At 70.7% G+C, this 112,403-nt stretch carries 105 protein-coding genes, 1 rRNA gene and 2 pseudogenes (1 of these 108 running past the window's edge); 67 read left to right on the forward strand and 41 right to left on the reverse strand.

Annotated elements, in window-relative coordinates:
* The first annotated feature begins 7 nt into the window (after window positions 1-7).
* The 9 genes from rrf to G3I60_RS22700 all read left to right on the forward strand — a co-directional run bounded on the left by rrf (window position 8) and on the right by G3I60_RS22700 (window position 7,273).
* A 5S ribosomal RNA gene (gene rrf, locus G3I60_RS22660) occupies window positions 8-124 on the forward strand.
* 80 nt (window positions 125-204) lie between these two features.
* The gene (locus G3I60_RS22665; RefSeq protein ID WP_164297501.1) at window positions 205-849 is read left to right on the forward strand and encodes an HAD family phosphatase; all 645 of its coding nucleotides are present in this window, start codon (window positions 205-207) and stop codon (window positions 847-849) included.
* Window positions 850-904: 55 nt separating this feature from the next.
* A complete protein-coding gene (locus tag G3I60_RS22670) occupies window positions 905-2,104 on the forward strand; it encodes an MFS transporter (protein ID WP_187144971.1) in 1,200 nt (399 codons plus the stop codon).
* The gene (locus G3I60_RS22675; RefSeq protein WP_138355121.1) at window positions 2,073-3,248 is read left to right on the forward strand and encodes an acetoin utilization protein AcuC; all 1,176 of its coding nucleotides are present in this window, start codon (window positions 2,073-2,075) and stop codon (window positions 3,246-3,248) included. Before G3I60_RS22670 ends, G3I60_RS22675 begins: the two co-directional genes overlap by 32 nt.
* A gap of 124 nt (window positions 3,249-3,372) precedes the next feature.
* Window positions 3,373-4,188, forward strand: coding sequence for a phosphatase (locus G3I60_RS22680; protein WP_164297552.1), 816 nt, complete (start codon window positions 3,373-3,375; stop codon window positions 4,186-4,188).
* Window positions 4,189-4,316: 128 nt separating this feature from the next.
* A complete protein-coding gene (locus G3I60_RS22685) occupies window positions 4,317-4,529 on the forward strand; it encodes a helix-turn-helix domain-containing protein (protein ID WP_164297503.1) in 213 nt (70 codons plus the stop codon).
* Window positions 4,530-4,644: 115 nt separating this feature from the next.
* The gene (locus G3I60_RS22690; RefSeq protein WP_003948845.1) at window positions 4,645-4,743 is read left to right on the forward strand and encodes an AURKAIP1/COX24 domain-containing protein; all 99 of its coding nucleotides are present in this window, start codon (window positions 4,645-4,647) and stop codon (window positions 4,741-4,743) included.
* A gap of 233 nt (window positions 4,744-4,976) precedes the next feature.
* The gene (locus G3I60_RS22695) at window positions 4,977-6,020 is read left to right on the forward strand and encodes an NAD-dependent epimerase/dehydratase family protein (RefSeq protein WP_164297505.1); all 1,044 of its coding nucleotides are present in this window, start codon (window positions 4,977-4,979) and stop codon (window positions 6,018-6,020) included.
* A 26-nt stretch (window positions 6,021-6,046) separates the two neighbouring features.
* The gene (locus G3I60_RS22700) at window positions 6,047-7,273 is read left to right on the forward strand and encodes a lysophospholipid acyltransferase family protein (RefSeq protein ID WP_164297506.1); all 1,227 of its coding nucleotides are present in this window, start codon (window positions 6,047-6,049) and stop codon (window positions 7,271-7,273) included.
* Between the two features lie 75 nt (window positions 7,274-7,348).
* On the opposite strand, the gene G3I60_RS22705 is transcribed toward G3I60_RS22700, so the two are convergent.
* From G3I60_RS22705 to G3I60_RS22715, 3 genes are all read right to left on the reverse strand, one after another.
* Complete coding sequence (locus G3I60_RS22705) at window positions 7,349-8,581, reverse strand: DUF5667 domain-containing protein (protein WP_138355124.1); 1,233 nt, start codon at window positions 8,579-8,581, stop codon at window positions 7,349-7,351.
* Window positions 8,582-8,813: 232 nt separating this feature from the next.
* On the reverse strand, window positions 8,814-9,608 hold the full coding sequence (locus G3I60_RS22710) for an ECF subfamily RNA polymerase sigma factor, BldN family (RefSeq protein WP_138355125.1): 795 nt from the start codon (window positions 9,606-9,608) through the stop codon (window positions 8,814-8,816).
* A gap of 376 nt (window positions 9,609-9,984) precedes the next feature.
* Window positions 9,985-10,905 carry an HAD family phosphatase gene (locus tag G3I60_RS22715; RefSeq protein ID WP_164297509.1) on the reverse strand — a complete coding sequence of 307 codons (921 nt, stop codon included), beginning with the start codon at window positions 10,903-10,905 and terminating at the stop codon, window positions 9,985-9,987.
* 128 nt (window positions 10,906-11,033) lie between these two features.
* On the opposite strand from G3I60_RS22715, the gene G3I60_RS22720 reads away from it, so the two are divergent.
* The 7 genes from G3I60_RS22720 to hemB all read left to right on the forward strand — a co-directional run bounded on the left by G3I60_RS22720 (window position 11,034) and on the right by hemB (window position 18,231).
* Window positions 11,034-11,312, forward strand: coding sequence for a glutaredoxin family protein (locus G3I60_RS22720; RefSeq protein WP_138355127.1), 279 nt, complete (start codon window positions 11,034-11,036; stop codon window positions 11,310-11,312).
* A 149-nt stretch (window positions 11,313-11,461) separates the two neighbouring features.
* Window positions 11,462-12,196, forward strand: coding sequence for a 3'-5' exonuclease (locus G3I60_RS22725; protein ID WP_164297511.1), 735 nt, complete (start codon window positions 11,462-11,464; stop codon window positions 12,194-12,196).
* A 132-nt stretch (window positions 12,197-12,328) separates the two neighbouring features.
* Window positions 12,329-13,039 (forward strand): redox-sensing transcriptional repressor Rex, encoded by a 711-nt coding sequence (locus G3I60_RS22730; protein WP_138355129.1) that lies wholly within the window; start codon window positions 12,329-12,331, stop codon window positions 13,037-13,039.
* On the forward strand, window positions 13,036-14,361 hold the full coding sequence (locus G3I60_RS22735) for a glutamyl-tRNA reductase (RefSeq protein ID WP_138355130.1): 1,326 nt from the start codon (window positions 13,036-13,038) through the stop codon (window positions 14,359-14,361). Before G3I60_RS22730 ends, G3I60_RS22735 begins: the two co-directional genes overlap by 4 nt.
* The gene (gene hemC / locus G3I60_RS22740) at window positions 14,358-15,347 is read left to right on the forward strand and encodes a hydroxymethylbilane synthase (protein ID WP_138355131.1); all 990 of its coding nucleotides are present in this window, start codon (window positions 14,358-14,360) and stop codon (window positions 15,345-15,347) included. Before G3I60_RS22735 ends, hemC begins: the two co-directional genes overlap by 4 nt.
* Window positions 15,344-16,960, forward strand: coding sequence for a uroporphyrinogen-III synthase (locus tag G3I60_RS22745; RefSeq protein WP_138355132.1), 1,617 nt, complete (start codon window positions 15,344-15,346; stop codon window positions 16,958-16,960). Before hemC ends, G3I60_RS22745 begins: the two co-directional genes overlap by 4 nt.
* 281 nt (window positions 16,961-17,241) lie before the next feature.
* Entirely contained in the window at window positions 17,242-18,231 is a 990-nt protein-coding gene (hemB, locus tag G3I60_RS22750) for a porphobilinogen synthase (protein ID WP_138355133.1), read from the forward strand.
* Here hemB and G3I60_RS22755 read toward each other — a convergent pair.
* Together G3I60_RS22755 and G3I60_RS22760 are read right to left on the reverse strand one after the other, a co-directional pair.
* Complete coding sequence (locus G3I60_RS22755; RefSeq protein ID WP_164297513.1) at window positions 18,228-18,509, reverse strand: DUF397 domain-containing protein; 282 nt, start codon at window positions 18,507-18,509, stop codon at window positions 18,228-18,230. The genes hemB and G3I60_RS22755 overlap by 4 nt on opposite strands.
* Window positions 18,506-19,330, reverse strand: a complete 825-nt coding sequence (locus G3I60_RS22760; RefSeq protein WP_203673576.1) for a helix-turn-helix transcriptional regulator — start codon at window positions 19,328-19,330, stop codon at window positions 18,506-18,508. Before G3I60_RS22760 ends, G3I60_RS22755 begins: the two co-directional genes overlap by 4 nt.
* Before the next feature lie 175 nt (window positions 19,331-19,505).
* Between G3I60_RS22760 and G3I60_RS46855 the strand changes: the two genes are divergently transcribed.
* Window positions 19,506-20,159, forward strand: a complete 654-nt coding sequence (locus G3I60_RS46855; RefSeq protein WP_343241801.1) for an ATP-binding protein — start codon at window positions 19,506-19,508, stop codon at window positions 20,157-20,159.
* A 77-nt stretch (window positions 20,160-20,236) separates the two neighbouring features.
* Here G3I60_RS46855 and G3I60_RS22770 read toward each other — a convergent pair whose 3' ends face one another.
* The 3 genes from G3I60_RS22770 to argS form a co-directional block, all read right to left on the reverse strand.
* Window positions 20,237-20,575, reverse strand: a complete 339-nt coding sequence (locus G3I60_RS22770) for a helix-turn-helix domain-containing protein (protein WP_164297515.1) — start codon at window positions 20,573-20,575, stop codon at window positions 20,237-20,239.
* Window positions 20,572-20,961, reverse strand: coding sequence for a type II toxin-antitoxin system RelE/ParE family toxin (locus tag G3I60_RS22775; RefSeq protein WP_164297517.1), 390 nt, complete (start codon window positions 20,959-20,961; stop codon window positions 20,572-20,574). The genes G3I60_RS22770 and G3I60_RS22775 overlap by 4 nt, the downstream gene beginning before the upstream one ends.
* Window positions 20,962-21,073: 112 nt before the next feature.
* Window positions 21,074-22,834: an arginine--tRNA ligase gene (argS, locus tag G3I60_RS22780; protein WP_138355137.1), complete on the reverse strand. Its 1,761-nt coding sequence runs from the start codon at window positions 22,832-22,834 to the stop codon at window positions 21,074-21,076.
* Between the two features lie 162 nt (window positions 22,835-22,996).
* On the opposite strand from argS, the gene lysS reads away from it, so the two are divergent.
* Entirely contained in the window at window positions 22,997-24,748 is a 1,752-nt protein-coding gene (gene lysS / locus G3I60_RS22785; protein ID WP_203673580.1) for a lysine--tRNA ligase, read from the forward strand.
* A gap of 54 nt (window positions 24,749-24,802) precedes the next feature.
* On the opposite strand, the gene G3I60_RS22790 is transcribed toward lysS, so the two are convergent.
* From G3I60_RS22790 to G3I60_RS22800, 3 genes are all read right to left on the reverse strand, one after another.
* Window positions 24,803-26,119 (reverse strand): DUF2637 domain-containing protein, encoded by a 1,317-nt coding sequence (locus G3I60_RS22790; protein WP_343241802.1) that lies wholly within the window; start codon window positions 26,117-26,119, stop codon window positions 24,803-24,805.
* A gap of 106 nt (window positions 26,120-26,225) precedes the next feature.
* A complete protein-coding gene (locus G3I60_RS22795) occupies window positions 26,226-26,918 on the reverse strand; it encodes a DUF3558 family protein (protein WP_164297519.1) in 693 nt (230 codons plus the stop codon).
* Between the two features lie 99 nt (window positions 26,919-27,017).
* Window positions 27,018-27,821: a hypothetical protein gene (locus G3I60_RS22800; RefSeq protein WP_164297521.1), complete on the reverse strand. Its 804-nt coding sequence runs from the start codon at window positions 27,819-27,821 to the stop codon at window positions 27,018-27,020.
* A gap of 196 nt (window positions 27,822-28,017) precedes the next feature.
* Here G3I60_RS22800 and G3I60_RS22805 point away from each other — a divergent pair, with 196 nt between their 5' ends.
* Window positions 28,018-29,211: an RtcB family protein gene (locus G3I60_RS22805; RefSeq protein ID WP_164297522.1), complete on the forward strand. Its 1,194-nt coding sequence runs from the start codon at window positions 28,018-28,020 to the stop codon at window positions 29,209-29,211.
* Between the two features lie 60 nt (window positions 29,212-29,271).
* Here the strand turns inward: G3I60_RS22805 and G3I60_RS22810 are convergent, their stop codons facing one another.
* Window positions 29,272-30,027, reverse strand: coding sequence for an SDR family NAD(P)-dependent oxidoreductase (locus G3I60_RS22810; protein ID WP_164297524.1), 756 nt, complete (start codon window positions 30,025-30,027; stop codon window positions 29,272-29,274).
* A gap of 147 nt (window positions 30,028-30,174) precedes the next feature.
* On the opposite strand from G3I60_RS22810, the gene G3I60_RS22815 reads away from it, so the two are divergent.
* On the forward strand, window positions 30,175-31,455 hold the full coding sequence (locus G3I60_RS22815; RefSeq protein WP_343241803.1) for a glycosyltransferase family 87 protein: 1,281 nt from the start codon (window positions 30,175-30,177) through the stop codon (window positions 31,453-31,455).
* Here the strand turns inward: G3I60_RS22815 and G3I60_RS22820 are convergent.
* The gene (locus G3I60_RS22820) at window positions 31,442-32,557 is read right to left on the reverse strand and encodes an esterase family protein (RefSeq protein WP_187144974.1); all 1,116 of its coding nucleotides are present in this window, start codon (window positions 32,555-32,557) and stop codon (window positions 31,442-31,444) included. The two genes, G3I60_RS22815 and G3I60_RS22820, sit on opposite strands and share 14 nt — an antisense overlap.
* A 288-nt stretch (window positions 32,558-32,845) precedes the next feature.
* Between G3I60_RS22820 and G3I60_RS22825 the strand changes: the two genes are divergently transcribed.
* Window positions 32,846-33,814 carry an esterase family protein gene (locus tag G3I60_RS22825; RefSeq protein WP_164297526.1) on the forward strand — a complete coding sequence of 323 codons (969 nt, stop codon included), beginning with the start codon at window positions 32,846-32,848 and terminating at the stop codon, window positions 33,812-33,814.
* 36 nt (window positions 33,815-33,850) lie between these two features.
* Here G3I60_RS22825 and G3I60_RS22830 read toward each other — a convergent pair whose 3' ends face one another.
* From G3I60_RS22830 to G3I60_RS22840, 3 genes and pseudogenes are all read right to left on the reverse strand, one after another.
* The gene (locus G3I60_RS22830; protein WP_164297527.1) at window positions 33,851-34,015 is read right to left on the reverse strand and encodes a hypothetical protein; all 165 of its coding nucleotides are present in this window, start codon (window positions 34,013-34,015) and stop codon (window positions 33,851-33,853) included.
* Between the two features lie 76 nt (window positions 34,016-34,091).
* Window positions 34,092-34,367 (reverse strand): annotated as a pseudogene (locus G3I60_RS22835) (hypothetical protein); the annotation flags it as partial.
* Between the two features lie 36 nt (window positions 34,368-34,403).
* Window positions 34,404-35,291 carry a polysaccharide deacetylase family protein gene (locus G3I60_RS22840; RefSeq protein ID WP_239070128.1) on the reverse strand — a complete coding sequence of 296 codons (888 nt, stop codon included), beginning with the start codon at window positions 35,289-35,291 and terminating at the stop codon, window positions 34,404-34,406.
* Window positions 35,292-35,403: 112 nt separating this feature from the next.
* Between G3I60_RS22840 and G3I60_RS22845 the strand changes: the two genes are divergently transcribed.
* The 3 genes from G3I60_RS22845 to G3I60_RS22855 all read left to right on the forward strand — a co-directional run bounded on the left by G3I60_RS22845 (window position 35,404) and on the right by G3I60_RS22855 (window position 38,402).
* Window positions 35,404-36,171, forward strand: coding sequence for a polysaccharide deacetylase family protein (locus tag G3I60_RS22845; protein ID WP_164297529.1), 768 nt, complete (start codon window positions 35,404-35,406; stop codon window positions 36,169-36,171).
* A 93-nt stretch (window positions 36,172-36,264) separates the two neighbouring features.
* Window positions 36,265-37,083 carry a polysaccharide deacetylase family protein gene (locus G3I60_RS22850; protein WP_164297531.1) on the forward strand — a complete coding sequence of 273 codons (819 nt, stop codon included), beginning with the start codon at window positions 36,265-36,267 and terminating at the stop codon, window positions 37,081-37,083.
* A 32-nt stretch (window positions 37,084-37,115) separates the two neighbouring features.
* The gene (locus G3I60_RS22855; RefSeq protein WP_164297533.1) at window positions 37,116-38,402 is read left to right on the forward strand and encodes a glycoside hydrolase family 10 protein; all 1,287 of its coding nucleotides are present in this window, start codon (window positions 37,116-37,118) and stop codon (window positions 38,400-38,402) included.
* A gap of 139 nt (window positions 38,403-38,541) precedes the next feature.
* On the opposite strand, the gene G3I60_RS22860 is transcribed toward G3I60_RS22855, so the two are convergent.
* Together G3I60_RS22860 and G3I60_RS22865 are read right to left on the reverse strand one after the other, a co-directional pair.
* A complete protein-coding gene (locus tag G3I60_RS22860) occupies window positions 38,542-38,886 on the reverse strand; it encodes a hypothetical protein (RefSeq protein ID WP_203673582.1) in 345 nt (114 codons plus the stop codon).
* 109 nt (window positions 38,887-38,995) lie between these two features.
* Window positions 38,996-39,565: a hypothetical protein gene (locus G3I60_RS22865; RefSeq protein ID WP_187144975.1), complete on the reverse strand. Its 570-nt coding sequence runs from the start codon at window positions 39,563-39,565 to the stop codon at window positions 38,996-38,998.
* Between the two features lie 106 nt (window positions 39,566-39,671).
* Here G3I60_RS22865 and hemL point away from each other — a divergent pair, with 106 nt between their 5' ends.
* The 7 genes from hemL (at window position 39,672) to ccsB (ending at window position 47,605) form a co-directional block, all read left to right on the forward strand.
* Window positions 39,672-40,979, forward strand: a complete 1,308-nt coding sequence (gene hemL / locus G3I60_RS22870) for a glutamate-1-semialdehyde 2,1-aminomutase (RefSeq protein WP_164297537.1) — start codon at window positions 39,672-39,674, stop codon at window positions 40,977-40,979.
* A 26-nt stretch (window positions 40,980-41,005) separates the two neighbouring features.
* Window positions 41,006-41,689 (forward strand): histidine phosphatase family protein, encoded by a 684-nt coding sequence (locus tag G3I60_RS22875; RefSeq protein ID WP_164297539.1) that lies wholly within the window; start codon window positions 41,006-41,008, stop codon window positions 41,687-41,689.
* A gap of 241 nt (window positions 41,690-41,930) precedes the next feature.
* Window positions 41,931-43,217, forward strand: a complete 1,287-nt coding sequence (locus tag G3I60_RS22880; protein WP_138355198.1) for a hypothetical protein — start codon at window positions 41,931-41,933, stop codon at window positions 43,215-43,217.
* Between the two features lie 137 nt (window positions 43,218-43,354).
* Complete coding sequence (locus G3I60_RS22885) at window positions 43,355-43,966, forward strand: TlpA disulfide reductase family protein (protein WP_164297541.1); 612 nt, start codon at window positions 43,355-43,357, stop codon at window positions 43,964-43,966.
* A 52-nt stretch (window positions 43,967-44,018) separates the two neighbouring features.
* Window positions 44,019-44,705: a cytochrome c biogenesis CcdA family protein gene (locus G3I60_RS22890; protein WP_164297563.1), complete on the forward strand. Its 687-nt coding sequence runs from the start codon at window positions 44,019-44,021 to the stop codon at window positions 44,703-44,705.
* Window positions 44,706-44,708: 3 nt separating this feature from the next.
* A complete protein-coding gene (locus G3I60_RS22895) occupies window positions 44,709-46,535 on the forward strand; it encodes a cytochrome c biogenesis protein ResB (protein WP_164297543.1) in 1,827 nt (608 codons plus the stop codon).
* Window positions 46,532-47,605: a c-type cytochrome biogenesis protein CcsB gene (gene ccsB / locus G3I60_RS22900; RefSeq protein WP_138355152.1), complete on the forward strand. Its 1,074-nt coding sequence runs from the start codon at window positions 46,532-46,534 to the stop codon at window positions 47,603-47,605. Before G3I60_RS22895 ends, ccsB begins: the two co-directional genes overlap by 4 nt.
* Window positions 47,606-47,660: 55 nt before the next feature.
* Here the strand turns inward: ccsB and G3I60_RS22905 are convergent, their stop codons facing one another.
* A complete protein-coding gene (locus G3I60_RS22905) occupies window positions 47,661-47,939 on the reverse strand; it encodes a PLD nuclease N-terminal domain-containing protein (protein WP_138355153.1) in 279 nt (92 codons plus the stop codon).
* An 88-nt stretch (window positions 47,940-48,027) separates the two neighbouring features.
* On the opposite strand from G3I60_RS22905, the gene G3I60_RS22910 reads away from it, so the two are divergent.
* Together G3I60_RS22910 and mqnP are read left to right on the forward strand one after the other, a co-directional pair.
* The gene (locus G3I60_RS22910) at window positions 48,028-49,488 is read left to right on the forward strand and encodes a menaquinone biosynthesis decarboxylase (RefSeq protein WP_138355154.1); all 1,461 of its coding nucleotides are present in this window, start codon (window positions 48,028-48,030) and stop codon (window positions 49,486-49,488) included.
* The gene (gene mqnP, locus G3I60_RS22915; RefSeq protein ID WP_138355155.1) at window positions 49,485-50,408 is read left to right on the forward strand and encodes a menaquinone biosynthesis prenyltransferase MqnP; all 924 of its coding nucleotides are present in this window, start codon (window positions 49,485-49,487) and stop codon (window positions 50,406-50,408) included. Before G3I60_RS22910 ends, mqnP begins: the two co-directional genes overlap by 4 nt.
* A gap of 69 nt (window positions 50,409-50,477) precedes the next feature.
* On the opposite strand, the gene G3I60_RS22920 is transcribed toward mqnP, so the two are convergent.
* Window positions 50,478-51,668, reverse strand: a complete 1,191-nt coding sequence (locus G3I60_RS22920; RefSeq protein WP_138355156.1) for a hypothetical protein — start codon at window positions 51,666-51,668, stop codon at window positions 50,478-50,480.
* A 149-nt stretch (window positions 51,669-51,817) separates the two neighbouring features.
* Window positions 51,818-52,354: a rhomboid family intramembrane serine protease gene (locus tag G3I60_RS22925; RefSeq protein WP_232484780.1), complete on the reverse strand. Its 537-nt coding sequence runs from the start codon at window positions 52,352-52,354 to the stop codon at window positions 51,818-51,820.
* Between the two features lie 223 nt (window positions 52,355-52,577).
* Between G3I60_RS22925 and G3I60_RS22930 the strand changes: the two genes are divergently transcribed.
* The 7 genes from G3I60_RS22930 to G3I60_RS22960 all read left to right on the forward strand — a co-directional run bounded on the left by G3I60_RS22930 (window position 52,578) and on the right by G3I60_RS22960 (window position 58,229).
* Complete coding sequence (locus tag G3I60_RS22930; RefSeq protein ID WP_164297546.1) at window positions 52,578-53,252, forward strand: UbiX family flavin prenyltransferase; 675 nt, start codon at window positions 52,578-52,580, stop codon at window positions 53,250-53,252.
* Window positions 53,253-53,345: 93 nt separating this feature from the next.
* Window positions 53,346-53,801: an Lrp/AsnC family transcriptional regulator gene (locus tag G3I60_RS22935; RefSeq protein WP_138355159.1), complete on the forward strand. Its 456-nt coding sequence runs from the start codon at window positions 53,346-53,348 to the stop codon at window positions 53,799-53,801.
* Between the two features lie 72 nt (window positions 53,802-53,873).
* Entirely contained in the window at window positions 53,874-55,037 is a 1,164-nt protein-coding gene (gene mqnE / locus G3I60_RS22940) for an aminofutalosine synthase MqnE (protein WP_138355160.1), read from the forward strand.
* A gap of 123 nt (window positions 55,038-55,160) precedes the next feature.
* Window positions 55,161-55,679 (forward strand): GNAT family N-acetyltransferase, encoded by a 519-nt coding sequence (locus G3I60_RS22945; RefSeq protein ID WP_164297548.1) that lies wholly within the window; start codon window positions 55,161-55,163, stop codon window positions 55,677-55,679.
* A 29-nt stretch (window positions 55,680-55,708) separates the two neighbouring features.
* Window positions 55,709-55,996, forward strand: coding sequence for a DUF4229 domain-containing protein (locus tag G3I60_RS22950; protein WP_138355162.1), 288 nt, complete (start codon window positions 55,709-55,711; stop codon window positions 55,994-55,996).
* A 209-nt stretch (window positions 55,997-56,205) separates the two neighbouring features.
* Entirely contained in the window at window positions 56,206-57,531 is a 1,326-nt protein-coding gene (locus tag G3I60_RS22955) for a dicarboxylate/amino acid:cation symporter (protein WP_164297550.1), read from the forward strand.
* Window positions 57,532-57,695: 164 nt separating this feature from the next.
* Window positions 57,696-58,229, forward strand: coding sequence for an NUDIX domain-containing protein (locus G3I60_RS22960; RefSeq protein WP_164607657.1), 534 nt, complete (start codon window positions 57,696-57,698; stop codon window positions 58,227-58,229).
* Window positions 58,230-58,400: 171 nt separating this feature from the next.
* Here G3I60_RS22960 and G3I60_RS22965 read toward each other — a convergent pair whose 3' ends face one another.
* A complete protein-coding gene (locus G3I60_RS22965) occupies window positions 58,401-59,603 on the reverse strand; it encodes a helix-turn-helix domain-containing protein (RefSeq protein ID WP_164299614.1) in 1,203 nt (400 codons plus the stop codon).
* Between the two features lie 630 nt (window positions 59,604-60,233).
* Here G3I60_RS22965 and G3I60_RS22970 point away from each other — a divergent pair.
* Window positions 60,234-61,271: a methyltransferase domain-containing protein gene (locus tag G3I60_RS22970; protein ID WP_164299616.1), complete on the forward strand. Its 1,038-nt coding sequence runs from the start codon at window positions 60,234-60,236 to the stop codon at window positions 61,269-61,271.
* A gap of 227 nt (window positions 61,272-61,498) precedes the next feature.
* Entirely contained in the window at window positions 61,499-61,894 is a 396-nt protein-coding gene (locus G3I60_RS22975; protein WP_164299618.1) for a hypothetical protein, read from the forward strand.
* A gap of 244 nt (window positions 61,895-62,138) precedes the next feature.
* Here the strand turns inward: G3I60_RS22975 and G3I60_RS22980 are convergent, their stop codons facing one another.
* Window positions 62,139-62,684, reverse strand: coding sequence for a DUF1707 and FHA domain-containing protein (locus tag G3I60_RS22980; protein ID WP_138355166.1), 546 nt, complete (start codon window positions 62,682-62,684; stop codon window positions 62,139-62,141).
* A 206-nt stretch (window positions 62,685-62,890) separates the two neighbouring features.
* Here G3I60_RS22980 and G3I60_RS22985 point away from each other — a divergent pair, with 206 nt between their 5' ends.
* A complete protein-coding gene (locus G3I60_RS22985; protein ID WP_203673605.1) occupies window positions 62,891-63,484 on the forward strand; it encodes a TetR/AcrR family transcriptional regulator in 594 nt (197 codons plus the stop codon).
* Here the strand turns inward: G3I60_RS22985 and G3I60_RS22990 are convergent.
* Both G3I60_RS22990 and G3I60_RS22995 read right to left on the reverse strand, forming a co-directional pair.
* A complete protein-coding gene (locus tag G3I60_RS22990) occupies window positions 63,447-64,352 on the reverse strand; it encodes a MaoC/PaaZ C-terminal domain-containing protein (protein WP_164607658.1) in 906 nt (301 codons plus the stop codon). The two genes, G3I60_RS22985 and G3I60_RS22990, sit on opposite strands and share 38 nt — an antisense overlap.
* A 179-nt stretch (window positions 64,353-64,531) precedes the next feature.
* A complete protein-coding gene (locus tag G3I60_RS22995) occupies window positions 64,532-65,842 on the reverse strand; it encodes a 3-oxoacyl-ACP reductase (RefSeq protein WP_164296525.1) in 1,311 nt (436 codons plus the stop codon).
* Between the two features lie 82 nt (window positions 65,843-65,924).
* On the opposite strand from G3I60_RS22995, the gene G3I60_RS23000 reads away from it, so the two are divergent.
* Together G3I60_RS23000 and G3I60_RS23005 are read left to right on the forward strand one after the other, a co-directional pair.
* Window positions 65,925-67,235 (forward strand): acetyl-CoA C-acetyltransferase, encoded by a 1,311-nt coding sequence (locus G3I60_RS23000; protein WP_164296527.1) that lies wholly within the window; start codon window positions 65,925-65,927, stop codon window positions 67,233-67,235.
* A gap of 151 nt (window positions 67,236-67,386) precedes the next feature.
* Window positions 67,387-69,288, forward strand: coding sequence for a long-chain fatty acid--CoA ligase (locus G3I60_RS23005; RefSeq protein ID WP_164296529.1), 1,902 nt, complete (start codon window positions 67,387-67,389; stop codon window positions 69,286-69,288).
* A gap of 75 nt (window positions 69,289-69,363) precedes the next feature.
* Here G3I60_RS23005 and G3I60_RS23010 read toward each other — a convergent pair whose 3' ends face one another.
* Entirely contained in the window at window positions 69,364-70,590 is a 1,227-nt protein-coding gene (locus G3I60_RS23010) for a lipase family protein (RefSeq protein ID WP_343241961.1), read from the reverse strand.
* Between the two features lie 166 nt (window positions 70,591-70,756).
* Window positions 70,757-71,782 carry an AraC family transcriptional regulator gene (locus tag G3I60_RS23015; RefSeq protein ID WP_164296533.1) on the reverse strand — a complete coding sequence of 342 codons (1,026 nt, stop codon included), beginning with the start codon at window positions 71,780-71,782 and terminating at the stop codon, window positions 70,757-70,759.
* A gap of 116 nt (window positions 71,783-71,898) precedes the next feature.
* Here G3I60_RS23015 and G3I60_RS23020 point away from each other — a divergent pair, with 116 nt between their 5' ends.
* The gene (locus G3I60_RS23020; RefSeq protein ID WP_239070131.1) at window positions 71,899-73,890 is read left to right on the forward strand and encodes a long-chain fatty acid--CoA ligase; all 1,992 of its coding nucleotides are present in this window, start codon (window positions 71,899-71,901) and stop codon (window positions 73,888-73,890) included.
* A gap of 72 nt (window positions 73,891-73,962) precedes the next feature.
* Here the strand turns inward: G3I60_RS23020 and G3I60_RS23025 are convergent, their stop codons facing one another.
* Complete coding sequence (locus G3I60_RS23025; protein ID WP_014144190.1) at window positions 73,963-74,166, reverse strand: cold-shock protein; 204 nt, start codon at window positions 74,164-74,166, stop codon at window positions 73,963-73,965.
* Window positions 74,167-74,422: 256 nt separating this feature from the next.
* Here G3I60_RS23025 and G3I60_RS23030 point away from each other — a divergent pair, with 256 nt between their 5' ends.
* Entirely contained in the window at window positions 74,423-75,274 is an 852-nt protein-coding gene (locus G3I60_RS23030; protein WP_138355173.1) for a menaquinone biosynthetic enzyme MqnA/MqnD family protein, read from the forward strand.
* A 69-nt stretch (window positions 75,275-75,343) separates the two neighbouring features.
* Here G3I60_RS23030 and G3I60_RS23035 read toward each other — a convergent pair whose 3' ends face one another.
* A complete protein-coding gene (locus tag G3I60_RS23035; protein WP_138355174.1) occupies window positions 75,344-79,753 on the reverse strand; it encodes an FtsK/SpoIIIE domain-containing protein in 4,410 nt (1,469 codons plus the stop codon).
* Between the two features lie 277 nt (window positions 79,754-80,030).
* Here G3I60_RS23035 and G3I60_RS23040 point away from each other — a divergent pair, with 277 nt between their 5' ends.
* The 4 genes from G3I60_RS23040 to G3I60_RS23055 all read left to right on the forward strand — a co-directional run bounded on the left by G3I60_RS23040 (window position 80,031) and on the right by G3I60_RS23055 (window position 83,041).
* The gene (locus G3I60_RS23040) at window positions 80,031-80,276 is read left to right on the forward strand and encodes a hypothetical protein (protein WP_232484684.1); all 246 of its coding nucleotides are present in this window, start codon (window positions 80,031-80,033) and stop codon (window positions 80,274-80,276) included.
* Window positions 80,277-80,296: 20 nt separating this feature from the next.
* Entirely contained in the window at window positions 80,297-80,950 is a 654-nt protein-coding gene (locus G3I60_RS23045) for a hypothetical protein (RefSeq protein ID WP_138355203.1), read from the forward strand.
* A gap of 86 nt (window positions 80,951-81,036) precedes the next feature.
* Window positions 81,037-81,333, forward strand: a complete 297-nt coding sequence (locus tag G3I60_RS23050) for a WXG100 family type VII secretion target (RefSeq protein WP_138355176.1) — start codon at window positions 81,037-81,039, stop codon at window positions 81,331-81,333.
* A gap of 97 nt (window positions 81,334-81,430) precedes the next feature.
* Window positions 81,431-83,041, forward strand: a complete 1,611-nt coding sequence (locus tag G3I60_RS23055; protein WP_164296535.1) for a serine/threonine-protein kinase — start codon at window positions 81,431-81,433, stop codon at window positions 83,039-83,041.
* A gap of 28 nt (window positions 83,042-83,069) precedes the next feature.
* Here the strand turns inward: G3I60_RS23055 and G3I60_RS23060 are convergent, their stop codons facing one another.
* The 5 genes from G3I60_RS23060 to G3I60_RS23080 form a co-directional block, all read right to left on the reverse strand.
* Entirely contained in the window at window positions 83,070-84,596 is a 1,527-nt protein-coding gene (locus tag G3I60_RS23060) for a serine/threonine-protein kinase (RefSeq protein WP_164296537.1), read from the reverse strand.
* A gap of 101 nt (window positions 84,597-84,697) precedes the next feature.
* Window positions 84,698-86,977 (reverse strand): transglutaminaseTgpA domain-containing protein, encoded by a 2,280-nt coding sequence (locus G3I60_RS23065; protein WP_164296539.1) that lies wholly within the window; start codon window positions 86,975-86,977, stop codon window positions 84,698-84,700.
* On the reverse strand, window positions 86,974-88,176 hold the full coding sequence (locus G3I60_RS23070; RefSeq protein ID WP_164296541.1) for a DUF58 domain-containing protein: 1,203 nt from the start codon (window positions 88,174-88,176) through the stop codon (window positions 86,974-86,976). Before G3I60_RS23070 ends, G3I60_RS23065 begins: the two co-directional genes overlap by 4 nt.
* The gene (locus G3I60_RS23075) at window positions 88,176-89,168 is read right to left on the reverse strand and encodes a MoxR family ATPase (protein ID WP_138355181.1); all 993 of its coding nucleotides are present in this window, start codon (window positions 89,166-89,168) and stop codon (window positions 88,176-88,178) included. Before G3I60_RS23075 ends, G3I60_RS23070 begins: the two co-directional genes overlap by 1 nt.
* A 40-nt stretch (window positions 89,169-89,208) precedes the next feature.
* Window positions 89,209-91,398 carry a fibronectin type III domain-containing protein gene (locus tag G3I60_RS23080; RefSeq protein WP_164296543.1) on the reverse strand — a complete coding sequence of 730 codons (2,190 nt, stop codon included), beginning with the start codon at window positions 91,396-91,398 and terminating at the stop codon, window positions 89,209-89,211.
* A 304-nt stretch (window positions 91,399-91,702) separates the two neighbouring features.
* On the opposite strand from G3I60_RS23080, the gene mqnC reads away from it, so the two are divergent.
* On the forward strand, window positions 91,703-92,890 hold the full coding sequence (gene mqnC, locus G3I60_RS23085) for a cyclic dehypoxanthinyl futalosine synthase (protein WP_138355183.1): 1,188 nt from the start codon (window positions 91,703-91,705) through the stop codon (window positions 92,888-92,890).
* Window positions 92,891-93,090: 200 nt separating this feature from the next.
* On the opposite strand, the gene G3I60_RS46860 is transcribed toward mqnC, so the two are convergent.
* The 3 genes from G3I60_RS46860 to G3I60_RS23100 form a co-directional block, all read right to left on the reverse strand.
* On the reverse strand, window positions 93,091-93,606 hold the full coding sequence (locus G3I60_RS46860) for a response regulator transcription factor (RefSeq protein ID WP_138355185.1): 516 nt from the start codon (window positions 93,604-93,606) through the stop codon (window positions 93,091-93,093).
* Window positions 93,607-93,659: 53 nt separating this feature from the next.
* The gene (locus G3I60_RS23095) at window positions 93,660-94,649 is read right to left on the reverse strand and encodes a hypothetical protein (RefSeq protein ID WP_164296545.1); all 990 of its coding nucleotides are present in this window, start codon (window positions 94,647-94,649) and stop codon (window positions 93,660-93,662) included.
* A 108-nt stretch (window positions 94,650-94,757) separates the two neighbouring features.
* Window positions 94,758-95,162 (reverse strand): peptidase inhibitor family I36 protein, encoded by a 405-nt coding sequence (locus tag G3I60_RS23100; protein ID WP_138355187.1) that lies wholly within the window; start codon window positions 95,160-95,162, stop codon window positions 94,758-94,760.
* A gap of 134 nt (window positions 95,163-95,296) precedes the next feature.
* On the opposite strand from G3I60_RS23100, the gene G3I60_RS23105 reads away from it, so the two are divergent.
* The 8 genes and pseudogenes from G3I60_RS23105 (at window position 95,297) to G3I60_RS23140 (ending at window position 103,701) form a co-directional block, all read left to right on the forward strand.
* Window positions 95,297-95,695: a hypothetical protein gene (locus G3I60_RS23105; protein ID WP_138355188.1), complete on the forward strand. Its 399-nt coding sequence runs from the start codon at window positions 95,297-95,299 to the stop codon at window positions 95,693-95,695.
* Window positions 95,688-97,247, forward strand: a complete 1,560-nt coding sequence (locus G3I60_RS23110) for a peptidoglycan-binding protein (RefSeq protein WP_343241643.1) — start codon at window positions 95,688-95,690, stop codon at window positions 97,245-97,247. The genes G3I60_RS23105 and G3I60_RS23110 overlap by 8 nt, the downstream gene beginning before the upstream one ends.
* Window positions 97,237-97,944 (forward strand): ABC transporter ATP-binding protein, encoded by a 708-nt coding sequence (locus G3I60_RS23115; RefSeq protein WP_164296547.1) that lies wholly within the window; start codon window positions 97,237-97,239, stop codon window positions 97,942-97,944. The genes G3I60_RS23110 and G3I60_RS23115 overlap by 11 nt, the downstream gene beginning before the upstream one ends.
* Before the next feature lie 56 nt (window positions 97,945-98,000).
* On the forward strand, window positions 98,001-99,191 hold the full coding sequence (locus G3I60_RS23120) for an ABC transporter permease (protein WP_232484773.1): 1,191 nt from the start codon (window positions 98,001-98,003) through the stop codon (window positions 99,189-99,191).
* A 104-nt stretch (window positions 99,192-99,295) separates the two neighbouring features.
* Window positions 99,296-99,994: a demethylmenaquinone methyltransferase gene (locus G3I60_RS23125; protein ID WP_138355190.1), complete on the forward strand. Its 699-nt coding sequence runs from the start codon at window positions 99,296-99,298 to the stop codon at window positions 99,992-99,994.
* 105 nt (window positions 99,995-100,099) lie between these two features.
* A pseudogene (locus G3I60_RS47105) lies at window positions 100,100-100,168 on the forward strand (zinc-ribbon domain-containing protein); the annotation flags it as partial.
* Window positions 100,169-100,243: 75 nt separating this feature from the next.
* Window positions 100,244-102,301 (forward strand): hypothetical protein, encoded by a 2,058-nt coding sequence (locus G3I60_RS23135; RefSeq protein ID WP_164296523.1) that lies wholly within the window; start codon window positions 100,244-100,246, stop codon window positions 102,299-102,301.
* Between the two features lie 113 nt (window positions 102,302-102,414).
* Window positions 102,415-103,701 (forward strand): geranylgeranyl reductase family protein, encoded by a 1,287-nt coding sequence (locus G3I60_RS23140; protein WP_138357572.1) that lies wholly within the window; start codon window positions 102,415-102,417, stop codon window positions 103,699-103,701.
* Here the strand turns inward: G3I60_RS23140 and G3I60_RS23145 are convergent.
* On the reverse strand, window positions 103,698-104,570 hold the full coding sequence (locus tag G3I60_RS23145) for an AraC family transcriptional regulator (protein ID WP_164607660.1): 873 nt from the start codon (window positions 104,568-104,570) through the stop codon (window positions 103,698-103,700). The two genes, G3I60_RS23140 and G3I60_RS23145, sit on opposite strands and share 4 nt — an antisense overlap.
* Window positions 104,571-104,677: 107 nt before the next feature.
* Here G3I60_RS23145 and G3I60_RS23150 point away from each other — a divergent pair, with 107 nt between their 5' ends.
* The gene (locus G3I60_RS23150) at window positions 104,678-105,070 is read left to right on the forward strand and encodes a cupin domain-containing protein (protein ID WP_164296551.1); all 393 of its coding nucleotides are present in this window, start codon (window positions 104,678-104,680) and stop codon (window positions 105,068-105,070) included.
* 73 nt (window positions 105,071-105,143) lie between these two features.
* Here G3I60_RS23150 and G3I60_RS23155 read toward each other — a convergent pair whose 3' ends face one another.
* Window positions 105,144-105,647: a peptidylprolyl isomerase gene (locus G3I60_RS23155; protein ID WP_138357569.1), complete on the reverse strand. Its 504-nt coding sequence runs from the start codon at window positions 105,645-105,647 to the stop codon at window positions 105,144-105,146.
* Between the two features lie 81 nt (window positions 105,648-105,728).
* A complete protein-coding gene (locus tag G3I60_RS23160; RefSeq protein ID WP_164296553.1) occupies window positions 105,729-106,229 on the reverse strand; it encodes an anti-sigma regulatory factor in 501 nt (166 codons plus the stop codon).
* Window positions 106,230-106,454: 225 nt separating this feature from the next.
* Between G3I60_RS23160 and G3I60_RS23165 the strand changes: the two genes are divergently transcribed.
* Together G3I60_RS23165 and G3I60_RS23170 are read left to right on the forward strand one after the other, a co-directional pair.
* Window positions 106,455-107,345, forward strand: coding sequence for a helix-turn-helix transcriptional regulator (locus G3I60_RS23165; RefSeq protein ID WP_164296555.1), 891 nt, complete (start codon window positions 106,455-106,457; stop codon window positions 107,343-107,345).
* A 10-nt stretch (window positions 107,346-107,355) separates the two neighbouring features.
* Window positions 107,356-107,550: a DUF397 domain-containing protein gene (locus tag G3I60_RS23170; protein WP_164296557.1), complete on the forward strand. Its 195-nt coding sequence runs from the start codon at window positions 107,356-107,358 to the stop codon at window positions 107,548-107,550.
* A gap of 825 nt (window positions 107,551-108,375) precedes the next feature.
* Here the strand turns inward: G3I60_RS23170 and G3I60_RS23175 are convergent.
* Complete coding sequence (locus tag G3I60_RS23175; protein ID WP_138357564.1) at window positions 108,376-109,251, reverse strand: C40 family peptidase; 876 nt, start codon at window positions 109,249-109,251, stop codon at window positions 108,376-108,378.
* Between the two features lie 595 nt (window positions 109,252-109,846).
* On the opposite strand from G3I60_RS23175, the gene G3I60_RS23180 reads away from it, so the two are divergent.
* The 4 genes in view from G3I60_RS23180 to G3I60_RS23195 are tightly spaced (at most 18 nt apart) and all read left to right on the forward strand, a layout consistent with a single transcriptional unit that may run on beyond the window.
* Window positions 109,847-110,206, forward strand: coding sequence for an NADH-quinone oxidoreductase subunit A (locus G3I60_RS23180; RefSeq protein ID WP_164296559.1), 360 nt, complete (start codon window positions 109,847-109,849; stop codon window positions 110,204-110,206).
* Window positions 110,207-110,224: 18 nt separating this feature from the next.
* Window positions 110,225-110,779 carry an NADH-quinone oxidoreductase subunit B family protein gene (locus G3I60_RS23185; protein ID WP_138357562.1) on the forward strand — a complete coding sequence of 185 codons (555 nt, stop codon included), beginning with the start codon at window positions 110,225-110,227 and terminating at the stop codon, window positions 110,777-110,779.
* Complete coding sequence (locus tag G3I60_RS23190; RefSeq protein ID WP_138357561.1) at window positions 110,776-111,510, forward strand: NADH-quinone oxidoreductase subunit C; 735 nt, start codon at window positions 110,776-110,778, stop codon at window positions 111,508-111,510. Before G3I60_RS23185 ends, G3I60_RS23190 begins: the two co-directional genes overlap by 4 nt.
* Window positions 111,510-112,403, forward strand: the 5' portion of a protein-coding gene (locus G3I60_RS23195) for an NADH-quinone oxidoreductase subunit D (protein WP_138357560.1). Its footprint extends 441 nt past the window's final position; only the first 894 of its 1,335 coding nucleotides appear in the window; it begins with the start codon at window positions 111,510-111,512; its stop codon lies beyond the right edge, outside the window. The genes G3I60_RS23190 and G3I60_RS23195 overlap by 1 nt, the downstream gene beginning before the upstream one ends.

The raw sequence follows: 112,403 nt of genomic DNA on the forward strand, positions 1-112,403 counted from the left end.
ATAGTGTTTCGGTGGTCATAGCGTTAGGGAAACGCCCGGTTACATTCCGAACCCGGAAGCTAAGCCTTTCAGCGCCGATGGTACTGCAGGGGGGACCCTGTGGGAGAGTAGGACGCCGCCGAACAATTTTTGAGAAGAAGCCCCCAGGCTATTGCCTGGGGGCTTCTTTGCGTTGTCGATACCGGCGTTCCCTACAGTGGTGCCATGCGCTACGACCTGATCATCTTCGACAACGACGGCGTCCTCGTGGACAGTGAGCCGATCTCCAACCGGATCCTCGCCGGCTATCTCACGGACCTCGGCCACCCCACGTCGTACGAGGAGTCGATCCGCGACTACATGGGCTCCGCGATGCACCGGGTCCACGAGCTGGTGTTGGAGCAGTCCGGGCAGAAGTTGCCGGCGGACTTCAACGACGTCTTCCACGCTCGGGTGTTCGAGGCGTTCCGGCGGGACCTCCAGCCCGTGCCCGGGGTCGGGGACGTCCTGGGGAAGCTGGCGGCGGAGGGGGTGCCGTACTGTCTCGCCTCGTCGGGGAGCCATGAGCGGATCCGGGTGGCGCTGCACAAGACCGCGCTCTTCGAGCACTTCGGTGAGGAGCGCATCTTCAGCTCGCAGGACGTCGGGCGCGGGAAGCCGGCGCCCGACCTCTTCCTGCACGCGGCACAGGTGATGGGAATCGCTCCCGGGCGGTGCGCGGTCGTCGAGGACAGCCCGCTGGGAGTGCAGGCGGCCGTGGCGGCCGGGATGGACGTGTACGGGTTCACCGCGATGACTCCCGCGGCCAAGCTCGGGGACGCCAATGCCCTGTTCAGCGAGATGCCCGAGCTCCTGGATCTGATCGTCTAACTTGTGACCCGCAACACCTACTCATCCGTAGCTTCGGGATCTACGCTGCTCGCTCATGGACGCATCTCTGCGGCATGGCCGGGCCTCGCTGGCGGTCAGCTTCTTCAGCCAGGGCGTGGTTTTCGCTCTGCTCGTGACCCGTATCCCGGCGATCCAGGATCGCTACGGCATCAGTGACGGGCTGCTGCCGGTCTTCCTCGCCGCGGTGCCGATCCTGGCCGGGGCGGGCAGCGTTGCGACCGAGCACCTGGTGAAGCGGGTGCGGCCCAGTGTCGTACTGCGGTGGGTCCAGCCGTTGGTCGCGCTGGTCCTGGTCGCGGCGGGTTCCGGGAACGCCATGTGGCAGATAGCCGTGGCGCTGGGCCTGTTCGGCATCTGTGTCGGCGGGCTCGACGCCTCCATGAACATGCTGGGTGTGAGCCTGCAGCGCACCTACGGCCGGAGCATCATGCTCGGCTTCCACGCCGCCTACAGCCTCGGCGGCATCACCGGCGCCTCGCTGGCGTGGGCCGGGGCGCACTGGCATCTGTCGCTCGCGGTGCTCTACGCGCCGGTCGCCGTCGTGCTGATCCCGCTCGTTCTCATCGGGAGCCGCTGGTACGTGGACCAGCGGCCGGAACCGGTGGCCGAGGGCGCGGCGGCTCCCGTGGCGACACCCGTGGTGATGCGGCTGCTGCTGCCGCTCTGCCTGGTGATGGCCTTCGCGTACATCGGGGACTCGACGGTCTCCAACTGGAGCGCGAAGTACCTGCAGGACACGCTCGGGAGCTCGGAGCAGCTGTCCACCGTTCCGTACAACATCTACATGGTGACGACGCTGCTCGGCCGGGCGGCCGGGGACCTCGGGGTGCGGCGCTTCGGCGGGGCCGCCGTGGTGCGGGCCGGTACGGTGCTCGCCGCGGTCGGGTTCGGGGTGGTCGCGGCGGCGCCGGGCCCGTGGGCCGGGATGCTCGGGTTCACGCTGCTGGGGTTCGGGCTGTGCGTCATCGTGCCGACGACGTTCGCGGCGGCGGGACGGCTGTTCCCCGGCGCCTCGGACACGGCCATCGCGCGGCTGAACATCTTCAACTACGTCGGTTTCCTGATCGGCGCCCCGCTCGTGGGTGCGATCGGTGACGCGTGGAGCTACCGGGGCGCGATGCTGATCCCCATGGTGCTGGTGCTGGCGACCCTGCTCTATGCCAAGTCGTTCGACACCGGCGAGGCCCGATACCGTGTCGGCCATGAGCGGCCGCGCACAGCTGATGTGGGATGAGCAGGTAACAGGTTACGACTTCGGCCCCGGGCATCCGATGGACCCGGTGCGGCTGTCGCTCACGATGCGGCTGGTCGAGGCTTTCGGGCTGGACCAGGCGCTCAAGGTGACCTCCGCGCCGGCCGCCGGGGACTCCACGCTGGGGTTGGTGCACCGCGCCGACTACGTGGCCGCGGTGCGGCGGGTCTCCGCCGATCCGCACTCGGTGGAGCTGGACTACGGCCTCGGTACCGAGGACAACCCGGCCTTCGCGGGCATGCACCGGGCCTCCGCGCTGATCGCCGGGCAGTCCGTCGGGGCGGCCGAGGCGGTGTGGAGCGGTGACGTTGCTCACGCGGTGAACTTCGCCGGCGGCCTGCATCATGCGATGCCGGGCTCCGCCGCGGGCTTCTGCGTCTACAACGACGCGGCGCTGGCGGTGGCGCGGCTGCTGGAGCTCGGTGCGGAGCGCGTGGTCTACGTGGATGTCGATGTGCACCACGGGGACGGGGTGCAGGCCGTCTTCTGGGACGATCCGCGCGTTCTGACGATCTCGCTGCACGAGCACCCGCGGACGCTGTTCCCGCAGACCGGCTGGCCGGAGGAGACCGGTGGCGCCGGCGCGGAGGGCGGGGCGGTGAACATCGCGCTACCGGCCGGGACGGGCGACGCGGGGTGGCTGCGGGCGTTCCACGCCGTCGTACCGGAGCTGATCGCGGCCTTCCGGCCGCAGGTCGTCGTCTCGCAGCATGGCGCGGACACCCATTTCGAGGACCCGCTGGCGCATCTCGCGGTGAGTCTGGACGCGCAGCGCGCGGTCGCCGAGGCGTGTCACGAGCTGGCGCACGAGCACGCGGAGGGCCGGTGGGTGGCGCTCGGCGGGGGCGGCTACGCGGTGACGGACGTCGTACCGCGCTCCTGGACGCATCTGGTGGCGATCGCCGCGGGCACGCCGATCGATCCCGCCGCCGAGACGCCGGAGGCGTGGCGGCACGAGGTGTACCGGGCGGCGCGGGCCGTGGCGCCCGCGCGGATGACGGACGGCCGTCACCCGGTCGTCTGGCGGAGTTTCGAGGAGGCGGGGTACGACCCGGCGGACCGCCTCGACCAGGCGGTTCTGGCGACCCGGCGCGCGGTGTTCCCGCTGCACGGCCTGCTGGCCTGAGCCGGCCGAACGGGCGGGCAGGAGAAGCGAGCGGGATGGGTGGTATTGAGCACCAATCACCCGCAAGGGGTGCGTTTTCCGGTTTCGGGTGGATGACGGCGGCATGGACGGCAGTATCGAAGGCGTGCTGAGTGTCGGCGCGCTGCGCGCGCATCTGCTGGCGGCCCGGCTGGCCGGTCCCGTGGCGACGCCCCGGGAGAAAAGTCTGCTCAGTTATCGGATGTTCGCGGCACGCGATCCGCGCCAGACGCTCGGCCTCGACCCCGAAGGGGCGTGGGGTACCGCGGAGTTGTTGCGGCTGATGGCCGAAAGATGCGGGGTTTCCCCGGATCCCGGACACACTTCGGGGCAGGATGTGATCGACCCCGACTGCACGGTGGCGGCACTCGACGCTTTTGCGGAACGATTGGCGCGGGCGGCTGTTGACCGGGTTCCGGTGCTGATCGGAACAGGTCATCCGCACCGACTCCTGGGCTTCTACGCCGGATTGGCTGCCGCGTTGTCGGCGGCGGGATGTCCTGTCCTCACCTCCGCGCATGGTCGACGTATCGACATTCCGACCCGATTCGGACTACGCCAGCACAACCTTTGGTACGTAGGCGGAGTCGCGATGGTCCGCACCGTGGACGCGCTCCCCACCTCGGGTGAGCCCGGGGCGCACACGCACTCCCCCCTCCCGGTTCGTACCGCACTGGCCGCCGCGGCCGGCCGTGGGGGGCAGCTGCCGGGACTGGTGGTCGGTGATCACGGGTGGGTCTGCGGGGCTGGTCAGCTGGGCATCGAGGCGATCGGGCTGGCGGACGCCGATGATCCGGCGGTCTTCGTGGCCGAGGCGGAGGGTCGGGTTTCCGTCGCCGTTCCGCTTGATGACGCTGTGCGGTCCGATTACTACCGGCCGCTTACACGCTATGTACTCAATCGAGCGTGTCTGTCACAGTAGTCAACCGATCGCAACTCCTCTTCCCCACTTGCATCACCCGCACCTAATCTGGGGAGGAGCGCACGTGCCTGCTGGAGTCACCGGAGGGGAAGCCGGTGGCCGTCATGTGCGGAAGGTTCAGGTGTGTCATGGCTGCTAGCGACAGGCCTCTCAACGAGGTCGTTTTCCTGACTGTGGCGGAGGTCGCCTCAGTGATGCGTGTGTCCAAGATGACCGTGTACCGACTGGTACACAGCGGCCATCTGCCGGCGATCCGGGTGGGCAGGTCCTTCCGGGTGCCAGAACAAGCCGTCCACGACTATCTGCGTGAGTCCTACGTGGGGGTGGGGGAATCTGCTTGACGGCCTTCTCGGTCGCCTCGGTTCTACCCGCCCCCTCGGGGCGGGTAGGCTTGGCCGACGTAGGTCGTGTGGGCTCGGACGCCCCGCACCGAGTGAAAACGAAGCGAGGGTAGTCGTGGGCTCTGTCATCAAGAAGCGGCGCAAGCGTATGGCCAAGAAGAAGCACCGCAAGCTGCTGAAGCGTACGCGTGTGCAGCGTCGCAACAAGAAGTAAGCGAGCCACTCGCTGCACTTCCTGCCCTCCCACCACCGTGCTCCGCACGGCGGTGGGAGGGCAGCTGCGTTTCCGGGGTACCTCGGCTACCCGGGGGTAGCCGAAGGGGCGGGGCGCCCGCCGTACGGGGGTCGTTCCGGTGCGGCCGCCGTGGCCAACGGCCCGGAGGCCGTCATCACAGCGCAACATCGAACCGATACGGTGCGTACATCCCTGACGGAAGGCGCTGAATCGTGGGCAAGGTGGTGCTCGTCACCGGAGTCGCGCGAAAGCTCGGCAGCCGGTTCGTCCGCCGGATCCAGCATGATCCGGAGGTCGACCGGGTGATCGGCGTGGACGCCGAGGTGCCCGAGCACCAGCTGGGCAACGCGGAATTCGTCAGGGCGGACATCCGGCACCCGATGATCGCCAAGGTGCTGGCCCAGCACGCCGTCGACACCGTCGTCCATATGGACGTCAGCGGCACCCCGCTGGGCTCCGGCGGCCGGGCGCAGGTCAAGGAGACCAACGTCATCGGCACGATGCAGCTGCTGGGGGCGTGCCAGAAGGCCCCGACGGTGCGCCGCCTCGTGGTGAAGTCGACGACCAGCGTCTACGGCTCCGCGCCCCGCGACCCGGCGGTGTTCACCGAGACCATGCCGCCGAAGTCACTGCCCAGCGGTGGCTTCGCCAAGGACGCGGTCGAGGTCGAGGGCTATGTGCGCGGCTTCGCGCGCCGCCGGCCGGACGTGGCGGTGGCCGTCCTGCGGTTCGCCAACATCCTCGGCCCGCAGGCCGACTCCCCGCTCGCGGAGTACTTCTCGCTGCCGGCGCTGCCGACCGTGTTCGGCTACGACCCGCGGCTGCAGTTCGTGCACGAGGACGATGTGACCGACGTACTGGTCCTCGCCTCCCTCGACGCCCGCCGCGGGACGCTCAACAGCGGCACGTTCAACATCGCGGGCGACGGCGTCCTGCTGCTGTCGCAGACCGCCAGGCGGCTCGGCCGCCCCACCGTCCCGGTGCTGCTGCCCGCCGTCACCTGGGTCGGACAGATGCTGCGCACGGCGGGGGTCACCGACTTCTCGCCGGAACAGATCCGGCTGCTGACGCACGGCAGAGTGGTGGACACCACACAGATGCGTGAGACGCTCGGTTTTGCGCCGCGCTACACGACGGCCGAGACCTTCTGCGACTTCGCCCGCAGCCGTGGCCCCGGCCTGCTGCCGCCCGACCGGCTCGCCCGCACGGTCGACGCGATCGCCGCCGCACTTCCCGCGGGCGCCAACCGGACGTGAGAGCACCGACGAGGAGGAGCCGCAGCATGGCGGACGCCAAGGTCATCCCGTTCGACGAGGACACCCGTGCCCGTCGGGGGCCGGGTCGGCCGCGCGGACGGGCGGGGTCCCGCAAGAAGAACGAAGGGGCCGCGTCGGCGACACCGCTGTCCGCCGTCCCGGCGGAGTTCCCGAACGAACCGGCCGGCGCACCGGAGCCGCGGGCTCCGCGCGACGACGCCGACCCCGCGGGCGCTCCCGCGACCGCCCCTGAGGGCGTGCAGCAGGGCCAGGACGGCCCCGCGGGCGACCCGGGGGCAACGGGAGGCACCGGAGTCACCGACGGCGGTGGCGCGCCGCGCACGGCGCCCGCCTCGGGAGTCGCCGAGGCCCTGGCCGACGCGCTCGGCGGTGCGGCCGAGCGGCTGATGGGCGCCCGCTGGGACCGGAAGGTCGCGCACGGGCTGTCGTTCCTGCGGCGCCGGATCACCGGCGACTACGAGGTCGACGAGTTCGGTTACGACGAGCAGCTCACCGACCAGGTGCTCATGTCGGTGCTCAGGCCGTTCTTCGACCAGTACTTCCGGGTCGAGGTCAAGGGCATCGAGAACATCCCGGCCGAGGGCGGGGCCCTGGTGGTCGCGAACCACTCCGGGACGTTGCCGCTGGACGGGCTGATGGCGCAGGTCGCCGTCCACGACCACCACCCGGCCGGCCGGCATCTGCGGCTGCTCGCCGCCGACCTGGTCTTCGTGCTGCCCGTGGTGAACGAGCTGGCCCGCAAGGCGGGCCACACGCTGGCCTGCACCGAAGACGCGCAGCTGCTGCTGGAGCGCGGTGAGGTCGTCGGGGTGATGCCGGAGGGCTTCAAGGGTCTCGGCAAGCCCTTCGCCGACCGCTACAAGCTGCAGCGCTTCGGGCGCGGCGGCTTCGTCGCGACGGCGCTGAAGACCGGGGCGCCGATCATTCCGTGCTCGATCGTGGGCGCGGAGGAGATCTACCCCATGGTCGGCAACTCCAAGACGCTGGCACGGCTGCTGGGCGTGCCGTACTTCCCGGTCACACCGACGTTCCCCTGGCTGGGGCCGCTGGGCCTGGTGCCGCTGCCGACGAAGTGGACGATCCAGTTCGGCGAGCCGATCAGGACCGACCACTACCCGCCGGAGGCGGCGGAGGACCCGATGCTGGTCTTCAACCTGACGGACCAGGTCCGGGAGACCATCCAGCACACGCTGTACAAGCTGCTGGTGCAGCGGCGGTCCGTGTTCTTCTGAGTTCTTGCGGGACGTCAAAGGGGTGGGTCCTGGCCGATGGCCAGGACCCACCCCTTTCACCTGCACGACCGCCGGTTACTCCTTGGCGTCCTCCGCCCCGAGGCCGAGGCCCGGGAGCAGGCCGGGGAGCAGCGGGGGCAGGTTGACGGACGGCGGCGTGGAGGCCGCCGGGTCGGACGGGTTCTCGCCGCCGGTGCCCGGTGACGGGGGCAGCAGTCCGTCCGTACCGCCGAGCAGATGGTCCTTGCCGGCGCCGGCGCTCGGGCTGTCGGTGGTGCCCGGTGTGCCGCTGTGGCCTTCCGCGGTGGCGGGGGCGTGCGGCGCCGGCGTCGCTGTGCCGCTGTGACCGGTACCGACCGAGCCGGGTTTGCCGGCCTGACGGTGCGCGGGGCCTTCGCTGCCCTGGGGTTTCGGGAGCTTGCCGGCCAGCGGCGCGACATCGTGCTCTATGGCGTCGAAGACCGACGTGACCTGGCTGCTCACATCACCGAGCTGGCTGGGCAGCCGGTCGCGCAGCTGGCTCCAGCCTTCGCGGTGCGAGGCGTTGAACTCGTTCAGCAGCTCCATCGGCTGCAGCGAGCCGTCGCGCTGGTACGCCTCGGTGAGCAGCCGGTGGCCTTCCGCGGCCTCCTGGTGCATACCGGAGAGCGCCCGGCGGACCTCGCCGACCGATTCGCTGTCGAGCTCGCCGGAGCGACCCCGCTCCATGAGGCGCCGGGCCTCCTGCATGCGGGTCGCGGCCATGTCCAGATAGACGCTTCCCCGGGAGGCGTCGTTGTTGGCCATGTCCAGCTTGAGATCCTCCATGCCCCGTTTGAGGCCGTAGAGGGTGTCCCCTGGCAGTGCGTTCGTACTGGCCGCCGCGACGCCGCCGAGGGCCCCGGCCGCGACGCCCACGGAGAGCCCGCCGGCGGCGAGCCGGCGGGACCAGCGGGATCGTGGCCTGAGCTTCCCGAGCCCGGTGGCGCGGTGCGCGCCGCCGGTGCGTTGCTCGGGGACCTTGGGGGAGACCTCAAGGCTGCCGTCGGCAAGCGCGGTCTCCATCGCGGCGATCAGTTGGGCACGTTGCACCGTCTTCGCCTCGGCGCTCAGCACCGGCGGCTGCCGGTTGCCGATGGCGCCGACCAGTGCCAGCAGCCGCCCCTGATCGGGGTCGGCGTGCCGGTCCGTGGCATGGGCGCCGTGTTCGCCGGTGGGCTCCTGGGGTGCGCTGTCGGAGTTCCGGGGGTCTTTCCCCGGAAAACCGGCAGTCTCAAGGGCCTGGGCGAAGGCGTTCGCCCGACGGTGTGCCGTTGCTTGTCCGATCATGGGCGGCACCTCCTCTCGTCATCCACACTCGACTCCCGAAGCCGCCCGGAAGGTTGCATTCCTTGTTTCTGTCCACCCAATCGAGTGACTGGAAGCGGCCAGAGCGCGGCAGAGAGGTGTCTGCATGTGGTGCAACGAGCGCCGCGCCAGTTGGGTTACGCGGTCATGATGATCGGACCGGAGCGGCCGGAAAAAAGGCCGGAGAGGGTGGGGAAAAAGGGACAACTCAGTCTCACCGGGCGTCTTCGGGGAGAAGCCTGGCCAGGGTTCGCACGGCTCGGTACTGAAGGGTCTTGATCGCCCCTTCGTTCTTGCCCATGATGCGTGCGGTCTCGGCGACCGACAGGCCCTGCAGGAAGCGCAGCGTCACGCACTCCTGCTGCTGGGGGTTGAGCTTCCTGACGGCGACGAGAAGCGCCTCGTTGGACAGCGACTCCAGCACCGAGTCCTCGGGGCTGCGCTCGACCTCGTTGGCGTCGAGCATCTCGCCGGTGGTGACCTCGAGCCGGAAGCGGCTGGACTTGAAGTGGTCGGCGACCAGGTTGCGGGCGATGGTGACGAGCCACGCGCCGAAGTCGCGGCCCTGCCAGGTGAAGGTGCCGATCCGGCGCAGGGCGCGCAGGAACGTCTCACTGGTCAGGTCCTCGGCGGTCGCCTTGCCGCCGACGCGGTAGTAGATGTAGCGGTAGACGGTGTCGGAGTAGTGGTCGTAGAGCCGGCCGAAGGCCTCGGTCTCGCCGGCCTGGGCCCGCTCGACGAGGTCCATCATCCGGCCGCTGTCACTGTCCGCGGCGGGACGTCGAGCGGTGGGGCCTCCGGCAGCGTTGCTGCCCGAGCCGCTCTGCGGGTTGTTCCGGGTGCGTCTGCCTGCGGCGGTGCTGACTTCGGCCAGTGCGTACGCGGGGCCGGCGGGAAAGGGCGTGGCGAGGGCGGGCTCGGCGAACGCGGGGACGACACGCAGGCAGTCGTTCACCAATGCGCGCAGCGTTGCCAGGCCGGAGGTGTCAACCCCGTCGTGTGGGTACACGGGACTCCCAGAGGCAGAACTTCCATCACGTGCAGTACGGGACCGTGCACCCGCCGTGGTCGACGTGTGGGTTCCGATTGCGTCTGAGGAGAATAACGCTTCGTACAGGCGGCGCTACACCGTGTTGCCTAAATCGCCGGTTACGTCGGTTCCTTGGTGCATTGGTGATCGATCAATTATCGAACAATGAACCGAAGTTGACCGCATCTGTTCGTGAATTGCTCGCGGGGAGTGCGTGTTGTGGCTGTGTGGCAGTGCTGCGACTGCGGTGGGTCCAGAGGGGGGTACGACGGGCCGTCGGCGTGCCGGATCTAGGGCGTGTTGCGGAAAGTGGCGCCGTTCGCCCGTGGGCCAGGCGGGACTTTCGCAACACGCCTTAGCGGCGGCGTCGGTGGATCGCGACCGCGGCGACCGCGCCGCCCGCGACGGCGCCGACCCCGGCCGCGGCCGGGATGCCGATCTTCGCGGCCTTGCGGCCGGTGCGGTAGTCGCGCAGCCGCCAGCCGTGGGCGCGGGCGTGCTTGCGCAGCCGGGTGTCGGGGTTGATCGCGTACGGGTGTCCGACCAGCGACAGCATCGGGATGTCGTTCGCCGAGTCGCTGTACGCGGCGCAGCGGGACAGCTGCAGTCCCTCGGCGCCGGCGAGCGCCCGGACCGCCTCGGCCTTGGACGGGCCGTGCAGCGGTTCTCCGACCAGCCGGCCGGTGTAGACACCGCCGACGGATTCGGCGACGGTGCCCAGCGCGCCGGTCAGGCCGAGCCGGCGGGCGATGATCGTCGCGGTCTCCACGGGCGCGGCCGTGACCAGCCAGACCCGCTGGCCCGCGTCGAGGTGGGCCTGGGCGAGTGCCCGGGTGCCCGGCCAGATCTTCTCGGCCATGTACTCGTCGTAGATCTCCTCGCCGATCGCCATGAGCTCCTCGACGCGGTGCCCCTTGACGATCGACAGCGCGCTGTCCCGCGCGTCCTGCATGTGCTCGGGGTCCTCGGACCCGGCGAGCCGGAACCAGGCCTGCTGCCAGGCGAAGCGGGCGAGCTCGCGCTTGTGGAAGAACTTCCGCTTGTACAGGCCGCGGCCGAAGTGGAAGATCGCGGCGCCCTGCATCACGGTGTTGTCGAGGTCGAAGAAGGCGGCGGCGTGCGGATCCCCCACGACGGGGAACTCGGGCGCGGCGGATTCCTTCTCCGGCTCCTTCTCCGGCGCCGCGAGTGCGGCCTCGGCCGCGGCCTCGCCTGCCAGCACGCTGCGCGCGGTGGCGGAGCGCCTACGGGGGGTGAGCCATTGCAGAGCGGCCATGCGGCGAGCATAGCCATTTTGTTCGGCCGGTCCTTGCCGCGTAAGGAGCGAAGGCGTGAACTCCTCGCGACGTACGTGTTACCCGCCGGCCGGCTGCGCCGGTGGCGGTCGGGGGCACAATGTCTCGAATGAGTCCTCTCCTGCGCCGTAGCGCCCGCAAGGATCCCGCCGACCGCACCGTGACGCTGATCGGCAAGCCCGGCTGCCATCTGTGCGACGACGCCCGTGCCGTGATCGAGAAGGTCGCGGGGGAGCTCGGTTCCCGGGTCGAGGAACGGGACATCACGCAGGACGAGGAGCTGTACCGCAAGTACTGGGAGCAGATTCCGGTGGTGCTGGTCGACGGCGAGCAGCACGACTTCTGGCGGGTCGACGAGCAGCGGCTGCGTACCGCGCTCACCGGCTGAGGCCGGGTCGACACGGATCCGGCTGCGTCGCAGGTGGGAGGCGTTCCTGGCCGACGGGTGATTTGAGCGCGTTACTCGTGGTGCGCGTATTCGATTACCATCGAGTTCGTTTTGTACACCCGGGGGCTAGGCGTGAGGAGTGTGGGCGCGTGCTCTCCGGACGGTTCCAGGGGTCTGGCGGCTATGCCGTCGTGGACCTGGAGGCCACCGGGTCCAGTTCACGACGGCACCGGGTGATCGAGGTGGCGGTCGTGCTGCTCGACCGGGAGTGTGTCCCGCAGGGAGAGTTCAGCACGTTGATCGATCCCGAGGGGCCGGTCGGCCCGACCCACATCCATGGCATCGAGGGGCCCGACCTCGGCGGTGCCCCGACGTTCGCGGGCATCGCGCCGAAACTGCTGGGGCTGCTGCGCGGCAGGGTGCTGGTGGGGCACAACGTGGGCTGTGACCGGGCATTCCTGGTCGCGGAGTACGCGCGGCTCGGGGTGACGCTGCCGGCCGTGCCGGAGTTGTGCACCATGCGGATGGCCATCTCCCGGGTGCCCGCTCCGCGCGGATTCTCGCTGGGGGCTTGCGTAGCGGACGCCGGACTGGGTGACTGGGCGGCGCACACGGCGCTGGGTGACGCGCGGGCCACCGCGCGGCTGTTCGCCCATTACGCGGCGGACGCACCGGACCGGGCCGGCGTGCCCGGAGCGGTGGAGGCGGCGGCGGGAGTGGAGTGGCCGGTGATCGCGCATATGCCGGAGGCCGACGCGCTCTGGCTGGGGCGGCGTTCCGTTGATCGTCCGGTGGTTCGGTCGGCGGAAATACCGAACGACCCGAAGGGGTGGAACGATTCGGCACAGCAAATGGTTCCTAATGTCCGGAATGGGAGTGCGTGATGCCGGTCACTTCCCCTGGACAAAGCGGACACTATCTTTGTGCACGCGTTCACAAAGACATAGCCTGGCAAGCACGGGGCGGCCCCGGGGACTGTGGTCCCTGGACGTCTACGCTCTATCCGCAGGAGCATCGTGGCAACTAGCCGTTCTCACCGACCGGCGACCCGCAGCCGAGGTATCCCCGAGGCCACCGTCGCCAGGCTTCCGCTGTACCTGCGGGCTCTCACCACGCTCTCCGAGCGTTCGGTGCCCACGGTGTCGTCGGAGGAACTCGCGACCGCCGCGGGCGTCAACTCCGCGAAGCTGCGCAAGGACTTCTCCTACCTGGGCTCCTACGGGACCCGCGGCGTCGGCTACGACGTCGAGTACCTCGTCTACCAGATCTCCCGTGAGCTGGGCCTCACCCAGGACTGGCCGGTAGTGATCGTCGGTATCGGTAACCTCGGCGCCGCGCTCGCCAACTACGGCGGCTTCGCCTCCCGCGGTTTCCGCGTCGCGGCCCTCATGGACGCCGACGCCGCCCTCGCCGGGAAGCTGGTGGCCGGACTCCCGGTCCGGCACATCGACGAGCTGGAAGCGATCGTCGAGGACAACCAGGTGTCGATCGGTGTCATCGCGACCCCGGCCGGCGCCGCGCAGGAGGTCTGCGACCGCCTCGTCACCGCGGGCGTCACCTCCATCCTGAACTTCGCGCCGACCGTGCTGCAGGTCCCCGAGGGCGTCGACGTCCGCAAGGTCGACCTCTCCATCGAGCTGCAGATCCTCGCGTTCCACGAGCAGCGCAAGGCCGGCGAGCAGGGCCAGGGCCCGGACGGGGACGTGCCCGCCGTGATGCCGGCATGAGTGTTCTCGTCGTCGGCCTGAGCCACCGCAGCGCCCCGGTCAGCTTGCTGGAGCGGGCCGCGCTCACGGATGAGGCCAAGGCCAAGCTGCTGCAGGACGCGCTGGCCGCCGAGCCCGCGACCGAAGCGGCGGTGCTCGCCACCTGCAACCGCATCGAGCTGTACGCGGACGTGGACAAGTTCCACGCGGGCGTCGCCGAGCTGTCGATGCTGCTGTCGCTGCACAGCGGCGTCGGCCTCGAAGAGCTCACTCCCTATCTTTATGTGCACTACGAGGACCGGGCGGTGCACCACCTGTTCTCGGTCGCCTGCGGCCTGGACTCCATGGTGGTCGGCGAGGGCCAGATCCTCGGCCAGATCAAGGACGCGCTCGCCCTCGGCCAGGAGCTGCACACCGCGGGACGGCTGCTCAACGACCTGTTCCAGCAGGCCCTGCGGGTCGGTAAGCGCGCCCACAGCGAGACCGGCATCGACCGGGCCGGGCAGTCCCTCGTCACCTTCGGCCTCGACCAACTGGCCGCCACCACCGGCCCGCTGGCCGGCAAGCGCGTGCTGGTGGTCGGCGCGGGCTCGATGTCCTCGCTCGCCGCCGCGACCCTGGCCCGCGCGGGCGTCACCGAACTCGTCATCGCCAACCGCACCGCCGACCGCGCGGAGCGGCTCGCGGCGCAGCTCGGCGGCCGGGCCGCCGACTTCGACGCCGTCGCCGGCGAACTGGCCTCGGCCGACCTCGTCGTGTCGTGTACCGGCGCGACCGGGCTGGTCCTGGACCATGCCACCGTCGCCGCCGCCGTCGCCACCCGCACCGCGACCGGCGCCGACGCCGCACCGCTTGCCCTGCTCGACCTGGCCATGCCGCGCGACGTCGACGCCGCCGTGCACGGCCTCGAAGGCGCTCACCTGGTCGACATAGAGTCGCTCGCGGAGGCCTCCGCGGACGCCCCGATGGCCGCCGACGTCGACGAGGTCCGCAAGATCGTCGCCGCCGAGGTCGGTGCCTTCGGCGCCGCCCAGCGCGCCGCCCGCATCACCCCCACCGTCGTCGCGCTGCGCGCGATGGCCGCCGACGTCGTCACCGGTGAACTCACCCGGCTCGACGGCCGGCTCCCCGACCTGGACGACAAGCTGCGCTCGGAGATCACCCAGACCGTGCGCCGCGTCGTCGACAAGCTCCTGCACGCGCCCACCGTGCGGGTCAAGCAGCTCGCGGGCGAACCCGGCGGCGCCGGGTACGCCGACGCGCTGCGTGAACTCTTCGACCTCGACCCGCAGGCGGTCGCCGCCGTCAGCAGGGCCGACGACCCGAATCGAGGGCGGCCATGAACGGCCCCACCGCATTGAAACTGGGCACCCGGCGCAGCAAGCTGGCCATGGCGCAGTCCGGCATGGTGGCGGAGCAGGTGCGCCAACTGACCGGCCGGCCGGTCGAACTCGTCGAGATCACCACGTTCGGGGATGTCTCCCGCGAGCAGCTCGCGCAGATCGGCGGCACCGGAGTCTTCGTCTCCGCGCTGCGGGACGCGCTGCTCGCCGGTGAGATCGACTTCGCCGTGCACTCGCTCAAGGACCTGCCGACGACTCCCGCCGAGGGCCTCACGCTCGCCGCGATCCCGGTCCGCGAGGACCCGCGCGACGCGCTCGTGGCCCGCGACGGGCTGACGTTCGAGGAGCTCGTGGCGGCCGCCGCCGCGCTGGGCCGGCCGGCCCGCGTCGGCACCGGATCGCCGCGCAGGATGGCACAGTTGAACGCCTGGGCCCGCAGCCTGGGCGGAGCGGTCGAGACGGTGCCGATCCGTGGCAACGTCGACACCCGCATCGGCTTCGTCACCTCCGGCGAACTCGACGCCGTCGTCCTGGCCGCCGCCGGGCTCAGCCGTCTCGGCCGCCTCGCCGAGGCGACCCAGCTGATCCCCGTCGAAGCCGTCCTGCCCGCCCCCGGACAGGGGGCGCTGGCCGTCGAATGTGCCGCCGGTAACGCGGCGGGACCGGCACTGGCCGCACAGCTCGCGGAGCTCGACGACCCGTTCACCCGGGCCGCCGTCACCGCGGAACGATCACTGCTCGCCGCCCTTGAGGCCGGCTGCTCCGCCCCTGTGGGCGCGCTCGCCGACCTGGTGGCCGACGGGCAGATTTCCGAGCTGCGCCTGCGGGGGGTCGTCGGCACGACCGACGGCACCCAGCTGGTGCAGATGTCCATCACTGGTGCAACCCCTGAGTCCGCGGATGACGCCGCGGTTCTCGGTCGCGAACTCGCGGCCGAGATGCTCGCCAAGGGCGCAGCCGGTCTTATGGGGGAGCGCGTACTTTGAGCCCCACCGCCGTCAATCACTCCGGCCTCGGCCACGTCACCTTCCTCGGTGCCGGGCCCGGTGATCCCGGGCTGTTGACCCTGCGCGCCGTCGAGGCGCTGGCTCATGCCGACATGCTGGTCGGCGAGCCGCACGTGCTGGAGGTCGTGCGTACGCACGCCCGAGCAGATGTGGGCACGGCTGAACCAGCGGTAGGCGAGGGCGCGTTGGACGCCTCCGCTGCCGCCACCCAGCTTGTCATGACGTCCGCACGCACCGGCAAGCGGGTCGTCCGTGCGGTAGCGGGTGATCCCGGCCTGGACAACTGCACGGCGAGCGAGATGCTCGCCTGCGCGGCGGCCGGCATCCCCTTCGAGGTCGTACCGGGCGTCTCCGCGGCGATGGGCGTACCCGCCTACGCCGGGGTCCCGCTCAGCGCCGACGTCCGTTTCGTCGACGCCGCCACCGCGTCCGACCGCTGCTGGAGCGAGGTCGGGGCGAGCGATGCCACGCTGGTCCTCACCACCACGCTGCAGACCGTGGTCGCCACCGCCGCCGAACTGATGGCGGCGGGCCGCAAGCCCGACACCCCGCTGTCGGTCACGGTCGCCGGTACGACGACCCGGCAGCGCACGTGGACCGCGACACTGGCCACGATCGCCTCCGAGCTCAAGGCCACCAAGGCCCTGCCGACCCCGGAGGGCCCGATCGCGGCGATAGCCGTGGTGGGCCAGCGCAGTCTCCAGCGCGCCCAGCTGTCCTGGTTCGAGACCAAGCCGCTGTTCGGCTGGCGCGTCCTGGTGCCGCGCACCAAGGAGCAGGCCGCCTCGCTGTCGGACCAGCTGCGCTCGTACGGCGCGGTCCCGCACGAGGTGCCGACGATCGCCGTCGAGCCGCCGCGCACCCCGCAGCAGATGGAGCGGGCCGTGAAGGGCCTGGTCACCGGACGCTACGAATGGATCGCCTTCACCTCCGTGAACGCGGTCAAGGCGGTGCGGGAGAAGTTCGAGGAGTACGGGCTCGATGCCCGCGCCTTCGCGGGGATCAAGGTCGCAGCGGTCGGCGAGCAGACCGCCCAGTCGCTGGTCGAGTTCGGCGTGAAGCCGGATCTCGTGCCGAGCGGTGAGCAGTCCGCGGCCGGACTGCTGGAGGACTGGCCGCCGTACGATCCGGTCTTCGACCCGATCGACCGGGTCTTCCTGCCGCGCGCCGACATCGCCACGGAGACGCTGGTGGCGGGTTTGGTGGAGCTCGGGTGGGAGGTTGACGACGTCACCGCCTACCGGACGGTGCGCGCCTCGCCTCCGCCTGCGGATACTCGGGAAGCGATCAAGGGCGGCGGGTTCGACGCGGTGCTCTTCACGTCGTCGTCGACGGTGCGGAATCTGGTGGGGATCGCCGGTAAGCCGCACAACGTGACCGTGATCGCCTGTATCGGGCCGGCCACGGCGAAGACCGCCGAGGAGCACGGGCTGCGGGTCGACGTGATGTCGCCGGAGCCGTCCGTGCATGCGTTGGCGCAGGCGCTGGCCGATTTCGGTACGGCGCGGCGGGTGGCGGCGGAGGACGCGGGCGATCCTGTGACGCGGCCCAGCGAGCGGCGGCCGGGGTCGCGGCGGCGGGCGCGCGTCTGACGCGTTTTTTTGGGACGAGGGGTACGGTGCGGTCCGCTCTGACAGGGCGGGGCCGCGCCGGGGTATCTCCTCGGACGACGAACGCTCGTGTCCGTTGCAAGGTGACGGCCCGATTCGTTCGTCGTCCTGCGGGGACACCCCGCCACGTCCCCTCCGGTCGGTGGGTGGGCCCCCTCTGTCCGCTCGGAACGCTCCGGCCGACGTGTAGTCGGGAAGAGCATGCTGTGGCCGGGCGTAGCGTTGAGTTCTGGAACGTCTCCGGTGTGGGAGGAAGCACGGACATGACTGGCTACGGTGATTTTCCCGGAGCGCGCCCCCGCAGGCTGCGCACCAGTCCGGCGATGCGGCGCCTGGTCGCCGAGACCCGGCTGAACCCCGCTGAGCTGATCCTGCCGATGTTCGTCCGTGAGGGCATCAGTGAGCCGGTGGCGGTCTCCTCCATGCCCGGCGTGTTCCAGCACACCCGCGACACGCTCCGTAAGGCGGCCCTGGAGGCGGCCGAGGCGGGCGTCGGCGGGATCATGCTGTTCGGTGTGCCGGCGGTGAAGGACGCGCTCGGCACGCAGGGCACCGAGCCGGACGGCATTCTCCAGGTCGCCATCCGTGACGTGGTGGGTGAGGTCGGGGACGCGGTGGTGGTGATGTCCGACCTGTGTCTGGACGAATTCACCGACCACGGCCATTGCGGGGTGCTCGACGCGCAGGGCCGGGTCGACAACGACGCGACGCTGGAGCGCTACGCCGAGATGGCGCAGGTGCAGGCGGACGCGGGCGTTCATGTGGTGGGGCCGTCCGGGATGATGGACGGTCAGGTCGGCATCGTGCGCGACGCGTTGGACGCGGTCGGGTTCGAGGACGTGTCCATCCTGGCGTACACGGCGAAGTACGCGTCGGCCTTCTACGGGCCCTTCCGCGAGGCCGTCGACTCGTCGCTGACCGGCGACCGCAAGACCTATCAGCAGGACCCGGCGAACTTCCGCGAGTCGCTGCGCGAGCTGGCGCTCGACCTGGCGGAGGGCGCCGACATGGTGATGGTCAAGCCCGCGCTGCCGTACCTGGACGTGCTGCGGAAGGTCGCCGACACGGTCGACGTACCCGTGGCGGCCTACCAGGTCAGCGGCGAGTTCGCGATGGTCGAGGCGGCGGCGGCGAACGGCTGGATCGACCGTGACCGCACCATCATGGAGACCCTGACGTGCGTGCGGCGGGCGGGCGCGAACATGATCCTGACGTACTGGGCGACTGAGGTCGCCCAGAAGCTTTCCCGCTAGCCCTGGGCTGAGTGGCTTGCCGCGAAGGCGGTGAAAGCCGCCCAGGCGGCGGGCGTGAACGTGAGCGCCGGTCCGTCCGGGTCCTTGGAGTCCCGGACGTGGACTGCGGCCGGGTGGGCGGCGACTTCTACGCAGTTGCCGCCCTCGTCGCTGCTGTGACTGGACTTGCGCCAGGCGTAGGCGATCTCGACGCAGTTGCCGCCTTCTTCACTGCTGTAGCTGGATGTGAACCACGTCAGGTTGTTGGTGGCGGAGGTGGTGGTCGGTGCGCCGTTCATGCGTCTCCTAGCAGCCGATCCAGCAGGCTCCTGGTGTCCTCAGGATTGAGAGCCTGGGTTCGCAGCATCGCATATTTCCGAGCGAGGATGCTGACCTCATCGGGGTTGGAGACCAGGTGACTGCCGCGCTGGGCCTCGGTGTAGGCGAGGTGGTCGTGGTCGGGTGTCTCCAACAGGACGAAAGGGCCGGAGAGTCCCGCATGGGTACGTCGGCCGAACGGCATCACCTGAAGTGAGACGCCGGGGAGTTCCGCCGTCGCACGGAGCCGCCGAAGCTGTTCCCGGAACACCTCGGCGTTGCCCAGCCGGTCCATCAGGACAGCCTGGGAGATGATGAAACTTGCGCTGGGCGCAGCCTTACGGTGCAGCACAGCCTGGCGCTCAATGCGGGAGGCGACCCGTCCTTCGATCTCATCCTCGGTGAGCGGGGGGACCATGCTGTGGAAGGTCGCACGAGCGTAGTCCTCGGTCTGGAGCAAACCAGGGACAACCTGGTTCTCGTATGACGAGAGGGTGATCGCCTCCCGCTCGTACGTGATGAACTCCGCCGCCCACACCGGGTACTTGTCCCGCTCCGGCAGGTGTTCCACCGCTACCGCGAGGGCGCCCTTGGTGTCGAGGGCGCGGTCCATGTCGGTGGCGAGGTCGGGTTGGAGGGCGCGTCTGCCCTGTTCGATGGAGGCGATGGTCTCCTCGTGGACGATGAGGCGCTCGGCCAGTTCTCGTTGGGTGAGTCCGGCGACCTTGCGGAACATGGCCACCTGGGCGCCCACGAGCCGCAGTGCGGACGCGTTCTTCTTCGGCTTCTGCCAGGGGTGCATGGTGACCAACTCCCCACCCGGGTCCGTACGTGACCGGCGACGCGCCCGTACGCGCGATCCGTACGGGTTGACGCTCTGGTCCACCGTAGTCACGGAGCGCAACCCTTGCCGCATGAACGACGACATCCGACCGACCGGTTCCCGTGCGTGTTTCTACCCACGTGAGAGGCGATCCGTGCCCGCTGCACGGGAGTTCGCCCGGCAGGCCCTGGTGGGGTGGGGACTCGGGGAGCTCGCGGACGCGGTGTTGCTCTGCGTGAGCGAACTGGCCACCAACGCACTCCTGCACGGCGTCCCCGCCGGACGCGGGTTCCTGCTCCACCTCGCCGTCACCGGTGACGGTCCGCTGCGCATCGAGGTCCACGACAGCGGGGATGGTCACCCGCACCTCGTTCCGGACTCCGGCGCGGGCTGCGAGTCGGGGCGCGGGCTGCTGCTGGTGCAGGCGCTCTCCGAGAAGTGGGGCGAGGCCCTGCGGGAGCCCGGCAAGATCGTCTGGTGCGAGTTCGCGTGCGGCGATACCCAGGCAGTAGAGGCGCAGTTCGCCGGGATCGACCGGGTGATCGCCGAGGCCGAGGCGGGGGCAGATGCGCTTCCGGCGCTGCCCGGGGTCTCGGACGATCAGTACACGGAGGCGGAGCGGGGTGAGGTACGGGAAGCCATGGAACTGATCTACGCGATCGAGCGGCACTCCGACCGCGCGGCACGATTGCGCGAGCTGGAAGCGCGGGCAGCGATCGTGGAAGATCTTGACGAGGCCCGCCGCGTGGCCGCCGAAGTAGGCGCGATCCTTGCCACTGCGGCGATCGAGGCCGGGCTTTCGCGGTAGCGAGTTCGGTGCCCCGCCCGCTGCCGTGGCGGGGCACCGTCGCGCGGACTGGTGTCGGGCCGCGCCGACCCGCGGCCCTAGGCTGCGTGCGCTGTGAAGCGGACGCTGATGTCGGTGCCGGGCACGAGGTGGATGTCCAATGCGGATTCCAGGGCGCGCGCCAAGCGATCGAGGAGTGGCAGGGTCGGCAGCGTGTCCCCGCCCTCGATGCGGGAGACCTGCGGTTGCGTCATGCCCGCGCGGCGGGCCATCTCGGCCTGGGAGATCCCCAGTTCCGTGCGCCGGTCGAAGACCGCCTGGCCCAGCTCCATGGCCAGGCGGATCTCTTCGCGGAGTTCGACCACGGCAGGATCTTCGTCCATCGTCTCGCCGAGGAGCTTCTTGGCGCGCGCAGTACGCCACTGTGCGTGGTTCATCGCAGCTCTCCTTCTTTGACCTGGCGGCTGAACTCGTCGTGCTGTGCGGCGGGCGGGTGGCTCTGTTCGCACGGGGTTCGGGCCCGATGGGCTCGTTCCACTTCGGCGATCTCACGCATTTTCGTCTTCCGAAAGACCGTGAGCAGGACAACGCGCTGACTCGGGGCGAGCCAGTATGAGATGCGGGTGGGCATGCCGTCCAGGTTGAATCTCAGCTCGCGGAGCTTCCCGCCCAGATGGCGTGAGTAGGGCTCGCCCAGCACAGACGCGTTGTCAGCGAGCAGATCCGCGTACTCCTCCGCCTTGAGGTAGTGGCGCGCGGGGAGATTCGCGAGCCACAGCCGGACCTCGGGTTCAATCTCGACGGCATACCGAGAGGCGTCCATGCACAGAAGTGCATATGCACGCGAATGCATGGGCGGAGGGATTCGGCCCGTGGGCCGAGGTCCCGGCGATCGCATCGGATCGCCGGGACCTCCATGTGCGCTGGTGACGTAACTAGAGCTGCTCGGGGGTGTGGATGCCCAGCAGCGTCATTCCCTGGCGCAGCGTGCGGCCGGTCAGGGTGCAGAGGAAGAGCCGGTTCTCGCGGACGTCCGCGGGGGTCTCGGGCTTGAGGACCGGGCACTGCTCGTAGAACGTCGCGAAGGCCGAGGAGACCGCGTAGAGGTAGGACGCCAGCTTGTGCGGCTCGTAGGTGTCCGCGACACCCGCGAGGGCGTCACCGAACTCGTCCAGCAGCAGGCCCAGCGCGCGCTCGGCCGGGGCCAGCGGCAGTTCCGGGCGGGCGACGGCCCGGGCTTCTCCGGCCTTGCGGAGAATGGACTGGGTCCGGGCGAACGCGTACTGGATGTACACGCTCGTGTCGCCGGTCAGGGACACCATCCGGTCCAGGTCGAAGACGTAGTCGCGGCCCAGGGACGTCGACAGGTCCGCGTACTTGACCGCGCCGATGCCGACCTCGGCGCCGCGTTCCGCGACCTCCTCGTCGGAGAGCTCCTCGTTCTTCTCCCGCACGACGACGGCGGCCCGCTCGACGGCCTCGTCGAGCAGGTCGACCAGCCGGACGGTCTCACCCTCACGGGTCTTGAACGGCTTGCCGTCCTTGCCCAGCACCGTGCCGAACGGCAGGTGCTTGACGGTGACCTCTTCGGTGAGCCAGCCGGCCCGCCGGGCGGTCTCGAAGACCATGCGGAAGTGCAGCGCCTGCCGGGCGTCCACCACGTAGAGGAGGGTGTCGGCCTTCAGGTTGCCGGTCCGGTCGCGGATCGCCGACAGGTCGGTGGCCGCGTAGCCGAAGCCGCCGTCCGCCTTCTGCACGATGAGCGGGACCGGCTCGCCGTCCTTGCCCTTGATCTCGTCGAAGAAGACGCAGAGCGCGCCGTTGGAGCGCACCGCGACGCCGGTGTCCTCGAGGATCCGGCAGGTCTCGACGAGCATGTCGTTGTACGCGGATTCGCCGACGATGTCGTCGTCCTGGATCGCGATGTCCAGCTTGTTGTAGACCGAGTAGAAGTAGATCTTCGACTCGTCGACGAACCGCTGCCAGAGCGCCAGCGTCTCCGGCTCCCCGGCCTGCAGGTCCACGACCCGCTTGCGGGACCGGTCCTTGAACGCCTCGTCGGCGTCGAAGAGCGTCCTGGCTGCCTTGTACGTCCGGTTGAGGCGGGACATCGACGCCTCGCCGTCGGTGTCGGCGGGGGAGTGGTCCAGCTCGTGCGGGTGCTCGATCAGGTACTGGATGAGCATGCCGAACTGGGTGCCCCAGTCGCCGATGTGGTGCCGGCGGATCACCGTCTCGCCCTCGAACTCCAGGATCCTGGCGATGGCGTCACCGATGACGGACGACCGCAGATGGCCGACGTGCATCTCCTTGGCCACGTTCGGCTGGGCGTAGTCGATCACCGTGGTGCCGGGGTCCGCGGTCAGCGGCACGCCGAGCCGGTCGTCGGCGGCGCGGGCGGCCAGCGTCGTGGTGATCGCCGCGTCGGAGATGGTGATGTTGAGGAAGCCGGGGCCCGACACCTCGATCTCGGAGATCAGCTCGTCGGTGGGCAGACCGGCGACGACCTGGGCCGCGAGCTCCCGCGGGTTCGCCTTGTTCTTCTTCGCCAGGCCCAGCACACCGTTGGCCTGGAAATCGGCCCGGTCGCTTCGGCGCAGCAGCGGGTCGGCATCGACGGCCGACGGCACGGCGGCCGCCAGGGCGGCCGAGACACGCTGCTGGACAGAGGCGGAAAGGGATGCGACCGAGGCCATGGGGTGGGTGCCATTCCGGTTGGGGGAGTGGGAAACCCTTCGAGTATCCCACGGGAGCGCATCCCCTTTTCGGTCCCTGAATCCGGCTGATCGCGAGCCGCGGGTGAGCCGCCGGTAATCCGTGCGCGACGCCGCATTGCGGTCTGTGAGAATGGGTGCGACATGCTGTCGAGGAAGGAAGTGCCGATCGTGGCTCAGAGCCCCGAGACCGACTGGGTCTCCCGTTTCGCGGACGAGGTCATTGCCGAGGCGGACCGTCGCGCTCCCGGCAAACCGATCGTCTGCGCATCGGGTCTCAGCCCGTCCGGCCCGATCCACCTCGGCAACCTGCGCGAGGTCATGACGCCGCACCTGGTGGCCGACGAGATCCGCCGCCGCGGCCGTGAGTGCGTCCACATCATCTCGTGGGACGACTACGACCGGTTCCGCAAGGTGCCCAACGGCATCGACCCGTCCTGGTCCGAGCACATCGGCAAGCCGCTGACCGCGGTCCCGGCGCCGGCGGGCAGCGAGTACAGCAGCTGGGCCGAGCACTTCAAGGCGCCGATGATCGCCGCGCTCGGCGAGCTGGGCATCGAGTTCCACGGCATCAGCCAGACCGAGCAGTACACGGCCGGCGCCTACCGCGAGCAGATCCTCTTCGCCATGCGCGAGCGTGCCGCCATCGACGCGATCCTCGACCGGTACCGGACGAAGGACAAGCCGGCGACCGGCAAGAAGCCGCAGCAGAAGCAGCAGAAGCCGCTCGACGAGGCCGAGGTCGAAGCCGCCGCGGGCTCCGGCGCGGCCGACGAGGACGACGGCACCGGCGGCGCGGGCTACTACCCGTACAAGCCGTACTGCTCGGTCTGCAACAAGGACCTCACCACGGTCACGTCCTACGACGACGAGACCACCGAGCTCTCCTACACCTGCGCCTGCGGCCACGCCGAGTCCGTGAAGCTCTCCGAGCACAACCGCGGCAAGCTGGTCTGGAAGGTCGACTGGCCGATGCGCTGGGCGTACGAAGGCGTGATCTTCGAGCCTTCGGGCGTCGACCACTCCTCGCCGGGCTCCTCCTTCGTCGTCGGCGGTCAGATCGTCCGCGAGATCTTCGGCGGTGAGCAGCCCATCGGCCCGATGTACGCCTTCGTCGGCATCAGCGGCATGGCCAAGATGAGCAGCTCGGCCGGCGGCGTCCCCACGCCGTCCGACGCGCTGGAGATCATGGAGGCGCCGCTGGTGCGCTGGCTCTACGCCCGCCGCCGCCCCAACCAGTCGTTCAAGATCGCCTTCGACCAGGAGATCCAGCGCACCTACGACGAGTGGGACGCGCTGGAGCGCAAGATCGCCGACGGCTCGGTGCAGGCCGCCGACGCCGCCGCGTACAGCCGCGCCACCCGCACCGCAGCCGGTGAGCTGCCGAGGACGCCGCACCCGCTGCCGTACCGGACGCTCGCCTCCGTCGTCGACATCACCACCGGCGACGAGGAGCAGACCCTGCGCATCCTGCGTGACCTCGACCCCGCCAACCCCGTCACCTCGCTCGACGCCACCCGGCCGCGGCTGGACCGCGCACAGGCGTGGATCACCACCCACGTCCCCGCCGACCAGCGCACCCGGGTCCGCACCGAGCCGGACACCGAGACCCTCGGCGCGCTCCCGGCCACCGACCGGGCCGCGCTCGACCTGCTCATCGACGGACTCGACGACCACTGGTCGCTGGACGGCCTGACGACCCTCGTCTACGCCGTGCCGAAGCTCCAGGCCGGCCTGGACGCCGACGCCAAGCCCACGCCCGAACTCAAGGTCGCGCAGCGCTCGTTCTTCGCGCTGCTCTACCAGCTGCTCGTCGGCCGGGACACCGGCCCCCGGCTGCCCACCCTGCTGCTCGCGGTGGGCGCGGACCGCGTCCGTACGCTGCTGGGCGCCTGACGATCACAACGATCCCCCGGTTGCCGGATTTCCGGCGGCCGGGGGATCAGGCGTTTACGGGACCTGTTCCGAGTCCCACTCGGTCCGGTACTGCGACTCGAACTCCGTCAGATAGCGGCGCAGCGTCCCCTCGCTGAGCGGGCCGCCGGTGCGTCCCGTGACGCCGTAGTTCTCCAGCAGATAGCGGCCGAACTGACGCGGGTTGGGAAACTCGTTGACCTCGACGACATAGCGGCGGAACGCCCCGTAGTACTGCTCCTCGCGCGGCACGTCGGGCTCGATGTGCGGCGGGCGGTGCAGGGCGGGTTCCGCTTCCGGCTCCGGGTCGGGTTCGGGCTCGGGGTCCGGTTCCGGGATGTAGCTGTTGACGTTCACGGAGCCGTAGCCATTGGCGAGGGTACGGACGCGGCCGGGGGAGACGGGGACCATCGGGCGGCCGTCGGACCCCGGTGCCGGCTCCGGTACGGGTTCGGGTGCGGGCGCCGGTATTCGAGCGCGTGCGGGCTCGCGGACCGGCTCCTGCCGGGCCACGGGCCGCGGCGCGGGCTCCGGCTGCCGCTGCTGCTGTGGTTCCGGCTGAGGCTGCTCCTGCTCCCGCTGTTCCTGCTGGGCGGCCGGGTGCACCGTCTCCAGGGCCAGGGCGGCCACGGGTACGGGCGGCTGGGCCGGTACCGGTTCCTGGACGGTGATGCCGGCGGCGGCGAGGCCGAGGGTGGCGGTTTCGGCGAGGGGGATGCCGTAGCGGGCCAGCCGCAGCGGCATGAGGGCCTCGACGGGTGCTTTGCGGCGCCAGGCGCGGCCGTAGCGGGCTTGGAGGCGGGCCTGGTAGACGAGGCGGTCCTGCTCGAGGCGGATGACCTGGTCGTAGGAGCGCAGCTCCCACAGCTTCATGCGGCGCCACAGCTTGAAGGTGGGGAAGGGGGCGAGCAGCCAGCGGGTGAGGCGGACCGACTCCATGTGTTTGTCGGCCGTCAGGTCCGCGACCCGGCCCACCGCGTGCCGGGCGGCCTCGACGCAGACGACGAACAGCACCGGGATGATGCCGTGCATGCCGACCCCGACCGGGTCGGGCCAGGCGGCCGCGCCGTTGAACGCGATGGTCGCGGCGGTCAGCAGCCACGCGGTCTGGCGCAGCAGCGGGAACGGGATCCGCATCCACGTCAGCAGCAGATCCAGCGCCAGCAGCACCACGATCCCGGCGTCCACCCCGATCGGGAAGACGTTCGCGAACCAGCCGAAGCCCTTGTTCTGCGCGAGCTCCCGCACCGCGGCGTACGATCCCGCGAAACCGATCGCGGCGATCACCACCGCACCGGCGACGACCACACCGACAAGAATCCGGTGCGTCCGGGTCAAACGTATCGCGGGCACCCGCGACCCCTCCCACCCTCGGCAACTGGACGGCCCAGCCTGTCATATGGGGGCGCGGCCAGGTCGTACAAAGGTGCTGAAACCGGTGCAGGTGCGACCGGAGTTGTTACGTGTTCGCCGCCGCGTTCGCCGCCGCGACCGAAGCCACGGCCTCCTTCGCCGCCGCGACCGCGTCCTTCTGCAGCTGATCGGCCGCCGGGGTCTTCGCGCCCTCGAAGCCCGCCCCGTTGTGGGACAGGATCACGATGACGTTGCCGGTCCGCACGACGACCGTCTCGTCCTGGTAGTTCAGCTTGTCCTTCTCCACCAGCGCGCTCACCAGGGTCGCCTCGTCGCCGACGCCGTCCGCCTTCGCGGACGTGGCGCCCTTGAGCTGGGTCGCCGTGGCGACCTGCTCCGCGAAGCGCTTCTTGGCCTGCTCCTCGCCGCTGCCGACACCGTTCGCCGAGTCGAAGCGTTGCAGGCTCACGTCCAGCCAGCGGAACTGGTAGCCGTCGAGCCCGTTCCAGGAGCAGCCGCCGCGCTGGTCCTGGACCGAGGACTTCGCCGCCGTGCCCGCCGCGGACTTCACCTTCGGGACGAGCCGCGCCACGGTGGCCTGCGTCACCGACTTGCAGGGGTCGGGCAGCTTCGCGAACTTCGCGGCGGCGGCGGGAGCCGCCGAAGCGGACGTCTTGCCCGAGCCCGCGCCGTCCGGCTTCTTGGACGAGTCCGACCCCGACGAGCAGCCGGCGACGAGCAGTACCGGCACGGCGGCACAGGCGAGAACTCGGGCGATTCGCGGTGCTGAACGGTGCATGGGTCCTTCGCTCACTTCGTTGCTCCGACGGGGCGGTGGGCCGGCCGGGGGCCGGGAAACGGACAGCCTACGGGGCGTCCGTTATCGGACGATCCGCTGTCACTTGATCGTCTTGACGAGCACGTCCGCCACTTGCTCCGCGCCCTGCTGCAGGTCAGCGCTCTGCGGAGCGGTGGCCTTGTCCGCCGACCACTGCGCGTACGAGACGGTCACGAGGACATTCGCCGTACGGAAAACGAGAGTGATGTCACGGTGCACCCCCGAGTCGCGGGTCATCAGCTCGTCGTCGAGGAAGGCCGCGTCGCCGACATCGGTGAGCAGTCGCGGTGCGAGATCGGGGGAGGTCACCGGAGAGGTCGCCGGAGAGGCCGGCGCGGTGGTGGGCGTCTGGCCCGGCAGACCGGCCGGGCTGCCGGGCGGCGCCACGGGCGGCGTCGTCGCCGGAGCGCCCGGACCACCCGGAGTGCCCGGGGTCGTCGGGATGCCGGCCTGCAGCACCTTGGCGTCGTAGTCGGACTCGGCCTGCGCCTCGTCGCTCACCCCGGGGTCGTACGACACGACCCGCTCGAAGTCGATCTGCAGATAGCGGTTCCCCTGCGACGTCTCACCGGTCCAGGTGCAGCCGACCCGCCGGTTGGTGTCGTAGGTGAGCTCGGCATCACCCGTGTAGTCCGGTGCGTTCGGCACCAGCTTCTTGAGCGTGTCGGGTTCGAGCGAGCCGCACGGCTCCGGCAGCTTGCGGTACTTGCCGGGTGGCGCGGGGACGATCGTCTGGTCACCGGTCGCGGACTTGGCGTCCACCGCCGCCGGGTCCGCATCGCCGTCCGCGGTGCAGGCACTCAGCCCCGAGACGGCCAGTACGGCCGCGCAGACGATGCCCAGCAGTCCTCGCGATGGCTGCACTGGCCAGGCTCCTTCCGCCGGGGGGTGCCCCGAAATCCCTTGGCGCGCGCGTGCGTGCCGTGGACACAATGTCTACCGCACCTGCTGACGCGGCTGCGTGGCCGCCTGTGGTTATCGGGCGTTTCGTCCACATTATTGATGTCGTCACGGCGTGATTTCGTTGTGCCCATTTGTCCGTTCGAGAAGGGGGATGGAGATGTCCTACACCGAGGTGCCCGGCGTCCGGGTGCCGATCCGCATGTGGACCGACCCGGCTTCCGTCGAGGACGGCGCGATGCAGCAGCTCCGCAACGTCTCGTCGCTGCCCTGGATCAAGGGCCTCGCCGTGATGCCGGACGTCCACTACGGCAAGGGCGCGACGGTCGGCTCCGTCATCGCCATGCACGGCGCGGTCTGCCCCGCGGCGGTCGGCGTCGACATCGGCTGCGGCATGAGCGCGGTGAAGACCTCCCTCACGGCCAACGACCTGCCGGGCGATCTGTCCCGGCTCCGCTCGAAGATCGAGCAGGCGATCCCGGTCGGGCGTGGCATGCACCAGGAGATGGTCGACCCGCGCCGTATGCACGGCTTCCCGACGGCGGGGTGGGACAAGTTCTGGGCGGGCTTTGACGGGCTGGCGAAAGAGGTCAAATTCCGTCATGAACGGGCCACGAAGCAGATGGGAACGCTCGGCGGAGGCAATCACTTCTGCGAAGTAACGATCGCCGATGACAACTCCGTGTGGCTCATGCTGCACTCCGGCTCCCGCAACATCGGCAAGGAGCTCGCCGAGTACCACATCGGCGAGGCGCAGAAGCTGCCGCACAACCAGGACCTGGCCGACCGCGACCTCGCGGTCTTCATCTCCGACACCCCGCAGATGGCGGCCTACCGGCGGGACCTCTTCTGGGCGCAGGAGTACGCCAAGCGCAATCGCGCGATCATGATGGCGCTCTTCCAGGACGTGGTCCGCAAGGAGTTCAAGAAGGCCAAGGTGACCTTCGACGACGTGATCAGCTGCCACCACAACTACGTGGCGGAAGAGCGTTACGACGGCATGGACCTGCTCGTCACCCGTAAGGGCGCGATCCGGGCCGGCTCCGGTGAGTTCGGCATCATCCCGGGCTCGATGGGCACCGGCTCGTACATCGTGAAGGGCCTCGGCAACGCCGACGCGTTCAACTCCGCCTCGCACGGCGCGGGCCGCCGGATGAGCCGGGGCGCGGCGAAGAAGCGGTTCACGACGCGCGACCTGGAGGAGCAGACGCGGGGCGTGGAGTGCCGTAAGGACTCCGGCGTCGTCGACGAGATACCGGGCGCGTACAAACCGATCGAGAAGGTCATCGAGCAGCAGCGGGACCTGGTCCAGGTCGTGGCGAAGCTGAAGCAGGTCGTCTGCGTCAAGGGCTGAGACACGTCGGTACGGCCGTGGGGGCGGGTGTGATCACCTGCCCCCACCGGCATGTCCCGCTCAGAGCTCGCGGTGGACCTTGTAGTTGGAGGCCTGGGCGCGGGGGCGGACGACGAGGAGGTCGATGTTGACGTGCGTGGGGCGGGTGACGGCCCAGGCGATGGTGTCGGCGACGTCGTCGGCGGAGAGGGGTTCCGCGACGCCCGCGTAGACCTTGGCGGCCTTGTCGGCGTCGCCGCCGAAGCGGGTGACGGCGAACTCGTCGGTCTTCACCATGCCGGGCGCGATCTCGATGACGCGGACCGGGTCGCCGCACAGTTCGAGGCGGAGGGTCTCGGCGATGACGTGCGCGCCGTGCTTGGCGGCCACGTAGCCGCCGCCGCCCTCGTAGCTGGCCAGGCCGGCGGTGGAGGAGAGCACGACGACCGTGCCGTCGCCACTGGCGGTGAGGGCCGGGAGCAGGGCCTGGGTGATGTTGAGGACGCCGAGCACGTTGACCTCGTACATCGCGCGCCAGTCGGCGGGGTCCGAGGTGGCGATGGTGTCGGCGCCGAGGGCGCCGCCCGCGTTGGCGACGAGGACGTCGCAGCGGTCGAGGGACGCGGCGAAGGCGTCCACGGCGGCGCGGTCGGTGACGTCCAGGGCGTGCGCGGCGGCCGAGTGGCCCGCGGCGGTGAGCTCCTTGGCGAGCGCTTCGAGGCGGTCGGCGCGGCGGGCAGTGAGCAGCACGTGGTAGCCGGCGGCGGCGAGCTTGCGGGCGGTCGCGGCACCGATGCCGCTGCTCGCCCCGGTGACCACTGCGGTACGGATGCTCATGTCACGGCGCCTTTCGACTGCGGATGGCTTGCCCATCGAGCATAAGTGGCGGGTCGGTGGCGTCCGCCGTCCGGATCGGATCTTCATTAGCATCGTCGTGCCCGGGTGTTCCGGCCGGGCCGGATCGTTCATGGAGGAATCAGTTCAGTGGTCGGCACGGGCACGGACGCCGCTGCGGCGCGGGTGGCGGAAGCGGGGGCGCGCCCGGCGCGGCGGCGGTTGCTGTGGCCGGTGGGCGTATGGCTGCTGACCCGGCTGGTGCTGGTGTCCGCGGCGCTGCGGCTCGGCCCGTTCAGCAGCAAGGACGGCCCGGACGTCTCGGTGTCGAAGGTGTACCGCGGCTGGTACGACGTGCTGAGTTCGGGCAGCTTCCCGCACGACGACGTGTCCTGGCAGTACCCGCCGGGCGCCGCGCTGCCGATTCTCGCCCCGCGGCTGGTGCCGTTCCTGGACTACTCGCACGCGTTCATCGTGCTGTGCGCGGTGTGCGACGCGGCGGTGCTGGCGGCGCTGGTGTACGCGGCCCGGTACCCGGACGGCCGGCGCAGTGTCGCCGGCGTCTGGATGTGGGTGGCGGGGCTGCCGCTGCTGAGCACGGTGCCGTGGAGCCGGTTCGACGTGATGGTGACGGCGGTCGCGGTGGGGGCGCTGCTGGCGGCCGGTACGCGGCGGGTGTGGGCGGACCGGGTGTTCGGGGTGCTGGTCGGGATCGGCGCGGTGGTGAAGGTGTGGCCGGTGCTGCTGCTCGTGGGTACGGCGCGCGGGCGGCGCACCCGGCACGCGTGGGTGGCGGCGGCGGTGTCGGCGGTGCTGGTGACGGTGGTCTTCCTGCTGGCGATGCCGGGCGCGCTGTCGTTCCTGACGTATCAGGGGGACCGCGGCATCGAGGTGGAGTCGCTCGGCGCGCTGCCGTTCCATCTGGCGCGGCACTTCGGCTGGTCGGGGCACTGGGCGCCGCACGACGGTTCGATGGAGTTCATCGGCCCGTATGTGCAGGTGGTGGCGCGGGTGAGTGCGGCCCTGACGGTCGTCGCGTTCGGCTGGCTGCTGTGGTGGCGGGTGCGGTCGCGGGCGGGGCGCACGGAGGCCTGGGCGCTGCCGGACGCGGCGCTGACGGCCGTTCTGCTGTTCGTGGTGACGAGCCGGGTGATCAGCCCGCAGTACATGGTGTGGCTGGTGGGCCTGGCGGCGGTGTGCCTGCTGCACCGGGGGACGACGCAGCGGCCGGTGGCGTGGCTGGTGCTCGCCGCGTGCGTGCTGACGACGGCGGTGTTCCCGTACCTGTTCCGGGATCTGCTCGGCGGTTCGGTCCCGGCGGCGCTGCTGCTGGCGGCGCGCGATCTGATCCTGCTGGGGGCTGCGGTGCTGTCCGCGGTGCGGCTGTGGCGGGGAACGGTGCCGCCCCGGCGGACGGTCAGCGGACCTTGAAGCCCTGCTCGGTGAGCCAGCGGAAGACGTCGGGGACCTGGGACTTCCAGACGGCGGTGCCGTGGCCGCCGGCGCCCTCCGCGATCTGCACGACCTTGACCTTCGTCGGGGTCTTCGCCGCCTTCCGCAGGGCCACACCGTCCTGGTAGCCGTCGCCCGAGGCGCCGGAGATGTAGAGCGCCGTGTGCGGCGGGTGCGCGGCGTGCTGCAGCATGAACAGCGGGTTGGCCTTCTCACGCAGCACCGGGTCCTTGGCGGTGAGGGAGTCCTTCTCCGCGGCGGGGTTGTTGTACCCGGACAGGCTGACGCCGGCCGCGTAGCGGTCGGGGTGTTCGATGGCGAGGCGCGCGGCGCAGTGGGCGCCGGCGGAGTATCCGACGACGGCCCAGCCCGCGGCGTTGTCCTGGACGCGGAAGTTGTCGGTCACCATGCGGCGGACGTCGACGCTCAGCCAGGTGTCGGCGTTGACCTTGCCGGGGATGTTGGCGCAGCCGGTGTCCTGGCCGCCGAGCAGCGTGGTGCGCGGTGAGATGAGGATGAACGGGGCGACCTTGCCGCTCGCCATCAGGGGCTTGAGCTGCGACTGGACCTTGAGGGTGCCGTACCAGGCCTTGGCGGAGCCGGGGTAGCCGGGGAGCATCTCGACGACCGGGAACTGCTTGTCCTTGAAGGCGGGGTCGTTGTACTGCGGCGGCAGCCAGACGTAGACCTCGCCCTGGACGCCGGACACCCGGCCCTTGAGGTCGGCCTGCTGGACGTCGTCCATGTTCGGGCCCTTGGCCTGCTTGAACTTCTGCTCGATCTTCGGCTCGCGCTTGGCCTGCGCCGCGCCTCCGTCGGGACCGAGGTCGGCGGTGGCCTGGACGTGGGTGCCGGTGCCGAGGAGGTCTTCCCAATTGTCGTACAGGTTGTTGGAGTTGTTCACGATCACGAAGACCATGAGCACCGAGGTCACCTGGCAGAGCAGCAGCATGCCGAATCTGGCCGCGTGCCGTACCGCCCGCGGTCCGCGCAGCCGGCTCCACAGGGTGAGCGGCAGTGCCAGGGCGACCAGCACGAAGAGGATCGTGCACAGGAAGAACGGGGTCCCCGTCAGGCTCATCACAACTCTCGATTCCCAATCTTGGGCGCAGTGCCCCGGCCCAGCGTTCCGCCCGCGTGTGAGCCTCTCGCCATGACGAGACGGAATTCGGGCTGTCTGGGTTGCCCGGCTTCTCCCCGGTAATTGGGACGAGGGTCACGCCGGTTACGGGCAACGGCGGCGGTGTGATCCACGGCACCCTGGCGGGCCGGAACGGTGGGTGGAGATCCGGAATCACAACAGGCGTAAGCGTCGCTTCGCCCTGTCGGGCCGGATGAAGAGGGGGACAACCCCGTGAAACGTTGGCCCATGGCAGCGGCCGCCGTCCTGGTGCTGCTCCTCTTCGCCGGTTACGGTTCGCGGCCTGTTCCGTTCAGCGGCAGCGGTCCGGACTTCCCGCACAGTTCGGCGGGGACGGCCGCGTCGGTCCTGACCGGCACGCACGCACCGTTCACGGAGCAGCGGACGACGCTGGCGAGCGGGACCAAGATCGGTGTGACGACGTACCGGGGGAAGAAGTCCGGGTTCACGGGCAAGGTCTGGGTGTGGGCGCCGCCGCAGTACTACGACCCGAAGTACGCGAAGAGCGCGTTCCCGGTGCTGATCGCGCTGCCCGGGGCCTACGGCTTCCCGGAGAACTACTGGACGCGCGGCAGCCTGGGCCTTCAGGAGGACGTGGCGCGGTGGACGTCGCAGGGCAGCAGCCTGCCGTTCATCATCGTCATGCCGGTGATGAATCCCGGGCCGCACTATCACGACTGCAGTGACATCCCGGGTCAGCAGAAGATGGGGACCTGGATGACGAGCGATGTCCCGGACCTGGTCCGGGCGAACTTCCGTACGTTCAAGGAACGCGACGGCTGGGCCTTCATGGGCTCGTCGTCGGGCGGTTTCTGCGCGCTGAAGAGCGTGCTCCAGCACCCGGAGACGTTCAAGGCGGCCATAGTGAGCGGCCCCGACATCGTGCCGGACTCGTCCCTCTGGCGCGGTCACCTCGACGCGAAGCAGGCGAACAACCCGCAGGTCCTGGCGCAGCGGCTGATCGACCGGCACGGGCCCGAGGTGTACCTCGCGTTCCAGGTCGGGACCGAGGAGAGCCGCGGGGAGCTGGCGAAGGTGAAGCAGTTCATCGCCGGCTACGGGACCGGCCCGGTCAGGACCCGCCTACAGGTCATAGTGGGCGGCGGCCACAACGGGCTCTCCTACCTGCGGGGCATGGGGCAGGGCTCCATGAAGTGGATCAGCGACCATCTGCGGGGCCCGGCACCGGCGGCGTGACGGCCCTGCCGGTCCGGACCGGACGTGGCGTCGGCCTCAGCGCCGGAAGGCGAGGACGCGCCGGAGCAGTGCGGTGGCCCGCCAGTACGCGTCCAGGGCGAATCCGGCGGCGGCGGCGAGCGCCAGCACGGGCCGGGCGAACGGCGGGGAGGTGAGCTGACGACCGGTCGCCATCGTGCTGGATGTCGGAAATGTAGCCATATTTGGACGGTAGCGACTGGTCCGGCGCATGTCCTGCCAGACGCACCCGAACCGCGCCAATGCCTTCCGATGGACGTTACTCGCTGCGCGAGGCCAAATACGCCCTTGCTTTCACCAGTACGGCCGCACGGGCGCCGAACGCCACGCATTCCCCCGGCCCGGAGATCCGCACCCGCATTCCGCCGTCCGGGTTCCGTTCCAGCGCGACGACGTCCTTGGGCGCGAACGTCCATCCGTCGATCCTCAGGTCGGACACACCCGTGAACGACAGGAACATCTCGAACGCGTTGAGCCCCTTCTCCGTCCATTCGGGCAGCGGGTGATCGGGAAGCCGGTCCAGTGCGAAGCCGAGGGTGACGCGGGCAGGGCCCCCGGTGGTTGCCGAGCGCTACGCGGCGGGTGTGGCGGGTGTGGGGAGGAGGGTGCGCAGGTCGGCGATCTCGTAGCCGCGGGCGCGGACCGCGTCGATGATCAGCGGGAGGGCCAGGGCGTCGAGGATCGGGCCGCGGCCGTTCGGGTCGCCGACGTGCATCTGGATGATCTCGCCCGGCGCCAGGGAGTTCAGGGCACGGTTGACGGCCTTCTGCACGGTCATCCCGCCCGCCGTGCCGAGGTAGCCGTTGGTGTCGTCGGTCCACTCGATGTTGGCGAAGCCCATCGCGTTGACCTCCGCGACCTGCTGCGCGTTGGTCTCGCCGTAGGGGAAGCGGAAGAACGGCAGCGGCGCCGTCCCGATCGCCGCGCGAAGAGCCTGGTCGGCGAGGCGCACCTCGCGCTCCCGGCCCGAGCAGGTCAGGTCGGCGAAGTGCGGGTGGCTGTAGCTGTGGCTGGCGATGCCGTGTCCGGCCGCCGCCATCGACCGGGCCGCGGCCGGGTGCAGTTCGGCGAACTGGCCGGTGAGGAAGAAGGTGGCCGGCGCCTGGTAGTCGTGCAGCACCTTCAGGACGGTGTCCAGGCCCGTCTCGTCCCACGCCGAGTTGAACGTCAGCGCGACCACCTGACGATCGGTGGGCATCGTGCGGACCGTCCTGCCGAGGAGGTTCGACGGCAGCGCGGCTGTCGGCGTCGTGCCTGTCGTGCCTGTCGGGCATACGGTCGCCGGTGCGGGCGCCGCGGCGGCCACGACGGCGAGCCGGTCGGGCCGGTCGGGGGGAGTCAGGCCGGTCGCGGGGACGGCGGCCGACGCGATGATCGCGGCCATGGCGGCGACGGTGGTCAGCACCCGGCCGAGGATCCGGGGCGGTTGTGAGCTCGGGGGAGCGGTGCGCTGGTTCATATCGCGGTCAGCGTAGGAGCGTCCGGCACGGTGGACAGGACGGCGCGAGCCGTGGCGCGTGTCGTTCGCCGGGGTGGCCCATCCCGGGGCTCGCGGGGCCGATGCTGAGACGGTGATCAACGATCGGAACGCCCGGCCGGGCCGGCGGCTTCTCCTCTCGGCCGGGCTGTCGCTGCTCTGTCCCGGCGCCCTGACCAGTGCTGACGCCGCCACTGCGGCAAAGGGACCGCCTCTTGAGGTGGAACGGCTGGTGCAGGGCGGCCCGCAGGCCCTGGCTCTCACCTTCGACGACGGTCCCAGCCCGATCTACACCCCACGGGTCCTCAGGGTCCTGCGCCGCCACGGCATCACCGCGACCTTCTTCATGCTGGGCGCCAACGCCGAGAAATACCCCTGGGTGGTGCGCCAAGTCGTCGACGAGGGACACGTTTTGGGCAACCACACCTGGTCCCACCCCACCCTCCGCACCTTGACCGCGGCGCAGGTCCGGGACGAGATCGAGCGCACCAACGACGTCCTCGCCCGGACCGGCCGCGGCCGGCTCCCGACGCTCTTCCGTGCGCCCGGAGGCCATTTCGCCCGCGCCGCCCTTCAGGTGTGCGCGGACCTCGAACTGCGGCCGATCTCCTGGTCGATCGACTCTGCGGACTGGACGAGACCCGGTGTCGACCGTATCTGCGACAGGGTTCTCAGCCGCGCCGGAACCGGATCGATCGTCCTGCACCACGACGGCTCCCTCAGCCGCTCCGCCGTTCCGGAGCACGGAGGACCCGCCGACCGGTCCCAGACCGTCGCGGCCCTGGGCTGCTATCTCCCGCGGCTGCTCGACACCGGCTACCGCTTCACCACCCCGGTACGGCGGACTGATCCATCCGTGTGAGGGTCCCGTCCTTGACGCGAATTGCCGTGCGACGGCGTACTACGTTGCTGGTCCAGGCATATGCCGTAGGGCCGAGGCGAGGATGAAACGGGCATGGTTGCGACACCGGTTGACGCCACTGGGGACGGTCGGCCGGCGCGGCGGCAGCTGCTGCGGGGACTGGTCGGGGCCGCGGCCGGCGCGACCGCGCTCGGCCTCGCAAGCCGGAGCCCCGCCCGCGCCGACGCGCCGCCCGCCCGCCGGCATCGTGGGATGCCCCGTCCGGCGGTCACCGGTGCCTTCGCGCGCCGGGACTTCAAGTGGCTGCCCATCACGGATCAGAAGGCGGCGCTGACCTTCGACTGCGGCGCGGGTGCGCAGGGCGCCGAGGCGATCCTGCGGACGCTGTGGGACCAGCGGTTGCCGGCGACGTTCTTCATGACCGGGCGCTTCGCCGCGGACAACCCCGCGCTGGCCCGGTACATCGCGCGCCGCTACCCGGTGGGCAACCACTCCATGACCCACCCGTCGTTCCCCACCATCACCCCGCAGCGGCGGGCCGAGGAAGTCCAGTCGGCGGCCGACGCGATCGAGACGGCCATCGGCAGGCCGTCCGAGGCGCTGTTCCGCTTCCCCTTCGGGCTCCGCACCCGGCCGTGCATCACCGAGGTCAACGCCGCCGGCTACGTCCCGGTCAAATGGACGGTGGACACCGCGGGCTGGAAGGGCACGATCGGCGGGGCGAGCACGGCGACGGTCGTCGACCGGACTCTGCAGGCCCTGCGGCCGGGCGCGATCGTCCTGATGCACCTCGGCGCCACGCCGGAGGATCACTCCGCAGTCGACGCCACCGCGCTGCCCGACCTCATCGACGCCATCAGGACCCGCGAATACGGCTTCACCACCCTCCGGGGCCTGCTCGCCGCGCGTTGACCTCCCGCTCACCCGTCCGGCAGAAAGCGATCATGGGCCAGATCTCCCGCAGGACCCTGACCACGGCAGCCGCCGCCGCGGCGGTGACGGCCGGTTCCGTCACGATCGGCGGCGGCACGTCGTACGCGGCGTCCGGGCGCCGCGACGGAGCACAGAACGGGCGCCGGCAGTTCCGCGGCATGTGGCTGACCACCGCGTTCAACCGCGACTGGCCGACCCCGGGGCTGTCCCCGGCGGAGCAGCGGCGGGAGTTGGCCGGGCTGCTGGACATCGCGGTCGCCCGCCGGTTGAACGCGGTCGTCCTCCAGGTCAGAGGGCTGGCGGACGCGCTGTGGCCCTCGCCGTACGAGCCGTGGGCGAAATGCCTCACCGGTGTCCAGGGACGCGATCCGGGCTGGGACCCGCTGGACTTCGCCGTACGCGAAGCGCACCTGCGCGGGCTGGAGTTGCACGCCTGGTTCAACCCGTACCGGATCGCCACACACCCCGACCCGGCCCGGCTGTCGGCCGCCCACCCGGCGCGGCTGCACCCCGAGTGGGTGGTGCCGTACGGCAAGGCGCTGTTCTACAACCCCGGGCTTCCCGAGGTCCGCCGCTTCGTCCAGGACGCGATGCTCGACGCCGTCGCCCGCTACGACGTGGACGGCCTGCACTGGGACGACTACTTCTACCCGTACCCGATCCCCGGGCAGACCTTCGACGACGACGCCGCGTACGCGCGGTACGGCGGGGACTTCCCCGACCGGGCCGCCTGGCGGCGCGACAACATCGACCTTCTGGTGCGCGGGACCGGGCTGCGGATCGAGGAGCTGAACCGGTCCCCGCTGGGCGGCGGTTCACCGCGCGAGCGGCGGGTGCGCTTCGGGGTCAGCCCGTTCGCGATCTGGCGCAACCGGACCACGGACCCCGAGGGTTCCGACACCCAGGGCGCCGCCGAGTCCTATGACGGCATCTACGCCGATACGCGTACCTGGGTGCGGCGGGGATGGATCGACTACATCGCGCCGATGATCTACTGGCATATCGGAAACGATGTGGCCGACTACGCCCGGCTTGTCTCCTGGTGGGCGGAAACATGCCGTGGCACGAACACGCATCTGTACATTGGTGAGGCTCTGTACAAAGCGGGCAACCCGGCTCAGTTCAGCGCCTGGCAGGATCCGGCGGAACTCTCCCGGCATCTCACTTTCGGCCACCGCTTCCCCGAGGTGCGCGGCAACATCTACTTCGCCGCGAAGGAAGTCGCCGCCGACCGGATCGGGGCCATGCGGCGCGTGGTGGCCGACCATTACCCGACCCGGGTGCGGACCCCGCGCTGACCTCACGCCGACCCCGTGCGGACCCCGCCCCGGCTCTTGTCGATGATGCGAACGACGATCGCGCGGACCCTGGGCGAAGCGGTCCGCGCGATCGTCGGGTCACATCCAGCGGCCTGCTACGACCGCGCGGGGACCGTGACTACTCGACCGAGACGCTCGAGTCGGCGTCGACCGAGGCTTCCGCACCCGGCTGGATGCTCGAAACCTGATCGTTCCCGTCGGTGTTGCACTCCCAGGTGTCCCACACGGCGACGACCTTGTCCGTGTTGTTCTTCACCACCATGGGATCCGGCGTCGCGGCGCCACCGGCGGGGGGGCCCGACGAGTCGGCGGGGGTGAGGTCGAAGCAGCCCACCGGGTCGACGTGGTCGACGCCGTTGATGGTGAGGGTGCCGGTGGCGGCCTGCGCGGAACCGGGCACCGCCACCATGAGCAGGGCGGCGGAGGCGAGAGCGCCCAGGACTGTGACCATGCGTGATCGCATCATGACTCCTCGTTGGGGGAGTTGAGCGTATCTCGCCCACGCGGGCATATGCATCCCGAAAGTGCCCATTTGGCCGTACAGTGCCTAATTCGGGTGAAAGGGGCGCAGGTCAGGGCCAGACCAGGCAGTACAGCTGGTGGCCGGCCTCATGGCAGCGGGACGCGAAGCCCTGCCATTCATGGAGCATCTGGTAGATGACGAAGGCATCTCGGGGGCCGCGCCGGTCCGGGACGGTGGACCAGATGAAGGCGGCGGCGCCGAGTTCCTCTTCGCCGGCCTTGCGGAGGGGTTCCACAACGCTCATGGGGAGCTTGACGACGGCGTAGTCCGGGTGGAGGACGACGAGTTCCAGCGGCGGGACCTTGGCCGGGGGTATGCCCTCGATGCCGGTGAGCACCATGGCGGCCATGGTCTCCGGCTTGACCTTGGTGTACATGCCGTTGCCGAGCTCGTCACCGCCGAGCTCCTCGGGGCGCATGGAGATCGGGACCCGGGCGGCTGTGGCGCCATCGGGTGCCCCGAAGTACTTGTAGGTCACCCCCACTCGGCCACCCCTGCTCCCACTCTCCGCGGCTGCTCTGCGATCGCGATCGGCGGACCGACGACGCCTGCCGGTGGGCCGGGCGTGTTGGGGCTCGTGGTCGCCCGTTCCCTCGCCCAGTTCGCCACCGCGCTGCATTTCACTACCCGACCATTCACAGACCCAACCGCGCAACCCGATCATCGTCTCAGATGCCGGGTCGAGACCTGCGCGCGCAACGCCCGGCGTTTGAGAGCATGTGCCTGTGAGCTATCCGTACGAAGCCCCAGTTTCGCAGGTTCTGTTCGACCGAGCTGCCGCCGTGACGCCCGGAGGTGTGAACTCCCCGGTCCGCGCCTTCCGCGCGGTGGGCGGTACGCCCCGGTTCATGGTGTCCGGGAAGGGTCCGTACCTCACGGACGCCGACGGCAGGGAGTACGTCGACCTCGTGTGCTCGTGGGGTCCGATGATCCTCGGCCACGCGCACCCGGAGGTGATCGGCGCCGTACAGGAGGCCGTGACGCGCGGTACCTCCTTCGGCACCCCCGGTGAGGGGGAGGTGCTGCTGGGCGAGGAGATCGTGGCGCGGATCGGCCCGGTGGAGCAGGTCCGCCTGGTGTCGTCCGGGACCGAGGCGACCATGTCGGCGATCAGGCTGGCGCGTGGCTTCACGGGCCGGGCCAAGGTGGTGAAGTTCGCTGGTTGCTACCACGGTCATGTGGACGCGCTGCTGGCGGCGGCCGGTTCCGGGGTCGCCACGTTCGGGTTGCCGGACACGCCCGGGGTGACGGGCGCGCAGGCCGGCGACACGATCGTGCTGCCGTACAACGATCTCGAGGCCGTGCGGGCGGCGTTCGCCGCGCACCCCGGCGAGATCGCGTGTGTGATCACCGAGGCGTCGCCCGGCAACATGGGCGTGGTGCCGCCGGCGGCGGGCTTCAACGCCGGGCTGAAGAGCCTCTGTGCGGAGAACGGCGCGCTCTACATCTCCGACGAGGTGATGACGGGCTTCCGTGTTTCGAAGGCCGGCTGGTTCGGGCTCGACGGTGTCGAACCCGACCTGATGACCTTCGGCAAGGTCATGGGCGGCGGCTTCCCGGCCGCCGCGTTCGGTGGCCGCGCGGACGTCATGGGCCATCTCGCACCGGCCGGTCCGGTCTACCAGGCGGGCACGCTGTCGGGTAACCCGGTGGCGACCGCGGCGGGTCTGGCGCAGCTGCGGCTCTGCGACGACGCGGTGTACGCGACCGTGGACGCGGTGTCCGGGCGGGTGTCGTCGCTGGTCAGCGAGGCGCTCACCAAGGAGGGCGTCGCCCACCGGCTGCAGAAGGCCGGGAACATGTTCTCGGTGTTCTTCACCGACGAGCAGGTGACCAACTACGACGAGGCGAAGCGGCAGCAGGCGTTCCGCTTCACCGGGTTCTTCCACTCGATGCTGGCGCAGGGCGTCTACCTGCCGCCGTCGGCCTTCGAGTCCTGGTTCGTTTCGGCGGCCCACGACGACGCGGCGATCGAGCGGATCGCCGCCGCGCTGCCGGCCGCGGCGCGCGCCGCGGCCGAGGCGACGGAATGAGCGGGGACGACGGAAAGATGAGCGGCATGACTGACGACACAGAGATCACCGTGGTCCACCTGATGCGGCACGGCGAGGTGGAGAACCCGTCGGGTGTGCTCTACGGGCGGCTGCCCGGCTACCACCTGTCGGAGCTGGGCCGGAAGATGGCCGACCGGGTCGGCGAGCACCTGGCGGGCCGCGACATCACGTATGTCGTGTCGTCCCCGCTGGAGCGGGCGCAGGAGACGGCGGTGCCGATCGCGGCCCCGCACGGGCTGGAGATCGCCTCCGACCCGCGGCTGATCGAGGCGGAGAACGTCTTCCAGGGCAAGACCTTCGGCGTCGGCGACGGGGCACTGAAGAACCCGTCGAACTGGAAGCACCTCACCAACCCGTTCAAGCCGAGCTGGGGCGAGCCCTACGTCGACCAGGTCGTGCGGATGATGGCGGCGCTCGGCGCGGCACGGGACGCGGCGCGCGGCCACGAGGCGGTCTGCGTCAGCCACCAGCTGCCGATCTGGATCACCCGCAGCTTCGTCGAACGGCGCCGGCTCTGGCACGACCCGCGCAAGCGGCAGTGCACACTCGCCAGTGTGACGAGTTTCACATACCAGGGCGACAAGATCGTGTCGGTCGGCTACGCGGAACCGGCCCGCGATCTGGTGCCCTCGCATCTGCTGGCGGGCGCGAAGCCGGTGAAGGGCGGATCGAAGGGCTTCGGGGCGTAGGCAGGTCCGGGCCGGCGCCGCCGCGGCCCTGGTCATCCGCCGGGGCGGCCTGTTGGATTGGCCGAAAGGGTCGATCCAATGGGTCAATCCGGTGTTCCTGAGGGCGCTTACGTGCGCCAATTGAGCTAACCGGTGGGATTTTTCTGACTTTTCGGTAACCGTACGGCTGTGACAGCCGTCCTGGATGGTGGCCACCTTTTTCGTGATCGCCATCCATGAGGCCCGAGAAATGGGGATGTACATGCGCGCCATGACCCGTAGGAGTCTGCTCACGGCCACTGCCGGAGTCGCGGTCGGTGCGGCTGCGGCCGGATGCTCCTCGGGGGGCGACGGAGGCAAGACCGGCGGCAACGGGACCAAGCCGGGCGGGGCCACCGGCCAGAAGGAGCCCGAGAAAACGGTTCAGCTGATCGGGGACGGCTCCACCGCGAACACCGGACCCCAGCCGGGCCAGCCGAAGCCGGAGCGGATGGAGCCGGGACAGACGCCGCCGCAGTTCGTGATCTTCTCGTGGGACGGCGCGGGCGAGGTCGGGAACGGCTTGTTCCCGCGCTTCCGCAAGCTCGCCAAGGACAACGGCGCGTCGATGACGTTCTTCCTGTCCGGGCTCTACCTGCTGCCCGAGTCGAAGAAGCGGTTGTACGACCCGCCGAACAACAACCTGGGCGCGTCGGACATCGGCTACCTGACCGACGAGCACGTCAAGATGACGCTGGACAACATCCGTGAGGCCTGGACCGAGGGCCACGAGATCGGCACGCACTTCAACGGGCACTTCTGCTCGGGCCGCGGCACCGTCGGGAACTGGACGCCGACCCAGTGGCAGAGCGAGATCGACCAGGCCAAGTCGTTCGTCAAGAACTGGAAGACCAACACCGGGCTCAAGGACGAGGCCCCGCTGCCGTTCGACTACGACAAGGAGCTCGTCGGCGCCCGCACGCCGTGCCTGCTCGGCCAGGACAACCTGCTGCCGACCGCCCACAAGCTCGGCTGGCGCTACGACGCGAGCTCGCCGGGTGGCCGGCAGGTCTGGCCCGAGAAGCGTGGCGGGCTCTGGGACCTGCCGCTGCAGCTCATCCCGTTCCCCGGCCACTCCTTCGAGGTCCTCTCCATGGACTACAACATGCTCGCGAACCAGTCGAAGAACGCCACCCAGAGCGACCCGAGCAACTACCCGGGCTGGCAGCGGCAGGCCGCCGCCTCGTACATCGCGGGCTTCCAGCGCGCCTACGAGACGAACCGCGCGCCCTTCTACATCGGCAACCACTTCGAGAAGTGGAACGGCGGCATCTACATGAACGCCGTCGAGGAGGCGTTCAAGCACATCGCCGGCCAGGAGAAGAAGGACGTCCGGCTGGTCTCCTTCCGGCAGTACGTGGACTGGCTCGACGCGCAGGACCCGAAGGTGCTCGGAAAGCTGCGCCGGCTGGACGTGGGGCAGAAGCCGGCGGGCGGCTGGAAGGCGTACCTCGCGCCGGAGGGCGCGGCCGGTACCCCCGCCTCCCCGACGACGGCGGCCACCACGTAGGCACCCCGTAGGCAGCGCGTGGTCAGGGGCGGCGCGGCCGGTCCCGCTACCTGATCCTTACTTGGGGCAATTGCCGCTTTTGGCGTCGGTGTCGGGGGCGCGAAAGATCGCCGGACGACGCATGCGAAACTTTTCACATGAGTCCTACGCGTGCCCGCCGACGCCGCCCGCTCCGCAGTGCCGCGGCACTGGCAGGAGTCGCCGCGCTGGCGCTGGCGCTCTCGGCCTGTTCCAGCAGCGGCTCGTCCTCCGGCGGCAGCGGTACCAACTTCGTCGGCGGCTCGGGTGAGATCTCCCGGGTGGCCAAGGGCGACCGGCTCGCCGCCCCCGCCATCTCCGGGGAGTCGGTCGACGGCAAGCAGTTGAACCTGGCCGACTACAAGGGCAAGGTCGTCGTCCTCAACGTCTGGGGCTCGTGGTGCGACCCCTGCCGCGCCGAGGCTCCGCACCTGGTCAAGGTGGCCAACGCCACCAAGGCCGAGGGCGTCGAGTTCCTCGGGATCAACATGCGCGATGCCACGAAGGTCAACGCGAACGGCTTCGAGACGCAGTTCGACATCCCGTACCCGAGCTTCTACGACCCCAACGGGAAGCTCATGCTGAAGTTCCCCAAGGGCAGCCTCAACCCGCAGGGCATCCCGAACACCCTGATCATCGACCGGGACGGCCGGATCGCCGTACGGATCCTCAAGGCCGTCGGCGAGGACAGCCTGCGCCAGGCGCTCGACCCGATCGTCGCGGAGAAGTGACGTGACCGAGACGGTCTCCTCCGGGGCGCTGCTCCTCGCGATCCCGATCGCGATGCTCGGCGGCCTGGTCTCCTTCTTCTCCCCGTGCGTCCTGCCGCTGGTGCCCGGCTACCTCTCCTACGTGACCGGCACGTCAGGCGCCGACCTGGCCGAGGCCAAGCGCGGCCGGATGGTCGCCGGCGCGTCGCTGTTCGTCCTCGGCTTCACCGCGGTCTTCGTGTCCGGCGGGGCGCTCTTCGGCTACTTCGGGCTGCGGCTGCAGGAGCACAAGGAGATCATTTCCCAGGTGCTCGGCGTCGCCACGATCCTCATGGGCCTCGCCTTCATGGGGATACTGGGCGGTCTGACCCAGCGCGACCTCCGCTTCCACCGCAAGCCCGCGATGGGGCTGGTCGGCGCGCCCCTGCTCGGTGTGCTCTTCGGCGTCGGCTGGGCGCCGTGCGTCGGCCCGACGCTGGGCGCCGTGCAGGCGCTGGCCTTCAACGAGGCGAGCGCGGGGCGCGGGGCGCTGCTCACCGTCTTCTACTGCGTGGGCCTCGGCCTGCCGTTCATCGTCGCCGCCGTGGCGTTCCGCCGCGTACTGGGCGCGTTCGGCTGGGTCAAGCGGCACTATGTGTGGGTCATGCGGATCGGTGGCGGCATGCTCGTCGTCGTCGGTGTGCTGCTGCTCACCGGCGTATGGGACGACATGGTCTTCTCCCTGCAGACCTGGTCCACCAACTTCACCCCTGGGGTCTGATTCATGAGTACGGAATCCGGGCCGAAGACCGCCCGCGACGCCGAGGCACGCGAGGTCGAGGAGCGTGACGTCGAGGAGCGTGACGTCGAAGAACGTGACGCGGCGGGCGCGCAGCTGTCGACGGCGCCGGTCGAGGAACTCGGCCAGGTGGTGCCCGGCTCCTTCGGCGGTGTGCGCAGGCCAGGCTGGCGCGGCACGGTCGGCTGGACGCTGCGCGAGTGCTTCGGCTGGGTGCGCTGGATGTGGCGGCAGCTCACGTCGATGCGGATCGCCCTGATCCTGCTCTTCCTGCTGTCCATGGCCGCGATCCCCGGCTCGCTGGTCCCGCAGACCAGCGTCGACGAGGTCAAGGCGCAGGCGTGGAAGGACGTGCACCCCAACGCCACCCCGGTCTACGAGACGCTCGGGCTGTTCCACGTCTACAGCTCGCCGTGGTTCTCGGCGATCTACATCCTGCTGTTCATCTCGCTGGCCGGCTGCATCCTGCCGCGCAGCTGGCAGTTCGTCGGGCAGCTCCGCTCCCGGCCGCCGGCCGCGCCGCGCAATCTGACCCGGCTGCCGGCGTACACGACCTGGCGCACCGCGGCAGGTGAGGACGAGGTGCTGGACGCCGCGCAGCAGCTGATGCGCGGGCGCCGGTTCCGTACTCACCGGGTCGGCGGCGCGGTCGCGTCCGAGAAGGGCTTCCTGCGCGAGGCCGGCAACCTGATGTTCCACCTGGCGCTCTTCGGGCTGCTGATCTCCTTCGCGGTCGGTTCGCTGTGGAAGGGCGAGGGCGGCAAGCTGATCGTCGAGGGCGGCGGCTTCTCCAACAACCTCACGCAGTACGACGACTTCAAGCCCGGCACCTTCTACACCGCCGACGACCTGGACCCCTTCGGCTTCTCGCTGGACAGCTTCGAGGCCACGTACGCGCGGACCGGCCCGCAGAAGGGCACCCCGCGGACGTTCCGCGCCAACATCCACTACTGGAAGGGCGCGGACGGCAAGCCGGTCAAGTCCTCGATCGAGGTGAACAAGCCGCTGGAGATCGACGGTGAGACGGTCTACCTGATCGGGCACGGCTACGCGCCGGTCGTCACCGTGAAGGACGCCCGCGGCACGGTCGTCTACCAGGGGCCGACGCCGTTCCTGCCGAGTGACGGCAGTCTCACCTCGCGCGGCGTCGTGAAGGTCACCGACAACTACCGCAACAAGGCGGGCGGCAAGGACCAGCTGGCGTTCAGCGGGATCTTCGCCCCGACGATGGTGATCGACAACATCCAGGGGCCGCACTCGGTGTTCCCCGCGCTCGACCGCCCCGCGCTGATCCTGACCGCCTACCACGGCGACCTGGGCATGGACAGCGGCCTGCCGCAGAACGTGTACCAGCTCAACGACAAGAAGATGAAGCAGTACAAGGCCGCCGACGGCCAGCCGCTCCGCCAGGTGCTGGCCGTCGGGCAGGTCCTGCAACTGCCGGACGGCGGCGGCTCCATCCGCTTCGACGGCGTCAAGACCTGGGCCAGCTTCCAGGTCTCCCACCAGGTCGGCAACGGCTGGGCGCTCGGCAGCGCGGTCGCCGCGATCCTGGGTCTGGCCGGCTCGCTGTTCATCCAGCGCCGCCGGGTGTGGATCCGGGCCACCCCGGGTGCGGACGGGGTGACCGTCGTGGAGGTGGCCGGACTCGGCCGCAGCGAGTCCGCGAAGATCGCCGACGAGATCGGGGACCTCGCCTACCGGCTGCTGCCCGAAGCGCCCCAGCTACCGGACCCCGGCGGCCCCGGCGGCGGCACAGCCACAGACCCCTCGGAAGAACCTCTCCTGCCAGACGAAGGAGCGCGCGCGTGACTATCGCGGCCGCGGTCAATGAGAACTTCGCGAACTACAGCAACTACCTGATCTACTCGGCCATGACGGTCTACACGCTCGCCTTCCTCGCGCACATGGCCGAGTGGGTGTTCGGCAGCCGCAGCCGGGTCGCGATCACCGCGGCGGCGCTGACCGCACCCGCGGCGGCTCCCGCGATCGAGGTCGTCCAGCGCGGTGGCGGCACCGCCACCCTGGAGCGTCCCAAGGTCGTCACCCGCTCCACGGCGAGCGACCGCGGCATCCCGGACGGCCCCGGCGCCGCCGGCACCGACGCGGACGGCGACAAGTACGGGCGGATCGCGGTCTCGCTGACCGTGCTCGCCTTCGTGTTCCACCTGGCCGCCGTCGCGTGCCGCGCCGCCTCCGTGCAGCGGGTGCCGTGGGGCAACATGTACGAGTTCTCGACCACGTTCGGCATGGTCGCGGTCGGCATGTACCTGGCCCTGCTGGCGCTGAAGAAGCGGGTCCGCTGGATCGGGCTCTTCCTCGTCACCTCGGTGCTGCTGGACCTGGGCCTGGCCGTCGCGGTGCTCTACACCGACAGCGACCAGCTGGTCCCGGCGCTGCACTCGTACTGGCTGTGGATCCACGTCTCGTGCGCGATCATCTCCGGCGCGGTCTTCTACCTCGCGGCGGTCGGCACGTTCCTGTTCCTCTTCCGCGACTACTACGAAGCCGCGCTCACCGCCGGCCGCAGGGTGAACCCCACCTGGGCCAACATCATGGACCGGCTGCCGTCCGCGGCGACGCTCGACAAGTTCGCGTACCGGATGAACGCGCTGGTCTTCCCGCTCTACACGTTCACCGTCATCGCGGGTTCGATCTGGGCGCAGGCCGCCTGGGGCCGGTACTGGGGCTGGGACCCCAAGGAGACCTGGTCGTTCATCACCTGGGTCGCGTACGCCTGCTACCTGCACGCCCGCGCGACCGCCGGCTGGAAGGGCCGCAAGGCCGCCGCGCTGGCGCTGGTCGCCTTCGCGTGCTTCATCTTCAACTACTACGGCGTGAACATCTTCATCACCGGCAAGCACTCGTACGCCGGGGTCTGACGCCACAGGGTCCTGGTCCGGCCGGCCGCTCCCCCCGGGGCGGCCCGGCCGGCGCTCAGCTGCCGGACGGCGGGGTGTCGTCCTTCAATCCCTTGAGGAAGTCCGGGTTGTCGTCCGGCGCGACCCACTGCGGGCGCGCGGGCGCGCGGCGGCGGTTGCGGCCCGCGACGAGCCAGGCGATCGGTCCGACGAGGACCTCGCCGAAGAGCAGGATGATGATCACCCACACCACCTTCGGCAGCCCGCGGACCTCCTCCTCCGGAGTGTTCAGGCAGTCGATGAACGCGTAGATCCACAGCGCGAGCACCAGCAGGAACGGTAGATACCTGACCATGGCGGAAGAGCCCCCCTGAGCCGGAAGACGGGCCGCGACAGGGGCCCGGTGACGGGTACAGGGTAGTGCGTGGCGGATACTGGACGGCATGGCTTACGACGATCTTCGATCCTTCCTGAGGGCCCTGGAGAAGGACGGCGACCTCAAGCGGATCAAGGCCGAGGTCGACCCGTATCTGGAGGTCGGCGAGATCACCGACCGCGTGAACAAGGCGGGCGGCCCCGCGCTGCTCTTCGAGAACGTGCGCGGGTCGTCGATGCCGCTCGCGATGAACGTGTTCGGGACCGACCGGCGGATGCTGAAGTCCCTCGGGCTGCAGGCGTACAGCGACATCAGCGACAAGATCGCCGGGCTGCTGAAGCCGGAGCTGCCGCACGGCTTCACCGGCGTGCGGGAGGCGTTCGGCAAGCTCGCCGGGATGACGCACGTGCCGCCGAAGAAGGTGAAGTCCGGCGACGCGCCCGTGCAGGAGGTCGTGCTGCGGGGCGACGACGTGGACCTGGACGCGCTGCCCGCGCTGTTCACCTGGCCGGAGGACGGCGGCTCGTTCTTCAACCTCGGGCTGACGCACACCAAGGACCCGGAGTCCGGGGTGCGCAACCTGGGCCTGTACCGGTTGCAGCGGCACGACCGGAACACCATCGGGATGCACTGGCAGATCCACAAGGACAGCCGCAACCACTACAAGGTGGCCGAGCGGCGCGGTGAGCGGCTGCCGGTCGCCATCGCCTTCGGCTGCCCGCCCGCGGTGACGTACGCGTCGACCGCGCCGCTGCCCGGCGACATCGACGAGTACCTGTTCGCGGGCTTCGTGCAGGGCAAGCGGGTGGAGATGGTGGACTGCAAGACCGTCCCGCTCCAGGTCCCGGCCAACGCCGAGGTCGTGCTGGAGGGCTGGCTGGAGCCCGGGAAGACGCTTCCCGAGGGGCCGTTCGGCGACCACACCGGCTTCTACACCCCGCAGGAGCCGTTCCCGGCGCTGACCATCGACTGTGTGACGATGCGGAAGCGGCCGCTGCTGCAGTCGATCGTGGTGGGCCGGCCGCCGACGGAGGACGGGCCGCTGGGCCGGGCCACCGAGCGGTTCTTCCTGCCGCTGCTGAAGATCATCGTGCCGGACATCGTGGACTACCACCTGCCGGAGGCGGGCGGCTTCCACAACTGCGCGATCGTCTCGATCGACAAGAAGTACCCGAAGCACGCCCAGAAGACGATGCACGCGATCTGGGGCGCGCACATGATGTCGCTGACGAAGCTGATCATCATCGTGGACGCCGACTGCGATGTGCACGACCTGCACGAGGTCGCCTGGCGCGCGCTCGGCAACACCGACTACGGCCGCGACCTGACGGTCGTCGAAGGGCCGGTCGACCACCTCGACCACGCCTCCTACCAGCAGTTCTGGGGCGGCAAGGCGGGCATCGACGCGACCCGTAAGCTCCCCGAGGAGGGGTACACGCGCGACGGCGGCTGGCCCGAGATGGTGGTCTCCGATCCGGAGACGGCCGCGAAGGTCGACCGGCGCTGGAAGGAGTACGGCCTCTCGTGACCACGGATTCCGCAACCCCGGACCTCTTCGCGCCGGAGCCCGCGCCGCCCGGCAGGATCAGGGCGTTCCTGCGGCTCGTCATGATCGAGCACTCGATCTTCGCGCTGCCCTTCGCGTACATCGCCGCGCTCAGCGCGATGTTTCACCTGGACGGCTCCGTCCACTGGTGGCGGCTCGTCCTGATCACCGTGGCGATGGTGGGGCTGCGCACCTTCGCGATGGCGTGCAACCGGATCATCGACCGGGAGATCGACGCCCGCAATCCGCGGACCGCCCAGCGCGAACTGGTCACCGGGGCGGTGTCGGTGCGCTCCGCGTGGACCGGTGCGCTGGTGGCCGTGGTCCTCTTCCTGGGCGCCGCGGCGCTGCTCAATCCGCTGTGCCTGGCGCTGGCGCCGATCGCCGTCATCCCGATGGTGGTCTACCCGTACGGCAAGCGGTTCACGAACTTCCCGCACGCGATCCTCGGCCTCGCGCAGGCGATGGGCCCGGTCGGTGCGTGGCTCGCGGTCACCGGTGAGTGGTCGTGGGACGCGGTGATCCTCGGGCTGGCCGTCGGGGTGTGGATCGGCGGCTTCGACCTGATCTTCGGTTCGCAGGACGTCGCCGCCGACCGGGCGGACGGCGTCAAGTCCGTCCCGGCCCGCTTCGGCGTCGCCGCCGCCCTGTACGGGGCGCGCGGCTGCCATGTCGTCACGACGGTCCTGCTGGCCTGGTACGGAGTCGCCACCGGCGCGGGCGCGTTCTGGTGGGTGGGTCTGACGATCGTCGCGGGTGCGTTCCTGTACGAGCACTCGATCGTGCGGCCGCACGATCTGAGCCGGCTGAACCGTGCGTTCTTCCAGGTGAACGGGTTCATCGGCATCGCGCTGTTCCTGTGCGCGCTGCTCGACCTCGCGGTCCGCGGCCTCGGTATCTGAGAACACGGCCCGGCCCCGGTATCCATCGGATACCGGGGCCGGGCCGTGGCTGTCAGAGGGTGTCGGGCGTTACGCGCCGAGGTCCGCCTGGTCCAGGCCGCTGAGGTCCAGGCCCTTGACGTCCATGTCCTTGAGGTCCAGGTCCTTCATGTTCATCGCACCGAACATGAACAGGCCCATGAGGTCCTGCGGGGTGAGCGCCCTCGCGCCGGCCGGGGCCGTGACCGGGTCGCTGCCGCCCTGGAGGCCGATGGTCAGCGGGAGCTTGCCCTGGGGCTTCTCGTCGAACTGGGCGACGTCCAGGGCGATCCCGGACAGCATGCCGTCCTTGATCGACAGGTCGACGGCGAGATCCTTCGCCGGGACCTTGCTGACGTCCGGAGCCTTGAAGCCCGGGATCTGCTTCTCCAGCGGGGCGAAGCCCTTGGCGAGCTCCTTGGCCGTCTGACCTGCCGGGACCGTCATGGTGACGTGGTCCACGCCGTTGCTGCTGCCCTTGTCGGTGAACTTCGCGTTGTGCGCGACCGCGCTCTTGACGGCGTCGATCAGCTGCTGCTGGGTCTTCGCGTCGAAGGACGACGCACCCGGCATCGGCACCGGCAGCGGCGACTTGCCGAGGCCCTTGTCGCCGCCGAGCGTCTTGCCGAGATCGGCGAACGCCGCCGGGTCGATCGAGATCCACTTGCCGGCCAGCGCGTCCTTGACGACGCCGAGCGACGACGGCAGCTCGTCCGCCTTGGGGAGGAACTGGTCGAGCGGCGAGTGGTCGCCGCCCTTGGCGGCGCCGCCGAGCGCGGTCAGCGCCTTGATGTCGGCCCGCAGGTAGAGCTTCTTGCCGATGGACCGGATCTCGACCAGGTTCTGCTTCCCCTCGGCGTCCGAGGACAGCTGGAAGGAGAAGGAGGACGTGTCACTCGGGGCGTCCTTCGCGTCCTTGGTGGCCGCGGCGTCCTTGAGCGGCTTGTCCGAGCTCAGCCCGAGCTTGGCGTGCAGACCCGCGAGCATCTTCGCGTTGTCCTTGGTGAAGCCGTCGGAGCCCTTCATCGCGGTCCAGATCTGGTCCGCGGTGGCGTCGAAGGAGACGGTCGCGGTGACCGCCTTCTGCGCGCCGAGCTTGTCCACGGCGTTCTTGACCTTCGCCGCCGCGCCGGCCTGCTGGACGGTGCCGCAGGCGGCGGAGGCGCCGGCTATGAGGGCGACGCAGCCGATGGCGGCCAGACCCTTGTGTGCGGTGCTGATGTGGTGACTCCCGTAGAACAAGCGGGCCTTCGGCCGGTGGCCTTCGACGCCGGGTGAGATCTGAAGATTAGCTGTGGATGCCGCTCGGCCCGAACGGGTTTTCCGGCGGATCGACCCGTCGTCGCATGCATCCGTCGGGGCGCGGGGATCCGTCAGGGCGCGTCGATCCGTCATCGCATCAATCCGTCGGGCGTGCGCGCGCGGAAGAAGAAGGCGGAGGCGACACCGCCGAGCAGCCCGAAGAGGTGGCCCTGCCAGGAGACGCCCTGGGCGGTGGGCAGCACGCCCCACAGGATCGACCCGTAGAGCACCGCGACGCCGAGCCCGACGGCTATGTCGAGCAGCCGCCGGTCCACGAACCCGCGCACCAGCAGATAGCCGAAGAGGCCGAAGACGACGCCGGAGGCGCCCGCCGTGTTGGTGTGGGCGGGTGCGACGAGCCAGACGCCCAGGCCGCTGGCCAGGATGATGACGAAGGACACACTGAGGAAGCGGCGGATGCCGCGCAGCGCGGCGATGAACCCCAGCACGAGCAGCGGCAGGCTGTTGGCCGCGACATGGGCGAAGCCGAAGTGCATGAACGCGGCCGGGATGATGTCACGCAGCTCGCCGGTCTCGCGCGGCACGATGCCGAAGGTGTCGAGGGAGTGGTTCGTCGCCACGTCGACGGCTTCGAGCAGCCACAGCAGCCCCACCCAACCCAGCATGAGCGCGGCGGCCGCCGTGACCCTCGCTCCGCCGCGCAGCGGCGCCAGACCGATACTCGCCTGCGCGGATCGGTCCGCGGTCGGTTCGTAGCTGTGACTCACCGAGGCCCCCCTCAGATCCATGTGTCCCTACCGTAGACAACGCCACCGACATCCGGAGTGGTTCCCGGCGAGAGCCCTCTCCCGCCGCCGGCCGTCCCGGGCGGCCGGATAGGCTCGCCGGGTGGACACGAGCCTGCGCAAACCGTGGATCGTCGGGGTCTCCGGAGCATCCGGGACCCCGTACGCCGCCGCCGTGCTCCGGGGGCTGCTGAGCGCCGGCGAGGCGGTGGACCTGGTGGTCAGCCGGGCCGCCCGGCTGACGCTGCTCGACGAGACGGGACACGCGTTCCGGGACGCGCACTGGCGCGAGGACCTGCGGACCTGGCTGGCGCGCGGCGCCGACGGCAAGGACGGGCAGTTCGATCTGTCGGACGCGGAACTCGCGGACGTCCGGTTCTGGGCCGCGGGTGATCTCGCGGCCGGACCGTCCTCCGGTTCCTACCCGGTCAAGGGGATGCTCATCGTGCCGGCCAGTACCGCCTGTGTGGCGGGGGTCGCGCTCGGGCTGTCGAAGGACCTGCTGCAGCGGGCGGCGAGCGTCACCCTCAAGGAGCGCAGGACCCTGGTGGTCGCGGTCCGCGAGACACCGCTGAACGGCCAGACGCTCAAGCACCTGGTGACGCTCGACGAGGCGGGCGCGGTCGTCCTGCCCGCGTCACCCGCCTTCTACGCGGGCGCCCGGCACATCCAGGACCTGGTGGACTTCGTCGCCGGGCGGGTGCTGGACGCGGCTGCGGTGCCCCACCAGCTGTACCGCAGGTGGGAAGGCGAGCTCGGATCGGCCGGTTCCGCCTGACCGGCGCGCTGATGCGCAGGCCGCAGGGTCGCGGATGCCTTAGATTCTTGTTCGCACGGCGCAATCGATGCATGAACGGGAGGGTCCAGGCATATGGACGCGGTGGACAGGCAGCTCATCCAGGCGCTGCGCGAGAACGGGCGGGCCTCGTACGCGGAGCTGGGACGGCTGGTGGGGCTCTCCGGGCCCAGCGTCACCGACCGGATCAACCGGCTGGAGCAGGCCGGGGTGATCACCGGCTACCGGGCCACCGTCGCGCCCGTGGCGCTCGGCCTCGGCGTGACCGCCCTGGTCGGGCTGCAGCTCAGCGACGCGGCGGACCATGAGGACGTGGCGCACCGGCTGCGCGACCTGGACGAGATCGAGGACTGCTGGTTCATCGCCGGCGACGACTCGTACATGCTCAAGGTCAGGGTCGGCGACGTGGACGGCCTGGAGCGGACGATCCGCCGGCTGTCCGGGACGAAGGGCGTGGCCCGTACCCGGACCACGATCGTGCTCTCCACGAAGTGGGAGAACCGGGTCGGCTCGCTCCCCGAAGAGGTGTGAGCGGGGGCTGCTCGCCGTCGTGAACCGGGGGAGTAGTTTTGGTCGGGTCGAATGCAACTAGGAGGCGGCAGCATGGACGCTGGACTCAAGCGTGAGCTGGAGGAGAAGGTCTACGCGGGTGAGCGGCTGACCCGTGAGGACGGAATCGCCCTCTACGAGTCCGACGACCTCGCTTGGCTGGGTGGTCTCGCACACCACGTACGGACGAAGAAGAACGGCGATGTCGTTCACTTCAACGTCAACCGGCACCTCAACATGACGAACGTGTGCACCGCGTCGTGCGCCTACTGCTCGTTCCAGCGCAAGCCGGGCGAGAAGGACGCGTACACGATGCGCATCGAGGAGGCCGTCCGTCTCGCGAAGACGATGGAGGGCGAGAACCTCACCGAGCTGCACATCGTCAACGGTCTGCACCCGACGCTGCCGTGGCGCTACTACCCGCGCTCGCTGAAGGCCCTCAAGGAGGCGCTGCCGTCCGTCTCGCTGAAGGCGTTCACGGCGACGGAGATCCACCACTTCGAGACGATCTCCGGTCTGTCGGCCTCGGACATCCTGGACGAGCTGATCGACGCGGGCCTGGAGTCGCTGACCGGCGGCGGCGCCGAGATCTTCGACTGGGAGGTCCGGCAGCACATCGTGGACCACCGCACCCACTGGGAGGACTGGTCGCGGATCCACCGTCTCGCGCACTCCAAGGGTCTCAAGACCCCCTCGACGATGCTCTACGGGCACATCGAGGAGCCGAAGCACCGGGTGGACCACGTGCTGCGGCTGCGCGAGCTGCAGGACGAGACCGGCGGTTTCCAGGTCTTCATCCCGCTGCGGTACCAGCACGACTTCGTGGACATGAAGGACGGCAAGATCCGCAACACGCTGCAGGCCCGCACCACCATGGCCAGCGGCGCGGACGCGCTCAAGACGTTCGCCGTCTCCCGGCTGCTCTTCGACAATGTGCCGCACGTCAAGGTCTTCTGGGTGATGCACGGGGTGCAGACCGCCCAGCTGGCGCTGCAGCACGGCGCGGACGACATGGACGGCTCGGTCGTCGAGTACAAGATCACCCATGACGCGGACGACTTCGGCACGCCGAACAAGCTGAACCGGGACGACATCCTCGAGCTGATCCGCGACGCCGGGTTCCGGCCGGTCGAGCGCAACACGCGCTACGAGATCATCCGCGAGTACCCCGGGCCGAACGCCGAACGGCGCGAGTCCCCGCAGCCGATGCGCCTCTGACGTCATCTCCGTTCGCCGAAGGCCCCGGTGCCACGCGCAGGTGCGTGGTGCCGGGGCCTTCGCGCTGTCCCAAGCCGTGGAAGCCCGTTGCCGGGCCGCCGGAGTAATGGCTAACATTGACCTATGGCCCTTACCTTTGCGCGTGACCCCGAGCTGTCCACCGGCCTCCGCGAAGAGATCCTCCGGATCTGGACCGACGCCTCCAACGCCGGCGGCGCGGTCGGCTTCGTCCCGCCGGTCACGGCCGAGGACGTACGCCCGGTCGCCGACGGGCAGTTCGAGTCGGTCGGCGCGGGGACCCAGCGGCTTCTCGTCGCGTACGAGGACGGGCGGGCGGTCGGCACGGTCTTCCTGAAGCTCAACACCCACCGGCTGATGCGGCACTGGTGCACGCTGGTCACCGTCATGGTCGACCCGGTCCTGCAGGGCGGCGGGCGCGGCCGGCGGATGCTGGCCGAGGCCGTCGACTTCGCCCGCGACCTGGGCTTCGACGCGCTCCGGCTCGGGGTGCGCGGCGGCACCGGCGTGGACGCCTTCTACGCCGCCTGCGGATTCAAGGAAGTCGGCCGCGTACCGGACGCGATCCGCGTCGCCGCCGACGACTTCCGCGACGACATCACTATGTGGCTCCCCCTGCACTGATCGTCGGGGGGCCGTGCTTCACTGGAAGCATGTTCCGTTACACCGCCATGCGTTTTGGCCTCTTCGTCGGCTGCTTCGCGGTCATCTGGGGTCTGGTCTCCCTGCGGATCCTGCCGGCCGGGCTCGGTGGCTCCAACCTCCTGTGGGTTGCGCTGCTCGCGCTCGTCATCTCCGCGCCGCTGAGCTTCGTGCTGCTGCGCGGCGCCCGGGATGCCGCGTCGGCCCAGGTCTCCGCGCGCGTCGAGCGCAGCCGGGCGAACTTCGCCAAGAGCCAGAGCGCGGAGGACGCGGCGGACGACGCCGCGCGCACCGCGTAACGCCAGTTGGGCCGTAGGTCCGCACGACCGCCCGGGGGTCGGTGGGTAACCCTCGTCACACGCTTCGCCATGCCCCGCCGGAACACCCCGTTCCCGGCGGGGCTTTGTGCTGTCCACGCGCCGGCCCGGGCCGTTTCCGGCCGTCCACGTCATGAGAACCCAAAGAATGACTTTGAGTTTCCCAAAGCTCCGGTGTTAGCGTCCGGAACATGTCTCCTACATCCAGTCGCGTACGCATACCCAAGATCCCGTTCTGGGCGCAGATCCTCGGCGGCCTCGTCCTCGGTGTGTGTCTCGGCTGGATCGCCCGCAGCGGCGACATCGCCTGGCTCGGCAAGACCCTCGACGAGATCGGCTCGATCTTCGTCCAACTGCTCAAGCTGGCCGTCGCGCCGCTGGTCTTCTTCGCCATCGTGGTCTCCATCACCAACCTGCGGAACGTCTCCAACGCCGCCCGGCTGGCCACCCGCACGCTGCTCTGGTTCATGATCACGTCGCTGATCGCGGTCTCCATCGGCCTCGCGATCGGCCTGCTCACCAACCCCGGCTCCGGCAGCGGCCTCACCCCGGCCGACGGCGCCAAGCCGAAGCACACCGGCTCCTGGCTCGACTTCCTCACCGGCATCATCCCGACCGACGTCATCTCGCCGTTCACCGAGCTGAACGTGCTGCAGATCGTCTTCATGGCGGCCGTCGTCGGTATCGCGCTGCTCCAGCTCGGCGAGAAGGCCGAGCCGATCCTCACCCTCAGCTCCGCGGTTCTCGAACTGCTCCAGAAGGCCCTGTGGTGGGTCATCAAGCTCGCCCCGCTGGGCACCCTGGGCCTGATCGGCAACGCCATCAACACCTACGGCTGGAACCTGATCAAGCAGTACGCGACCTTCACCGCCGACGTCTACGTCGGCTGCGCCCTCGTCCTGTTCGGCGTCTACCCGCTGCTGCTCGCCACCGTCGCCAAGGTCAGCCCGCTGCAGTTCTTCCGCGGCGCCTGGCCCGCCATCCAGCTCGCCTTCGTCTCGCGCTCCTCGGTCGGCACCATGCCGGTCACCCAGCGCGTCACCGAACGCCTCGGCGTCCCGCGCGAGTACGCGTCCTTCGCCGTCCCGTTCGGCGCCACCACCAAGATGGACGGCTGCGCCGCGATCTACCCGGCCCTCGCCGCGATCTTCATCGCGGAGGTCTTCGACGTGCACCTGGGCATCGGCGACTACCTGCTGATCGCCTTCGTCTCGGTCATCGGCTCCGCCGCCACCGCGGGCCTCACCGGCGCCACGGTCATGCTCACCCTGACCCTCTCCACCCTCGGCCTCCCCCTCGAAGGCGTCGGCCTCCTGCTCGCGATCGACCCCATCCTCGACATGATGCGGACCGCCACGAACGTGGCCGGCCAGTCCGTCATCCCGATCATCGTCGCGGCCCGCGAGAACATCCTCGACCGCGACAAGTACGCCACCGCCCACGGCGCGGACCTCGACAGCCTGATGGACGACGACGCGAACACGGACCGCGAAGAGCGCGTCCCGGTCGCCGCGTAACAGCTTGGCGCAGCAGTGCCCCCGATCCCCGGCATTCGCCGAGGGGACCGGGGGCACTGGCACGCAGGTTGGAGGCTTCACGGCTGACGTGAGATCCACTCAGACCAATCGCTGCGCGTTGGGCTCTGGGATGCTGGGGAGCACTTGCGAGAGGGGCGGCCTGCATGCGGTGGAAGACTCATGGCGAGCGTCAGATCTACGCCAACCAATGGGTGAACCTGTTCCTCGTCGATGTCGAGCAGCCGGACGGCCGGCGCTGGGAGCATCACGTGGTGCGGATGCGGCACTTGGCCGTGGCCGCGGTGGTGAACGACCAGCGCGAGATCTTGATGATGTGGCGGCATCGCTTCATCACGGACTCGTGGGCTTGGGAGCTGCCGATGGGCCTCATCGAGGAGGGCGAGACCCCCGATGAGGCGGCTGCACGCGAGGTGGAAGAAGAGACGGGCTGGCGCCCTGCGCCGATGAAGCCGCTCATCTACGCCGAGCCGGCGAACGGGATCACGGACTCGCAGCACTACGTCTTCCGGGCCGATGGGGCGACGCAGATCGGCCCGCCGACGGAGAAGAACGAGTCCGACCGGATCGAGTGGATCCCCCTCGACCGGGTGCGCGGCATGATCGACCGTCGGGAGATCGTCAGCAGCGGTTCCCTCGTGGGTCTGCTCTACGTGCTGATGGATGAAGCGATCCGTTGAGCTCAGTGCAGCAGTTCGCGTAGCCGTACGTCGAAAGCTGCGTCCTTGATCGGACCGACGACGTAACGGAGCTGCCCCAACACGGCTGCGCACAGCGCCTCCCCGCCGTGCTCGTCATCGCGGGGCCGGCGGAGGGGCCTTAGGCGTGTTGCTGTTTTTGCCCCCGATGGCTTACGGATCTTGGTGCAGCCCGGCCCATCGCGCCAACGTCGTCAGTTCTGGCTTGGCGCGTCTGTGTAGAGACACCAACACTCGCAGTACCTCGCGGGCCATTGGGTGGATGCGTGCCATCTGCGGCGCCACTCTGCGTGCCTCCAACAGCGACTCCAAGGCCCCGTCCCGGTTGCCTGCCGCCAGATGCGCGCGAGCGGCGTCAATGTGGAGGTGGCCGATCCTGGTGGGCGCCAGCCCGGGAAGTCCTGTCCCAGAGCGCGTCAGGTCCTCGGCCATGCCTACAGCCTGGTGGGGCTTGTCGAGTTCAATCCATGAGGCCATTTGGTGGAGCCGGGTGTTGCCTTTGCCGAATGTCAGGTTGTGGCAGAGCATGTCTTCTTCTCCGAGCTGGTCTGCCAGCGTGGAGGCGTGCCGGACGTGCTCAGCGGTTGCGGCGGTGTTTCGGGCCCGTGAGGCGAGAGTGATTGCCCGGAGATGCAGGCTGCCGGCCGCGACAATCGCTTGTTGGTTGTTGCTGGGCGCGGCGGACAAGAGCACGATGGCGCGTTCGATAACGCCCATACCCCCGTCGTAGTCACCCGCCGTTTGGAACGTGCCTGCCTCCGTCCATGCGCTCGCTGCTTGCGCGATGGGCGACCATGTCCGGGTGGCGGCCCACTGCTGCCGCGCGACAATCAATTCGGCAAGGTCGGGGTAACCCAGGCGATGCGCCACGGTGTACGCGCAGCTGTACGCGTCAACCAGGAGAGCCCAAGCCTCGGGGTCATCGGCCTGGTGCGCGTGAATGGTGGCCCGGTTGATGAGACTGGGGAGAGTTTCGGCGAGTTCCCGGTACTGAGTGGCGGCGCGCAGTACGGATGCTTTGCGGAGGTCCGCGTGGAGCACGTCAGTGTCGGGCGTCTCTCCATCTGGCTGGGAGTATCGACGGACCGCTGCCCGCAGCGCGCTCATGGTCTCGTCCGCGACAGGGGATTCCGCGTACGGCTGACCGTAGACGACCTGCACAGACACGCCGAGAGCGTCCGCTAGTTGCGTCGCTACGGCAGGAAGGCAAGCGCGGTCGCCGACCTCGATCTTTTGCAGGAGCGACACCGAAACGCCCGCCCGATGCGCCAGGGCCGGCTGGGTCCATTCCCGTGTCTTGCGGAGTGCGGCGATGTTGGCGCCGACGGTGCCTGTCGTGGTGTCAGCTGCGTACATATCCCCAGTGTGCTGCGCCAGGCCCGTCGATGGCGCGATATGCACTCACGCCTCCCACGGGTGTGCAACTTCTGTGCAAGTTCGCCCGGTGCTTTGGGAGTTATCTGGTTGAAGAGCAGGGAGTGACCTTCCGCTAACTGTACGGAAGCAGCAATGGTCGGAGGCTTTTCGCCGATGAGACGGTTCGTAGCCGGCCAGTCGGCGCACCGAGGGCCTCGCCGCCGAAGCGACAGTCCGCGGGATCGCTCGCTGACCGAAGAGCAACGCACTGGTATGCGCTGTTGCTACTGCGGTGTGTGGCTTCAGGACGACGGCCGCCGCTTCATCGATTCGCGTCCCAGCGGTGACCGATCCGCTGGTGTGTGGGTCGCGGTCCTGCTCTACGCCTGTGACCCGAACTGTCTGACTCCCACGGAGGATCCCGCCATGAGCACTCCTGTTCCCCGTCCGCCCGACCCGTCGCCGATCCCGGTCGCCAAGCGCGGCAGTGGCAAGAGCCGTACTTCAGGAAAGGACAACTGACATGGCCAAGGGTGGAGACCACTCCGGCAAGCCCGACACCGCTCCACAGGACGGCCACCGCGATCGGCCGCCGACGAACCTTCCCAAGCCCAAGAAGTGACGGCTCTCATGGACTACCCCGAACTGACGGTTCCGCGGGAACCGTTCATCCCGCGTCTGATCGTCGCCGACCTCGGCCACGGTGACCGGATCATTGACCGTGACGACAACCCCGACCTGTGGGCTGAGGCGGTCGCCGCTGACATCCCGATCGTCACGCATCAGGACATCGACGGTCCCACGTCGTCGAACTCCATGCCGTACATGGTCGCGCAAATGTTCCGCGTACTGGACGTGAAGCCTGGCCACAACGTGCTGGGCATCGGTACCGGCACGGGCTGGGATTCGGCCCTGTTAGCCGATCGCGTCGGCGTCGAGAACGTGACCACCGTGGACGTCGATCGCGAAGTTGCGGCGACGGCTCGCCAGAATCTGGCCGATGCGGGCTGGTCCGGCGTCCACGTCTACTGCGCGGACGGGGCAGCCGGCTGGTTACCCCGTGCTCCGTACGATCGCCTGCTCGCCAGCTGCTCCGTTCGCGAAATCCCCTACCAGTGGGTGCAGCAGACCCACGGGCTGATCGTCACCCCGTGGGGACACGGTCTGTCGAACGGCGGCCTGCTGCGTCTGGAGTCGGACGGCGTGACCGCGAGCGGCCGTGTGGTGGACGAGGCGTCGTTCATGTGGCTGCGGGCCCACCGGCCTGCCGGATGGTCGGCGCCGGCCACGTTCACCCAGAGCGAGAGCGCGTTGGATCCACTCGCAGTGTTCGGCTCGACTGCGGTGCTCTTCGCGATCGGCCATCGGGTGCCGGGTGTCGAGTACGTCACGGTCCGCGATGGGGGCGCCTACGTCTCTGCCATCCATATCAGCGACGGAACATCCATCGCCGAGGTGGATACAGCGGAAGGAGCCTCGTCGTTCTCCGTCCGGCAGTCGGGCCCCCGCCATCTGTGGGACGAGATCGAAACCGCGTACGCGTGGTGGACCTCGATCGGCAAGCCCGAGAAGACGGACTTCGGGCTGACCGTCATGGCCAGCGGTCAGCGGGTATGGCTGCACAGTCCAGACAACATCATCGACGGACGGGCGGTCCCCGATGAGTGACGACGACACTCCGCCTCTGCCTTCTCGCATACCGGGCCGTTCTTGGTCGGGGATCGTCCAGGGCGAGCCCGAGTACACGTTCACTGCCTTCGGCGTGGACTTCATCGGCCGCCAAGACCTGCCCCCGCTGCGGGTTCCCCATGAGCGTGATCATCTGCTCCCGGTCACGCGCGACATGCCCAACCTGATGCCCCCAACCTGCTGACCCGACGAGGAAGGCCGAGCAGATGGCCCGTGAACCTCTGACCGCAGTCAACGTCGATGACGAGGTGTACGACACCGCGCGCAAATGCTCGGCCTTCGTCGTCCAGATCGACACCGGCTATCACCGCCCCTGGATCCAACGCCACCGCGGACCGGTGATCTGGCTCCGCAAGGCCGCCGGCGGCGTAGAGCGCTGCGCCAACCTCTCCGAACTGCAAGCCCCCGACCGAACGGACACGGCTCTGTGGGGGAACGGCAGCTTGGCGGCTGGGAAGAGATCGAACGGCGCGCTCATATCCCCCAACGAGACCGGTACGAAGCGGAGCGACCGCTCCGGCCTCTGCCGCATCGCGGCAGCAGCTGCTCCCCGCCCGCCCATTCCCGGTGGCGCGGTCGCCTCGCGCGCCTGTCATGCGTGACGGCTGGGGTACGGCGCCCCACCACGCGGAGCCGGCAGAGGATCAGCCACGCAAGGCGGGCCACCCCTCCCTCGCTGCCGGCCGTCTTTGGCACGCCGTCCCGGCGGCAGTCGGCAGCGCTCCCGGCCACGCGTGCCATGTGACGGTTGCCGCGTCTGAACGCCCGCCTGACCTGCTCTGGGCTCGGGAAGGAGGTCCAGGACGCCCACGCAGCGTGTGAAGCCGGCGGCGGTACGGGGCCGGATCAGCCGGAGGCGAGGCGGAAGTTGAGGCTGCCGAAGGCCACGTGGTCGCCGGGGTGGACGCGGACGGTGCCGGTGATGCGGAGGCCGTTGACGTGGGTGCCGTTGAGGGAGCCGAGGTCGGAGAGGAGCCAGGCGTTGTCCTGGTAGCGGAGCTCGGCGTGGGTGCGGGAGACGGAGTCGTGGCCGAGGCGGAGGTCGCACACCGGGGCGCGGCCGATGCGCAGGGGCTGGGGGCCGGGCTCGGGCAGCCGCAGGCCGGGGAGCTGCTGGGTGCGCCAACTGCCGCGCAGGCGTACGGAGAGCGCGGAGAGGCGGGCGACGGTGCGCAGCAGGAGTTGCGGGGCGCGGCCGCGGGAGGGGAGGTCGGCGAGGGCGCCGTCGACCTCGGCGCGGCTGCGGGCGGTGAGCACGATGTGCATGCGGTGCATGAAGGTGTCGTGGGAGAGCCGGCCGTCGCCGGTCCCGGCACGGAGCACCTCGAGTGCGTGGTCCCGCTCGTTCTCCGACGGCCGTACGCCCTGGGCGCGGAACTCGGGGGACGTCATGGTGGGATTGTCGGCCCGTCAGTAGGGCTCTGTCCAGATTCCCGAGGGGTGGCCGGTTGTCCGGAACCCGCCACGGGCCCTGTCCCGGGCGGCAGGCCGGGCGGAGACCCGCCCCGTAGGCTTACTTTCGGGTAGGGCTACGCGAGAGGTGGCACGGGGTGGGCGGGAAGACCAAGCGGGTGCCGCGGCAGGTGCGGGAGCAGCAGATGCTCGACGCGGCGGTGGCGACGTTCGCGCGGCGGGGGTACCGGGCGGCCTCGATGGATGAGATCGCCGAGCTGGCGGGGGTGTCGAAACCCCTCGTCTATCTGTATCTGAATTCGAAGGAAGAGCTGTTCACCGCGTGCATCCGGCGGGAGGCGGCGGCGCTCACCGAGGCGGTGATGGCCGGGGTGGAGCCGGGGGCGGCGCCGGACCGGCAACTGTGGTGCGGGCTGCGGGCGTTCTTCACGCATACGACGGAGCGTCCCGACGGCTGGACCGTGCTGTATCAGCAGGCGCGGACCCAGGGGGAGCCGTTCGCGGACGAGGTCGCGAAGATGCGCGCCGAGATCGCCGAGTTCGTCAGGGAGCTGATCGCCGCCGCGGCCCGGGAGGCCGACTGCGCCGGGGAGCTTGCCGAGCGGGAGGTCACGGCGCTGGCGCACGCCCTGGTGGGCGCGGCGGAGTCGCTGGCGGGCTGGGGCTGCGAGCAGCCCGGCCAGTCGGGGAAGGACACCGCGGCGACACTGATGAACTTCGCCTGGGCCGGCCTGGGCAACCTCATGAACGGCCGGCGCTGGGAACCACCTCGCCCGTGAGGTGGACGCGGCCGTCGCCGCGCAGCTCGAAGCGGGTTCCCGTCCCGGGAGTGGTCTCGGACGTGGTCTCGGACGTGGTCTCGGCCGTGTAGGTCACCGTGCCGGGGAGCAGCACCGGTGCTCCGAACGTGGCCCGCAGGGTGATCCGGTCGGCGTTCAGTGGCACCGCTTCGGCGGCGCAGCGGGCCACGGTCCACATGCCGTGGGCGATGGCGCGGGGGAAGCCGAGGGGCTTCGCGGTCCAGGGGTGGAGGTGGATCGGGTTGTAGTCGCCGGACACTCGCGCATGGCGGCGGCCCAGGTCCGCGGTGAGCCGCCAGGTGGCGACGGCGGCCAGCGTGGACCCCGCGGGCTCCGGCGCCTCGTCGGGGCGCGGGCCCGTGGCGCCGCTGTGCCGGGCGAGGTACGTACTGCGGTCGGACCACACGAGTTCGCCGTGGAGACGGGCCTCGGTCACGAGGACGGCTTCGGTGCCGCGGTGGTGCGGGCGGAGCGCCGAGGTGTGGACGGTCAGTTCGGGACGGTCGGTCGCGCGCAGGGCCCGCACCTGGGTGATCTCGATCGAGGTGTGCACCAGGCCGAGCAGCGGCAGCGGGAACGCGCGGTCCGCCATCAGCTGCGCGGCCAGCGGGAACCCGAGGATGTGCGGGTAGGTCAGCGGGACCGCGCCGGACGCGTTGTCGGGGTAGCCGCAGACCCGCGCGTACGCGGCGAGCCGGCCCGGGTCGATGCGCGCGGCGGGCAGGACCAGCCGGTCGGTGGGCGCCGCCAAGGCGCGCGGCCACCCGCGCTTGCGGCGCGAGCCGAGCGCGCCCCGGGCCAGGACCAGGGGCAGCCGCGGTGGCGCGGCGAGGGTGCGGGTGGGCACGTCGGGTTGTCCCTTCCATTCGGCGATGCGGGATTCGGGCCACGCGGTGCGGGCCACGCGGTGCGGGCCACGCGGTGCGGGCCACGCGGTGCGGGCCACGCGGTGCGGGCCACGCGGTGCGGGCCACGCGGTGCGAGCCACGCGGTGCGAGCCACGCGGTGCGGGTCACGCGGTGCGGGTCACGCGCCCAGCAGGCTCTGGCCGCAGACGCGCACGACCTGCCCCGTGACACCGCCCGATCCGGGATCCGCGAACCAGGCGATGGTCTCGGCCACGTCGACCGGAAGCCCGCCCTGGCCGAGGGAGTTCATCCGGCGGCCCGCCTCGCGGATGAACAGCGGGACCGCGGCGGTCATCTTCGTTTCGATGAACCCGGGGGCGACGGCGTTCACGGTGATGCCGTGCCCGGTCGTGCGCGGATCCGTCGCGAGCGCGCGGACGAAGCCGATGACGCCGGCCTTCGAGGCGGCGTAGTTGGTCTGGCCGGCGTTGCCCGCGATGCCGCTGATCGAGGCGGTGGCGACGATCCGGCCGCCGTCCCGCAGGGTGCCGGACTTCAGCAGGTGGTCGGTGGTGCGGATGACGCTGCCGAGGTTGACGTCGAGGACGGAGTCCCAGCGGTCGGCGGCCATGTTGGCGAGCTTGCGGTCGCGGGTGATCCCGGCGTTGTGGACCAGCACGTCCAGGCCGTCGGGGAGCGCGGCGGCGATACGTTCCCCGGCGTCCGGCGCGGTGATGTCCAGGGCGAGCGCGGTGCCGCCCAACCGCCGCGCGACATCGGCCAGGGCCTCTTCGGCCTGCGGGACGTCGAGGCAGACGACATGGTGGCCGTCACGGGCGAGCGTGGCGGCGACGGACTCGCCGATGCCGCGCGCGGCGCCGGTGACGAGCGCGATCCGGGTGCCGGAGGCGGGAGCGGTGGCGGGGACGACCGGGCCCGCCGGGCCGACCTCGATGACCTGGCCGCTCACGTACGCGGACCTGGGGGAGAGGAGGAAGCGCAGCGTCGACCCGGAGTCCGCGCCGGGCGCCAGGCGCAGCAGTTGGACGGTACGGCCGCGGCCGATCTCCTTGCCGAGGGAGCGGACGAGGCCTTCGAGCGCCTGCTGGGCGGCGGCCTGGTGGGGGTCGGCCGGATCCGGGACGGCGCCGAGAACGACCAGCCGGCCGCAGGGCGCGAGCGAGCGGACGACGGGGTGCAGTGCCGCGTACACGTCGTGCAGCGCCCGCGGTTCGCAGATGCCGGTGGCGTCCAGAACGACAGCGGCAGGTGCGTCGGCCGCAGGCGCGTCGGGTGCGCCGGACACCGGCTCCGTACCGGTCGCGTCGTCCGGTCGCGGGGCGCCGGCCGTCAGGCGCAGGACCGGTCCTGCCAGGTCCGGGTGTTCCGGGGACCACCGGCGGAGCGCGGTGGGCTGGGGGAGTCCGAGGCGGCCGGAGAGGAAGCGGCCGGGGGCCGTACCCGTGAAACGGAGATAGCGATCGGCCATTGGCCTTCTCCTTACTCTGGAGTAAGTTTACCGCCGGTAAGGCTACTGGTGAGTCAGCGCCCAGCCAAGGGAGAGCCAGCCGATGAGTGATCGCAGGGACAGTCCGCGCCGGGTCGCGGTGGTGGCGGGCAACCGCATACCGTTCGCCCGCTCCGACGGCCCGTACGCCACCGCGTCCAACCAGGACATGCTGGGTGCGGCGCTGGCCGGACTGGTGGAAAGGACCGGGCTGGCCGGTGAGCGCGTCGGGGAGTTCGTGGCCGGGGCCGTCCTCAAGCACAGCCGTGACTTCAACCTCGCCCGCGAGACCCTGCTCGGCAGCACCCTCGACCCCGCCACCCCCGCCTACGACATCCAACAGGCGTGCGGCACCGGGTTGCAGGCGATCATCGCCGTCGCGAACAAGATCGCGCTCGGCCAGCTCGACTGCGGCATCGCGGGCGGCGCCGACACCGCGAGCGACGCACCGCTCGGCGTCAACGACCAGTTGCGGCGGATCCTGCTGGAGACGCGCCGCGCCAGGTCCGCGGGTGCGCGCGCCAGGGCGCTGGCGCGCATCCGGCCACGTCATCTCGTACCGGAGATCCCGCGCAACGCCGAGCCGCGCACCGGTCTGTCGATGGGCGAGCACGCCGCGCTCACCGCCAAGCGGTGGGACATCGCGCGCGAAGCGCAGGACGTCCTGGCCGCCGCCAGCCACCAACGCCTCGCCGCAGCGTACGAACGCGGCCTGTTCGACGACCTGGTGACGCCCTTCCGGGGCCTGGACCGCGACCAGAACCTGCGCCCGGACTCCACCGCCGAGCGGCTCGCCCGGCTGCGGCCGGTCTTCGGCGTGCGGGAGGGCGGCGCCACCATGACGGCCGGCAACTCGACACCGCTCACGGACGGCGCGGCCGTCGTCCTGCTGGCGAGCGAGGAATGGGCGGCCGACCGCGGGCTGGAGCCGCTCGCCTTCCTCACGGCGTACGAGACGGCCGCCGTCGACTTCGTCGGCAACCCCATGGGCGACGAGGAAGGGCTGCTCATGGCGCCCGCGTACGCCGTGCCGCGCCTGCTGGAACGGGCCGGGCTCGCCCTCGGCGGCTTCGACCTCTACGAGATCCACGAGGCGTTCGCCTCGCAGGTGCTGGCCACCCTCGCCGCCTGGGAGGACAAGGAGTTCTGCACCGGACGGCTCGGCCTGGAACGCCCGTTGGGAACGGTGGACCGGGAGCGGCTGAACGTGGCCGGCTCGTCGCTCGCCACCGGGCACCCCTTCGCGGCGACCGGCGCCCGCATCGTCGCGACCCTCGCCGCGCTGCTCGCCGAACGCGGCGGCCCCGGGCGCGGGCTGGTCTCCATCTGCGCGGCAGGCGGCCAGGGGGTCACGGCCGTGCTCGAACGCCCCTGAACCGCCTCGCGCCCCGCCGCTCGGCCCCGTGAAGCGCTCGTCCAACACGTTGCCCTGAAACCGACCTCGTCCCCGCCCGATGCCGCCCTGAACGCCGCCGATCCGCGTAGCGCGAGCCGCCGTACGATTCCGCGAACCAGGAGAGCCCCTGATGTCCCGTAAGAGCCCGATACCGTCCCAACTCGTCGCCGTGGAACCGGATCTCGTCGTCTCGGGCGGTTCGGTCCGGCAGGCGTCCGTGCCGGCTCTCGTACCGCCCGAGAGCGCCGGGAGCCTCGCGGACATCCCGTTCCGCAACGCGGTGGAGGCTCCGCAGGAGGCCGTCCTCAGCCGCAAGGACGAGCGCGGGGCCTGGCGCGACATCACGGCCGCGGCGTTCCGCGACGAGGTGGTCGCGGTGGCGAAGGGGCTGATCGCCTCCGGGCTGCGCCCCGGCGACCGGCTCGCGATCATGTCGCGGACGACCTACGAGTGGACGCTGCTGGACTTCGCGGCCTGGGCCGCCGGCCTCATCACCGTCCCCATCTACCCGACGTCCTCCGCCGCGCAGGCCGCCTGGATCCTCGCGGACTCCGGGGCGGTGGCCTGCGCGGTGGAGAGCGTCGAGCAGACCCGGCTGGTCAGCGGGCGGCGCCGCGAGCTGACCGGGCTGCGGCATCTGTGGCAACTGGACGCGGGCGGCATCTCCCAGCTGATCTCCGAGGGGCGGGAGCTGCCGGACATCCTCATCGAGGGGCGGCGCGGCGGCCTCCGACCCGACAGCGTCGCCACCCTCATCTACACGTCGGGCACCACCGGACGCCCCAAGGGCTGCATCCTCACGCACGCCAACTTCTTCGCCGAGGTCGACAACTCCATCGAGCTGCTGCACCCCGTCTTCAAGTCGGTGAGCGAGGAGCCCGCCTCGACGCTGCTCTTCCTGCCCCTGTCGCACGTCTTCGGGCGGATGGTCGCCGTCGGCTGTCTGCGGGCCCGGGTCAAGCTCGGCCACGCGCCCAGCATCGCCACCGACGATCTGCTGGCCGACCTCGCCGGCTTCCGGCCGACGTTCCTGCTCGCGATCCCGTACGTGCTGGAGAAGGTCTACAACACCGGCCGCGCCACGGCCGAGTCCATGGGCCGGGCCGCCTCCTTCGACCGCGCCGCCTCGATCGCGCGGCGGTACGGCGAGGCCCTGGAGGCGCAGCAGTCCGGCACCGGGCGCGGGCCCTCGCTCGGGCTGCGGGCCGCCCACGCGCTCTACGACCCGCTCGTCTACCGGCGGATCCGCGCCGCCCTCGGCGGCAAGGTCCGCTACGCGATCTGCGGCGGCTCACCACTCGGCCGCCGCCTCGCCGCCTTCTACGCGGGCGCGGGCGTCGTGGTCTTCGAGGGCTACGGGCTGACGGAGACCACGGCCGCCGCCACCGTCACCCCACCCCTGCGGCCCCGGCTCGGCACCGTCGGCTGGCCGCTGCCGGGTGCCGCCGTCCGGATCGCCGACGACGGCGAGGTGCTGCTCAGCGGCGGCATGGTGTTCGGCGGCTACTGGAACGGCCGGGTCGGGGCGTATCACCCGGTGAACGGCGGCTGGTTCGCCACCGGTGACATCGGGGAGCTCGACGCCGAGGGCTATCTGACGATCACCGGCCGCAAGAAGGAGATCATCATCACCGCGGGCGGCAAGAACGTCGCCCCGGCTCCGCTGGAGGACCGGCTCCGGGCGCACCCCCTCGTGGGGCAGTGCATGGTCGTCGGCGACAACCGCCCCTACGTGGCCGCGCTCATCACCCTCGAACCGGACGGCCTCAGCCACTGGCGCCGGATGCACCACCGCGACGGCGTCCGTCCGGCGCAGCTCGCCGAGGACCCGGAGCTCCTCGCGGAGATCCAGCACGCCGTCGACGACGCGAACGACTCGGTGTCACGGGCCGAGTCGATCCGGCGCTTCCGGGTGCTGCCGGTGGAGTTCACGGAGGAGTCGGGGCATCTGACGCCGTCGATGAAGCTCAGGCGGGCGGCGGTCGCGAGGGACTTCACCAAGGAGATCGAGGATCTCTACCGCAAGCGGTGACGGCCGTGGTGATGCGCCGGCGCCGGCCGGACCGGTTCCCCGGTCCGGCCGGCGCCGGCGTGTGAACGACCCCGGTCAGCAGTTGCCCGCCGTGGGGTGGCCGGCGAAGCGGTCGGCGAGCCAGGCCATGGCGAAGGGTGAACCCGCGATGGCTCCGGTGATGTGGCCGAGCGGCATCGACTGCCACTGGACGTCGACGCCCTTCGCGCACCAGTCGGCGCGCAGCTGCTGCCCCACGGTGTAGGGGATCAGCTCGTCGATGACGCCGTGGTAGAGGTAGACCGGGGCGTCGGGCGCGTGGGTGCCCAGCGCGTCGGCGCGCAGCGCGCTCTGCCAGTCGGCCTGGTAGAGCGGGTTGCTGACGGTCACCTGGTCGATGCGCTGGAAGAGACCGGCGATGGCGTCTATGGCGACGCACTGCGTCTTGACGATGTTCACCACCGACCGGCCGTTGTCGTTGAGGTACTTGGCGAGGTCGAGCGCCGGGTACGCGGCGTCGTGGCCGACGGCCGCGGCGAGGATCAGGCCCGCGCCGACGCCGCCGTTGTTGAAGTCGGCGACCTTGAGGAGATCGGCGGGGACGCCGCCGGTGGCGGTGCCCCTGACGTTCAGGCCGGGTGCGTAGGAGTCATGGATCTCGGCGGCCCAGCTGGAGGCCTGGCCGCCCTGCGAGTAGCCCATGATGCCGACGGGCGTGTCGGCGTTCAGGCCGGTGCCGGGCAGCCGTTCGGCGGCGCGGGCCGCGTCTCGCCCGGCCTGCCCCTCGGCCCGGCCGACGGTGTACGTGTGGGTGCCGGGGGTGCCGAGCCCTTCGTAGTCGGTGACCGCGACGGCCCAGCCGCGCAGCAGCGCCTGCCAGATGAGACTGCCCTCGGCGGTGGTCCCGGTGGGGAAGCCGCGGGAGGGAGCGCAGCTGTCGGCGAGGCCGACGGTGCCGACGGCGTACGTGACGAGGGGGCGCTGTCCGGTGCGGCCGTCGTCGGGGACGAGGACGGTGCCGGAGACGACGTTGGGGGCGCCGGTGGCGGTGGTGGACCGGTAGCGGATCTTCCAGGCCCTGGTGCTGGTGAGGACGAGGGGGTTGGGCATGAAGCGGCTCGGCTCGGCGCTGACGATGTCGCCGGGCTGCCCGGTGGACGTGGCGGACGCGGTGGACGTGGCGGACGCGGCGGACGCGGCGGCATGTGCCGCCGTTGTCGTTGCTCCGGCCGGGGCTGCGGCGGCGGTCAGTGCGGTCGTCAGTGCCAGGGCGGCCAGGGCCGCCAGGACGGTGTGCCGGATGCGTCGTACGGTGCTCTGCACTGCGGCTCTCCCATCAATACGGTGGAAGGTGTGGGGTACAGGGACCGTAGTGACTTGCGGGTAGCCCCGGCGTTGACCACGCCGCTCACCTTTGCTGACCCGGAACCGCATTCATCCCAAAGGATTCACTCCGGGCGCTCGCGCCAGGGGACCCGGCGCGGGAGCCTCACTCCGAGGGATGCGCCCCGAGGGCCGCATGGCGGTACGCGCCGGGGGTGGTTCCGGTCCAGCGGCGGAAGGCCCGGTGGAAGGCGGTGTCCTCGGAGAATCCGAGCCGCGCCGCCAGTTGGGCGATCGGTTCGTGCCCCTCGCTGAGCCCGGCGATGGCCGCGTCCCTGCGGACGGAGTCCTTGAGCCGCTGGAAGGACGTGCCCTCGGCCGTCAGCCGGCGGCGCAGGGTCGCGGGGCTGACCGCGAGCCGCGCCGCGATCTCCGGGGCCTCCGGCAGCCGGGTGCGGGTGATCAGGGCGCGGGCCATCGTGCGGCGGATCTGTTCGGTGACGGTGGTGCCGTAGTCGCGCCGGCTGAGCAGGTCGGCGGGCGCCCGGCGCAGCAGTTCGCCGAGCGCCGACTCGTCCTGGATGAGCGGGGCGTCGAGCCAGTGCGCGTCGAAGGAGGCGCCGGTGTGCTCCGCGCCGAAGCGGACCGGGCAGCCGAAGAGCAGGTCGTACTCGGCCCGGTGCGGGGGCGCCGGATAGGCGAACTCGGCGCGCCGCAGCGGGATGCGGCTGCCGACGAGCCAGCTGGAGAGCCGGTGCCAGATGACGACCAGGCACTCGGAGAGGAAGTGGTCCGGGTCGTCGGTGAGCTCGCCGCGCACGGTGAAGCGCGCGACACCGTCCGACGCGCCGACGCCGAGGGCGGGGCCGCTCGGGAACAGCCCGTAGAACCGCACCGCCCGGTCCAGCGCGGCGCCCAGGTCACGGCCGCCCAGGGCCGTGCAGCACATCATGGCGAAGGTGCCGCGCGGGCTGGGCGCGGGGCCGAGACCGAGGAACTCGTCGTTCGTGGCCCGGTGCAGTTCCTTGACGAGGCAGGTGAACTGGGCGTCGGTCACCCGGGCCCGGTCGTCGCCGAGCAACAGGGGTGCGATCTGGGCCCGTTGGAGCAGCGGGGCGGTGTCGATGCCGAGCCGCTGGGCACCGCGTAACGCCGCTCTGACCCGGTGCACCGTGATCGTATGCGTGCCCATGACACTCAACGGTGCTCCCGCTGAGCGGCAGGGTCAACCCGTGTGACGGTTCGTGTCATCTTCGTGGGGTCTCGTGCTTCATAGCGTCATGGCTACACGACCAAGGGAGGCGCGCGATGGGCACCATGGCACCGCAGACCGATCGGCCAGGGACGCTGGCGTTGACAGCGGAATGGGTGGCGGAACGGCACGGCGACAGTCCCGCACTGCGCTTCCGCGCCGGCGGCGGCTGGCGCGACATCACCTATACGCAACTGCGCGACACCGTACGGCGGGCCGGCTGCGGGCTCGTCGCGCTCGGCGTCGAGCCCGGTGACCGGCTGGCGATCCTGTCCGAGACCCGGCCGGAGTGGACGTACGCGCACCTCGCCGCGCTGGCGGCGGGCGCGGTCGTCGTGCCGGTCTATCCGACGGCCGGCGACGAGGAGGTCGCCTGGGTGCTGAGCGACTCCGGTACCTCCGTGATCCTCTGCGAGGACGACCGGCAGGCCGCCAAGGTGGAGCGGCTGCGGGACCGGCTGCCGCAGCTCCGGCAGGTCCTGGTGCTCAGCGAGCTCGACGGGCTGGCGGCGGGCACTGCGGCTGAAGGCGCTGCGGCTGAAGGCACCGCAGCCGAAGGCACCGCGGCGGGCGGCATCGCCGCGGAGGACACGGTGGCGGAGGGCTCGGCCGGGACGCCCGCCCCTCTGGACGACGACCTGCTCGCCGAACTGCTGGCCCGTGCCGGGGCGCGCAAGCCCGAGGACCTGGCGTCCATCGTCTACACCTCCGGCACCACCGGGATGCCCAAGGGGTGCCGGCTCACCCACGGCAACTTCGGCGCCGTGCAGGACGCCACCGTGCCGCACATCGAGGGCGGCCTCCCCGGCGACACCACGTATCTGTACCTGCCGCTCGCCCACATGCTGGCCCAGCTGATCCAGTTCACGACGCTGCTGGTCGGCGGGGCGCTGTGCTTCTTCGGCGGGCGGATCGAGAGCATCGTCGCCGAGCTCGCCGAGGTCAGGCCCACCCATCTGCCGTCCGTGCCGCGGCTGTTCGAGAAGGTGCACTCCCAGGTGCTGTCGCTCGCGGAGTCGCAGGAGGGCGGCCGGGAACGGTTCGAGGCGGCCGTCGCGCTCGGCGTGCGGGCGGCCGAGCTGCGGGACCGGGGCGAGGAGCTGCCGCCGGAGCTGCGCGAGGCCTACGACGCCGCGGACGCCGCGCTCTTCAGCCTGGTCCGCGCCGTCTTCGGCGGCCGGCTGCGCTGGGCGACCACCGGAGCCGCGCCCATCGCCCCGCAGACCATGGACTTTCTGCGGGCCTGCGGGCTGGCCGTCCTGGAGGGGTACGGCATGACGGAGTCCGGCGGCATCATCGCCGTCAACCACGCCACCGACTTCCGGCACGGCACGGTCGGCCGGCCCATCGACGGCTGCGAGGTGCGGATCGCGGACGACGGGGAGGTACTCGCGAGGGGCGCCAACGTCTTCCCCGGCTACCACGGCGACCCGGACGCGACGTCCGAGGCGCTGGACTCCGACGGCTGGCTGCACACCGGGGACCTCGGCGCGTTCGACGCCGACGGCTATCTGACGATCACCGGCCGGAAGAAGGACATCGTCATCACCTCGGCCGGCAAGAACCTCACCCCGACCCAGATCGAGTTCGCCATCCAGCAGTCCCGCTACGTCTCCCGGGCGGTGATGATCGGCGACCGCCGCCCCTACCCGGTCGCGGTGCTCACCCTGGACCCGGACGAGATCATCGGCTGGGCGTCGCGCACCAAGAAGATCCTGGGCGCCCGCCCGACCCGGCACCCGGAGGTGCACGCCCTGGTGCAGGAGATCGTGGACGCGGCCAACGAGCAGGTCGCCCGGCCGGCGCGGATCCGGGCGTTCGTGATTCTCGACGAGGACCTGTCGGTGGAGGCGGGTGAACTCACCCCGACGCTGAAGCTCCGCCGCTCGGTGGTCGCGGAGCGGTACCGGGACCGGATCGACGCGCTCTACGCGGAGCTGGCGGGACGCCCGGAACACGTGGAAAGTACGGAACGCGGAGAAAGCACAGAACGCGATGAAAGCGGGGAAGGCCGGGAAACTCCGGAACCCGTGCCGGGCCCGCGGTAGCGGCGGGAAAGGCAGGAGCCCCGCACAACCGGTGCGGGGCTCCTTGGCAATGCTGTGAGGCGATCCCGTCGATCAGACCGGGGTTACGTTCTCCGCCTGGGGGCCCTTCGGGCCCTGGGTGACGTCGAAGTTGACCTGCTGGTTCTCCTCGAGGGAGCGGAACCCAGCGGCGTTGATCGCGGAGTAGTGAACGAAGACGTCGGGGCCCCCGCCGTCCTGGGCGATAAAGCCGAAGCCCTTTTCAGCGTTGAACCACTTCACGGTTCCGGTAGCCATAAAGCCCTCCTTGGGCCCAAAGGGTTGCCCTGCTCCAGAACCTGCAACTGCGAAGTCTGAAAACTACAAAAGCCTACGGGGTCACATGCTCCGCAGGCTCTGTACTGCAAGGGAAACCAAACTGCAACTTGCGAGGAGAGTAGCACGCAGGTTCAGGGGTGGGGAAGGGTCTCAAGATCGGCCTTTCGAGGCCCTTCCAGGGGCTGTTCCGCCGCCCGGCCACAAGATCCGCAAGGACCAGGACTAGCCTCCTGATGTGGACAAATCTGCACCTGACGCCGAAAGCGGCCGGACCCGTCCGCGGGTCGGCCACATCCAGTTCCTGAACTGCGTGCCCCTGTACTGGGGGCTTGCCAGGACAGGAGCTCTCCTCGACCTGGAACTCACCAAGGACACCCCGGAGAAACTCAGCGCCCAGCTGGTGCGCGGGGACCTGGACGTCGCTCCCGTCACGCTCATGGAGTACCTGCGGCACGCCGACGAACTGGTGGCGCTCCCGGACATCGCCGTCGGCTGCGACGGCCCCGTCATGTCCTGCGTCATCGTGAGCCAACTGCCGCTCGACCAGCTCGACGGCCAGCGGGTCGCCCTCGGCTCCACGAGCCGGACCTCCGTGCGCCTCGCTGAGCTGCTGCTCACCGAGCGGTACGGGGTGCGCCCCGAGTACTACAGCTGCCCGCCCGACCTGTCGCTGATGATGCAGGAGGCACAGGCCGCCGTCCTCATCGGTGACGCGGCCCTGCGGGCCTCCCTGCACGACGCGCCCCGGCTCGGCCTGCAGGTGCACGACCTGGGCCAGATGTGGAAGGACTGGACGGGGCTGCCGTTCGTCTTCGCCGTCTGGGCCACCCGCCGCGACTACTTCGCGCGCGAGCCGGAGGCCGTCCGCGAGGTGCACCGCGCGTTCCTCGCCTCGCGTGACCTCTCGCTGGAGGAGGTCGACAAGGTCGCCGAGCAGGCCGCCCGCTGGGAGTCCTTCGACTCCGAGCTGCTGAGCCGGTACTTCACGACGCTCGACTTCTCCCTCGGCGCCGGGCAGCTCACCGGCATCGCCGAGTTCGCCCGTCGCGTCGGCTTCCCCGAGGAGGCGCGCGTCGAACTGCTCTGACCACGCGCCTCCCGGGACCGGAGCGACCGCTGTCGCCCGGAGTGACCGGTGCTCCCCGAGCGACCGCTGTTACAGGGCGGTCAGCGGGACCTGGACGGTGCGGACCTCGCCGTCGCCCAGGTGCAGCAGGCCGCGGCCGGGCTGGATGGCCTGGCCGATGGAGCCGCGCTGCAGCCGGACGCCGACCAGGTCGCCGTCCGACATGTTCTGCGGGGACAGGAGAAGGCCGCGGCGGGCCTTCTTCATCTCGACCTGCCAGCCGTTGAAGCCGCCGCAGATGTCGTCCGCGTCGCCCGCGATGACCAGACCGATGTCCTTGCCGGTCGCGTTGCGCACCACGGACTGGAAGACGTCCCCCGCCTCGCAGTTACGCAGCAGCTCCGCATCGTCCACGATGATCACGCCGGGGCCGCTGAAGCGGGCCAGCGCCTCCTGGAGTTCCGCCGTGGTGATCTCGTCGGTGCCGAAGAAGCCCACGACGCCCGGGGCGTGCTTGAGACGGCGCAGCGGTGACTGGCGGCGCGGGGTGGCCAGGATGATCTGGGTACCCGCGGTGAGGAACGAGCGCGTCATCGTCAGCAGCGCGGTGCTGCGCCCGGAGCGGGCCGGGCCCGCGATGACGAAGGCGGGCGTGCCCTCGGCGAGGTTCGGGCCCAGCACGGTCAGCTGGTCGCCGCCGATGGCCGCCATCGACCAGAGCCGGCCGCCGCCGCGCATGGCCTGCATCTCCTGCGGGTCGCGCATCTCCCACGCCTCCTCGAACTCGATCCGGGAGGGCAGCACATCGACCCGGAACGGCCGGCGGGAGCGCGGTACGGCGCTGTCCCGGTCCTTGGCCGCGGCGCCGATGGCGTGCAGGGCCGCGGACTGGGCCTGGCCGCTGGGGTCCTCGGTGAGCAGCGCCACATGGGTCTCGGTGGCGCCCTGCGCGCGGAACGCCCGGCCCGGCGGGATCTTCGCGGGGATCTTGCGCGGGTTGAGGCCGATCAGGGACAGGTCGCCCGAGTCGCTGAGCTGCAGCGCGATCTTGTTCTCGGTGAGGGTGGAGATCCGGCCGAGCAGCAGCGACCGGTCGCCCGTCATGATCACGTGGATACCGACGGACGCGCCCTCGCGCATCAGCTGGAAGATCGTGTCGGTCAGCGAGCCGTTGTTCAGATCGCCGAGCGACGGGGTGAAGCCCTCCCAGCGGTCCAGCAGCAGCACGATGTGCGGCAGCCGGTCCGCCTCGGCGACACCCGTCCGCTGCTCGTTGATGTCGGTGAAGCCGCCCTCGCCGAGCAGCGCCATCCGGCGCTGCACCTCGGCGGCGAGCTTGCCGATCAGCCGGACCGCGCGGTCCGCCTCGTTGGAGCGGACCACGGCGCCGCAGTGCGGCAGCGCGGACAGCGCCAGCAGCGCGCCGTTCCCGCAGTCCAACGCGTACAGGTGCACATCGGCGCAGGAGTTGGAGCGGGCCAGCGAGCCCGCGATGGTGCGCAGCGTCTGCGAGCGGCCCATGCGCGGGGCGCCCGCGATCATCAGGTGACCGAAGGTCGTCAGATCGATGGAGGCGGTGCGCCGCGCCTGCTCGCTCGGCAGGTCGTCGACCGCGTACGGGGCCGGCAGCAGGCCGTCGCGGGAGACGTTGACCGGGGTCTCCAGCTCGTCGATGACCATCCGCTCGGTGAGCGCGGGCAGCCACGGGCTGTGCTGCGGCGGCAGCCCCAGCTGCTCGTTGGCGCCCTGGATGGCTTCGACGAGGACGGCGAGGTCGGTCAGCAGGTCGTCGTCGTTGGTACGGGGACCGGACGGCCGTTCGGGGACCGGGCGGCCGAGGCCGTCCCAGCCGATCTGCACGGTCCACGGCGCGGGCGCCTTGGTGGCGACCTGGCCGGGGCGCCGGCCGCCGACGCGTCCGGACTGGAACGGCAGCAGCGAGGAGGCGCCGAGCCGCACATACGCCCGGCCCGGGGTGGACTTGGCGATGTATCCGGCGTCGGGGGCGTCGATGACGTCGGACGATTCGCTGGCGTCGGTGACGCGCAGCGCGATGCGGAGGTTGGTGTTGGCGCGGATCTCGGGGGAGACCACACCCGAGGGCCGCTGGGTGGCGAGGATGAGGTGGATGCCGAGCGAACGGCCTCGCTGGGCGATGTTGACCAGGCCGGTCACGAAGTCGGGCAGCTCACGGGCCATGGACGCGAACTCGTCGATGACGATGAGCAGCCGGGGCATCGCCGCGAGCCCCGGGTTGGTGCGCATCGCGATGATGTAGTCCTCGAGGTCCTTGGCACCGGCGGCCGCGAGGGTGTGCTCGCGGCGGCGCAGCTCGGCGCCGAGCGACTCCAGGGCCCGTTCCACCAGGTGCGTGTCGAGGTCGGTGACCATACCGACGGTGTGCGGCAGCTTCACGCAGTCCTTGAAGGCCGCGCCGCCCTTGTAGTCGACGAGGACGAACGTCATCGCGTCCGGCCGGTTGGCGACCGCCAGCGACGCCACGATGGTCTGCAGCAGCTCGGACTTGCCGGAACCGGTGGTGCCGGCGACCAGGCCGTGCGGCCCGTCGCGGACCAGGTCGATGGCGAACGCGCCGTCGAAGGACGAGCCGACCACGGCCTGGGTGGAGCGGCCGCCCATGCTCCAGCGGGCGGCGATGCCGCCGACGGTGGGCGGCTCCATCTCGATCACATCGAGCAGCCGGCAGGAGTCCGGCAGGGCCGCGCCCTCGTCACCGCTGACGTCGCGGATCGGGGCCATCGCGCGGGCCATCTGCTCGCCCCACGCGGCGGTCACACAGTCGGGCCGCACCCCGGAGACCGGCTCGACGCCGGCCATCGAGACCTGCAGCAGCCCGTAGTAGTCCTCCTCGACGAGCGCACGGCACTCCTCGGGGAGCAGCCGGCGGTCGGCGTCGAGGCAGATGAGGTGGATGCCGACGCGGGGGCCGTCGCGCAGCACCTGGGTGAGGCCGGGCAGTGCGCGCAGCCGCCGGGAGCCGTCGAGGACGACGAGGATCGTGGGGCCGCCCCAGGCCTGGTTGGGCTGGGAGCCGGCCTCGCGGGCCGCGTCCTGGCGGGAGGTGACCTGGGCGAGCAGTTCGCTGATCCGGCGGGCGACGCTGTCGGCGTCGGTGCCGATCAGGGCCAGTGCGGACTGTCCCTCGCGGGCCCTGGCGTGCGGCAGCCAGCGCACCCACTCCCAGCCCTCGCGGCCGCTGGGGTCGGTGAGCACGCAGATCTGCAGATCGGCGGGGGAGTGCAGGGCGGCGGCCTGGGCCACCAGCCAGCGGCCGATGGCGCGCGGCAGTTCACCGCGGCCCGCGACGCCGAGCACACCGTGCTGCTGCATGGGGACGGTCACCGGAACGTCGGACAGCTTCCGGGCCTCGTTGCGCTTGTGCTCCTCCTGGGCCGGGTCCGAGACCTGGACCTCGGTGGGGAGGGTGCCGGTGCCGACGCGCAGCATCCCGTAGTCCGGGTCGGAGCGCCGCCGTTCCCACAGCCGCTGGCTCGGCCCGGTCGCGGCGACCAGCACCTCGGCCGGGTCCGGGGCCTGGGTGCGGCGGGCGGCGGTGTCGGCGGCCATGGCCTTGCGGGCCTGCCGCTCGATCGACTCCTTGTGCGTCTCGTAGTCGGCGTTGGTCTGGCGGAACGACTTCTTGCCGTGCTTCTTGTCGTTCATGTAGTTGCCGACCATGGCGACCGGGCTGAGCACCGCCATGAAGAGGAAGCGCGGCTGGTGCATCATCATCGCCATGAGCACCGCGCCGAACAGCGGCACGATCGCCATCAGCCAGGGCATGGGCCGGTTCTCGGACTGCTTGGGCTTGCTCGGCAGCTGGAAGTTGGTCGGCCGCGGCGGCGGGGTGATGCGCGGCGGCCGGTTGTAGTCGAGGCCGGTGCCGTCCTCGGAGGGCTTGAGCGCGGTGTCGGGGAAGCTCGGCAGGCTCAGTTCCAGCAAGGTCTGTCCGGCGGCGACGACGCTGCGCGGCCGCCAGGGGCTCGCGTCGGTGAGCGGCTTGCCGTCGATGGTGGCGGAGCTGCCGAAGGACGGGTGGACGGTGACCGTCCCGTCGACCGCGACGTCCACCTCCACCGCGGAGTGCGGCAGCGCCGGGTCGTTGAGCCGGATCCACGCGTCGGGCCCGCTGCCGACGACCGCGACGCCGGGACCGAGCCGGTGCACGCCGCCCGCGTCGGGACCGCCCACGATCCGTACTTCCACCGTGCCCTGGGCGTCGGGCGCCGGGCAGGCGTCGGGCGCGGCGACGCTGACCACCGCGCCGTCACGCACCGGCGAGGCGTCCAGGCTCAGCTCGGGGTCGATCTGGAAGCCGTTGATGTGCAGGGCGGGCGGGCCCTGTCCGTCGTCCGGACGTCCGAGCAGCCGGCCGATCTCCGCCGCGAGCGCGCCGACGGGCGCCGCGGGGTCGGCGTCGACCAGCATGTCCGCACGGTCGTCACGGACCGGGTCGATCACGCTGAGCTGGAGTTCCACTGCCGTCCCCCTGCACCACTGAGCACCACTGGTATTTGCTGTTGACCATCATGCAACAGGTGCCCGACAACGCACCGGCCGCATCGGCCGGAACCGGGCCGCCGCCAGGAGGTGTCCTGACGGTAGGTGGGTCAAGAGTGAGAGAATTGACGGGCATTGGACGCGGAAGCCGCGTGCGGCGGGCGGCAGCAGAACCGACGGGGGAAGTATGGGTAGTCCTGACCGATTGAAGGTGGATCTCGGCGGTTTGGAGGATTTTGCCTCCAACCTCGATGCCGTGCGGACCACGATGAACGGCACACGCAAGCTCTTCGAGTCCTACGAGGCGAAGCTCGGCTCCGGGAAGGTCGCGGACGCGCTGGACAGCTTCGAGCACAACTGGAAGGACGGCCGGAAGGAGATCGACGGGCACCTGGAGGGGCTGGCCAAGATGGCCAACACCGCGGTGCGCGAGATCCGGAAGGCCGACAAGCAACTCGCCGACGACCTGGCGAAAGCGGCAAAGGGTGAGGGCGGCAAGTAGTGAGTGCAACTCCGCGGGTGATGCCGGTCGAGCGGGAGGGCTTCTCGCTCACCGTGCCGATGACATGGTGGGAGTTCGACCTGCACCCGGCCAGCCGGGACGAGAGCGTCCGCAAGCTGATGGCGCAGCGCGTGCAGGAGAACCCGGCGATCGGCGAGCACCGTGACGTGCTCGCCAAGTTCCTGCGCAGGGCGGCGCGTGAGGCGTACGACAGCGGGGCGGTGTACATCGGCTGCATGGCGCAGAACTTCGGCGGGATACCGCTGACCGCGTCCGTCACCGTGTCGCTGGTGGGGGCCCGGACGCCCGAAGGGCAGCTGCTGGCCACGGATCCCGCGTCGATCGTCGCGGGACTGCGGGAGAAGCCGGCCCGGCGCGAGGGGGACGCGTGGCGGAAGGTGACGACGGTGGAGATCCCGGAGACCGGAGCCGCCGCCCGTACGTACGGGATCGAGGACATCGAGATCCCCGGCGACAGCAAAACCGTACGCACGGTGCTGATGCAGACATTCATCCCGCTGCCGGGCGGCGGGGACCGGGTCGCGCTGGTCGCCTGCAGCAGTCCGGTGCTCGATCTCGCGGACTCGTTCTTCGACGTATTCGACGCTGTGACCTCGACGTTCCGCTACCGGGAACCGCAGGCTGCACCCGCGCCGTCCTCACCCGTAAGCTGAGGCTTCCGCAGACCATCACATCAATCTGCGACTCAAAGGCCACGGGGGTCGGCCCTGCGGCAAGGCCAATGGAAGGTATTTCCTCTATGTCTAATGTGAACGTTACATACCAGGACATGCGTGACGCGGCCAGCAAGCTCAAGACGGGCCAGGCCGAGATCACCGAGAAGCTGAACACGCTGCACAAGTTTGTTCAGGGCCTGGTGAACGGCGGCTATGTGACCGACCGTTCCTCGAAGCAGTTCGACCAGTCGTACACCGAGTTCAACACCGGTGCGACCAAGACCATCGAGGGTCTTGAGGGCATGGGCAAGTTCCTCGAGAGTGCCGCGCAGGCGTTCCAGTCCGCGGACGAGGAGCTCGCCAAGGGCCTCGGCCACTGATCGAGCGGCAACGGATGCGCCGCAGCGGATCACCGCTGCGGCGCATCGTGCGTCACGGGCGCCGCCCGGGGGCACACTCCGCTCAGAGGAGGCTCTGATGCAGCCGTTGGCTACGACAGATCCGTCGTCGATCGGCCCGTACCGTCTGCTCGGACGGCTCGGAGCGGGTGGGATGGGCCGGGTCTATCTCGGCCGCAGCCCCGGCGGGCGCACGGTCGCGGTGAAAGTGGTCCGTTCCGAGCTCGCCGAGGACACCGAGTTCCGCACCCGCTTCCGCCGTGAGGTGGACGCCGCCCGGCTGGTGGGCGCGGCCTGGAGCGCTCCGGTGCTCGACGCGGACACCGAGTCGCCGGTGCCGTGGATCGCCACCGGCTACATCGCGGGACCCACCCTCGCCGACGCCGTCACCGAGTTCGGGCCGCTGCCGCCGAGCGGAGTGCGGACGCTGGGCGCCGGGCTCGCCGAGGCGCTGGACGCGGTGCACCGGCTCGGCCTGCTGCACCGTGACATCAAACCGTCCAACGTGATGCTTTCGCTCGACGGTCCGGTACTCATCGACTTCGGTGTCGCGCGCGCCATGGACGCCTCCGGCGCGTCCGTCACCGGCAGCGGGGTGGTCGTCGGCTCGCCGGGCTACATGTCGCCCGAGCAGGTGCTCGCCCGGCCGCTCGGCGCGGCATCCGACATCTTCGCGCTCGGCGCCGTGCTCGCCTTCGCGGCGACCGGACACGGCCCGTTCAGCGGGGACAGCGCCGCCTCACTGCTCTACAAGGTCGCCCACGAGGAACCGGAACTCGACGGTGTGCCCGACGAGTTGCGCGACGTGGTGGAGTCCTGCCTCGCCAAGGCCCCGGCCGTCCGCCCCACTCCCGCCCAGCTCGCGGCCCGGCTGTCGCCCGACGGGGCCGCCGCGCTGGTGCGCCAGGGCTGGCTCTCCCGGCCACTGATGGCGCAGCTCGGCCGTCATGCGGTCGAACTGCTGGACCTGGAGGCGGCTCCGCTGTCGGCCCGCTCCGAGGTGACGCCCGCGGGCGCGCACCTCGGGTCGGCCTACGGCTCGTTCGGCCCGCCGCGCGCGCCCTCGCACTCCTTCGGCATGGAGGCGTCGGGGCCGCGCGACGCGGTACCGGGCGCCCCGGCCCCCGGTGCGCGCTCCGCGCCGGAACCTTCCGTACGCCGCGGGCGCCGCCGGCTGCTGGCCGCGGTGGCCGTGCTGCTGGTCGCCGTCGTCGCCGCGACCGTGGTGGTCCTGCTGCGGCCGGAGGACAAGCCGGGCGGCGCCACCGGCGCCACCGGCGGCGGGCCGGGGAGCAGTACGCCGTCCAGTGACGCGAACACCGGCGCGGTCACCGGATCCGTGCCCGCCGCGTTCATCGGCACCTGGCAAGGCAACACCGTCTCCACCAACGGCGTCCCCAACGGGGTCCTGACGGTCACCGTCAAGGCGGGACGCATCGGCGAGAACGTCGGTGACAGCACTGTGGACCTGCTGGGCGTCCTCAACTGCGGAGGCACCTGGAAGCTGGTGTCCGCGACGACCAAGGTGCTGGTCTTCGACTCGACGGCCGGTGATCCGGGCGCGACGAGCGGCTGTTCCAAGGGCGCCACGGCGGAACGGCTGACCCTCAAGGACCCCACGACGCTGACCTACACCACCAACGACGCGGGGGCCGGCCGGCCCAGCGGCGACCTGAAGAAGATCAAATAGCCGCCGATGGCGCAGGGCCGGACGGTCCTCAGCCGGTCGTCCTGCAGAGCTCCTTGGACGGCGCGAACTGGAACTTCCCGTCCACCGAGATCACCGCGTTGACGGTGTAGCAGGTGTCGGCCGTCACCGACCCGGCCGTGAACACCACCGCGGGCTCATTGCCGTTCGGCGTCTTCTGCAGCGGCTCGCCGCCACCGGGCACCACGGCCCGCACGACATAGCCGGCGACCTGCGCGGCCTGCTTCGGCGGCTTCCACGTGATCTGCACATTTCCGTTGGCCTTCACGGCCTGGACGTTCAGTGGCATCAGACCCGCCAGCTTGTCCGACGGCACCTGCACCGGGGCGGCGCTCGACGTCGGGCCGGGAGCCGTGGAAGCGCTGGAGGAAGCTTTCGGCTCGGGCTTCGAGCCGCGGTCGCGCAGCACCAGCGTGGCCGCGGTCCCCGCCGCGGCGAACACCACCAGCGCGGTGGTCGCCGCGATCAGCCGCTTGCGCGACTGCCGCTTGGCCTCGTCCTGCGCCCGCGCGCCCGCCTGTTCGACGGCCGCCTGCTCCTCCGGCGTCAGATCGTCCGCCGGGTCCCAGCCCGGCAGCGGCGATTCCATCGCCGGTTCCGGCTCCAGCGCGGGCACCTTCGTCGCGGACGACGGCGACAGCAGCGACCGCAGGGAGCGGTGCACCTCCGTCAGCGGCGGGCGCCCTTCCGGGTTCGCCGACATCATCCTGCGGACGAGGATCAGCAGCGGGTCCGGTATGTCGTGGCGGTGGGCGGGGTACGGCAGTTCGCCGCGCAGCACCTCCGCGTAGAGCGCGGACCACGAGGTGCGGCCCGCGTCCGCGTACGCCGGTTCGCCGTTGAGCAGCGCGTAGAGCGTCGCGCCGAGGGAGTACACATCGGCCGCCGGGCCCGGCTTCTCCCAGCCGAAGAGCTCGCGCGGCACGAACATCGGGTCGAAGACCGCGCCCAGTTGCGGCGCGGAGCGCTGCAGGACGCGCGCGAGACCGTGGTCCGCGAGCAGCGCGTCACCGTTCTCGTCGAAGAGGATGTTCGCCGGGCGGACGTCCAGGTGCAGCACCCCGCGGCGGTGCGCGGAGTGCAGGGCCAGCGCCAGGCGGGTGCCGATGACGATCGTCTCGTCGACGGGGAACGGCCCGGAGTTGGCGAGCTTCGCCTGCGCGTTGCCGCCGCGGCAGAACTGCTCCACCAGGTACGGGCGGTGGTCGGCGGTGAAGCCGGCGTCCTCGACCGTCACCGAGCAGGGGTGCCGCGCGGCGGCGCCCGCCGACAGGAGTTCGGAGTGCGCGGCCAGCCGGGTGCTCTCGTCGTCGACCGTGACGGCGAGCAGCTTGACGGCCACCTCGGCGCCGGTCGCCTCCTCGGCGCACAGCAGAACGGAACTGTGGCGGCCGGTGCCCGCCTGCCGGAGCAGCTTGTAACCCGGCGGGAGACGGTATCCGTCCGCCGACGTCTGCTGGGGTACGGCGACGGAACCCTCGTCACTCTCCGGGTTCTCCGTCGCGCCCTGGCCGCGCCTTCCCGGCGTCCGGTCCACCGTTGTCCTCCCGTGCCTCACCCGTTTCACGACAACCTACCGCCTCCGCCCCTCTGCGGGGTCGGCGCCTGTACCCCCTGCGGCCCGCCGGCCGGAGGCGGTCAGCCCCTCCGCAGCCGCAGGGCACGGCCGATCCGGTCGCGTCTGGGGATGGTGCGGAGCACGACGCGTTCGATGGCGTCGCAGTGCGCCCAGGCGGCGTCGGCCGACGCCGGGTCGGGGGTGCGGCCGGCGTAGCCGACCTCGTTCACCAGGCGGGCGAGATCGGGGAGATGCTCGCCGGCGGCGCCACCCACCCGGGTCGCCCCGAAGGCGGCGACCTCCTCCGCGGTGTGCGCCCCGGTGGCGGGCAGCCCGATCTCGGTGAGCCGGTCGACGATCTGCTGCCAGGCGCCGAGCACCCGCTGCCGTACGTCGGCGGCGCCGCGCCGCCTGGCCCGCCGCCGCCAGGGCAGCCAGGCCGCGTAGAGCAGATAGCCGAGGACGAGCAGCAGGGCGCCGGCCGGGGCGTAGATCCACCAGGGGGTGCCGGCCGCCGGGGCGGCCGTCGGCTGCGGGGTGCCGGCGGCCTTGGGCGGTGCGGACGGCCGCGGCTGGTCGGTGATCTGCTGGTCGACCGTCTTGCGGTCCTTCGTCTGGCCGGCCGGGGCGACCGAGCTGCCGTCCTTCGACGTGGTGCCCGGGGTCGGGTAGAAGGGGACCCAGCCGATGCCCTTGAACTCCACCTCGGGCCAGGCCAGTACGTCCTTGCCCGTCACCTGCCAGGTGTCGTCGCCGGTCTTCGTGCCGGGCCGGAAGCCGACCACCACCCGGGAGGGCAGCCCCAGGGTGCGGGCGAGCACCGCGAACGACGCGGCGAACTGCTCGGACGTGCCGCGCTTGCCGTCGGTGAGGAAGAACTCCAGACCGCGGTAGGTGTGACCGGGGATGGCCCGCGGGTCGAACTGGTAGGACTCACGCAGCCAGTCGGCGAGCTTCACCGCCTGCTCGTAGGGGAACGAGCTGCCCTCGGTTGCCTTCGCGGCGATCTTCGTGAAGGACGCGACGGACGGGATCGGCTGGTCGGCCGCGTCCGTGCGCGGGAGTTCGACGAGCGCCGGGTCGTCGGCGGCCGGCGCGTACTGCAGCCGCTGCACGTCGTAGACCGGCAGCTGGGACACGGCCGTGTAGCTGAAGCCGCTGGGTGCCGTCCGGTCGGTGGCCAGTACACCGGCGGCCGGGTCCACCGACAGGTCGGTGTGGTCCGGCAGCGTCACCGCCGACGGCCGGTCGGCGGCGGGCAGCCAGATACCGGGCAGCGACTGGACGGTGAAGCGCTGGGTGACTTCCTGCCGCTTGCCAGGATCGACGCCGTGTTCCGCGGGGACCCGGCCGCCGGTGCGCGCCAGCTTGGCGGTGCTGGACCACGTGGTGCCGTTGTACGCGTCCAGCACGGCCAGCCGGTAGTTGCTCTCGGCGGTGGAGCGGACGGTGAAGACCTTGGCGTCGCCGCTGCGCATCAGCGCCGCGACCTGGTCCAGCGGACTGATGGACTCCGGACGGACGGTGGGCGGGGTGATCGCGTCCCGCGGGTCGTACGAGGCGCCCATCCCCGGGAAGCCGGTCCCGGCCAGCGCGGCGATGAGGGTGAGGCCGAGGACGACCGGCAGCCCGAGCGCCAGCCCGCGGACGGACAGGCTCACCCGCGACCGGACCAGCGCCAGCAGCGCGGTGAGCGCGGCCAGCGCGGCGACCACCGGGTAGTTGGACCCCGGGCCGTCCACGCCGAGCACCAGCGGGAAGCCGAAGGCGAGCACCGCGGGCAGCGCCGGGAGCAGCGGGGTGCGGGTGCGCAGCGCCAGTTCGGCGGAGGCGAACGCGGCGAGCCACAGCACCGCGTGCGGCAGCACCAGCAGCCGCGCCCCACCGGGGACCGGAAGGATGGTGGTCAGGACGGCGTGCGGGGCGTCGAGCAGCGCGGGCCAGATGGCGCGCGGCCCGCCGTCCCGGAACATCGTCAGCCAGACCGTGCCGGTCCAGGCGGCGACCGTCAGCACGACGGACGGCCAGAGCGGACCGGTGCGGCCCTTGCGGGACAGGGCGCCCGACAGCAGCGCGGACAGGGCGATCGGCGCGAGAACGGACACCGCGAGCACCGGCAGCAGGTCGCGGGTGCTGAACACCCGGTGCCAGCCCAGGCCGGAGGCGGCGAGCAGCGCGGCGACCGGCAGCAGCGACCACAGGCGGCGGGCGCGCCCGAGGCCGTCGCCGCGGGTCGCGACCGGGGTCTTCGGACGGTCGGTGCTCGGCCCGGTGGGCGCGGGCGCGGCCCAGTCCCAGTTCGGGCCGCCGCCCTGCGGCGGCAGCGGCGCGGTACGTGCGGGACGTGTGGTGGCGCTCAACGGACGGCCTCCCAGCGCCAGCCGGCCAGCAGCGCGTCCAGGGACGCGATGTGCAGTTGCGGTACGTCGACGGTGGCGCTCGACACGCCCTGCGCGTCGGGCGCGGTCCTGTCCTCACCGGCGCGCAGCATCGTCACCCGGTCGAAGCGCCGCCGGACCCGGCCGAGCGCCGTCAGCCCGTCGGTGTCTCCGGTGCCGGTGACGACGACGAGCGAGCCGCCGCCCCGGTGGTGCTCCAGCCCGTCGAAGGCGGACGCCGCCGACGTCCGGTCGGAGCGGCCGATGAGCGCGAGCCGGTCGAGGAGCGCGTCGGCGTCGTTGCCGGAACCGTCGGTGTGCAGGATCGGGCCCGCCTCGCTGAGCACGTGCACCGGGAAGTTGGAGCGGGCGGCGGCGTACGCGATGGACGCGGCCGCGTCGACGGCCAGCTCGAAGTCGTCGTCGGAGACGTACGCGCCGGGCCGGGTGTCCAGCACCAGCGTGGTGTGCGGCAGCGACACGTCGACCATCTGCCGCACCATGAGCGTGCCGGTGCGGGCGGTGGACCGCCAGTGCACCCGGCGCAGATCGTCGCCGAGCACGTATTCGCGCAGCGCGTGGAAGGTCAGCGACCCGTCGTCGGCGGTGTCCGAGGTCGGGCCCTCGACATGGTGCGCCTTGCCGGACGGCAGCACCGGCAGCAGACAGATGCGCGGTCGGACGACGAGGGTGTCGGCGGCGCCGTAGGACCGGATCCGGCGCGCGAGACCGAGCGGGTCGGTGCGCTCCAGCCGCAGCGGGCCGACGGTGATCCTGCCCCGCCGGGCGGTCGGCAGCGCGTAGTGCAGCTCCTGCGAGCCGCCCGCGCGCAGCACCGGCACGTCCATGGTGAGCGGCTGGTCGCCGCACAGGTCGGTGGCGCGCAGCCCGCGCCGGGTGCGGGTGCCGGTGTTGGTGAGGGTGACGATGCCGTCCGCCGGGTCGCCCCGGCCGACCTTGCGCGGCGCGATCCGGCGGTCCGCGGCCAGTTGCGGCCTCGGCACCGTCCAGATCACGGCCGTGACGACCGCGGCCAGGCAGGTCAGCCCGAGCGCCGCGGCCTCTCCGTACCCGTACCCGTAGCCGGCGCCCAGCAGGGCGGCACCGGCCAGCAGCGTGCCCCAGCCGGTGGCGGACAGCGGGCCGGCGCCCGAACGGCGGGTGGCGTCGGCCGCGGGCATCAGATCCGCGCCCCGCCGGCCGCCTGCGGCACCGGCACCGTCGCCAGGACCTCGGCGATGACGTCCGCGCCCGTACGGCCACTCAACTCGGCCTCCGGGGTCAGGATCAGCCGGTGCGCGAGGACGTGCACGGCGAGCGCCTTGACGTCCTCGGGCAGCGCGTAGCCGCGCGACTGGGAGGCGGCCCGCACCCGGATGGCGCGCAGCAGCGCGACGGATCCGCGCGGGGACGCGCCCAGCCGGACGTCGGGCAGCGTCCGGGTCGCCGCGACGACCCGCACGATGTAGTCGTAGAGCTGCTCGGCGACCTGCACCTGCGTCGCGACCTGGATGAACTCCGCGATGTGGTGCGAGGAGGCGATCGTCGAGAGGGAGTCGGGCGAGGTGTTGGCGGCGGAGCCGGTGAGCACCGCGACCTCCGAGGCGTGGTCCGGGTAGCCGACCGTGACGCGCATCAGGAAGCGGTCCAGCTGCGCCTCGGGCAGCGCGTAGGTGCCGCCCATGTCCACGGAGTTCTGCGTGGCGAGCACCATGAAGGGGCGCGGCACCGGGTGGGTCTTGCCGTCGGCGGTGACCCGGCGCTCCTCCATGACCTCCAGCATCGCCGACTGCGTCTTGGGCGAGGCGCGGTTGATCTCGTCACCGAGCACGATGTTCGCGAAGACCGGGCCGGGCAGGAAGTCGAACGTCCCGGTGTTCTGCCGGTAGATCGTCACGCCGGTGATGTCGGACGGCAGCAGGTCCGGGGTGAACTGCACCCGCGCGAAGTTCGCCTCGATCGATGCGGCCAGGCAGCGCGCCAGCGTCGTCTTGCCCGTCCCCGGCACGTCCTCGATGAGCAGGTGCCCCTCCGCGAACAGGCAGGTCAGCGCCAGCTCGACGGTGTCGCGCTTGCCCTTGACGACCCGCTCGATGTTGTCCCCGAGCGCGTGGAAGCACTGGGCGAAGAGCGCGACGGCGTCGTTCTGCTGGTACTGCGGGGGAACGCTCATGACGTGCTCGCACTTCGGTTGTCGGTGGGGGGGAGGGGGGTCACTGGCATTCCCAGACGGCGGAGTTGAAGCGTGAGTCCAGATAGATGTCGGCGACATAGCCGTTTCCGTAGCTGGACGAGATCTTGCCCCAGACGTCGCTGGTGACGTGGTCGTAAGGCTGGGTCTCCGAGCTGCCGGTCGTCCGGCAGTGCACGGTGACGGAGCCCGTGTGGTTCGCCGGGAACTGATTCACCCGGGTGCCGGTCTTGGTGCTCGGGTCGCTGCGGATCGCCAGCGGGTCCGGGTCGTTGCTGTTGTGCGTGATGTTCATCGTCACGTCCGGCGGCGTCAGGTCGATCGTGCCGCTCGTGGACGCGCCCGAGCCCGCCGCGTTGCTGCTGCTCACCGTGACGTCGTACTGCTTGCTGTTCTCCAGGCCGGTGACCGACTGGCTGGTGCTCTGCGTGGACTCGCTGCCGCCGGGCCAGGTCACCTTGTAGGTGACACCGGATCCGCCCGAGGGCGCCTTCCAGCTGACCTTCGCGCCGTGCCCGCCGCCGTTGTTGCTGATCTTGAGGCTCTGCGGGGCGCCGGGGGCGACACAGGGGCGGACCGGGGCCGAGGACTTCGACTCCTTGCTCGCCGCGCCGCCCGCGTACTCCGCGACGACCGTGTAGCTGAACTCCGTGCCGCAGGCGCCGCCGTCGACCTGGAAGGTGAAGGGCCCGTTCGGGCCGACCTCGGACGGCGTCGCCGTCTGGCCGCTGCCCACTCCCTTGAGCAGATAGCGCTTGGGGGTGAGCCCGGAGGCGGGCTGGAACGTCAGCGTGATGGAACCGTCGCCGGACTGGGCCTGCGGGGTGCCGGGGGTCTGCGGTTCCGGGCAGCCCGCTTCCCAGTTGATGGCGCAGTTCTTCGTCGGGGTGGTCGGCGGCGCCTGGGTCGGCGGCGGCGTGGTGGCCGGCGCGTGCGTCGGCGGCCGGGTGTTGCCGCCCTGGCCCTTGCCCGGGCGGGTCGGCTGCTGCGCCTGGTGGGTCGGCCGGGAGGACGGCACGTTGTCCTCGACGGGCTTGTCGTTCTTCTTCCGGGCCGTCGGCACCTTGTCCGTGTACTTGCCGATGGTGTGGACGTCGCCGCCCGCGTTGATGACGGCGGCGGAGCTGTTGTTCTGGTCGTTGACCCACAGCAGGCCGTTGCGGACGAAGAGTTCCAGGTTGCCCGGCTTCTTCGTCACGTTCACCGAGTCCTGGAACGCCGAGGTCGCGGTGTCGTAGACGAGCAGGCTGCCGGTGGTCCCGTCCGGGATGTACACCTTCTTGCCCAGCACCTGCGGCGCGCCCAGCGCGTGCCCCTGGATCGGGACCTTCGCGTTGATGGACTGGCCGCTCGTGACGTCGACGAGCGCGAGCGCGCCGCTGTCGGAGGCGAGGATCGGCACCATCGGGCTGTCGGTCGTGGCGGGCACCAGGATCTTCGCCGGGGCGGAGTCGTTGATCCCGCCCTGCAGGTTGAAGGTCTGCTGGGTGCCGGCGACGGTCAGCACCTTGGTGACGGCGTCCGTCCGGTCGGTCACCACCGGCCGGCCCTGTGCCAGGGTGAGGACCAGGTCGTGGTCCGGGGCGGCGACCTTGACCTCGGCGCTCTTCGCCCCGTTCACGAACGGGACGACGGTGCCCTTGGCGGGCTGCGGAACCCAGAGCGTGCCCTGGGAGTCGACGGCCGCGGTGCCGAGCCCCGGGCCCAGCTGGACCTTGTCCCCGGTCGGGGTCGTCAGCGCCGGGTCGATCCGCTGGACCGTGCCCTTCGCGGCGTCCACGACATAGGCGTACGTGCCGCCGGAGACGAGCTGCAGTCCGCTGGTGCCGTAGTTCGTCGACTGCTCGGCGGTGAGCTGCGAGGGGTCGATCCGGACGACCTTGCCGGTCTTCCGGTCCAGCACGAGGACGGTCCTGCCGTCCTGCGCGATCGTCACGGAGTGGCCGTTCATGCCCGGCAGCTTGACCTTGCCGTCCACATCACCCGTCAGGCCGTTGGCGTGCGAGGCCTCGCCGGAGCCGCTGCTGCCCAGCCAGGCGCCGATGTCCGCGAGCCGCGGGATCGAGCCCGCGGCGCCGACCCCGACCGCGACGGAGGTGGCGATGAGGGCGCCGACCGCGCCGATCGCCAGATAGCCGGTACTGCGGTTACGGGTGGGGCGCATCGTCGCCCACAGGGTGGTGGCGGCGGAGCCCGCTCGCTGTCTCAGCACCGCCCCGCGACCCGGCGCCGGCGCCGCGGCGAGTGTCTCTTCGCTGAGCCTGCGCGGACGCAGTCCCCTCGTCGATCCGGCCCCCGACATATCCAACCCCGTCCCGCACCACAAGCCGTCGTCACCGAGCATTTGCCTTGAGACTGCAGATTATCCGGCCCGCGAGGGCGATGTCCCGGGCGCAGGGCACCCCGTGACAAGCATGTGACGCTCCGGACACCCGGCGGCCCGGCCAGGGGCTTGTCCGACGCCTGGCGTACGCTGAGCTGGTCCGTCTTGTACCCCTTCGGAAGGGACAGCACCGGTGAGCGATTACGCAGCCGTCCTCGATCGCGCCGCCGCCGGCGGCCGCATCACCCCGGAGGAGGCGCTGGACCTGTATCGCTCCGCCCCGCTGCACGCCCTCGGGTCGGCCGCCGACGCCGCGCGCCGCCTCCGGTACGCGGGTACCGAGCACATCGCGACGTACATCATCGAGCGGAACATCAACTACACGAACTCGTGCGTCACCGCGTGCAAGTTCTGCGCGTTCTACGCCGCGCCGCAGAGTGACAAGGTCTGGACGCGCGACATCGCGGACATCCTGCGCCGCTGCGCGGAGACCGTCGAGCTGGGCGGTACCCAGATCATGTTCCAGGGCGGCCACCACCCGGACTACGGCGTCGAGTACTACGAGGAGCACTTCGCCGCGATCAAGAAGGCGTACCCGCAGCTGGTCATCCACTCGCTGGGCGCGTCCGAGATCGAGCACATGTCCCGCATCTCCGGGGTGACGGCCGAGGAAGCGATCCGGCGGATCCACGCCGCGGGTCTCGACTCCTTCGCGGGCGCGGGCGCCGAGCTGCTCCCGGCCCGGCCGCGTACCGCCATCGCGCCGCTCAAGGAGTCGGGCGAGCGCTGGCTGGAGATCATGGAGATCGCGCACAACCTGGGCGTCGAGTCGACGTCCACGATGCTGATGGGCACCGGCGAGACCAACGCCGAGCGCATCGAGCACCTGCGCATGATCCGTGACGTACAGGACCGTACGGGCGGCTTCCGCGCCTTCATCCCGTACACCTACCAGCCGGAGAACAACAAGCTGAAGGGACAGACGCAGGCCACGATCTTCGAGTACCTGCGGCTGATCGCCGTCGCCCGGCTCTTCCTGGACAACGTCGCCCACATCCAGGGCTCCTGGCTCACGGTGGGCAAGGAGGTCGGCCAGCTCTCGCTGCACTACGGGGCGGACGACCTCGGCTCGATCATGCTGGAGGAGAACGTGGTCTCCTCGGCCGGTGCCAAGCACCGCTCGAACCGGATGGAGATCATCCAGCTGATCCGCTCGGCCGGCCGGGTGCCCGCGCAGCGCGCGACCACCTACGAGCACCTCGTCGTGCACGACGACCCGGCGAACGACCCGGTCAACGACCACGCCGTCTCGCACCTGTCGTCGACGGCGATCGAGGGCGGCACGGCGCACCCCGAGCTGAAGCTGCTCGCCGCCAACTGAATGCTCACGATCCACAGCGGAGACAGCGGCACCGGACGGGCGGTCGCCGTCTCCGGCGACCGGATCGTGGCGGTCGGCACGGCCGATGAGCTACGCGTGCAGTTTCCGCAGGCGAGGGTGCGGGAATGGCACGGGGCCCTGGGCCCCGCGCTGGTGCACGCGGCACCGGTACCGGACGCGCCGAGCCCGCGGGAGCGGATTCACGCCCTCTTGCGGCTCGGGGCGACGGCGGTCGTGGACGGGTATCTGACGGATCCCGCCCTGCGGGCCGCCGCCGCCCGCGGCGGTCTGACGCGGGTGCCCGCCGGATCCGTGCCGCCCGCGCTGGTCCCCGGCGGCCGGGCGGACCTGGCGGTGTTCGACGCCGGCGGCGCCTGTGTGGCGACCGTGGTCGGCGGACGGCTCGTGCACCGGCGCGCATGACCGCCGCGGGCGTGGTGCACCAGCGCGATCAGGCTGAGCTGCAGCCGTGAGACACCGCCGAGCTTGAAGCGCAGGCTCGCGACGTGCAGCTTCACCGTACGTTCGGTGATGCCGAGTTCCTCGGCGAGCTCCCGGTTCGAGGCGCCGTCCCGCAGGCTCATCAGCACCTCGTGCTCACGGCCCGTCAGATCGGGGATCAGCCGCAGCCCCGCCAGGACCGCGCTGCCATGAGGGTGGGGATCGTCTCGCAGTCCGGTCCCGCAGACCTCGCACACCGGGCAGAGCAGATGCACGGATTCCCCCCGGAAGCCTGGACTTGAGCAACGGAAGGCTATATCAGCCCGACTCAGCCGGACAGCGAATCGGCCAGGCGCATCCGCGCCTGCTGCTGATCCTTGAAGTTCTTCAGGACTTCCGCGTTCTTCTCGATCAGCACCTTCTGGTACGCGGACTCGACGGCGTACCAGACGTCCACCAGGTTCACCTGCTGCTTGCAGGCGACGTCGGCGGTGGCGGTGGTGACCGCCCGCGCACCCGACAGATCGGTCAGCCCCAGCGCCGCGGGGACCCCCAGCGGCGACGGGACGCGGTAGCCGTGCCCGGCCATGCACGCCGACCAGTCCCGGATCACCCGCACCACCCGGGAGTCCTGCCGTGAGCGCTCGTTGGCCTCGGCGTTGAGGTTCTGCGGGAAGGTGATGTCGACGGCGGCGGCGTCGGGCGCGTAGAGCCTGAGCCCCGATTCGCCCGTGCAGCCCGCGACGGGGATCTTGATGCCGTTGACGACCCCGGTGTTCTTGTCGGAGGTCCGGGCCTTCTCCGCCTCCTCCAGGTTCGCGGGGAGGGACTTGGGGTCCAGATCGGGCGGTCCGTCCAGGACGAGGGACTCATTGGTCCCCCTGGCCGGGCGCGGAGCGCGGACCGGCGCCTGCTGCGGCGGGTCGCCGTAGCCGTACTTGGCGGCCAGGGACGGGCTGGACACGCCGTAGCGGCGGCCGTTCTCACCGTAGACATCCGTGCCGACGGTGGATTCCGGTGCGGTGTAGCGGAAGCCGTAGCGCCGCATGCACTGGTCGATGAGGACGTCCTGGGCCTTCTGCAACTCCTGCCGCTGCTCCGCCGGGACGAGGTAGACGTCCATCGGGAACGTCAGCCCGTTGCTGTCGAGGAGCTGGGGCGGCGCGCCGACCGCCGGCTCCGCCCGGTCCCCGGGCGCACCGGACTTCGCCTCCTCGGAACCCGCGCCGGAAGCGGATCCGCAGCCCGTGAGGCCCGTCAGGAGAACGGCGAGCAGGGCGAGGCGGACGGCGGGGGCGGTGGCACGGCGGCTGGGCATCGGCGGACTCCGGGGGACGCGAGGTGCGGGCGGCGCGGATCGGCGCAGGTCGGCGCACGGGCTCCGCCGCTCCCGCCCGCGGTGCGGACGGAGCGGCGGGACCGCGGATCAGCCGGGGTTGGCGGACGAGATCTTGTTCTTGAAGTTGGTGCTGGCGTTGCTCCACGTGTACGCCGGGATCCACCCGTGCACCCCGGCGCGGTAGGCGTCCGTCCAGACGCTCCACGTCTGCGCGTCCCGGTTCCAGTACGACTCGGTGTTGTCGTTGGGCGAGATGCTGAAGTTGGCGGCGTACCGGTCACCGGCGAAGTTGTTACCCGCGTAGAACAGGTCGAACAGCAGGTTGGTGCGGTTCTGGGCGTAGTAGAGGCCCAGTTCACCCGGCTCCAGGTTGCCGTCCTTGCCCAGCGCGTCGGCCGGTCCCGCGCAGACGAGCGAGGCGGTGCCGAGCGCGGCCAGTGCCAGGGTCGTGGCGAGAGTCCGGCGGAGAGTGGTGCGGTTGACGGGCGTCATGCGGCGTTCCTCCCTGATGCGTGGTGCGTGAAGCCGCGACGGCGGCGCACTATGCGACCAGAGGGAATGTCGTTGTATCTACTGTCCTTTGGGACAGTAGAGCGGCTGTTCGACCGCGGCTACGCTGGTCGATCGTGCACAGCGCAGACCGGACCTCGTCCCGTACTCTCCGTACCTCCTGCCGCCCGATCCCGCTGCTCCTGCCCGTGCTGCTGGCCGCGGCGCTGGGCGCCGGTGGCTGTTCGGTGGACTCCGGGCCCGGGACACCCGGCAACTCCGGCGGGAGCGAGCAGGTCAAGGGCAACACCACGACGGTCGACCCGGTCCCCGCGGCGTTCCTGGAAGCGATGCGGCAGGAGACGAAGTGCATGCGTGAGCACGGGATCACGGACTATCCGGACCCCAGCCCGGCGACCGGTGAGTTCCAGTACCCGGCCGAACTGGGGCAGCGTCTGAAGCAGGATCCGTCGACCGCCGCCATCTGGCACACCTGCCAGGCGAAGTCCGGCGGCGACGGGATCCAGGGTGGCTGACGCACCGGTCCTCGCACGGCGCCGGATCTGGGTGATCGCCGTCGCGGTGGGCGCGTTGGCGCTCTCGGGCACGGCCGCCGGGGCGTCGCTGGTCATCAAGTCGCCCGCCCAGGAGGCCGCGGAGCGCGCGGCGCCGGCCCCCGACCTGCTGACCGCGCCGGTGGAACGCCGGGTCCTCAAGGACTCGGTGATCCTGCGCGGCACGGTGCGGGCCGGCCAGTCGGTGGACGTCTCGCCCTCCGTCACGCCGGGGGAGGGCGCCGCCACACCGGTCGTGACGAAACTGCTGGTGGCTCCCCGCGCGACGGTGACCGACGGCAAGGTGCTGCTGGAGGTGTCCGGGCGGCCGGTGTTCGCGCTGCGCGGCGCGCTGCCGGTGTACCGGGACCTGAAGCCGGGCGCGACCGGCGACGACGTCGCCCAACTGCAGCGCTCGCTCGGGGAACTGGGCCACCGGTCGGGCGACGACCCGCCCGGGACCTTCGGGCCCGGGACGAAGGCGGCGCTGACGGGGTTCTACGCCTCGATCGGCTACGACCCGCTGCCTGCCCACGCGGACGGCGGCGAGGCACTGAAGGCGGCGCGGGACGCGGTGACCGCGGCCGAACGCGCCCTCCAGGACGCGCAGGACGCACAGGACGAAATGGACGCGGCGAACGAGCCGTTCCTGTCCCCGACCGGAAACCCGTCGACCGGAAACCCGTCGACCGGAAACCCGTCGACCGGAAATCCGCCGGCCGGGAAGCCCGCCACCAGCAAGGCCGCCAAGCGCGCCGTGCAGCGGGCCCGGGAGGATCTCGGCAGCGCGAGGACCGACCTCGCCGCGGTCCTCGCCACCGACGGGCCGATGCTGCCGGCGGCCGAAGTGGTCTACCTGGACGGCTTTCCGGCCCGGGTGGACTCCATACCCGCGCACGTGGGATCGAAGGTGTCGGGAGCCGCGGTCATGACCGTGTCGGCCGGCGCGCTGGTGGTGCAGGGCACGCTGCAGGAGTACCAGAAGGGGCTGGTACGGCCGGGGAAGCGGGTCCAGATCCTGTCGGAGGTCAGCGGGGTGACCGCGGCGGCGACGGTTGCCTCGGTCGCCACGGCCGTCGACGGCGGGCAGGCGCCGGGGCAGACGTCCGAGGGGCAGCAGGACCAGGATCAGGGACGGGGGCAGGACCAGGGCGGGACCTCCGGGCCGCGCGGATATCCGATGGTGGTCCGCCCCGACCAGCCGCTGGATACACAACTGGCAGGTCAGGACGTCCGCTTGACCGTGGAGGCGGCTTCCACCGACGGGGTCGCGCTCGTCGTCCCCGTCACCGCGATCTCGGCGGGCGCGGACGGCCGCACCGTCGTCACGGTCGTCGCCAAGGGTGGCGCGCAGCGCCGGGTGGAGGTCAGGCCGGGCACCACAGGGGACGGTTTCGTGGAGGTCGTCCCGCTGGGGGGCGGCGTGCTCGCGGAAGGCGACCGGGTCGTCACCGGAGTCAGGGACACCTCCTCCGGAACTCCGTCCAAGGACGCTGCCGGGGACGTCTCCAAGGACGCGTCCAGTGGTCGCTGAGGTCCCCGCAGTCGAGGCCCGCGCGGTCATCGAACTGCGGCAGGCGGGGCTCACCTATCCCGGCCCGCCGCCCGTCGCCGCGCTCACCGCATGTGAACTGACGGTCGGAGCAGGCGAGTTCGTGACCGTCGTCGGCCCCTCCGGCTCCGGCAAGTCCACCTTCCTGAACATCGTGGGCCTGCTCGACGTGCCCACCTCCGGCAGCTATCTGCTCGACGGCATCGACACCGGCGCGCTCAAGGACGCCGACCGCACCGCACTGCGCGGCCGGCGCATCGGCTTCGTCTTCCAGTCCTTCCATCTCCTGCCGTACCGAAGTGCCGTGGAGAACGTCCGGCTCGCCCTGCTGTACGGCGCCGTGCCACGCGCCGAGTCCCACGAGCGGGCCCGCGAGGCACTGGCCAGGGTGGGTCTCGGCCACCGGCTGGACGCCGTGCCCACCCGGCTGTCCGGCGGCGAGCAGCAGCGGGTGGCCATCGCGCGGGCCCTGGTCTCCCGCCCGTCGCTGCTGCTGTGCGACGAGCCGACCGGCAACCTCGACACCGCCACGGCGGGCGCGATCCTGGGCCTGCTCGACGAACTGCACGCCGACGGCATGACGATCGTCGTCATCACCCACGACCCGCTGGTCGCCGCCCGCGGCGCGCGCACCGTCTCGATCCGCGACGGCGTGCTGACCGAACGGGCCACGGTGTGAGGTTCCGCCGGCGCGCTGCGCGCGGGGGGAGTCCCGTCGAGCCGTCCGTCCTCCCGCTGCGCGAGCTGCTCTCCGAGTCGCTCGCCGGGATGCTGCAGCGCCCCGGCCGCTCCGCGCTCACCGCGCTCGGCACCGTCCTCGGCGTCGGCACGTTCGTGGCGATCCTCGGGCTGACGGCCACCACGTCCTCACAGATCGACTCCCGCTTCGACCTGCTCACCGCGACCGAGGTGACGGTCGAGGACACCAGCGTCCAGCAGAACGCGTTCGCCGGTCCGGTCTTCCCGGCCGACGCCGACGAACGCATCGGCCGGCTCGGCGGCGTGGAGCACGCCGGCGTCTACTGGACGGTGCACCCCGCCGGCAGCGCCACCGTCCGCTCCTCACCGGTGGGCGCCGACTCCGGCGGCGAGGAGATCGGCATCGTCGCCGCGTCCCCCGGCGCCCTCCTCGCGGCGGACCCGCACCTCGCGCAGGGCAGGCTCTACGACGCCTACCTGTCGCGGGGCGCGCAGCCGGTCGCCGTGATCGGCTCGGGCATCGCCGCCCGCCTCGGCATCACCACCCTGGAGACGTATCCGGCGGTGTTCATCGGCGACCAGCCGTTCACGGTGGTCGGGATCATCGACGACACCCGCCGCAAGGCGGACTTGCTGCTCTCGGTGATCGTGCCGCGCACCACCGCCGAGCGGATCTGGGGCCCGCCGAAGGGCGGCGACGCCAGGATGCTGATCGCCACCAGGGTCGGCGCCGCCGGACAGATCGCCCATGAGGCCCCGACCGCGCTGCGCCCCGACCACCCCGAATACCTGAAGGCCGTCCCGCCGCCCGACCCCCGCACGCTGCGCGGCACCGTCACCGGCGACCTCAACCAGCTGTTCCTCCTGCTCGCGGCGATCTGCCTGGTCATCGGCGCCGTCGGCATCGCCAACACCACCCTGGTCGCCGTCCTGGAACGCACCGGCGAGATCGGGCTGCGCCGCGCCCTGGGCGCCCGGGGCCGGCACATCACCGCCCAGTTCCTGGCGGAGTCCGGCGCCCTCGGCGCGCTGGGCGGGCTGGTGGGCACCAGCCTCGGCGGCCTCACGGTCGTGATCGTCGCCCTCGTACGGGACTGGACGCCCGTCGTCCATCCGGCGACGATCGCCGCCGCCCCGGTGATCGGGCTGCTCACGGGCCTGCTCGCCGGCCTCTACCCGGCGCTGCGGGCCTCGCGCATCCAGCCGGCGGAGGCCCTCCGCCGCTGATCGTCGCCTGATCGCCGCCTGATCGTCGCCTGATCCGCGTCGGAAAAGGGGATCCGCCGGTGACCCCGGGCCGGGGTGGCGGGCGCGGGGTGGAGAATGGGCCCGTGACCCGAGCCTCCCTGGAAAAGCAGCCGCACGAAGTCGCCGCGATGTTCGACGACGTAGCCGCCAAGTACGACCTGACGAACGACGTGCTGTCACTCGGCCAGGCCCGGCTGTGGCGCAAGGCCGTCGCGCAGGCCCTCGACGTCCGGCCCGGCGAGCGCGTGCTCGACCTCGGTGCCGGCACCGGCACCTCCTCGCTGCCCTTCGTCGCGGCCGGCGCCCAGGTCGTCCCGTGCGACTTCTCCGTCGGCATGCTGCGCGAGGGCAAGAAGCGCCACCCGTCCCTGCCGCTCACCGCGGGCGACGCGACCAGGCTGCCGTTCGCCGACGGTGTCTTCGACGCGGTCACCATCTCCTTCGCGCTCCGCAACGTGCACGACACGGACGCCGGGCTGCGCGAGATGCTGCGCGTCACCAAGCCGGGCGGCCGCGTCGTGATCTGCGAGTTCAGCAGCCCGACCTTCAAGCCGTTCCGCACCGTCTACACCGAGTACCTGATGCGGGCCCTGCCGCCGGTCGCGACCGCCGTGAGCAGCAACCCGGACGCATACGTCTATCTCGCCGAGTCCATCCGCGCCTGGCCCGACCAGGCGGCGCTCGCCTCCCGGCTCCAGGAGGCCGGCTGGGCCAAGGTCGCCTGGCGCAACCTCACCGGCGGTGTCGTCGCGCTGCACCGGGCAGCGAAGATCGGTCAATAACCGGGCAGTTGTGAGGGCGGTGACAATAAACTCCGGGGTCTGAACGAGGACGGCCGTTCCCGACGGCCGTTCCCCGACACACGATCCCGACACCCGGAGTGCCCCATGCCGTTCTGCCCAGCCTGCGGCAACGCGTCGTCGGACGATGCACGTTTCTGCATGAAATGCGGCCGTGAACTGGGGGCGCCTCCGATACCGGCCCAGCCGCCGGCCGAGGGCCAGGAGCCTCCCGAGCGGCAGGAGCCGCCGGTGAGCGGCCAGGCCCCGCCGGTCCCCGGGCAGCCGCCCGCCCCGCCGACCGCCCCGCCCACGTACGGCGGGCCGCCCTACGGGTCCCCGGCGTCCGGGCCGCCCGTCTACGCCCCGCCCGCCTACGCGCCACCTCCGTACGCTCCGACCGCGTACGCCCCGACCGCGTACGCCCCGACCGCGTACGCCCCCGCGCCGCAGGGGCCCTCGCCCATCGCCCTGTTCCTGCGCCGCACCGTCTCCGGCGACTGGACCGGACCGCTCAAGGCGGGCCTGTGGCCCACCGCGGTGCTGCTGGCGTTCGCCGCGGTGATGGCGACGCAGTCCAACCGGCAGACCGACGCGGCCGACCTCGGTTACGGCGACCGGCTGCGCGGCTACCTCGCCATGGTCCTCACGGGCGTCGGCGGCATCTTCGGCGCCAAGGTCACACCGGGTGACGGTGGTTCGTCCTACGACGACTACGACGGCAGCACCGCCGCCCCTTACCTGAGATCGTCGACCCAGGACACCCTCACCCTGTCGATCGTGCCGCTGGTGGTCACCATCCTGTGGGGCCTCGCCCTCGTCCTGGCCCTGCGCCATCTCCGCCGCACCCAGACCGGCGCCGAGGCGGCGATCCGGGTGGCGGCGGTGTGCACCGCCGGCGCCCTCGTCCTGGCGCTCGTCGGCCAGCCGAGTCTCACGGTGACGGACGGGGAGTCCGGGGACCGGATCGACATCACGTCCGGGCCGTTCACCGTGCTGCTGTGGACCTTCGTGCTCAGCCTGCTGGTGGGTCTGTTCGTGCTGTGCCGCGACCGGCTGGACGGACACCTGGCGACCAGCCCGGGCCTGGCCGCCGCGACCCGCGCCCTGCGGGCCGCGATCCTGGCGCTCGGCATCGGGGTGGGCGTGTGCGCGCTCATCGCCCTGATCGTCCTGGCCGACCACTCCGACGAGATGGACAACGGGAGCTGGATGGGCGTCTCGCTGCTGATCGTGAACGGGGGGCTCTCGGCTCTGGCCCTCGCCTGGGGAGTGCCGGTCGAAGCGACGCGGTCGGGATCGGGCTACGACAGCGAGCGGTTCGGCCTCTCCGACCTGGGGCAGTTCGGTGACGGCTGGCCCATTCCCGGCGCCCTCGCCGCCGGTGCGGTCTGCGCGCTGATCCTCGGTGTGGTGGCCGTCCGCCGCTGCGCCGACCGGCGCGAGCAGTGGCTGGCGGCCGGCTTCTACGCGGGGCTCTTCGTGCTGCTGATCGCGATCGGCGGCACGAAGGGCGAGTACACGGAGGGCAGCAGGTCCGCGACGGTGGAGGCCGCCTCCAGCGTTCCGGAAGCGCTGCTCTTCGGGCTGTTGTGGGCCTTCGGCGGGGTGCTCGCCGTGACGTTCATCCTCCGGGTGCGCGCGGGAGGGCCGGGCGGTCAGGGCGGCCCCGGTGGGATTCCCGGCTACCCGCAGGGTTACCCGCCCGCCTACCCGCCGGGATACGGGCAGCCCTCCCAGCCCTCCCAGCCTTCCCAGCCTTCGCAGCCGGGCTTCGTGCCGCCGCAGGGCCTGCCGGCACAGGACCTGCGGTCAGAGGGACTGCCGTCCTATGGCGGACAGCCGTACGACGCGCCGTCGGCCGGGGGTTTCACGGAACCCGAGCTGCTGCTGAACCTCAACGCCTCGCCCGAGAAGCCGGCCCGGGCGCCCCGCAACCGGCTGCTCGTGGTCGGGCTGATCATGCTCGGCGCGTTCGCGATCGGGGGTGTGGCCACCGCGGGCGTGATCATGTTCAACCGGAACGACGACAAGCCGGCGAATCCGTCCTCCTGCCCGTCCGCGCCCGCCTCCTCCGGGGACCGCACGGAGCTGTGCGCCGAGTCCCCGTCCCCCGGCGACGACGGCACCCCGTCCGACGAGCCGAGCCCGTCCGACAGCACGTCCGACGCTCCCTCCGACAGCGCGACCAGCGACCCCTTCGGCAGTCCGACGGAGGAGTCGTCCGACACTCCGTCCGACACCCCGGCCGACGATCCGTTCGGCAGCACGTCGAACGCCCCGGCCGGCCTCCCGAGCGGCTCGGTCTGAGGCACACGGGGAGCTCGGGGCGTCCCGCACCGAGAGCCGCCGCCCGCACCCGGGCGGCGGCCTCATAGACTCGGCAGGAGCCAAGACCCCTCGCCGAAACCGGAGAGCCCACCGTGACCGACACAGCCCTGTCCGAGAACAGCGCCGATGTGATCGTCGTCGGCGCCGGGCCCGCCGGTTCGACGACCGCGTACTACCTGGCCAAGGCGGGACTCGACGTCCTCCTCCTGGAGAAGACCGCGTTCCCGCGCGAGAAGGTCTGCGGCGACGGGCTGACCCCGCGCGCCACCAAGCAGCTCGTCGGCATGGGCATCGACATCTCCGAAGAGGCCGGCTGGCTCCGCAACAAGGGGCTGCGCATCATCGGCGGCGGCGTTCGCCTCCAGCTCGACTGGCCGGACCTCGCCTCGTACCCGGACTACGGACTCGTCCGCAAGCGCGAGGACTTCGACGAGCTGCTCGCCCGCCAGGCGCAGAAGGCCGGCGCCCGGCTGCACGAGCGCTGCAACGTCGGCGCCCCCATCCGTGACGAGCGCACCGGCCACATCATCGGCGTCGAGGCCAAGCTCGGCGAGGAGAAGACCCCGGTCACCTTCCACGCCCCGCTGGTCGTGGCCGCCGACGGCAACTCGACGCGGCTGTCCCTGCACATGGGCCTGCACCGCCGCGAGGACCGCCCGATGGGCGTCGCGGTCCGTACGTACTTCACCTCGCCCCGCCACGACGACGACTACCTCGAATCCTGGCTGGAACTCTGGGACAAGCGCGGCACCGAGGACCGGCTGCTGCCCGGCTACGGCTGGATCTTCGGCATGGGCGACGGCACGAGCAACGTCGGCCTCGGCATCCTCAACTCGTCGAAGGCCTTCCGGGAGCTGGACTGGCGCGAGGTCCTCAAGACGTGGTGCGCCTCCATGCCCGCCGACTGGGGCTACACCGAGGAGAACCAGGTCGGCCCCATCCGCGGCGCGGCCCTCCCGATGGCCTTCAACCGCCAGCCGCACTACACCAAGGGCCTGCTGCTCGTCGGCGACGCCGGCGGCCTCGTCAACCCGTTCAACGGCGAGGGCATCGCCTATGCGATGGAATCCGGCCAGATCGCCGCCGACGTCATCGTCCAGGCCAACGCCCGCCAGACCCCCGCCCAGCGCGAACTGGCGCTGCACAACTACCCGCGCATCCTGAAGGAGACGTACGGCGGTTACTACACGCTGGGCCGCGCCTTCGTGAAGCTCATCGGCAACCCGCGGGTCATGAAGGTCATCACCGAGCGAGGTCTCACCCACCCGGTCCTGATGCGCTTCACCCTCAAGATGCTCGCCAACCTCACGGACCCGACCGGCGGCGACGCGATGGACCGCATCATCAACGGCCTGAGCAAGGTAGCCCCGAACTCCTAGCTGTTCGGGAAGCCCCTGCCCTTGGGGTTGCCCTGGGGATCGGCGGCGTAGCGCGCGGGCGTGGTGCCCACGTGCCGTCGGAAGTGCCGGTTCAGGTGGGCTTGGTCGTAGAACCCCACCTCGGTGGCGACGTCGGCCGGGCGCCCGCCCGCGAGCAGCAGCCGCCGCGCCCGGTCGATGCGCAGCCCGGTCAGATAGACGTGCGGCGGCAGGCCGTACGTCTGCTTGAAGCAGCGGATCAGATGGGTGGGGTGCGAGCGCAGCAGCGTGCTCGCCTCGTGCAGGGCGATGCCCTCCGACACCCGGGCGTCCAGCAGTTCCCGCAGCGCCACCGCCAGCCGGGCCGCCTCGCGGCCGGGCCGGCGGGTGCGGGCGGCGGCCAGATGGACGTTGAGCCGCTCCCGCACGAAGGCCAGCCGGGACTCGCCCTCGAAGACGTCGGGAGCGTCCCCCGCGGCTCCTGCGTGCCCTGCGTCTCCGAGAGCGTCGTGCAGCTGTCCGATGCGGTGGCGCAGCAGCCCGTCGATGAGCACCGGGCGGTCGACGGCCGTCCCCGTCAGGTTCTCGGGCAGCACGCTCCGGTCGAGGTACAGCACCCGCTTGCGGAATCCGGCGGGAGTCGCCGTCCGGCCGTCGTGGAAGACCCCGGGCGGCAGCAGCAGCGCCGCGGTGTCGGTTCCGGAGACGCCGTGCCGGTGCCGGTCGAGGCCGAAGTCCACCGACCCGTCGTCGACGATCATCAGCGTCCACGTGTCATGTGTGTGCGCGGGATAGGCGTGGTCCAGGAAGTGCGCGTGGAAGACCTCGGCGATGCCCGGAACCGCCGGCCGCCAAGCGGTGATGCGTGAGTCCGTCCGCTCTCCGCCCATGCGAGGAACGTACAAGACCGGCGGGCGCGCGCCGGGACACGCTCAGGGGGACCAGTCGGCCGGACGGGTCGGCCGGACCGGTCAGCCGCATCAGGAAGGGTTTTCTCATGACCACCCCGATACCCGTTGTTGTGCCCGCCGTGGTGAACATCTCCGACGCGCTCGCCCGGTTCAGCGACCACTGGGCGCAGCGGAAGATCGCCGGCATCAACGACTACGAGGTCAAGATCGCCAAGCTGCACGGGGAGTTCGTCTGGCACACCCACGAGGACACCGACGAGTTCATGCTCGTCATCAGCGGCCGGCTCACGGTCCGGTTCCGCGAGGGTGACCGCATCCTCGCCCCGGGCGAGTTCGTCGTGGTCCCGCGCGGGGTGGAGCACTGCACGGCCGCGGAGGAGGAGACGTCCATCCTGCTGCTGGAGCCCGCCGGGGTCGTCAACACCGGCGACGCGGGGGGAGAGCTGACGAACGCCGTTCGCGAGCTGGAGCCGAGCTGAAACGACGCCTGAAGGCCGACGCGCGCCGGGAGGCGGGTTCCGCCGCCCCGGCGCGTACGTCAGTCATGCCAGGTCAGGCGCCGACGACTCCGGAGTCGGAGATGGTGACCTTGGCGGAGGTCTTACCGCTCCGCGAGCCGAAGCCCTCGATCTTCGTGACCAGGTCCTGGCTGGCCTGGTCGGCGACCTCGCCGAAGACGACGTGCTTGCCGTCCAGGTGCGGCGTGGCCACGGTGGTGATGAAGAACTGCGAGCCGTTGGTGTTCGGCCCGGCGTTCGCCATCGACAGCAGACCCGGCTTGGAGTGCTTGCGGGTGAAGTTCTCGTCGGCGAACTTCGCACCGTAGATGCTCTTGCCGCCCGTGCCGTCACCGCGGGTGAAGTCGCCGCCCTGGAGCATGAAGCCCGGGATGACGCGGTGGAACGAGGACCCCTTGTAGCCGAAGCCCTGCTCGCCGGTGGCCAGCGCGCGGAAGTTCTCCGCGGTCTTGGGAGCCACGTCGTCGTACAGGTTGAAGGTGATGCGCCCGGCGGGGGCGTCGTCGATGGTGATGTCGAAGTACACGCTGATCGTCATGCCCCCATCCTGACACCCCGAGCCGCCACCGGCCGATTCCTGGGGGTCCGGCCCGCCCGTCGACCGCTCTGACCTGGCCTTTCACAGTTCGAACCAGACGGCCTTCCCCGGCCCCGCCCCGGCCGGCCGCACCCCCCAGTCGGTGGCACAGTCCCCGATGAGCGCCAGCCCCCGCCCCGACTCGTCACCCCCTTCGGCCGCCCGCCCGGCGGGCAGGCCGGGCGCGAAGTCGTGCACGAGGACGCGCAGGGTTGCGCAGGAGTCGGGGGCAGCGGGGCTGGGGCCGGGATTGGTGCCGTGGGTGGTGGCGGGGTCGGTGACGGCTCCGGTTCCGGTGACGGCTCCGGTGTCGGTCGGGGTGCGGCGACCGGTCCACTCGGCCGAAAGCGTCACCGGTATCGAACAGCCGCTGCTGTGGCACGCGTTGACCGCGTTCGTCACCGCCTCGGACGTCAACAGCAGCGCCGTATCAGTGAGATCGTCCCGCCGCGCACTCCGCAGGAGTGCGCGAACGGCTTCACGAGCGGACCGCACCCAGACGGGGTCGGGCGGGAAGACTAGGGAGAAGTCGGGTCCTGGCATGACGTGATGCCTCCGGGTGTCCGGTTGCCCTCAATGTATTGACGCAGGGTCAATTCACCCTGGAGAAGCGGTACTTCCATTTCGCAAGGGGTGGGCTGGTCATTCTTGACGGTAGAGAGCACACGGGTTTGTACATGCAACCCGAACAGAAGAAATGCCCCTAATGAGTGGACCGCCCCAGGCTGGGCCGGGCAGACTGCGCATGATCCAGGGGAGGTGGCTCCGATGGGGCTCCGTGCGAATCCGACACAGCGGCAACGGCGCTTGGGGGCCGAACTGCGCAGACTCCGCGAGTCGAGCGGCATGTCCGCCGCCGAGGCCGGATCCTTCGCCGACCTGGGCCAAGCCCACATGAGTCACATCGAGACGGGCCGCACGGCCATCCCCGAGGCCAAGCTGCGCGCTTTGACTACCGCCTACGGTTGCATGGACGAACCGTTGGTGGACGCACTGGTGGCGATGGGGCAGGCGTCGGGGAAGGGGTGGTGGCTGGATTTCCGGGAGTCCCTCGACGCGTCAGCCATCGATCTGGCCGAGCTGGAAGCGACAGCCTCCGCCCACCGGACCTTCCAGTGGGTCTATGTGCCGGGTCTGCTGCAGACGCCGGAGTACATGTACGCGCTGATGCGAGCGGGCGAACCCGACGCCAGCCCTGCCGAGCTGGACCGGGGTGTCGAGTTCCGGCAGCGGCGGCAGGCTGTACTCGTGGGCGACTCGCCACCGATCTATCACGCGGTGATCCACGAGGCCGCGCTGCTCATGCAGTTCGTCGGTGCGGAAGTCATGCGGCGGCAGATCGAGCATCTCGTCGAGATGGCCCGGCACCCGCATGTCCGGATCCAGATCCTCCCGTTCGCCGCACCGGCGTATCCGGCCAGGTTCGGCACGCCCTTCGTCTTCTTCGAGTCGTCCGTCCCCGCACTGGGCACGGTCTATGTCGAGCACCCGGTCTCTTCGCCGTTCCTGGCGGACCAGGAGCACCTGACCCAGTTCGCCGAGGCCCTCGACCGGCTGGGTACGGTGGCGCTGCCCCCGCTCGAACCTCAGCCCGAGTCGAAGTTCTACGCAAAGAAGGACTCGCTGGGACTGGTCCAGCATCTGCTGTACATCCTGTGAAGGAAACACCATGACGGAACTCGCCTGGCAGAAGTCCACTTTCAGCGGGGGAGGGACGTCGGGCGAGTGCGTAGAGGTGGCAGGGACCACCGGCCGCATTCACCTCCGTGAAAGCGACCGCCCCCGCGAGGTCCTCACCACAACCCCCGCTCACTGGGCGGCGTTCCTCCGCGCGATCAAGGCCGACGAGGCCGGTCGGTCGTAGCCGGCGCGGGTGGGCGCGGGGTTCGGGTCAGAGCGATGCGGAGTGGTTCTTCTGCGGCGCTGCGCACCTTGACCGGGCGGAGGGGAGGCCCCGGCGCTGCGCGCCTGCCAACGAAGCGGTCCGCTGCGCGGCCCGGTGAGGTGGAGGGAGTCCGGTCCGCTGCGCTCCCCTCGCGGGGTGGGGGGTCGGATACGGTCGGTGAGGCGGCGCGACTTCGGGACGGGGCGCGAGCTCCAGCCCGGCGGGCAGCGGGATGACGATCGAGCCTCGGCTCTCGAACCTGTGTGGCCGGACCCCCGCCATATTGAGTTTTGGCCGACCTTAGTGATCCCCACCCACCAAAGGACCGCCCCTCAGGCCCCGTAGAGCATCCCCCGTCACACCCACCCCACTTCGGCGCGAGGAAGGCGGGCCAAACGTCTGCCCCTCTTCGGGCGCACCACCCGCAGAGCCCCGCCGGGTCAAACCCGCCCCCACCCCGCGAGGGGAGCGCAGCGGACCGGACTCCCTCCACCTCACCGGGCCGCGCAGCGGACCGCTTCGTTGGCAGGCGCGCAGCGCCGGGGCCTCCCCTCCGCCCGGTCAAGGTGCGCAGCGCCGCAGAAGAACCACCCCGCATCGCTCTGACCTCAGCCCCGAACGCCCCGCACCCCGCATCGCTCTGACCCCAGCCCCGAACGCCCCGCACTCCGGAGCGGCCGGAGCGGCCGACCCAGCCGACCCGGCCGACCCGGCCGGTCATGAGGCCCATACGGAAGGGCCGCCGGCCCGAGCGGGGGACGGCGGCCCTACGTGGGGGGAAGCGGGGGAGCTGGGGGTTGGACGTCAGACCACGCGGGTGGCGAAGTCCGGCATGGACCAGCTCATGTCGTGGACGCCGATGCCCGTGCTCGGGTTGGCGGCGTCGAGGTACTGGTCGCCGCCGATGTAGACGCCGACGTGGTACGCGCTGCCCTGGCCGCCCCAGAAGACCAGGTCGCCGACCTGGAGGGAGCTGATGGAGACCGGGGTGCCGGTGTTCGACTGCTCCTGGGAGGTGCGGGGGAGGTCCACGCCGATCGTCCTGAACGCCGCCTGGACCAGGCCCGAGCAGTCGTACGAGGACGGGCCGGTGCCGCCCATGACGTAGGCCTTGCCGACCTGGGCCTGCAGGAAGCTGATGACGCTCGCGATGCTGCCGCTCGCCTTGGAGGCGGTGGAGGACACCTTCGAGGACGAGGAGCTGGACGAGGACGACACCGAAAGCTTGGTGCGCTCCGAGGAGCGGGACGCGGCCTGGGTGGCGGCCTCGCGCTCGTCCGCGGCCTTGGCGGCGGCAGCCTTGGCGTCGGCGGCCTTCTTCAGCTCGGCCCGCTTCGTCGCGGCTGCGGCCTTCCTGGCCGCGGCGGCAGCGGCGTCCTCGGCGGCCTGCAGCTTCAGCTGGACGACCGTCTGGTCGATGGCTGCGGCGGCCTGCGCGGCGGAGGCGGTGGTGCTCAGTGCGGGCGTCTGCTCGGCGGTCGTCGCGGTTCCGACCGGAGCGGGCGTGTGGTTCGAGTGGTCGGCCATGGCCGGAGCGGCCGCACCACTGAGGGCGAGCGCACTGACGACGCCGCCGACGATTCCGGCCCGGCGGACCCAGTTCGGGTTACCGGGAGCGGCGTGCCGTCGGCGGCGTATATGCGATTCGGATTTGGTGGTCCGGTTCAGGTTTGGGGACATGGAGTCCTGGCTATCAGGATGCGCCGGTTCCGTTCAACAAAGGTGGGATGCGACACAGTTGTCGTGTGCACGGCCGAATGTCCTTATTTGGATCTTGCTCACCCGGACCATATGTCCGACTCGTTCCCGAGCCGCCGCGGAGCGCTCGTGAGTGGGTTCACGTGCGTCAGCGGGACCTTCGTCCCGTTCACCCCTAAGGGGGCGGCCGTCGCTATCACGCCATTCGGTCCAGGGCGAATTTGCGTCTCGCGAGGGGCCCTTGATAATGCGCGCGCCGCTGTGACCAGGGGTAACGTAGATGAATGTGACGTCAAGTGATTGTTTGTGCCGCATGCGGTGCAAGATCACCGCTCATCAGCCTTCATGATCATTCGTCAGGTGGTGGAGATCACAAAGCCGTTGGCCCACCCCGTGTCGCAGATCACAGACCGCCGGGCATAAGATGCAGGCGGCTTGGGCTTGTGAACTGCCTCACATAGACGCGATCTTCACATGAACGCGATCTTCGTGAGGTGGACACGACCCGAGCGCATGGTCCCTCCCCCGGCGGGGGGACCCCCACGCAGTCATCGGCGACTGGAAGGAGCGGGGGACGATGAACGCCTATGCGCCCATCCTCGTGTTGGGCGGCCTCGGGGCCGGCTTCGCGATCTTCTCCGTGATCACGGCCTCGATCGTCGGACCAAAACGGTATAACCGGGCCAAACTGGAAGCATATGAGTGCGGCATCGAGCCCACTCCGCAGCCCATCGGCGGCGGGCGCTTCCCCATCAAGTACTACCTGACGGCGATGCTCTTCATCGTCTTCGACATCGAGATCGTCTTCCTCTATCCCTGGGCCGTCACGTTCGACTCCCTGGGGATTTTCGGGCTCGTGGAGATGCTCCTCTTCGTGCTCACCGTCTTCGTCGCCTACGCATACGTGTGGCGGCGCGGCGGCCTGGAATGGGACTAGGGGACAAGGGGCCAACGCATGGGTATCGAAGAAAAACTGCCGAGTGGATTTCTGCTGACCACGGTGGAGTCCGCCGCGGGCTGGGTGCGTAAGGCGTCGGTCTTCCCGGCCACCTTCGGCCTGGCCTGCTGTGCCATCGAGATGATGACGACCGGGGCCGGGCGCTACGACCTGGCCCGTTTCGGTATGGAGGTCTTCCGCGGCTCGCCGCGGCAGGCGGACCTGATGATCGTGGCCGGCCGGGTCAGCCAGAAGATGGCGCCGGTGCTGCGGCAGGTCTATGACCAGATGCCGAATCCCAAGTGGGTCATCTCCATGGGGGTCTGCGCTTCTTCGGGTGGAATGTTCAACAATTACGCCATTGTGCAGGGTGTTGACCACATTGTCCCCGTTGATATCTATTTGCCCGGCTGTCCGCCCCGGCCCGAGATGCTCATGGACGCCATCCTCAAGCTCCACCAGAAGATCCAGGGCGAGAAGCTCGGCGTGAACCGTGAGGAGGCGGCCCGCGAAGCGGAGTCCGCCGCACTCAACGCGCTCCCGCTGATCGAGATGAAGGGGCTGCTGCGGTGACAGACGCCAACGGCACCAACCCCGACCGCGACCTGCAGACCGACAACCTCCCCGGCCAGCGCGACGACGCCGGCGAGGTCATCGGTCACCGCAAGGGCATGTTCGGTGCCAACAACGGTGGCGACACCTCCGGCTACGGCGGCCTCGTCAGGACCGTCCGGCTGCCAGGCCCGGCCCACCGCCCCTACGGCGGCTGGTTCGACGAGGTGGCCGACGAGCTGGAGGGCGCGCTGGAGGAGCAGGGACTGCTCCCCTCCAACGCGATCGACCGGACCGTCATCGACCGTGACGAGCTGACCTTCCACATCGCCCGCGAGCACCTCGTGCAGGTCGCCAAGACCTGCCGCGACGATCCGGCGCTGCGCTTCGAGCTCTGTACGGGCGTGAGCGGGGTGAACTACCCCGAGGACAAGGGCCGTGAGCTGCACGCCGTCTACCACTTGCGTTCGATCACGCACAACCGGCTGATCCGGCTGGAGGTGAGCGCCCCCGACAGCGACCCGCACATCCCGTCGATCGTCCCGGTGTACCCGACGAACGACTGGCACGAGCGTGAGGCGTACGACTTCTTCGGCATCGTCTTCGACGGCCACCCGGCCCTCACACGGATCATGATGCCGGACGACTGGCCCGGCCACCCGCAGCGCAAGGACTACCCGCTCGGCGGCATCCCCGTCGAGTACAAGGGCGCCCAGATCCCGGCTCCCGACCAGCGGAGGTCGTACTCCTGATGAGCACTCACCACGCACCCGCTCAGGCGGAAGAACGCGACACCACCGAAGGCCGGGTCTTCACCGTCACCGGTGGCGACTGGGACGAGCTGGCCGAGACCGTCGGCAGGTCCGACGACGAGCGCATCATCGTCAACATGGGGCCGCAGCACCCGTCCACCCACGGTGTGCTCCGGCTGATCCTGGAGATCGACGGCGAGACGGTCACCGAGGCCCGGTCGGGCATCGGCTACCTGCACACCGGCATCGAGAAGAACATGGAGTACCGGACGTGGACCCAGGGGTCCACGTTCGTGACGCGCATGGACTACCTCACGCCGTTCTTCAACGAGACGGCGTACTGCCTCGCGGTCGAGAAGCTGCTCGGCGTCACCGAGCAGGTGCCGGACCGGGCCAGCGTCATCCGCGTGCTGCTGATGGAGCTGAACCGGCTCTCCTCGCACCTGGTGTGCATCGCCACCGGCGGTATGGAGCTCGGCGCCACCACGATCATGATCTACGGGTTCCGCGACCGTGAACTGATCCTGGACGTCTTCGAGCTCATCACCGGGCTGCGGATGAACCACGCGTACATCCGGCCGGGCGGCCTCGCCCAGGACCTGCCGCCGGGCGCGGTGGACCAGATCCGCGAGCTCGTGAAGAAGATGCGCAAGAACCTTCCCGAGTACGACAAGCTCGCCACCGGCAACCCGATCTTCAAGGCCCGGATGGAAGAGGTCGGCTACCTGGACCTGGCCGGCTGCATGGCGCTCGGCGCCACCGGCCCGATCCTGCGCGCCGCCGGCCTGCCGCACGACCTGCGCAAGGCGCAGCCGTACTGCGGTTACGAGAACTACGACTTCGAGATCCCGACGGCGGACACCGCCGACTCCTACGGCCGCTTCCTGGTCCGC

It is taken from the genome of Streptomyces sp. SID13666 (assembly GCF_010548325.1).
GTDB lineage: Bacteria > Actinomycetota > Actinomycetes > Streptomycetales > Streptomycetaceae > Actinacidiphila > Actinacidiphila fildesensis.

What these genes read in the sequence shown, in the direction of transcription:
- G3I60_RS22865 (WP_187144975.1), bottom strand. Translation starts at nt 39,565, where the DNA reads ATGCAGCGCGGTGGCGAACTGGGCGAGGGAACGGGCGACCACGAGCCC.
- G3I60_RS22985 (WP_203673605.1), top strand. Translation starts at nt 62,891, where the DNA reads ATGCTCGACGCGGCGGTGGCGACGTTCGCGCGGCGGGGGTACCGGGCG.
- G3I60_RS22850 (WP_164297531.1), top strand. Translation starts at nt 36,265, where the DNA reads ATGGTTGCGACACCGGTTGACGCCACTGGGGACGGTCGGCCGGCGCGG.
- G3I60_RS22675 (WP_138355121.1), top strand. Translation starts at nt 2,073, where the DNA reads ATGAGCGGCCGCGCACAGCTGATGTGGGATGAGCAGGTAACAGGTTAC.
- G3I60_RS22905 (WP_138355153.1), bottom strand. Translation starts at nt 47,939, where the DNA reads ATGGTCAGGTATCTACCGTTCCTGCTGGTGCTCGCGCTGTGGATCTAC.
- mqnE (WP_138355160.1), top strand. Translation starts at nt 53,874, where the DNA reads ATGGACGCTGGACTCAAGCGTGAGCTGGAGGAGAAGGTCTACGCGGGT.
- G3I60_RS22700 (WP_164297506.1), top strand. Translation starts at nt 6,047, where the DNA reads ATGGCGGACGCCAAGGTCATCCCGTTCGACGAGGACACCCGTGCCCGT.
- G3I60_RS22995 (WP_164296525.1), bottom strand. Translation starts at nt 65,842, where the DNA reads ATGGCCGATCGCTATCTCCGTTTCACGGGTACGGCCCCCGGCCGCTTC.
- hemC (WP_138355131.1), top strand. Translation starts at nt 14,358, where the DNA reads ATGAACGGCCCCACCGCATTGAAACTGGGCACCCGGCGCAGCAAGCTG.
- G3I60_RS22805 (WP_164297522.1), top strand. Translation starts at nt 28,018, where the DNA reads ATGTCCTACACCGAGGTGCCCGGCGTCCGGGTGCCGATCCGCATGTGG.
- G3I60_RS23145 (WP_164607660.1), bottom strand. Translation starts at nt 104,570, where the DNA reads ATGGGCGGAGAGCGGACGGACTCACGCATCACCGCTTGGCGGCCGGCG.
- G3I60_RS22950 (WP_138355162.1), top strand. Translation starts at nt 55,709, where the DNA reads ATGTTCCGTTACACCGCCATGCGTTTTGGCCTCTTCGTCGGCTGCTTC.
- G3I60_RS22685 (WP_164297503.1), top strand. Translation starts at nt 4,317, where the DNA reads ATGGCTGCTAGCGACAGGCCTCTCAACGAGGTCGTTTTCCTGACTGTG.
- G3I60_RS22705 (WP_138355124.1), bottom strand. Translation starts at nt 8,581, where the DNA reads ATGATCGGACAAGCAACGGCACACCGTCGGGCGAACGCCTTCGCCCAG.
- G3I60_RS23055 (WP_164296535.1), top strand. Translation starts at nt 81,431, where the DNA reads ATGCAGCCGTTGGCTACGACAGATCCGTCGTCGATCGGCCCGTACCGT.
- G3I60_RS22960 (WP_164607657.1), top strand. Translation starts at nt 57,696, where the DNA reads ATGCGGTGGAAGACTCATGGCGAGCGTCAGATCTACGCCAACCAATGG.
- G3I60_RS22955 (WP_164297550.1), top strand. Translation starts at nt 56,206, where the DNA reads ATGTCTCCTACATCCAGTCGCGTACGCATACCCAAGATCCCGTTCTGG.
- G3I60_RS22970 (WP_164299616.1), top strand. Translation starts at nt 60,234, where the DNA reads ATGGACTACCCCGAACTGACGGTTCCGCGGGAACCGTTCATCCCGCGT.
- G3I60_RS23155 (WP_138357569.1), bottom strand. Translation starts at nt 105,647, where the DNA reads ATGACGATCAGCGTGTACTTCGACATCACCATCGACGACGCCCCCGCC.
- G3I60_RS22830 (WP_164297527.1), bottom strand. Translation starts at nt 34,015, where the DNA reads ATGGCTACATTTCCGACATCCAGCACGATGGCGACCGGTCGTCAGCTC.
- G3I60_RS23005 (WP_164296529.1), top strand. Translation starts at nt 67,387, where the DNA reads ATGTCCCGTAAGAGCCCGATACCGTCCCAACTCGTCGCCGTGGAACCG.
- G3I60_RS22795 (WP_164297519.1), bottom strand. Translation starts at nt 26,918, where the DNA reads ATGCACCGTTCAGCACCGCGAATCGCCCGAGTTCTCGCCTGTGCCGCC.
- G3I60_RS23070 (WP_164296541.1), bottom strand. Translation starts at nt 88,176, where the DNA reads ATGCCCGCGGCCGACGCCACCCGCCGTTCGGGCGCCGGCCCGCTGTCC.
- G3I60_RS23075 (WP_138355181.1), bottom strand. Translation starts at nt 89,168, where the DNA reads ATGAGCGTTCCCCCGCAGTACCAGCAGAACGACGCCGTCGCGCTCTTC.
- G3I60_RS22860 (WP_203673582.1), bottom strand. Translation starts at nt 38,886, where the DNA reads ATGCGATCACGCATGGTCACAGTCCTGGGCGCTCTCGCCTCCGCCGCC.
- G3I60_RS23180 (WP_164296559.1), top strand. Translation starts at nt 109,847, where the DNA reads ATGAACGCCTATGCGCCCATCCTCGTGTTGGGCGGCCTCGGGGCCGGC.
- G3I60_RS22880 (WP_138355198.1), top strand. Translation starts at nt 41,931, where the DNA reads ATGCGCGCCATGACCCGTAGGAGTCTGCTCACGGCCACTGCCGGAGTC.
- G3I60_RS23170 (WP_164296557.1), top strand. Translation starts at nt 107,356, where the DNA reads ATGACGGAACTCGCCTGGCAGAAGTCCACTTTCAGCGGGGGAGGGACG.
- G3I60_RS22875 (WP_164297539.1), top strand. Translation starts at nt 41,006, where the DNA reads ATGACTGACGACACAGAGATCACCGTGGTCCACCTGATGCGGCACGGC.
- G3I60_RS23175 (WP_138357564.1), bottom strand. Translation starts at nt 109,251, where the DNA reads ATGTCCCCAAACCTGAACCGGACCACCAAATCCGAATCGCATATACGC.
- G3I60_RS22825 (WP_164297526.1), top strand. Translation starts at nt 32,846, where the DNA reads ATGGCAGCGGCCGCCGTCCTGGTGCTGCTCCTCTTCGCCGGTTACGGT.
- G3I60_RS22775 (WP_164297517.1), bottom strand. Translation starts at nt 20,961, where the DNA reads ATGGACGCCTCTCGGTATGCCGTCGAGATTGAACCCGAGGTCCGGCTG.
- G3I60_RS23100 (WP_138355187.1), bottom strand. Translation starts at nt 95,162, where the DNA reads ATGACGCCCGTCAACCGCACCACTCTCCGCCGGACTCTCGCCACGACC.
- G3I60_RS23015 (WP_164296533.1), bottom strand. Translation starts at nt 71,782, where the DNA reads ATGGGCACGCATACGATCACGGTGCACCGGGTCAGAGCGGCGTTACGC.
- G3I60_RS22720 (WP_138355127.1), top strand. Translation starts at nt 11,034, where the DNA reads ATGAGTCCTCTCCTGCGCCGTAGCGCCCGCAAGGATCCCGCCGACCGC.
- G3I60_RS22925 (WP_232484780.1), bottom strand. Translation starts at nt 52,354, where the DNA reads ATGCTGGGTTGGGTGGGGCTGCTGTGGCTGCTCGAAGCCGTCGACGTG.
- G3I60_RS23020 (WP_239070131.1), top strand. Translation starts at nt 71,899, where the DNA reads ATGGGCACCATGGCACCGCAGACCGATCGGCCAGGGACGCTGGCGTTG.
- lysS (WP_203673580.1), top strand. Translation starts at nt 22,997, where the DNA reads ATGCTGTCGAGGAAGGAAGTGCCGATCGTGGCTCAGAGCCCCGAGACC.
- G3I60_RS23160 (WP_164296553.1), bottom strand. Translation starts at nt 106,229, where the DNA reads ATGCCAGGACCCGACTTCTCCCTAGTCTTCCCGCCCGACCCCGTCTGG.
- G3I60_RS22885 (WP_164297541.1), top strand. Translation starts at nt 43,355, where the DNA reads ATGAGTCCTACGCGTGCCCGCCGACGCCGCCCGCTCCGCAGTGCCGCG.
- G3I60_RS22855 (WP_164297533.1), top strand. Translation starts at nt 37,116, where the DNA reads ATGGGCCAGATCTCCCGCAGGACCCTGACCACGGCAGCCGCCGCCGCG.
- G3I60_RS23025 (WP_014144190.1), bottom strand. Translation starts at nt 74,166, where the DNA reads ATGGCTACCGGAACCGTGAAGTGGTTCAACGCTGAAAAGGGCTTCGGC.
- G3I60_RS22670 (WP_187144971.1), top strand. Translation starts at nt 905, where the DNA reads ATGGACGCATCTCTGCGGCATGGCCGGGCCTCGCTGGCGGTCAGCTTC.
- G3I60_RS22735 (WP_138355130.1), top strand. Translation starts at nt 13,036, where the DNA reads ATGAGTGTTCTCGTCGTCGGCCTGAGCCACCGCAGCGCCCCGGTCAGC.
- G3I60_RS23050 (WP_138355176.1), top strand. Translation starts at nt 81,037, where the DNA reads ATGTCTAATGTGAACGTTACATACCAGGACATGCGTGACGCGGCCAGC.
- argS (WP_138355137.1), bottom strand. Translation starts at nt 22,834, where the DNA reads ATGGCCTCGGTCGCATCCCTTTCCGCCTCTGTCCAGCAGCGTGTCTCG.
- G3I60_RS23095 (WP_164296545.1), bottom strand. Translation starts at nt 94,649, where the DNA reads ATGCCCAGCCGCCGTGCCACCGCCCCCGCCGTCCGCCTCGCCCTGCTC.
- G3I60_RS22980 (WP_138355166.1), bottom strand. Translation starts at nt 62,684, where the DNA reads ATGACGTCCCCCGAGTTCCGCGCCCAGGGCGTACGGCCGTCGGAGAAC.
- G3I60_RS22890 (WP_164297563.1), top strand. Translation starts at nt 44,019, where the DNA reads ATGCTCGGCGGCCTGGTCTCCTTCTTCTCCCCGTGCGTCCTGCCGCTG.
- G3I60_RS22810 (WP_164297524.1), bottom strand. Translation starts at nt 30,027, where the DNA reads ATGAGCATCCGTACCGCAGTGGTCACCGGGGCGAGCAGCGGCATCGGT.
- G3I60_RS22715 (WP_164297509.1), bottom strand. Translation starts at nt 10,905, where the DNA reads ATGGCCGCTCTGCAATGGCTCACCCCCCGTAGGCGCTCCGCCACCGCG.
- G3I60_RS22965 (WP_164299614.1), bottom strand. Translation starts at nt 59,603, where the DNA reads ATGTACGCAGCTGACACCACGACAGGCACCGTCGGCGCCAACATCGCC.
- G3I60_RS22840 (WP_239070128.1), bottom strand. Translation starts at nt 35,291, where the DNA reads ATGAACCAGCGCACCGCTCCCCCGAGCTCACAACCGCCCCGGATCCTC.
- G3I60_RS22665 (WP_164297501.1), top strand. Translation starts at nt 205, where the DNA reads ATGCGCTACGACCTGATCATCTTCGACAACGACGGCGTCCTCGTGGAC.
- G3I60_RS23045 (WP_138355203.1), top strand. Translation starts at nt 80,297, where the DNA reads ATGCCGGTCGAGCGGGAGGGCTTCTCGCTCACCGTGCCGATGACATGG.
- G3I60_RS23150 (WP_164296551.1), top strand. Translation starts at nt 104,678, where the DNA reads ATGACCACCCCGATACCCGTTGTTGTGCCCGCCGTGGTGAACATCTCC.
- G3I60_RS23165 (WP_164296555.1), top strand. Translation starts at nt 106,455, where the DNA reads ATGGGGCTCCGTGCGAATCCGACACAGCGGCAACGGCGCTTGGGGGCC.
- G3I60_RS22945 (WP_164297548.1), top strand. Translation starts at nt 55,161, where the DNA reads ATGGCCCTTACCTTTGCGCGTGACCCCGAGCTGTCCACCGGCCTCCGC.
- hemB (WP_138355133.1), top strand. Translation starts at nt 17,242, where the DNA reads ATGACTGGCTACGGTGATTTTCCCGGAGCGCGCCCCCGCAGGCTGCGC.
- G3I60_RS22935 (WP_138355159.1), top strand. Translation starts at nt 53,346, where the DNA reads ATGGACGCGGTGGACAGGCAGCTCATCCAGGCGCTGCGCGAGAACGGG.
- G3I60_RS22770 (WP_164297515.1), bottom strand. Translation starts at nt 20,575, where the DNA reads ATGAACCACGCACAGTGGCGTACTGCGCGCGCCAAGAAGCTCCTCGGC.
- G3I60_RS22895 (WP_164297543.1), top strand. Translation starts at nt 44,709, where the DNA reads ATGAGTACGGAATCCGGGCCGAAGACCGCCCGCGACGCCGAGGCACGC.
- G3I60_RS22820 (WP_187144974.1), bottom strand. Translation starts at nt 32,557, where the DNA reads ATGAGCCTGACGGGGACCCCGTTCTTCCTGTGCACGATCCTCTTCGTG.
- G3I60_RS22910 (WP_138355154.1), top strand. Translation starts at nt 48,028, where the DNA reads ATGGCTTACGACGATCTTCGATCCTTCCTGAGGGCCCTGGAGAAGGAC.
- G3I60_RS22760 (WP_203673576.1), bottom strand. Translation starts at nt 19,330, where the DNA reads ATGCACCCCTGGCAGAAGCCGAAGAAGAACGCGTCCGCACTGCGGCTC.
- G3I60_RS22975 (WP_164299618.1), top strand. Translation starts at nt 61,499, where the DNA reads ATGGCCCGTGAACCTCTGACCGCAGTCAACGTCGATGACGAGGTGTAC.
- G3I60_RS23000 (WP_164296527.1), top strand. Translation starts at nt 65,925, where the DNA reads ATGAGTGATCGCAGGGACAGTCCGCGCCGGGTCGCGGTGGTGGCGGGC.
- G3I60_RS23185 (WP_138357562.1), top strand. Translation starts at nt 110,225, where the DNA reads ATGGGTATCGAAGAAAAACTGCCGAGTGGATTTCTGCTGACCACGGTG.
- G3I60_RS22755 (WP_164297513.1), bottom strand. Translation starts at nt 18,509, where the DNA reads ATGAACGGCGCACCGACCACCACCTCCGCCACCAACAACCTGACGTGG.